Source organism: Pseudarthrobacter sp. GA104, from assembly GCF_009741265.1.
GTDB lineage: Bacteria > Actinomycetota > Actinomycetes > Actinomycetales > Micrococcaceae > Arthrobacter.
Genome location: NZ_WOWL01000001.1, coordinates 1,089,059 through 1,204,401 on the forward strand (window position 1 = coordinate 1,089,059; position 115,343 = coordinate 1,204,401).

At 67.2% G+C, this 115,343-nt stretch carries 104 protein-coding genes and 2 pseudogenes (2 of these 106 running past the window's edge); 50 read left to right on the forward strand and 56 right to left on the reverse strand.

Annotation, left to right across the window (positions count from 1 at the left end; genetic code table 11):
* On the forward strand, positions 1-294 hold the final stretch of the coding sequence (locus GK109_RS04860) for a biotin-dependent carboxyltransferase family protein (protein WP_157238876.1). It extends 693 nt beyond the left edge of the window; only the last 294 of its 987 coding nucleotides appear in the window; its start codon lies beyond the left edge, outside the window; it ends in the stop codon at positions 292-294.
* Positions 295-569: 275 nt separating this feature from the next.
* Here GK109_RS04860 and GK109_RS04865 read toward each other — a convergent pair whose 3' ends face one another.
* Both GK109_RS04865 and hisC read right to left on the reverse strand, forming a co-directional pair.
* The gene (locus GK109_RS04865; protein WP_157238877.1) at positions 570-1,979 is read right to left on the reverse strand and encodes an amino acid permease; all 1,410 of its coding nucleotides are present in this window, start codon (positions 1,977-1,979) and stop codon (positions 570-572) included.
* Positions 1,980-2,021: 42 nt separating this feature from the next.
* Entirely contained in the window at positions 2,022-3,113 is a 1,092-nt protein-coding gene (gene hisC, locus GK109_RS04870) for a histidinol-phosphate transaminase (protein WP_157238878.1), read from the reverse strand.
* 93 nt (positions 3,114-3,206) lie between these two features.
* Between hisC and GK109_RS04875 the strand changes: the two genes are divergently transcribed.
* Complete coding sequence (locus tag GK109_RS04875) at positions 3,207-3,710, forward strand: Lrp/AsnC family transcriptional regulator (protein WP_157238879.1); 504 nt, start codon at positions 3,207-3,209, stop codon at positions 3,708-3,710.
* Between the two features lie 117 nt (positions 3,711-3,827).
* Positions 3,828-5,486, forward strand: coding sequence for a thiamine pyrophosphate-binding protein (locus GK109_RS04880; protein WP_157238880.1), 1,659 nt, complete (start codon positions 3,828-3,830; stop codon positions 5,484-5,486).
* Between the two features lie 19 nt (positions 5,487-5,505).
* Here GK109_RS04880 and GK109_RS04885 read toward each other — a convergent pair whose 3' ends face one another.
* Positions 5,506-6,675, reverse strand: a complete 1,170-nt coding sequence (locus tag GK109_RS04885; protein WP_157238881.1) for an MFS transporter — start codon at positions 6,673-6,675, stop codon at positions 5,506-5,508.
* 148 nt (positions 6,676-6,823) lie between these two features.
* Here GK109_RS04885 and GK109_RS04890 point away from each other — a divergent pair, with 148 nt between their 5' ends.
* Both GK109_RS04890 and GK109_RS04900 read left to right on the forward strand, forming a co-directional pair.
* Positions 6,824-7,405 (forward strand): TetR/AcrR family transcriptional regulator, encoded by a 582-nt coding sequence (locus tag GK109_RS04890; RefSeq protein WP_157238882.1) that lies wholly within the window; start codon positions 6,824-6,826, stop codon positions 7,403-7,405.
* Between the two features lie 647 nt (positions 7,406-8,052).
* Complete coding sequence (locus GK109_RS04900) at positions 8,053-9,555, forward strand: FGGY family carbohydrate kinase (protein WP_197432409.1); 1,503 nt, start codon at positions 8,053-8,055, stop codon at positions 9,553-9,555.
* Here the strand turns inward: GK109_RS04900 and GK109_RS04905 are convergent.
* From GK109_RS04905 to glpD, 6 genes are all read right to left on the reverse strand, one after another.
* Positions 9,541-9,993 carry a 6,7-dimethyl-8-ribityllumazine synthase gene (locus GK109_RS04905; RefSeq protein WP_231754800.1) on the reverse strand — a complete coding sequence of 151 codons (453 nt, stop codon included), beginning with the start codon at positions 9,991-9,993 and terminating at the stop codon, positions 9,541-9,543. The genes GK109_RS04900 and GK109_RS04905 overlap by 15 nt on opposite strands.
* 25 nt (positions 9,994-10,018) lie before the next feature.
* The gene (locus GK109_RS04910; RefSeq protein WP_157238885.1) at positions 10,019-10,918 is read right to left on the reverse strand and encodes a serine hydrolase; all 900 of its coding nucleotides are present in this window, start codon (positions 10,916-10,918) and stop codon (positions 10,019-10,021) included.
* A 38-nt stretch (positions 10,919-10,956) separates the two neighbouring features.
* Entirely contained in the window at positions 10,957-11,970 is a 1,014-nt protein-coding gene (gene lipA / locus GK109_RS04915; protein WP_157238886.1) for a lipoyl synthase, read from the reverse strand.
* Positions 11,967-13,787: a glycerol-3-phosphate dehydrogenase/oxidase gene (locus GK109_RS04920; RefSeq protein WP_157242655.1), complete on the reverse strand. Its 1,821-nt coding sequence runs from the start codon at positions 13,785-13,787 to the stop codon at positions 11,967-11,969. Before GK109_RS04920 ends, lipA begins: the two co-directional genes overlap by 4 nt.
* Before the next feature lie 686 nt (positions 13,788-14,473).
* Positions 14,474-15,985, reverse strand: coding sequence for a glycerol kinase GlpK (locus tag GK109_RS04925; protein WP_197432410.1), 1,512 nt, complete (start codon positions 15,983-15,985; stop codon positions 14,474-14,476).
* Positions 15,982-17,619, reverse strand: a complete 1,638-nt coding sequence (gene glpD, locus GK109_RS04930; protein ID WP_157238888.1) for a glycerol-3-phosphate dehydrogenase — start codon at positions 17,617-17,619, stop codon at positions 15,982-15,984. Before glpD ends, GK109_RS04925 begins: the two co-directional genes overlap by 4 nt.
* Before the next feature lie 134 nt (positions 17,620-17,753).
* Here glpD and GK109_RS04935 point away from each other — a divergent pair, with 134 nt between their 5' ends.
* The 8 genes from GK109_RS04935 (at position 17,754) to pepD (ending at position 27,718) form a co-directional block, all read left to right on the forward strand.
* A complete protein-coding gene (locus tag GK109_RS04935) occupies positions 17,754-18,788 on the forward strand; it encodes a sugar-binding transcriptional regulator (RefSeq protein ID WP_157238889.1) in 1,035 nt (344 codons plus the stop codon).
* A gap of 148 nt (positions 18,789-18,936) precedes the next feature.
* The gene (locus tag GK109_RS04940) at positions 18,937-19,884 is read left to right on the forward strand and encodes a 3-keto-5-aminohexanoate cleavage protein (protein ID WP_157238890.1); all 948 of its coding nucleotides are present in this window, start codon (positions 18,937-18,939) and stop codon (positions 19,882-19,884) included.
* 39 nt (positions 19,885-19,923) lie between these two features.
* Complete coding sequence (locus GK109_RS04945) at positions 19,924-21,168, forward strand: epoxide hydrolase family protein (RefSeq protein ID WP_157238891.1); 1,245 nt, start codon at positions 19,924-19,926, stop codon at positions 21,166-21,168.
* A gap of 192 nt (positions 21,169-21,360) precedes the next feature.
* Entirely contained in the window at positions 21,361-22,485 is a 1,125-nt protein-coding gene (locus tag GK109_RS04950; RefSeq protein WP_197432411.1) for a sugar ABC transporter substrate-binding protein, read from the forward strand.
* An 81-nt stretch (positions 22,486-22,566) separates the two neighbouring features.
* Positions 22,567-23,598, forward strand: a complete 1,032-nt coding sequence (locus GK109_RS04955; RefSeq protein ID WP_157238893.1) for an ABC transporter permease — start codon at positions 22,567-22,569, stop codon at positions 23,596-23,598.
* Complete coding sequence (locus tag GK109_RS04960; RefSeq protein ID WP_157238894.1) at positions 23,595-25,145, forward strand: sugar ABC transporter ATP-binding protein; 1,551 nt, start codon at positions 23,595-23,597, stop codon at positions 25,143-25,145. Before GK109_RS04955 ends, GK109_RS04960 begins: the two co-directional genes overlap by 4 nt.
* Positions 25,146-25,150: 5 nt before the next feature.
* Positions 25,151-26,170 (forward strand): ABC transporter permease, encoded by a 1,020-nt coding sequence (locus tag GK109_RS04965; RefSeq protein ID WP_157238895.1) that lies wholly within the window; start codon positions 25,151-25,153, stop codon positions 26,168-26,170.
* Between the two features lie 84 nt (positions 26,171-26,254).
* A complete protein-coding gene (gene pepD, locus GK109_RS04970) occupies positions 26,255-27,718 on the forward strand; it encodes a beta-Ala-His dipeptidase (RefSeq protein WP_157238896.1) in 1,464 nt (487 codons plus the stop codon).
* A 261-nt stretch (positions 27,719-27,979) separates the two neighbouring features.
* On the opposite strand, the gene GK109_RS04975 is transcribed toward pepD, so the two are convergent.
* The 17 genes from GK109_RS04975 to GK109_RS05055 form a co-directional block, all read right to left on the reverse strand.
* Entirely contained in the window at positions 27,980-28,267 is a 288-nt protein-coding gene (locus tag GK109_RS04975; protein WP_157238897.1) for a hypothetical protein, read from the reverse strand.
* On the reverse strand, positions 28,257-28,670 hold the full coding sequence (locus GK109_RS04980) for a nitronate monooxygenase (protein ID WP_157238898.1): 414 nt from the start codon (positions 28,668-28,670) through the stop codon (positions 28,257-28,259). Before GK109_RS04980 ends, GK109_RS04975 begins: the two co-directional genes overlap by 11 nt.
* A 277-nt stretch (positions 28,671-28,947) precedes the next feature.
* Complete coding sequence (locus tag GK109_RS04985) at positions 28,948-29,616, reverse strand: 2-oxo acid dehydrogenase subunit E2 (protein WP_197432412.1); 669 nt, start codon at positions 29,614-29,616, stop codon at positions 28,948-28,950.
* Entirely contained in the window at positions 29,613-30,476 is an 864-nt protein-coding gene (locus GK109_RS04990; protein WP_157238900.1) for a class II fructose-bisphosphate aldolase, read from the reverse strand. Before GK109_RS04990 ends, GK109_RS04985 begins: the two co-directional genes overlap by 4 nt.
* 27 nt (positions 30,477-30,503) lie before the next feature.
* Entirely contained in the window at positions 30,504-30,746 is a 243-nt protein-coding gene (locus tag GK109_RS04995; protein ID WP_157238901.1) for a biotin/lipoyl-containing protein, read from the reverse strand.
* Between the two features lie 35 nt (positions 30,747-30,781).
* The gene (locus GK109_RS05000) at positions 30,782-31,828 is read right to left on the reverse strand and encodes an alpha-ketoacid dehydrogenase subunit beta (RefSeq protein WP_157238902.1); all 1,047 of its coding nucleotides are present in this window, start codon (positions 31,826-31,828) and stop codon (positions 30,782-30,784) included.
* Positions 31,825-32,811 (reverse strand): thiamine pyrophosphate-dependent dehydrogenase E1 component subunit alpha, encoded by a 987-nt coding sequence (locus GK109_RS05005; RefSeq protein WP_197432413.1) that lies wholly within the window; start codon positions 32,809-32,811, stop codon positions 31,825-31,827. Before GK109_RS05005 ends, GK109_RS05000 begins: the two co-directional genes overlap by 4 nt.
* A 105-nt stretch (positions 32,812-32,916) precedes the next feature.
* Positions 32,917-33,753, reverse strand: a complete 837-nt coding sequence (locus GK109_RS05010; RefSeq protein WP_157238903.1) for an HAD-IIA family hydrolase — start codon at positions 33,751-33,753, stop codon at positions 32,917-32,919.
* Positions 33,750-35,261 (reverse strand): FGGY-family carbohydrate kinase, encoded by a 1,512-nt coding sequence (locus GK109_RS05015; RefSeq protein WP_157238904.1) that lies wholly within the window; start codon positions 35,259-35,261, stop codon positions 33,750-33,752. Before GK109_RS05015 ends, GK109_RS05010 begins: the two co-directional genes overlap by 4 nt.
* 4 nt (positions 35,262-35,265) lie before the next feature.
* The gene (locus GK109_RS05020; RefSeq protein WP_157238905.1) at positions 35,266-36,732 is read right to left on the reverse strand and encodes an iron-containing alcohol dehydrogenase; all 1,467 of its coding nucleotides are present in this window, start codon (positions 36,730-36,732) and stop codon (positions 35,266-35,268) included.
* Between the two features lie 28 nt (positions 36,733-36,760).
* The gene (locus GK109_RS05025; RefSeq protein ID WP_157238906.1) at positions 36,761-37,822 is read right to left on the reverse strand and encodes an ABC transporter permease; all 1,062 of its coding nucleotides are present in this window, start codon (positions 37,820-37,822) and stop codon (positions 36,761-36,763) included.
* Between the two features lie 14 nt (positions 37,823-37,836).
* Positions 37,837-39,366, reverse strand: coding sequence for a sugar ABC transporter ATP-binding protein (locus GK109_RS05030; RefSeq protein ID WP_157238907.1), 1,530 nt, complete (start codon positions 39,364-39,366; stop codon positions 37,837-37,839).
* A 7-nt stretch (positions 39,367-39,373) separates the two neighbouring features.
* The gene (locus GK109_RS05035; protein ID WP_197432414.1) at positions 39,374-40,369 is read right to left on the reverse strand and encodes a substrate-binding domain-containing protein; all 996 of its coding nucleotides are present in this window, start codon (positions 40,367-40,369) and stop codon (positions 39,374-39,376) included.
* Between the two features lie 658 nt (positions 40,370-41,027).
* Positions 41,028-41,795 carry a type 1 glutamine amidotransferase domain-containing protein gene (locus GK109_RS05040; protein ID WP_157238909.1) on the reverse strand — a complete coding sequence of 256 codons (768 nt, stop codon included), beginning with the start codon at positions 41,793-41,795 and terminating at the stop codon, positions 41,028-41,030.
* A gap of 65 nt (positions 41,796-41,860) precedes the next feature.
* Positions 41,861-42,643: a hypothetical protein gene (locus GK109_RS05045; protein ID WP_157238910.1), complete on the reverse strand. Its 783-nt coding sequence runs from the start codon at positions 42,641-42,643 to the stop codon at positions 41,861-41,863.
* Between the two features lie 218 nt (positions 42,644-42,861).
* Entirely contained in the window at positions 42,862-43,860 is a 999-nt protein-coding gene (locus GK109_RS05050) for an aldo/keto reductase family protein (RefSeq protein ID WP_157238911.1), read from the reverse strand.
* Positions 43,861-43,879: 19 nt separating this feature from the next.
* Positions 43,880-44,917 (reverse strand): LacI family DNA-binding transcriptional regulator, encoded by a 1,038-nt coding sequence (locus tag GK109_RS05055; RefSeq protein WP_197432415.1) that lies wholly within the window; start codon positions 44,915-44,917, stop codon positions 43,880-43,882.
* 189 nt (positions 44,918-45,106) lie between these two features.
* Between GK109_RS05055 and GK109_RS05060 the strand changes: the two genes are divergently transcribed.
* Entirely contained in the window at positions 45,107-46,051 is a 945-nt protein-coding gene (locus GK109_RS05060; RefSeq protein WP_370460406.1) for a bile acid:sodium symporter family protein, read from the forward strand.
* 126 nt (positions 46,052-46,177) lie between these two features.
* Here the strand turns inward: GK109_RS05060 and GK109_RS05065 are convergent, their stop codons facing one another.
* Entirely contained in the window at positions 46,178-47,686 is a 1,509-nt protein-coding gene (locus tag GK109_RS05065) for an MFS transporter (RefSeq protein ID WP_231754801.1), read from the reverse strand.
* Positions 47,687-47,968: 282 nt separating this feature from the next.
* On the opposite strand from GK109_RS05065, the gene GK109_RS05070 reads away from it, so the two are divergent.
* The 5 genes from GK109_RS05070 to GK109_RS05090 all read left to right on the forward strand — a co-directional run bounded on the left by GK109_RS05070 (position 47,969) and on the right by GK109_RS05090 (position 54,325).
* Entirely contained in the window at positions 47,969-49,681 is a 1,713-nt protein-coding gene (locus tag GK109_RS05070; protein ID WP_370460407.1) for a DUF222 domain-containing protein, read from the forward strand.
* Between the two features lie 142 nt (positions 49,682-49,823).
* Positions 49,824-50,351, forward strand: a complete 528-nt coding sequence (locus tag GK109_RS05075) for a DM13 domain-containing protein (RefSeq protein WP_370460408.1) — start codon at positions 49,824-49,826, stop codon at positions 50,349-50,351.
* Between the two features lie 95 nt (positions 50,352-50,446).
* Positions 50,447-52,015, forward strand: coding sequence for a serine hydrolase domain-containing protein (locus GK109_RS05080; protein ID WP_370460409.1), 1,569 nt, complete (start codon positions 50,447-50,449; stop codon positions 52,013-52,015).
* Positions 52,016-52,019: 4 nt separating this feature from the next.
* Positions 52,020-52,532 (forward strand): isoprenylcysteine carboxylmethyltransferase family protein, encoded by a 513-nt coding sequence (locus GK109_RS05085; protein ID WP_157238915.1) that lies wholly within the window; start codon positions 52,020-52,022, stop codon positions 52,530-52,532.
* A gap of 98 nt (positions 52,533-52,630) precedes the next feature.
* Positions 52,631-54,325 (forward strand): SulP family inorganic anion transporter, encoded by a 1,695-nt coding sequence (locus GK109_RS05090; RefSeq protein ID WP_157238916.1) that lies wholly within the window; start codon positions 52,631-52,633, stop codon positions 54,323-54,325.
* Between the two features lie 6 nt (positions 54,326-54,331).
* Here GK109_RS05090 and GK109_RS05095 read toward each other — a convergent pair whose 3' ends face one another.
* The 4 genes from GK109_RS05095 to GK109_RS05110 form a co-directional block, all read right to left on the reverse strand.
* The gene (locus tag GK109_RS05095; RefSeq protein WP_370460410.1) at positions 54,332-55,567 is read right to left on the reverse strand and encodes an endonuclease/exonuclease/phosphatase family protein; all 1,236 of its coding nucleotides are present in this window, start codon (positions 55,565-55,567) and stop codon (positions 54,332-54,334) included.
* Between the two features lie 172 nt (positions 55,568-55,739).
* Positions 55,740-56,060, reverse strand: a complete 321-nt coding sequence (locus GK109_RS05100) for a GYD domain-containing protein (protein ID WP_157238918.1) — start codon at positions 56,058-56,060, stop codon at positions 55,740-55,742.
* Between the two features lie 12 nt (positions 56,061-56,072).
* Positions 56,073-56,840, reverse strand: coding sequence for a DUF2182 domain-containing protein (locus GK109_RS05105; RefSeq protein ID WP_321215521.1), 768 nt, complete (start codon positions 56,838-56,840; stop codon positions 56,073-56,075).
* Positions 56,841-56,893: 53 nt separating this feature from the next.
* Positions 56,894-57,499, reverse strand: a complete 606-nt coding sequence (locus GK109_RS05110) for a DUF1326 domain-containing protein (protein ID WP_157242658.1) — start codon at positions 57,497-57,499, stop codon at positions 56,894-56,896.
* A gap of 353 nt (positions 57,500-57,852) precedes the next feature.
* Between GK109_RS05110 and GK109_RS05115 the strand changes: the two genes are divergently transcribed.
* On the forward strand, positions 57,853-60,525 hold the full coding sequence (locus GK109_RS05115; RefSeq protein WP_157238920.1) for a PEP/pyruvate-binding domain-containing protein: 2,673 nt from the start codon (positions 57,853-57,855) through the stop codon (positions 60,523-60,525).
* Between the two features lie 4 nt (positions 60,526-60,529).
* Here the strand turns inward: GK109_RS05115 and GK109_RS05120 are convergent, their stop codons facing one another.
* A complete protein-coding gene (locus tag GK109_RS05120) occupies positions 60,530-60,796 on the reverse strand; it encodes a hypothetical protein (protein WP_157238921.1) in 267 nt (88 codons plus the stop codon).
* A 106-nt stretch (positions 60,797-60,902) separates the two neighbouring features.
* Between GK109_RS05120 and GK109_RS05125 the strand changes: the two genes are divergently transcribed.
* On the forward strand, positions 60,903-61,370 hold the full coding sequence (locus GK109_RS05125; protein ID WP_157238922.1) for a hypothetical protein: 468 nt from the start codon (positions 60,903-60,905) through the stop codon (positions 61,368-61,370).
* A gap of 18 nt (positions 61,371-61,388) precedes the next feature.
* Here the strand turns inward: GK109_RS05125 and GK109_RS05130 are convergent, their stop codons facing one another.
* From GK109_RS05130 to GK109_RS05150, 6 genes are all read right to left on the reverse strand, one after another.
* Positions 61,389-62,279: a diacylglycerol kinase family protein gene (locus tag GK109_RS05130; protein WP_157238923.1), complete on the reverse strand. Its 891-nt coding sequence runs from the start codon at positions 62,277-62,279 to the stop codon at positions 61,389-61,391.
* A gap of 141 nt (positions 62,280-62,420) precedes the next feature.
* Entirely contained in the window at positions 62,421-63,299 is an 879-nt protein-coding gene (locus GK109_RS05135; protein WP_157238924.1) for a DUF1524 domain-containing protein, read from the reverse strand.
* A 184-nt stretch (positions 63,300-63,483) separates the two neighbouring features.
* Positions 63,484-63,627: a hypothetical protein gene (locus tag GK109_RS21890; RefSeq protein ID WP_197432416.1), complete on the reverse strand. Its 144-nt coding sequence runs from the start codon at positions 63,625-63,627 to the stop codon at positions 63,484-63,486.
* Position 63,628: 1 nt separating this feature from the next.
* Entirely contained in the window at positions 63,629-65,023 is a 1,395-nt protein-coding gene (locus GK109_RS05140) for an OFA family MFS transporter (RefSeq protein WP_157238925.1), read from the reverse strand.
* A 260-nt stretch (positions 65,024-65,283) separates the two neighbouring features.
* Positions 65,284-65,619, reverse strand: coding sequence for a cupin domain-containing protein (locus GK109_RS05145; protein WP_157238926.1), 336 nt, complete (start codon positions 65,617-65,619; stop codon positions 65,284-65,286).
* A gap of 85 nt (positions 65,620-65,704) precedes the next feature.
* Positions 65,705-66,571 (reverse strand): DUF1295 domain-containing protein, encoded by an 867-nt coding sequence (locus GK109_RS05150; RefSeq protein ID WP_157238927.1) that lies wholly within the window; start codon positions 66,569-66,571, stop codon positions 65,705-65,707.
* Positions 66,572-66,694: 123 nt separating this feature from the next.
* On the opposite strand from GK109_RS05150, the gene GK109_RS05155 reads away from it, so the two are divergent.
* Genes GK109_RS05155 through GK109_RS05165 form a run of 3 tightly spaced genes read left to right on the forward strand, consistent with a single transcriptional unit; the run spans position 66,695 to position 69,449 of the window.
* Complete coding sequence (locus GK109_RS05155) at positions 66,695-67,156, forward strand: MarR family winged helix-turn-helix transcriptional regulator (protein WP_157238928.1); 462 nt, start codon at positions 66,695-66,697, stop codon at positions 67,154-67,156.
* Positions 67,153-69,021: a long-chain fatty acid--CoA ligase gene (locus GK109_RS05160; RefSeq protein ID WP_370460411.1), complete on the forward strand. Its 1,869-nt coding sequence runs from the start codon at positions 67,153-67,155 to the stop codon at positions 69,019-69,021. Before GK109_RS05155 ends, GK109_RS05160 begins: the two co-directional genes overlap by 4 nt.
* Positions 69,018-69,449, forward strand: coding sequence for a DUF2177 family protein (locus tag GK109_RS05165; protein WP_157238929.1), 432 nt, complete (start codon positions 69,018-69,020; stop codon positions 69,447-69,449). The genes GK109_RS05160 and GK109_RS05165 overlap by 4 nt, the downstream gene beginning before the upstream one ends.
* Positions 69,450-69,483: 34 nt before the next feature.
* Here GK109_RS05165 and fdhF read toward each other — a convergent pair whose 3' ends face one another.
* Positions 69,484-72,156 carry a formate dehydrogenase subunit alpha gene (gene fdhF / locus GK109_RS05170; protein WP_370460412.1) on the reverse strand — a complete coding sequence of 891 codons (2,673 nt, stop codon included), beginning with the start codon at positions 72,154-72,156 and terminating at the stop codon, positions 69,484-69,486.
* Positions 72,144-73,844, reverse strand: coding sequence for an NAD(P)H-dependent oxidoreductase subunit E (locus GK109_RS05175; RefSeq protein WP_157238930.1), 1,701 nt, complete (start codon positions 73,842-73,844; stop codon positions 72,144-72,146). The genes fdhF and GK109_RS05175 overlap by 13 nt, the downstream gene beginning before the upstream one ends.
* Positions 73,845-74,008: 164 nt before the next feature.
* Here GK109_RS05175 and GK109_RS05180 point away from each other — a divergent pair, with 164 nt between their 5' ends.
* On the forward strand, positions 74,009-75,295 hold the full coding sequence (locus GK109_RS05180) for a hemolysin family protein (protein WP_157238931.1): 1,287 nt from the start codon (positions 74,009-74,011) through the stop codon (positions 75,293-75,295).
* A gap of 45 nt (positions 75,296-75,340) precedes the next feature.
* On the opposite strand, the gene GK109_RS05185 is transcribed toward GK109_RS05180, so the two are convergent.
* From GK109_RS05185 to GK109_RS05195, 3 genes are all read right to left on the reverse strand, one after another.
* Positions 75,341-75,538, reverse strand: coding sequence for a DUF1660 family phage protein (locus tag GK109_RS05185; protein ID WP_323056398.1), 198 nt, complete (start codon positions 75,536-75,538; stop codon positions 75,341-75,343).
* A 176-nt stretch (positions 75,539-75,714) separates the two neighbouring features.
* Positions 75,715-77,334 (reverse strand): ABC transporter permease, encoded by a 1,620-nt coding sequence (locus GK109_RS05190; protein WP_157238933.1) that lies wholly within the window; start codon positions 77,332-77,334, stop codon positions 75,715-75,717.
* Positions 77,334-78,275: an ABC transporter ATP-binding protein gene (locus tag GK109_RS05195; RefSeq protein ID WP_157238934.1), complete on the reverse strand. Its 942-nt coding sequence runs from the start codon at positions 78,273-78,275 to the stop codon at positions 77,334-77,336. Before GK109_RS05195 ends, GK109_RS05190 begins: the two co-directional genes overlap by 1 nt.
* A 200-nt stretch (positions 78,276-78,475) precedes the next feature.
* On the opposite strand from GK109_RS05195, the gene GK109_RS05200 reads away from it, so the two are divergent.
* Positions 78,476-79,207, forward strand: a complete 732-nt coding sequence (locus GK109_RS05200) for a hypothetical protein (protein ID WP_157238935.1) — start codon at positions 78,476-78,478, stop codon at positions 79,205-79,207.
* Positions 79,208-79,243: 36 nt separating this feature from the next.
* Here the strand turns inward: GK109_RS05200 and GK109_RS05205 are convergent, their stop codons facing one another.
* Complete coding sequence (locus GK109_RS05205) at positions 79,244-80,293, reverse strand: helix-turn-helix transcriptional regulator (protein WP_157238936.1); 1,050 nt, start codon at positions 80,291-80,293, stop codon at positions 79,244-79,246.
* 120 nt (positions 80,294-80,413) lie between these two features.
* Here GK109_RS05205 and GK109_RS05210 point away from each other — a divergent pair, with 120 nt between their 5' ends.
* Together GK109_RS05210 and GK109_RS05215 are read left to right on the forward strand one after the other, a co-directional pair.
* A complete protein-coding gene (locus GK109_RS05210) occupies positions 80,414-80,812 on the forward strand; it encodes a DUF1304 domain-containing protein (RefSeq protein ID WP_157238937.1) in 399 nt (132 codons plus the stop codon).
* A 65-nt stretch (positions 80,813-80,877) separates the two neighbouring features.
* Positions 80,878-81,312 carry a nuclear transport factor 2 family protein gene (locus tag GK109_RS05215; RefSeq protein WP_157238938.1) on the forward strand — a complete coding sequence of 145 codons (435 nt, stop codon included), beginning with the start codon at positions 80,878-80,880 and terminating at the stop codon, positions 81,310-81,312.
* Positions 81,313-81,378: 66 nt separating this feature from the next.
* Here GK109_RS05215 and GK109_RS05220 read toward each other — a convergent pair whose 3' ends face one another.
* From GK109_RS05220 to GK109_RS05235, 4 genes are all read right to left on the reverse strand, one after another.
* Positions 81,379-83,313 (reverse strand): LVIVD repeat-containing protein, encoded by a 1,935-nt coding sequence (locus GK109_RS05220; RefSeq protein WP_157238939.1) that lies wholly within the window; start codon positions 83,311-83,313, stop codon positions 81,379-81,381.
* Positions 83,314-83,569: 256 nt separating this feature from the next.
* The gene (locus GK109_RS05225; RefSeq protein WP_197432417.1) at positions 83,570-84,697 is read right to left on the reverse strand and encodes a DUF1524 domain-containing protein; all 1,128 of its coding nucleotides are present in this window, start codon (positions 84,695-84,697) and stop codon (positions 83,570-83,572) included.
* Positions 84,698-84,959: 262 nt separating this feature from the next.
* Positions 84,960-85,337, reverse strand: coding sequence for a VOC family protein (locus GK109_RS05230; protein ID WP_157238940.1), 378 nt, complete (start codon positions 85,335-85,337; stop codon positions 84,960-84,962).
* 220 nt (positions 85,338-85,557) lie between these two features.
* Positions 85,558-86,070, reverse strand: coding sequence for a DinB family protein (locus tag GK109_RS05235; RefSeq protein ID WP_370460413.1), 513 nt, complete (start codon positions 86,068-86,070; stop codon positions 85,558-85,560).
* Positions 86,071-86,211: 141 nt separating this feature from the next.
* Here GK109_RS05235 and GK109_RS05240 point away from each other — a divergent pair, with 141 nt between their 5' ends.
* Positions 86,212-87,396, forward strand: coding sequence for a metallophosphoesterase family protein (locus GK109_RS05240; protein WP_157238941.1), 1,185 nt, complete (start codon positions 86,212-86,214; stop codon positions 87,394-87,396).
* 3 nt (positions 87,397-87,399) lie between these two features.
* Here the strand turns inward: GK109_RS05240 and GK109_RS05245 are convergent, their stop codons facing one another.
* Together GK109_RS05245 and GK109_RS05250 are read right to left on the reverse strand one after the other, a co-directional pair.
* Positions 87,400-87,744 (reverse strand): iron chaperone, encoded by a 345-nt coding sequence (locus tag GK109_RS05245; RefSeq protein WP_157238942.1) that lies wholly within the window; start codon positions 87,742-87,744, stop codon positions 87,400-87,402.
* A gap of 172 nt (positions 87,745-87,916) precedes the next feature.
* Positions 87,917-88,243, reverse strand: a complete 327-nt coding sequence (locus GK109_RS05250) for a hypothetical protein (RefSeq protein ID WP_157238943.1) — start codon at positions 88,241-88,243, stop codon at positions 87,917-87,919.
* A 55-nt stretch (positions 88,244-88,298) separates the two neighbouring features.
* Here GK109_RS05250 and GK109_RS05255 point away from each other — a divergent pair, with 55 nt between their 5' ends.
* The gene (locus GK109_RS05255) at positions 88,299-88,694 is read left to right on the forward strand and encodes a DUF1801 domain-containing protein (RefSeq protein WP_157238944.1); all 396 of its coding nucleotides are present in this window, start codon (positions 88,299-88,301) and stop codon (positions 88,692-88,694) included.
* A gap of 33 nt (positions 88,695-88,727) precedes the next feature.
* Here GK109_RS05255 and GK109_RS22325 read toward each other — a convergent pair whose 3' ends face one another.
* Positions 88,728-89,177, reverse strand: a complete 450-nt coding sequence (locus GK109_RS22325) for a helix-turn-helix transcriptional regulator (protein WP_370460414.1) — start codon at positions 89,175-89,177, stop codon at positions 88,728-88,730.
* A 136-nt stretch (positions 89,178-89,313) separates the two neighbouring features.
* Positions 89,314-89,670 (reverse strand): annotated as a pseudogene (locus tag GK109_RS22330) (cupin domain-containing protein); the annotation flags it as partial.
* 253 nt (positions 89,671-89,923) lie between these two features.
* Between GK109_RS22330 and GK109_RS05265 the strand changes: the two are divergent.
* The 6 genes and pseudogenes from GK109_RS05265 to GK109_RS05290 all read left to right on the forward strand — a co-directional run bounded on the left by GK109_RS05265 (position 89,924) and on the right by GK109_RS05290 (position 96,819).
* On the forward strand, positions 89,924-91,273 hold the full coding sequence (locus tag GK109_RS05265) for a sugar ABC transporter substrate-binding protein (protein ID WP_157238945.1): 1,350 nt from the start codon (positions 89,924-89,926) through the stop codon (positions 91,271-91,273).
* A gap of 63 nt (positions 91,274-91,336) precedes the next feature.
* Positions 91,337-92,305, forward strand: a complete 969-nt coding sequence (locus tag GK109_RS05270) for a carbohydrate ABC transporter permease (RefSeq protein ID WP_157238946.1) — start codon at positions 91,337-91,339, stop codon at positions 92,303-92,305.
* Positions 92,302-93,252 carry a carbohydrate ABC transporter permease gene (locus GK109_RS05275; RefSeq protein ID WP_157238947.1) on the forward strand — a complete coding sequence of 317 codons (951 nt, stop codon included), beginning with the start codon at positions 92,302-92,304 and terminating at the stop codon, positions 93,250-93,252. Before GK109_RS05270 ends, GK109_RS05275 begins: the two co-directional genes overlap by 4 nt.
* 49 nt (positions 93,253-93,301) lie before the next feature.
* Positions 93,302-94,360 (forward strand): NAD(P)-dependent alcohol dehydrogenase, encoded by a 1,059-nt coding sequence (locus GK109_RS05280; RefSeq protein WP_157238948.1) that lies wholly within the window; start codon positions 93,302-93,304, stop codon positions 94,358-94,360.
* A gap of 2 nt (positions 94,361-94,362) precedes the next feature.
* Entirely contained in the window at positions 94,363-95,337 is a 975-nt protein-coding gene (locus GK109_RS05285; RefSeq protein WP_157238949.1) for a carbohydrate kinase, read from the forward strand.
* 4 nt (positions 95,338-95,341) lie between these two features.
* Positions 95,342-96,819: pseudogene (locus GK109_RS05290) on the forward strand (mannitol dehydrogenase family protein).
* 70 nt (positions 96,820-96,889) lie between these two features.
* Here GK109_RS05290 and GK109_RS05295 read toward each other — a convergent pair.
* Positions 96,890-97,483, reverse strand: coding sequence for a heme-binding protein (locus GK109_RS05295; RefSeq protein WP_157238950.1), 594 nt, complete (start codon positions 97,481-97,483; stop codon positions 96,890-96,892).
* Between the two features lie 212 nt (positions 97,484-97,695).
* Here GK109_RS05295 and GK109_RS05300 point away from each other — a divergent pair, with 212 nt between their 5' ends.
* The 4 genes from GK109_RS05300 to GK109_RS05315 all read left to right on the forward strand — a co-directional run bounded on the left by GK109_RS05300 (position 97,696) and on the right by GK109_RS05315 (position 101,502).
* On the forward strand, positions 97,696-98,073 hold the full coding sequence (locus GK109_RS05300; protein WP_157242663.1) for a MarR family winged helix-turn-helix transcriptional regulator: 378 nt from the start codon (positions 97,696-97,698) through the stop codon (positions 98,071-98,073).
* On the forward strand, positions 98,070-99,329 hold the full coding sequence (locus GK109_RS05305) for an MFS transporter (protein WP_157238951.1): 1,260 nt from the start codon (positions 98,070-98,072) through the stop codon (positions 99,327-99,329). Before GK109_RS05300 ends, GK109_RS05305 begins: the two co-directional genes overlap by 4 nt.
* 713 nt (positions 99,330-100,042) lie before the next feature.
* Positions 100,043-100,642: a hypothetical protein gene (locus tag GK109_RS05310; protein WP_157238952.1), complete on the forward strand. Its 600-nt coding sequence runs from the start codon at positions 100,043-100,045 to the stop codon at positions 100,640-100,642.
* Positions 100,639-101,502 (forward strand): hypothetical protein, encoded by an 864-nt coding sequence (locus GK109_RS05315; RefSeq protein WP_197432418.1) that lies wholly within the window; start codon positions 100,639-100,641, stop codon positions 101,500-101,502. Before GK109_RS05310 ends, GK109_RS05315 begins: the two co-directional genes overlap by 4 nt.
* 114 nt (positions 101,503-101,616) lie before the next feature.
* On the opposite strand, the gene GK109_RS05320 is transcribed toward GK109_RS05315, so the two are convergent.
* The 3 genes from GK109_RS05320 to GK109_RS05330 form a co-directional block, all read right to left on the reverse strand.
* Positions 101,617-102,549, reverse strand: a complete 933-nt coding sequence (locus tag GK109_RS05320; protein ID WP_157238953.1) for a 2-hydroxyacid dehydrogenase — start codon at positions 102,547-102,549, stop codon at positions 101,617-101,619.
* Positions 102,546-103,328, reverse strand: coding sequence for a DeoR/GlpR family DNA-binding transcription regulator (locus tag GK109_RS05325; RefSeq protein WP_157238954.1), 783 nt, complete (start codon positions 103,326-103,328; stop codon positions 102,546-102,548). Before GK109_RS05325 ends, GK109_RS05320 begins: the two co-directional genes overlap by 4 nt.
* Positions 103,329-103,398: 70 nt before the next feature.
* Entirely contained in the window at positions 103,399-104,541 is a 1,143-nt protein-coding gene (locus GK109_RS05330) for a Gfo/Idh/MocA family protein (protein ID WP_157238955.1), read from the reverse strand.
* A gap of 142 nt (positions 104,542-104,683) precedes the next feature.
* Between GK109_RS05330 and GK109_RS05335 the strand changes: the two genes are divergently transcribed.
* The 10 genes from GK109_RS05335 to GK109_RS22200 all read left to right on the forward strand — a co-directional run.
* Positions 104,684-105,598 (forward strand): PfkB family carbohydrate kinase, encoded by a 915-nt coding sequence (locus GK109_RS05335; RefSeq protein ID WP_370460415.1) that lies wholly within the window; start codon positions 104,684-104,686, stop codon positions 105,596-105,598.
* A gap of 28 nt (positions 105,599-105,626) precedes the next feature.
* Positions 105,627-106,511, forward strand: coding sequence for an aldolase (locus GK109_RS05340; RefSeq protein WP_157238956.1), 885 nt, complete (start codon positions 105,627-105,629; stop codon positions 106,509-106,511).
* Positions 106,512-106,601: 90 nt separating this feature from the next.
* Positions 106,602-107,888 (forward strand): ABC transporter substrate-binding protein, encoded by a 1,287-nt coding sequence (locus tag GK109_RS05345; RefSeq protein ID WP_370460416.1) that lies wholly within the window; start codon positions 106,602-106,604, stop codon positions 107,886-107,888.
* Positions 107,885-108,847 carry a carbohydrate ABC transporter permease gene (locus tag GK109_RS05350; RefSeq protein ID WP_157238957.1) on the forward strand — a complete coding sequence of 321 codons (963 nt, stop codon included), beginning with the start codon at positions 107,885-107,887 and terminating at the stop codon, positions 108,845-108,847. Before GK109_RS05345 ends, GK109_RS05350 begins: the two co-directional genes overlap by 4 nt.
* A gap of 4 nt (positions 108,848-108,851) precedes the next feature.
* Complete coding sequence (locus tag GK109_RS05355; protein ID WP_157238958.1) at positions 108,852-109,667, forward strand: carbohydrate ABC transporter permease; 816 nt, start codon at positions 108,852-108,854, stop codon at positions 109,665-109,667.
* A 76-nt stretch (positions 109,668-109,743) separates the two neighbouring features.
* Positions 109,744-111,183: an NAD-dependent succinate-semialdehyde dehydrogenase gene (locus GK109_RS05360; protein WP_370460417.1), complete on the forward strand. Its 1,440-nt coding sequence runs from the start codon at positions 109,744-109,746 to the stop codon at positions 111,181-111,183.
* Positions 111,184-111,927 (forward strand): sulfite exporter TauE/SafE family protein, encoded by a 744-nt coding sequence (locus GK109_RS05365; protein ID WP_321215478.1) that lies wholly within the window; start codon positions 111,184-111,186, stop codon positions 111,925-111,927.
* 44 nt (positions 111,928-111,971) lie between these two features.
* Positions 111,972-113,246 (forward strand): AGE family epimerase/isomerase, encoded by a 1,275-nt coding sequence (locus GK109_RS05370; RefSeq protein ID WP_157238959.1) that lies wholly within the window; start codon positions 111,972-111,974, stop codon positions 113,244-113,246.
* A 250-nt stretch (positions 113,247-113,496) separates the two neighbouring features.
* Entirely contained in the window at positions 113,497-114,771 is a 1,275-nt protein-coding gene (locus tag GK109_RS05375) for an MFS transporter (RefSeq protein WP_157238960.1), read from the forward strand.
* Between the two features lie 208 nt (positions 114,772-114,979).
* Positions 114,980-115,343, forward strand: the 5' portion of a protein-coding gene (locus GK109_RS22200) for a glycerophosphodiester phosphodiesterase family protein (RefSeq protein ID WP_255428736.1). It continues 74 nt past the right edge of the window; the window shows 364 of its 438 coding nt (coding positions 1-364); it begins with the start codon at positions 114,980-114,982; its stop codon lies off the right edge, out of view.

The following is a 115,343-nucleotide window of genomic DNA, read 5'->3' on the forward strand; positions in this document are numbered from 1 at the left end:
CCCTTCGGCGCCGGTTCGGACCCCTCCAACATCGTGGACGCCGGCTACGCCGTGGGATCCATCCAGATCCCTGGCGGCACGCAGCCCATCATCCTGCACCGCGATGCCGTTTCCGGCGGCGGATACGCGATGGTGGGCACGGTAATCAGCGCAGACATGGATCTGGTTGCCAGGGCCGCCCCCGGCACGGCGACACGATTCGTCGCTGTCGGCCTGGACGACGCCCTGGAAGCCCGCCGGGAACTTGCGGAACGCCGCAACAAGGCGTGGGCCGCACTGGGCGCCAGCCGCTGACAGGCGGAGGCGGGTCCCAACCATTCCCGGACCCGCCTCTGCTGATTCGCTAATTGTCTGACGCCGAGAGCGCCGCCTCCAGCCCAAGGTCCGTCTCAACGACCCTCATCGGGTCCATCAGCACGTGCCGCCCCACCGAGACGGGCGGTGCCTGGCATGTCCCCGCCACGTACGCTGTCCCCCTCATCCCCGATCGGTACAGAAAGGCGCGCCCGGCCAAAGCCGGACGCGCCCTTCGTGTTCTCTGAACCCGCAAACGGGCCAAAGCGGATTATTCAGTCGATAAGCACCGGCTGCTTGGCGTCCTCCGACGCTTCAACAGGCGCAACCTTACGGTTCCGCTGGTTCACCCAGCACCCAACCGCCAGCAGCGCGACGAGCGCGAACGTGCTCAGGAGCTGGGGACGGGAATCCTCGCCGATGAAGCCCACCGTGAAGATCGCCGCGAGGATGACCAGGCCAAGCACGGTCAGCCACGGGAAGCCGGGCATCCGCAGGGGAAGCTCCGTCCCCTCGCGGTCGGCGCGGAGGCGCAGCGCGAGCTGGGCCAGGAGCGCCGACGTCCACACGAGCAGGCAGGTGGAGCCCACGATGTTGAGCAGGACGCCCAGCACCATCTCGGGGAAAACCAGCTCCAGCACCACGGTGACAACGCCGAAGGCGACGCTCGCCAGCACCGCAACAACCGGAACCCGCCCCTTGGACACGGAAGCCAGCAGCCGCGGCGCTTCGCCCCGCTCAGCCAGGGAGTACGCCATCCGGGAGGCGCCGTAGAGGTTGGCGTTGAGCGCGGAGAGCAGTGCCGCGACGGCCACCAGGGTGATGGCGGTGGCTGCACCGGGCATGCCTGCGGCCTCCAGCACGGCGGCGAACGGGCTCTTCAGCCCCGCCGAACCCACGGGAACCACCGCAGCGATGACGAAGATCGCGCCGATGTAGAACACCAGGATGCGCCACAGCACCGTGCGGACAGCTTTCTTCACACTGCGTGCGGGCTCCGCGGTCTCGGCTGCCGCCACGGACACAATCTCGGTGCCACCGAACGCGAACGCCACCACAAACAGTGCCGTGGCAATCCCGGCGAAACCGTTGGTCGCGAATCCTTCACCGGTGAAGTTGGAAAGGCCCGGCGACTGCACGCCCGGCAGCAAGCCGAACAGCAGGGCGGCGCCCACCAGCAGGAACCCGACAATTGCCGCCACCTTGAGCAGGGCAAACCAGAACTCAAACTCGCCGAAGTTCTTCACGCTGGTCAGGTTCACGGCCGTGAGCACCACGATGAAAACGAAGGCCATCAGCCACACCGGCAGCGCCGGGAAGATGGTCGCCAGCAGGCCCGCCGCACCGAGCGCTTCGGCGGCAATGACCACCACGAGCTGCAGCCACCAGAGCCAGCCCACCGTGGCGCCGGCCACCGGCCCGTAGGCCTTGGCGGTGTAGACCGAGAAGGCGCCGCTGTCCGGGTTGGCCGCGGCCATCTCGCCGAGGGCCCACATCACCAGGATGATGAGGGTGCCGGCCACGAGGTAGGAGATCAGCACCGCCGGGCCGGCGGCCTGGATGCCTGCGCCGGAGCCGATGAAGAGACCCGCGCCGATGGCGCTGCCGAGCCCCATCATGGTGAGCTGGCGGGGTTTGAGGGCGGCGCCGAGGGCGCGCGCAGACGTCTTTGTCTGTTGTTCCATGGGGATTCCTCTGGTTGTGGGTGGAACTGTGGGGATAAAACTTCAGGCTGCGTGGGCTTCGAGGATCCGGAGCACGCGGTCGTTGGAGGCGGGGTCGGCCACGGTGATCCGCACGCCGTCGCCCTGGTACGCCCGGACAAGGATGCCCGCGCGGTCGAACGCGTCCACGAGCCTCGCCCGGAGGCCCTCACCGGCGCGGATCCACAGGAAGTTGCCCTGGCTCGGCTGCAGTTTCCAGCCCTGGGCAGCCAGTTCGGCGGCCATCCGGGCGCGCTCCCGCTTGACCGCGGCCACCCGCGCTTCCATCTCCTCCCCCGCGTCCAGCGACGCGACGGCCGCCTTCTGCGCCAGCGCGCTCACGGAAAAGGGCAGGGCGGTGCGGCGCAAACCGTCGGCGATTGCCGCCGTCGTAATCGCATAGCCGACGCGCAGCCCGGCGAGGCCGTAGGCCTTGGAGAAGGTGCGCAGGATGCAGACGTTCGGGTAGCGGCGGTAGAGCGCCAGGGAATCGGGGCCCGCGTCGGCATACTCGACGTAGGCCTCGTCGATCACCACCAGGACGCTGGACGGCACAGTCTGCAGGAAGGCCTCAATGCGGTCATGGCTGATGGGCACCCCGGTGGGGTTGTTGGGCGTGCAGAGCAGGATGACCCTGGTGCGGTCAGTGACGGCTGCGGACATGGCTTCGAGATCGTGGCCCTCGGCGTCGTCCAGCGGAATGCGGACCGGCCGAGCGCCTGCCAGCTCCACCAGGATGGGGTAGGCCTCGAAGGAGCGCCAGGCGAACACCACTTCATCCCCGGCGTCGCACAGTCCGGTGATGATCTGCTGAAGGACTCCGACGCTGCCGGGGCCCACCGCCACTTCCTCCGCGGTGACGCCCAGGTGCCGGGCGAGCCGTTCGCGGAGTTCGACGGCGGCCATGTCCGGGTAGCGGTTCATCCTGCCGGCCGCTTCGGCCACCGCAGCGACGGCTGCGGGCAGCGGGTCGTAGTGGCTTTCATTGCTGGCGAGGGCCGCGACGTCCACGCCCGCGCCGCGCCGGCCCGGCACGTAGGACGGAAGGCCGGCGACGGCGCCGCGAAGGGTGGGCAGCGCTGCCTCGGGACCGGCCACAAGCTGATTACTGGTCATGAGGTCCGATCATGGGAGTGACCCGGACCACATTGCAAGATACGCTCTAGCCATTGGGACTTCTGCTCAACTTCTACTGTGTGTGGTGAAAATATGACCATCGCGAACTCTCGCACCCTGGATTCCCTCGACGGCAGGATCATCCTGGCCCTGGACAAGGATCCCGAAGCCAGCGCCCTGGCACTCTCCCGCACGCTCGGCGTCGCCCGGAACACAGTCCACGCCCGGCTGGCGCGGCTGGAGCGCAGCGGCGCGCTCCGCTCCTTCAGCCGCCGGCTGGACCCCGCCGCGCTGGGCTACGACCTGATGGCCTTCCTTTCGCTCTCGATCAGCCAGACCCGGACAGGCTCGGTGGAGAGCGGGCTCGAGGCGATCCCGGAGGTCATCGAGGTCCATGCCACCACCGGGGACGCGGACCTCGTGGCCAAGGTGGTGGCCCGCGACACCGGCGACCTCTACCGCATCACCAACCAGATCCTGGAGATCGAAGGGGTCCAGCGCACCAGCACGGCCATCTCCATCCTGGAACTCATGCCGCCCCGCTACGACGGCCTCATCAGCCGGCTTTCGGAACAGGAGTCACGCCCCTCAGACTGACCCGCAGGGCGGCGCCACAACTGGGCAGATTGTCACTGCCAGCTACTCCTGCTGCCAAAAGTCCCAGCAGGATCCATCGGTATTGCAAACATGAGACGCAGGCCACACGATGCCTGCATGACTACTCTCACCGTCTCCGGCCGCGTGGCGCAGGTCCTCAGCAGCTATGTCAGCGATGTGTTCGGCGTGATGGGCAACGGCAACGTCTACTTCCTGGACGCCGCGGAGAAGCAGGGCCTCCGCTTCTCCCCCGTCCGGCACGAGGGCGCCGCCGTCGCCGCGGCGGACGCGTACTACCGGACGTCGGGACGACTCGCCGCGGGCACCACCACCTACGGCCCCGGCTACACCAACGCGCTCACCGCCCTCGCGGAGGCGGTCCAGGCGCATATCCCCGTTGTGCTGGTCACCGGGGATGCCCCCACCAGCGGCGCCCGCCCCTGGGACGTGGACCAGGCGGCCATCGCCGCTGGCCTCGGCGCGGCCACTTTCACCGTTACCCGCGACGCCGCAGGTGCCGTCACCCGGCAGGCGGTGGAATACGCACTCACCCGGCGCACCGCCGTCGTGCTTGCCATCCCCTACGACCTCGCGGCACTCGAGGCCGCGGACGAGGACCTTCCGGCGCCGCAGGCACCAAAGGTGACGGACGACGCCGACGGCGGGCTTAGGCAGGCAGCCCGCCTGCTCGCCGGTGCCAGGCGGCCGCTGATTCTTGCCGGCCGCGGCGCGCACCTGTCAGGCGCCGGGCCGGAGCTCCGCGAGCTTGCCGACCGGCTCGGCGCGCTGACCGCAGGCACCGCCCTGGCGCTCAACCTCCTCAACGGCGAGGGGTACCTGGGCGTCGCCGGCGGCTTCGGCACCGACACCGCGGCGGGCCTCATGGGCGAGGCCGACGTGGTCCTGGTGGCCGGGGCCAGCCTGAGCCCGTTCACCATGCGGTTCGGGCACCTGATCGGCCCGGACAGCACCGTCATCCAGATCGACGCCGGCCTGCAGCCCACGCACCCCCGGGTGGACCTGTTCGTCAGCGCGGACGCGAAGGCTGCTGCTTCGCGCCTCCTGGCGCTCCTCGACGGCGGGACTGCGGCGGAAGCCTGGCGCGCGGAAGCCCGCCTTCGGCTGGCCGAGGGGCCGGGGCACCACCCGGGCTCCGCGGAAACCCCGGACGGCCGGCTGGACCCGCGCGCCCTCGCCAACGCGCTGGATGGCGTGCTGCCGGAGCGCCGCACGGTGGTCCAGGACGGCGGGCACTTCGTCGGCTGGGCACCCATGTACTGGAACATCCCGCGGCCCCAGGACCTGGTGATGGTGGGCACCGCCTACCAGACCATCGGGCTGGGACTTGCGAGCGCCGTTGGAGCAGCCCGTGCGCTGGAGGACGGCCGCACCCTGGTGCTGGCCTCCGGCGACGGCGGGTTCCTGATGGGCCTGTCCGACCTCGAATCGCTGATCGGTGCGGCCCGCAGCGCCATCGTGGTGATCTACAACGACGCCGCCTACGGAGCCGAAATCCACCAGTACGGCTCCCAGGGCCTGACCGAAAAGCCCATGCTGATCCCCGAGGTGGACTTCAGCGGGGTTGCCCGCGCTTTGGGTGCCGAGTCCGCAGTGATCCGTTCCCTGGATGACCTGTCCGCACTGCAGGACTGGATCGACGCCGGCGCCAAGGGCACCTTCGTGGCCGACTGCCGGATCACGTCCAGCGTCCGGGCGCCGTGGCTCACTGAGTGGATGAACGCCACCGGCGCGGCGAAGGCTGCTGTGGCGGGATAACCCTTGCGATGCCAAGGCATCACGCGCTGGGTTCACCAACGACGGCCCTGTGCGGGGATGCACGCATCACCAGCGCCATCCCGCTGAGCATCGACGCCACGGCGGCGAAGATTAACAGCGGCCCCAGACCCAATCCGGGGATCATCGCACCTGCCACGGCCGGGGCCGCAACCGAGCTGAGTGCCCCCACGACCAGGCAGGCCGTGAACGCCTCGCCTGCGCGCTCGGGCACCAGTTCGGCGGTCCAAATCGCGAGCACCGCAGATCCTGCCATGTATCCCGCCCCGAAGACGCAGGCCGAGACCGCTGTAGCGGTCAGGGAATCGCTTGCCAACCCAAGCATCGCCAGTGCTACACCGACGGCTCCAAGGCACAGTCCGGCGATCCTCGAACTGCCCACCCGACGCGCGAGCGTCCCGGTCGCCACACCTACCACGCCGCAGATGCCAATGCCCGCGTAGAACGCCGGGACGGCTCCTGCTGGGAGGGCACCGCTGCCGAGGACGTCGGCGGCGTAGGTGAAGTAGATGACGACGGCCGCAAAGTAGGCCACCGAGTAGGCAACCGGTGCCCGCAGCGCTACAAACAAAGAGGAGGCACCGTACTGGTTGTTCGCACGTGGGGCTGGCCTGGTTTTCGGCACCAGGCGAAGGTTCACAAGTGCGGCGGCTACCGCGGCTAAGGCGATGCCGACCCAGATCAGTCGCCAGGAGCCCAGTACCGCCAGGACGGACAGCCCGCCCAGCAGTACCAGTCCACCGCTGGTACCGGTTGTGATGATCGCCAATGCCTTGGGCTGCTGCCGCAAGGGCACCGCACGGGTCACGATGTCCGAGTAGGGCGCCCAGACCCAGCCGCCGGCGCTGCCGGCCAGGATGACACCTGCGGCGAGCAGTCCCGGAGACTGCGCGGATGCCACGATCACCGCGCCCAGGACACCGCTGGCTCCGCCCACGGTCGTGGGAGCACGCGAACCGTGCCGGGCGGCGAGCGGCCCTGCCAAAAGCAACCCAGCCAAGTACCCCGCGAACGTTGCGCTGGCGATGATGCCGAGCACCAGCTCGGACAGGCCCAAGTCTTCCCGGATGTTCGGCAGCGTCAGGCCGTAGGCGTAGCGGGCCATGCCAAAGGCGACTCCGACTACCGCTGCTCCGGCCAGGCCAATCCGACCGCCAGCTGAAAGCTTCATGAACTCCTCCTCGATTGGGCGCAGCAACTTCGCGCCTGCGGCCGACCAGCACGGCCCGTAGATATCGCACCTCTCCCGGAAAGGCTGTAACGATCGTTACGCTAGAGCAAAACTACCGTTCTGTACACGGGTTGCCTAGACTAACGAGATGACCACCCGCCAGCGACCCCCTGCTCGCGCCCGGCTGCTCGGGGCGGCCGATCAGGTACTGTTCGACCGCGGCATCCGGGACACGTCCGTCGACGACCTGCTGCGCCAGGCGGAGGTCTCCGCGGCCACCCTGTACACGCACTTCGGCAGCAAAGATGCCCTGGTGGCCGAAGTGCTGCGGGTCCGGTTGTCGGACTGGCAGAGGGTCTGGGACCAGCACATCGTTGCGGCCGGCAATGACCTGGATCGGTTGCTCGCGGTCTTCGACGCCCTGGCCGCCTACCGAGACGCCCACGGCCACCCGTCACGGTGGTGCGCTTTCCTGGCCGCCGCCAGCGAGCTCCCCCAGGCCGCGGACGAAATTGGCGACGTCCTGGCCGGTGACACTGCCCTGCTCTCCGAACGCCTCCTGCACCTGTCCCGCCCGCTTGCGGGGGAGGGCGCCCAGGATTTGGCCAATGAAGTGCTCGTGGCTTACAGCGGGGCCTTGGCCGGGTTCCTCCGCGGTTCCCCTCAGTCCCCAATCGACGTGGGGCGCCGCCTGGCCCATGCAGCAGCCCAGACCCACAGCCGTGACTGAGGCATCCATCTGCCGCCCCGCCTGCGCGTCCTTGTGGAGGAACGTGGCCTGAAGCCCGCCATGCAGGATGGGTTCACGACGTTGGCCGCGTTGGAGTATGGAGTATCCAACCAAGTGTGGGACAAGAACTAGCCCTTATCCTGGGGGACCTGGAAGTTATCCACATGCATCCGCACCTGGGCGAACGGATCCACATCCGCGTACCAGGGCTGAAGGGCGAGTCAGCCCTGACCGGCCTGCACCATCAGCGGCTGGACGGGTCAGGCTACACACGCGGCATTGGCGGCACGGAGCTGGGATCAAGCAACGGATCCCGGCGGCCGAGGACTCCTACCATTCCTCCCTGGAGTGGCGTCCGCGCCGGCCTGCCGCTCCGGCCGGGCTCACCCCAGGAAAGTGGAAATACTTGGCCTGCTGTGCCGCGGAGGCCGGGGCCCTGGGGCAACCCGCCCGACCGGGCCACCGTCGGGATACCATGACCACTCGCGGCAGACCCAGTCCGGGCAATCCCTTGACATGCCCTTCAAGGAACCTTCAAACTCGTCAGTAGAATATTTAGCCCAAATTTGCATATCTATGCGAAAACCTTTGCATCCCAGTTAAGTGCGCTTCCCAAGCCGCAGCACCGATCTTTGAACAGGAATACCGTGAACGCATCTTCCCGGCAAGGGGCCACCGACGTCGTCGTCGCCGTCGATCAAGGTACTGGGTCGACGAAGGCGATAGCACTTGATTCCCGCGGTCACGTAGTGGCCCGCAGCTCGGTCCCGGTCTCGCGGAAGGATCCCCGCCCCGGCTGGGTGGAACAGGACGCCGTGGAGATCCGGGACAGCGTCCTCAGGGCTGTAGCGTCACTTCTCGATCAACGGCCGTTGAATGTCATGGCCATCGGACTGAGCAACCAGCGCGAATCCGCTGTGGTCTGGGACCGGCAGACCGGCAGGCCGTTGGGTCCGATGCTCGGGTGGCAGGACCGAAGGACCACGGAACGCGCAACTGCCGCCTTTGAAGAAGGGTGGGGACACGACGTCCGCTCCCGCACCGGGCTCCCTCTTGATCCGATGTTCTCGGCCTTGAAGCTTGGCTGGCTCCTTGACCAGGTCGATCCGGACCGCGCGGGCTGCCGGTCAGGCCGGATAGCCGTGGGGACCGTCGACTCCTGGCTACTCTTCTCGCTGACGGGCGAACATCGGATCGAGCTAGGCAACGCCAGCCGCACCCAACTACTGAACCTGGAGCGGGCGGAGTGGGATGCCGGCCTGGCCGAGCGGTTTGGCATCCCGGAGCAGGCTTTGCCGGAGATTGTCGCCTCTGACCAGGCCTCCGGGCCCCTCAGGGCTCTTCCCTCCCTTCCGCGGGACACGAGAATTCATGCAGTCCTCGGTGATTCCCATGCCGCCCTGTACGCCAACGGTGTCAGGGAACCCGGCCGGGTCAAAGCCACTTACGGCACTGGCAGCTCGGTGATTGCGCTGAGCGGGGCGGCTCCGGCACCTGAGGACGGAGGGCTAGTCCAGACCATCGCCTGGAGTACCGGGAGCCCCGCCTACGCCGTGGAGGGGACTATCCTTTCCACGGGGTCCACACTGATTTGGCTGTCCGAGCTCTTCGGCACGGATCCGTACGGCTTAAGCCGGCTGGCCGCCAGCGCACCCCCGAACTCGGGCTTGGACTTGGTGCCCGCCTTCTCAGGACTCGGTGCTCCCTATTGGGATCCTCAGGCCAAGGCCATCATCAGTGGCTTCGGGCTGGGAACCAGCCAGGCCGAGATCGCCCGGGCAGCCTTTGAATCCATCGCCCTCCAGACCGAAGACGTATTCGCCGAAGTGGCGCGGGCGGCGGGAAAACCTGTCACCGATGTCCTGATTGACGGGGGTCCGGCCCAGAATGACTGGCTGGCCCAGCTTCAGGCGGATCTTTCCCAGCAGGAGATCCTGCGCAACAACGTAGCCGAACTTTCGGCGATTGGAGCCGCCCATCTTGCTGGAGTCGCCCGTGGATTCTGGACAGAGCCGGAGTGCGAAACGCTCAACAGGGACCGCACGGCTTTCGTGCCCTCGCTTACTCCAGAGGAAGCCCGGGCGCGGCGGGAACAATGGGCGCACGCGGTGCGGAGGTCAAGGCTGCGTTCCGCCCTACAGGGACCGTAACGTCGTAAGCGTCGAGGCTAGAGCGTCTGCCAGCTCACGTCCCTTTGTCACGAAATGGTTGGAAAATTGGTTCCGGTGCTCTTCGTGTTCATGGAAATGATGAGGAGTCAAGACACCCGAGAAGACTGGCACATCCGTTTCCATTTGTACTCTCATCAGGGCCTCCACGACGGTTTGCGAGACGAACTCATGGCGGTAGATGCCTCCATCAACCACCAGGGCAGAGGTGGCAATGCCGTCGTATTTGCCGGAAGCGGCGAGCCTTCGGACCACCAGGGGAATTTCGAAGGCGCCGGGGACCTGATAGGCGTCGACTTCGGCGCCGCCCAGTTCCTTGAGTCGGGCACGAAAGCTCTCGACGGCGCGGTCGACAATGTCAGCATGCCATTGGGCGCTAACGATCGCTACTCGGAAAGAGGAATTGGTGTTGGGTGACAAGAGGGGTGCCTTTCTTCTTGATGTATCAGGAAATACTCTCATCCTGGATCTGCACGGCCGGGACTGCCGGCGCGGGTGGTTGGACATCGCGGTAGCACTTCAGGACGGCGGAAGATGTCTCTGGCCACACGCGCGTGGCCCAGGGCCCGAAATCGACGGTGGACAGCGCTGCACATGCCAAGTCCGCTTCCCGGTCCACCCAGAGGAAGCTCCCTGCCATGCCAAAATGCCCGAACGTGGCCGCAGAGTTCTGCGGACTCGTCCAATGGGGTTCCTTGGTGCCCCGCACTTCGGCGCCGAGGCCCCAGGAGTTCTCGCCATGGCGGCCGAATCCAGGCAGCATCCCGGCCAGCCCCTGGAACTCCACAGAGGACAAGGCGTCCACCACGGAGTTGGAGAGGGTGCGGGGCCGCAGAAGCTCATGGGCGAGCCGGGCGATGTCGCCAATGGGTGCCATGCCGCCTTTTGACGGCGGGCCGGCCAGTGATGTCCGGACCATCCCGAGCGGCTTCAGGACCCGTTCGCTCAGTTCCCTTTCAAAGGACCTGCCGGTTTGGGCACTGAGGTACTCCGCGGCCAGGTCTATGCCCCGGTTCGAGTAGATCCTTCTGGCTCCAGGCTTCGCCCGGACCTTTTCCTCATCGAACCCCACGCCCGAGGCGTGGGCCAGCAGGTGGCGCAGCGTGGATCCCGGGGGACCGGCAGGTGCGTCGAGCGAGGCGGCCCCCTGTTCCACGGCGACCAGGAGGGTAAGGGCGGTGAGCAGTTTGGTCACCGAAGCGAGCCGATAAACGTGTCCTTCGTCGTGGCAGCCCAGCACCCCTTCGGGCCCCACGACGGCGAGGGAGGGGGCGCCCGGCCACTGTTTCAGCTGGACCAGCACGTCGGCGGCCAAGGCCGAAGGCTGGGTGGAGCGGTCAATCATGCTTCCTCTTTCGGTTCTGCAGGGCGGGGCGTCGGGTTTCAGCGGGCCAGGAGGGTTGCGGCTTCCTGGCGGGTGGTGCCGGAGTCCTGGATGCCGTCGGCGATGTGGGCGAGTTCGGCGGGGATGTCCCGGCCCTTCTTCCGCATCGCGGTGGCCCAGAGCCGGCCGGCGCGGTAGGAGGAACGGACCAGCGGCCCGGACATGACGCCCAGGAAGCCGATCTCGTTGGCCTCGTCCTGGAGGTCCACGAATTCCTGCGGCTTGACCCAGCGGTCCACCGGCAGGTGCCGCTCGGACGGGCGCAGGTACTGGGTGATGGTGATCAGGTCGCAGCCGGCCTCGTGCAGGTCCCGCAGCGCCTCGGAGATCTCTTCCCGGGTTTCGCCCATGCCCAGGATCAGGTTGGACTTGGTCACCATGCCCAGGTTCCGGCCCTGCGTGATCACGTCCAGGGACCGCTCATAGCGGAACGCGGGCCGGATCCGCTTGAAAATCCTCGGCACCGTCTCCACGTTGTGCGCGAACACCTCGGGCCTGGAGTCGCAGATCGCTTCGATGTGTTCGGGTTTGCCGGAGAAGTCCGGGATCAGCAGCTCCACCCCGGTGCCGGGGTTCAGTTCGTGGATCTTGCGGACCGTTTCGGCGTACAGCCACACGCCCTCGTCCTCGAGGTCGTCGCGGGCCACCCCGGTGACGGTGGCGTAGCGCAGCTGCATGGCCTGCACGGAGCGGGCCACCTTGGTGGGTTCGAACCTGTCCACCGGGGAGGGCTTGCCGGTATCGATCTGGCAGAAGTCACACCGCCGGGTGCACTCGGGCCCGCCGATCAGGAACGTGGCTTCCTTGTCCTCCCAGCACTCGAAGATGTTGGGGCAGCCGGCCTCCTCGCACACCGTGTGCAGGCCTTCCTTCTTGACCAGGTTCTTGAGCTGGACGAACTCCGGGCCCATCTGGACCTTGGCCTTGATCCAGTCCGGCTTCCGCTCCACCGGGACAGCCGAGTTGCGCTGTTCAACGCGCAAAAGCTTCCGGCCTTCAGGTGTCAATGTCATTGCAGCACCCCCGAGATTGCTGTGCCGGCTCGGTGGCGTTGAGCGAGCAGCGACAACGCTGCCTGCGCCTCGTGCTGAATCTGGTGGGTGTCCCAGCCGAGGCAGGGCGCCAGGTGCGAGGCTACCTCGTGGGCGAGTTCTGCGGTGACCAGGCCGCGGAAAGCCAGGCTGGTCCGCCGGACAAGGACATCGGCGACGTGGGCTACATGCTCGTGCTTGGCCATCCAGGCCAGCTCACGGACGCTCAGCTCGGCGGTGCTCTGCAGCGGGGCGTCCTGTCCTTGGGCAAGGAACGCCAGGACCTCCGCGGCGCGGGTGCCATAGCGGGCGAGCAGGGTCCGGACCCGTTGGCCGTCCGCCCCCGGCCCGGTGTGCCCGGCGACCCAGGTCTCCATGCCGGCCCGGTCCACGGGGTAGCCCCGTCCTCCCCCGATCGGAAGATCCGCGGTGTTCGCGGAGCGGCCCCGCCCCAGCAAGGAGAGGACATCATCGGCCACATGCTCGGACAATGCACGGAAGGTGGTCCACTTCCCGCCGACCACGCTCAGCACCGGCCGGTCGGTGCCCGGGAACACTGACCGTTCAATGCGGTAGTCGCGGGACACGAAACCCGGGGCGGTGTCATCATGGCGCGGCAGCGGCCGGACGCCGGAGAACGTGTACACGATGTCCTTCCGATCCACCGCCACGGCGGGAAACACATGGCGGATGAGGTCGAAGAAATACTGGACTTCCGCGTCCGTGCAGACGGGCTCGAGGTCCTCCCCCGCGTCCACGTCGGTGGTGCCTACCAGCACGCGGTCGCCTATGGGGTAGATGAGGACAATCCGTCCGTCGCTGTGCTCGAAGAAGATCTCCCGTCCGCCGGTGGCGGCCAGCAGCCCGGGGTTGTCCAAGACGATGTGCGAGCCCTTGGTCCCTCCCATGAACCGCGACGGCGAGCCGAGGGCACCGTTCGTGTTGTCCACCCAGGCGCCGGTCATGTTCACCACGACGTCCGCGGTGAAGGCGAATTCCTCCCCGGTGAGCTCATCGCGGAGCCGGGCGCCGCCGTCGTCCGCCCCGACGAGGGACACATAGTTGGCAGCACGCGCATGCGACCCCGCCTCAAGCCCGTCCCGGAGCACGTCCAGGGTGAGCCGCTCGGGATCATGCACCGAAGCGTCGAAGTACGTCGCCGTGTACTTGACGTCCGCCCGCAGGGCCGGCAGCTCCGCCAGGGACCGCTTGCGTCCGACGAACCGGTGCCGCGGCACGGTCCCGCCGCGGCGGGAGAACGCGTCGTAGAGGCTCAGGCCCACCTTCACCAGGAGGGCCCCGCGTTCCTGCGGTTTGCCGGAACGGTGCGTGAAGAAGCGCAGCGGGGCGTTCAACAGCCCGGAGAATGTGGAGAACACCGGGATGGTGGTCTCCAGCGGCTTGACGTAGTGCGGCGCGATGCGCAGGAGCCTGTTCCGCTCGACAACCGACTCATGCACCAGCCGGAATTCGCCGTTCTCAAGGTACCGGATTCCGCCATGGATCATGTGGGATGAGGCCCCGGAGGCGCCCTGGCAGAAATCGCCGCGCTCCACGAGCGCCACGTCGACGCCCTGCAGCGCAAGGTCACGGAACGTGCCAACGCCGTTGATGCCCCCTCCCACGATGAGGACACGCGCCTGCGGATGGTCCGCCAGGGCTCGGACAGTGGCGCGGACGGGGTGGTCAGTGGACACGGGAGGCTCCTGACAGGCTGTAGGACGAACGGGAGTGAAGGGGGTGCGTGGCGCGGCACGCTGTGGGCTGGAGGTGGCCGGGGGTGCACTGGCCTGGAGCATTGGCATGAGGGTGCCGACCAGGGCTTCGCGGACGTCTTCGACGGTGGCCCCGGGTACTGCATCTGCGACGCAGCCCACGGATTCGGGGCGGAAGTCGAGCCCCATGAGCGAATATGCCTCTCCCAGGGCCGTCCGCGCCTGACCTGCGTCCTCGACCATGACGACGGCGCTGAACAGGTAGCCGTGCTTCGTGAGGCGCTGCCCTGTCCCGACCAGCTTGGCGCGGCCGGCGTCGTTGACGCTGAACTCCCCGGTGCAGTATTCGCCGGGTACCGCCCCTACCCGGGCGTCCACCCCAAGCCCCCGCAGAGCCAACGCGGCGGCCTCGCCGAATGCCTCGAACCGCTCACGGATCGATGACCGGGCGTCCGGGTGTGGTGCCCAGAGGTGGACCACGAGGTCTCCGGGGCCGTATACCGCGAGGTGCCCACCTACCGGCCTGATGATTGGCGCATAGCCGCGCGCCGCCAGGACCGCGCATGCTTCCCGGTAGCCGGCGCCGATGGAGTCACGTCGGCTGAAGGCTGCCGTGGAGAGCGGCCGGGAAAAGTTGAGTTCTCCGCCGGCGGCACCGGGAAGGGAGGCAAGGCTGTTGGCGATGAAATCCATATCCTCGCAGCCGGGTCGCGGCCGCGGGTCGCGCACCGGGCGGACGGCGCCGGAGCCGAAAGGCGGGTGCGCGTCCGTCACGTCGCTCCGGGACCAGGATTGCGCCCCGTCACCGTCCTCACAGCGTCGCACCATCCGGCGTAGAGCTCCTCACGCCGGTCCGCGGCCATCACCGGTTCGAACACCCGGTCGATCTGCCACCCGGTCTCCAGGTCGTCGCGGCTCCAGAGGCCGGCGCCCATGCCGGCGAGGTGCGCGACGCCCAGCGCTGTGCGCTCGAGTTCGGTAGGGCGGAGTACCGGGATGCCGAGAATGTCCGCCTGGAACTGGCACAGGAGGTTGCTGCGCGCCGCGCCGCCGTCCACCTTGAGCTCGGGAACCGGGTTTCCCCCAGCCACGAGCACGTCAATGTTGTCCCGTGTCTGGTAGGCCATGGCCTCGATGCCTGCGCGAACGATGTGCTCAGCGCTGCTCTCCAGCGTGAGTCCGACGATGCTCGCTTTGCTGTCCCTCGACCAGTGCGGTGCGCACAGGCCCGCGAAGGCGGGCACGATGTAGACACCCCCGGTGTCCTCCACCCGGCGTCCCAGTTCCTCCAGGTCGGTCTCGGCGGTCAGGATACCCAGGCGTTCCCGCATCCACTGCAGCGTCTGGCCGCAGTGGAAGACGACGCCCTCGATCTCGTAGGCGGTGGCTCCCCCTGCCGTCCAACCCACGCTCGCGGTGAGGCCGTCCAGGATGGCCGGCGTCGGACCGCTGTTGGCCGTGAGCACGCCCGCCGTACCGTAGGTGTTCTTCACGGATCCGGTCCCGAAGCACGCCTGCCCGAACATTCCGGCCTGCTGGTCGCCCATGATGGCCGTGACGGGCACGCTGGACGTCCCCGGAAGGCCTACGTCGGCGGGCCGCATGTCACCGAAGTGGGAGTCGGACGGGAGCGCAGAGGGCAGCAGGCGTGCGGGGATGCCGCAGGCCTCGATGAGCTTCTCGTCCCAGTCCAGGGTCTCCAGGGAGAAGAGCGCCGTCCGGGACGCCTCGCTGTGGTCCGTGAAATGCGAACGGCCACCGGTCAGCTGCCACAGCAGCCACGTGTCCACCGTCCCGGCCGCAAGTTCGCCCCGCCCGGCGCGCTCCTGCACGCCCGGGACGTTCTCAAGAACCCACGCCAGCTTGGCGGCACTGAAGAACGAGTCGTTGAACAGGCCTGTCCGCTGCCGGAACTCGTAGTCCAGGCCGTCCATCCGCCACCGCTGCACGATCGCGTCCGTCTGCTTGGACATCCACATGATGGCGTTGTGGACAGGCTCGCCGGTCCGCCGATCCCACAGGAGGCAGGATTCCCGATGGGTAGTGATGCCAACCGCGGCGAGATCATCGGTGGTCGCTCCGATCTTCGCCATGACGGCCTGCATGCTGTTCCGCTGGGCCTCCCACAGCGCCATGGGATCGAGTTCGACCCACCGCGGCTTCGGAAACAGGGGGGTAACCGGATGGCGGGCCTCCGCTACGATCCTGCCCTCAAGGGAGACGAGGACCGCGCGTGCGCTCGTCGACCCTTCGTCGAGTGCCAGGACGTACCGGGGGCTCACGGCGTGGAACCCTTTACTGCGGGCCGGTCCTCCGCGGCGCGGGTGGGGACGGCGAGCCGTTCCAGCCACTCGCGGTAGCCACGGATTTCTGCTGCCTGCCGGTCCTCGTCCCAGCCGCATTCGGCGCCCATGACGGCAGCGGCCCGCCCGGCCGCGTCGAGGCCATGCCCGGGCTCGAACGCCAACAGCATCCGGCGGGCAAGGACGTCCGTGAGCGTCTTTGCGAACTCATACCGTACCGCCAGGAGAATCTCGGCCTCGAGTGCGCCCGTCCCGGGATCCAGAACGGGAAGGCCGACGACGTTCCCGCCCGCCTGCGCGACGACGTCGAGCGCACGTGTCCCGTAGAGGGCGAGGAGCCGGTCGACCGTCTTGCCCGCCAATCCTTTCCCGCGGAGGGCGAGGCGCACCTCCTCGAAATCCCCGGCCGCGCCAGGCAGGGGAAGGTTCGCCGTGACGCACTTCGGGCTCTTTCGCCCGAGCCGCTTGAAGGCGTCATTCACCGCGTCCTCGGCAAGCTGCCGGTAGGTGGTGAGCTTCCCGCCCACCACCGTGATGAGGCCGGGGAGATCCGGGGCGTGGTCGTGGAGGACATGGCTCCGGGGAATCTCCCACTCTTCGACATCAGGCGCGTACGGCAGCGGGCGGACGCCGGAGTAGGTGAAGAGGACGTCTTTCGGCGTCAGGTGGGCACCCGGAATGAGTTCGTTCACCTCCCCGAGCAGGTAGTCCATCTCGTCGGCGTCGCAGCGCGCCTCGCCGGGATCGGCGTCGAAACGGAGGTCCGTGGTTCCAATCAGGTACCGGCCCATCCACGGAATCACGAGGACGAGGCGGCCGTCTTTCTTGGACTCGTAGTAGACCACGTCGTCCGGGGCTCCGGGGAAGCGGTCCACGATCAGGTGGCTGCCCTTTGTGCCCCCGTTAAGGCGGGGCTGCTCAGGCGCGCCCCGCCGGAAGATCCGGTCGATCCAGGGGCCGGCGACGTTGAGGACGATCGGTGCGCGGACCTCGTGCATTTCATCGGTCAGGGTGTCCCGGTAGCGCACCCCCACCACCCGCCCTCCCTCGAGGAGGGGCTCTTCCACCCGCGCCTTCGTCCGGATCACGGCGCCAGCGCCCGCAGCCGCGATGGCCACCTCGGTGCAGAGGCGTTCGGCGTACTCCACCTGGCCGTCCGTGAACACAACTGCGCCGCGGAGACCATCGGGCGAGATGCCCGGGAAGCGGCGCAGGATCGCATTGCGGTCGAGGACTTCGTGTCCCTGGGTCTTCTTGTCGAAGGACAGTGCATCATAGAGGAACATGCCGATCCGGATAAGCCAGGCCGGCCGGCGGCTGTGCGAGCTCAGCGGCATGATGAGCCGCAGCGGCTTGACGAGATGGGGCGCGAGGCGGAACAGGAGCTCCCGTTCCCGCAGCGATTCGCGCACGAGCGCGAAGTCACGGTGCTCAAGGTACCGAAGCCCACCGTGGACAAGCCGGCCCGACCACGCGGAGACTCCGCTGCAGATGTCGTCCTGCTCCAACAGGACGACCCGCAGGCCCCTGACGGCCGCATCGCGGGCGATCCCCAGGCCATTAATGCCTGCTCCGACGACGACGACGTCAAAAGGGGTGGTGTACTCCTCCATTGCCGCTTCCTTCCTCTTCCACAGCGCTGTAGAATAAATATTTATCATCTGCATTTCCATTTACGAGTTTCCAATCCCCGGGTCTGCGTGTCAAGGGGGACCTAGGATGGGAATGGAACGAAAGGAGCTGGCCAATGACCGATGTCGACGGGCAACGGCTAATGATCAAGGTCGCGCGTCTATACCATACGCACGAGATGCGCCAGACGGACATCGCCAAGCGGCTTCAGATCTCACAGTCCCGGGTTTCCCGGCTTTTGGCCCAGGCGGAGGATGCCTCGATCGTACGCACGGTCGTCGCTGTTCCGCAGCATGTTCACGCCGAACTTGAGGAGCGCATCGAGTCGATCTACGGGCTCAGTGAAGTCCACATTGTCGACGCAGTGAGCGATGACGAGACGGAGCTGGGCAAGGATCTGGCCCACACCATGGCCGCCCTCCTCCACGACGTTGCGTTCGAAGTGCACACGATTGCGCTCACCTCATGGAGCAAGACGATGCGCCTCATGATCGACGTCATGCTTCCGATGCGCACGCGCTGCAAGCACGTCATCGAGACGCTGGGCGACCTCGGCCCGCCCGCACTGCAGCACGACACAGCGAGGTCCACCCAGCAGTTCGCGGCACTCACCGGCGCACAACCCGTCTTCCTTCGGACGCCGGGCGTGGCAGCGAGCCCTGAGATGAAGGACCTTCTGCTCAGCCGTGACCCGCACGCCCAGAAGGCGCTTGAGATGCTCGACTCCGTGGACCTGGCACTGGTGGGCATCGGCGCCGACGAGATCGACCCCGACCTCCGGCCGGGCGACAATTTCTTCACGGACGAGCAATACGCCCATGTTCGCGAGCTGGGGGCGGTAGGAGAGGTATGCCTGCATTTCCTGGACGCTGACGGGAATCCGATCGACTCCGAGCTCGAGGACCTGGTGGTAGGCATCACCCGGGAGCAGCTCAAGAGTGCCCGCCACCGGTGGGCCGTCGCCGGCGGGACCCGCAAGCACCGTGCCATCAGGGCAGCGGTCGCGGGCGGATGGGTCGACACGCTCGTGACCGATTCTGCAACCGCCCAGTTCCTGGTCGATTCAGCTCCCGCCGCGCTGCAGGGGGCACGGGAAACACCTCCCGCCAAGGGCAATACCCGGCGCCGCATGTCGGCGTCAAAAGCCTGAGGCGCCGAAAGCACCGGGCAGCTATTGACAAGACTGTGACGCACGTCCCATGATCGATTGCATATTCAATTGACGTGCGCATAACGATTCATTAATCCGGCTTCTGCCGCTGAATCGGCGCCGCCACGCCGTCCGTCAGGAGTTAGCCGTGCCCACCCGCCTTGACAAATATGCCGATATGAAGCCGAACTGGGACTACCCCGTCGTGATCGAGTCCCACATCAATGGCATCCGCACGAAGGAGATGAACCCGAACACGCCCATCACCTACGAGGAGATCGCGGAGGACGCGATCAGGTGCTGGGAGGCAGGTGCAGGAGCAATCCATGCTCACAACACGAGCTTCGACCTCCTCGGGGAGAACGCCTACAAGGACTACATGCGCACCTGGGACCGGGTCCTCGAGAAGCACCCGGACATCACGTGGTATCCCACTACCTGCAACAACCTCCGGCTACTGCCGCATGAAAACGGCCTCGAGCACGTGCCGCACCTGTACGAAGGCGGCAATGTGCGCATCGGCTGCGTCGACACCGGCCTGACCCTGTTCGCCGTCGACGAAGACGAGGAAGGCTACCTCTCCGGCCCGGAATTCGGATTCAACTACCAGCGCGTGGCAAGCCAGGTCAAAATGTTCCGCGAAAGGGACCTGGCTATGGTGTTCGGTGTGTACGAGCCGGGCCATCTGCGCCACGCGATGCACTACGTCAACCGGGGCCTCTCGACCCAGGGATCCATGTGGGACTTCTACCTCATCGGCGACTACGGACTCACCGCCATGGAACCTATCGGCACGAACGGGATGAAACCCAGCCTCGAGAGCCTGTACTACTACCTCACCATGATCGAGGAAGCAAAGGTCAAGCACCCCTGGTACATCTCGATCTGGGGGCAGGGCGCCCTCGACGACACCGCCATCCTGCGCCGGGCCATCGAACTGGGCGGCCACATTAAGACCGGCCTTGAGCTCTTCTATGATCCCGCCCGCAATCCCACCAACCTCGAACTCCTCCAGCAGGCCCAGGAGATCGCCCGGGAGGTAGGCCGGCCCATCGCAACCCATGAAGAGGCGCGGGCCCTCTACAACATCACCTGAGCACGGCAAATCCAACCATCTATTTCACGAGGAGGCGCAATGGCTGCGCACAACGAAGGCGGGGTCACCCCCTTCACCATCTCGATCCCGGATGAGGACCTCAAGGATATGAACGAGCGGCTCCGCCGCACGAGGTATCCGGTGGACTTCGCCAACGACGACTGGCGGTACGGCTACAACACCGACTACCACAAGCAGCTCGTCGATTACTGGATCAACGAATACGACTGGCGGGACGTCGAGCGGCGCATGAACGAACTGCCGCACTTCAAGACGGAGCTGATGGGCGTTCCGCTCCACTTCATCCACGTCAAGGGCAAGGGGCCCAACCCCATGCCGCTGCTCATCCACCACGGTTGGCCCTGGACCTTTTGGGACCTGCGCAAGGTCATCGGGCCGCTCTCCGACCCGGCGAGCTACGGCGGCGACCCGGCGGACGCCTTCGACGTCGTCCTCATCTCGCTCCCGGGCTATGGCTTCTCTTCGCCGCTGACCGAACCGGGCTGGAACTGGTGGCGGACGGCGGACCTGGAGAACGCCCTCATGAAGGACGTGCTGGGCTATGAGAAGTACGCCACGGCCGGAGGCGACTGGGGCGCCCTGATCGCGCAGCAGCACGGCCACAAGTACGAGCAGGACGTCTACGGCGTCTACACGCACTTCCCGGCCCAGATGAGCCACTACCTTGCCGAACACCCGGATGCGCCTCCCGGCGTGAAATACGACCCCTTCCTCGGGCTGCCAGATGAGAGCGAGTACAACGACTCCGACGAGAAGGGCTGGTTCGAACGCGGCAAGCTCTTTGTCCAAAAGGAGAGCGGTTACGGCGAAATCCAGCTGACAAAGCCCCAGACCCTGGCTGCGCTCGTTGCGGACTCCCCCGCAGCCCAGCTGGCCTGGATCACCGAGAAGCGCTACTTCTGGGGCCTGGAGGAGCGCGGCCACGGCACCGAAGCCTTTGAACGCGTATGGCCCAAGGAAGACCTGGTCACCACCGCCGCGGTGTACTTCCTCACCAACACCGGGGGCACGTCCTCCCGTTACTACTGGGAGTGCCGGGGGAACCCCTGGTCACCGTCTCATGACAGGTTTCCCGTCGTCGGCGCCCCCACGGCAGTGGGCATCTACCCCGGCGAGATCTACAAGCCGCCCCGGACCTGGACGGAGAAGTACTTCAACCTCCAGCAGTACCGAGTGCACGACGAGGGGGGCCACTTCGCCCCGCTTGAGGTGCCCGACACCTACGTGGACGACGTGAGGACTTTCTTCCGCACCTTCCGCTGACCGCACCATGACGCGTCGTGGGGAGCCTGCCCGGCAGGCTCCCCACACTGCGTTAAAGGCCGCCCTTCATGGCCCCTTGACAGGCTGCTGTGAGATGAAGCACACTCGATAGCATGCTAATGCAGTAGATGAATATATATGCGATTCCGAAACTGTACTTGCTCCAGGTCGTCTCTCACAAAGGAGTCTTTGATGCACCTCAAGAAACTCGTCCGGCGCCGCATAGCGGCGTTCGGGCTCGTGGCCGGCCTGATGGCCACCACCGCCTGCTCGTCGACCACGGCCGCCTCCCAGCAGCCGATCGACAAGAAGGACATCGTCCTCGTTGCCTCCGTCATCAACACCACCAACCCCTATATGGCCTCGATGATCGAGGGTGCGAAGGCTCTGTCCAAGAAGCTCGACGTGCCGCTCGAGATCGTCGACTCCGAGGGAAGCTCGCAGACCGAGATCTCCAAGATCCAGGCCATCCTGGCGCAGGGCAAGAAGGTCGCGCTGATGGTCAACACCGTCGCCAGCTCGGACGCCCCGCCCATCGTCAACGCAGTGAAGGCCGCGGGCGGCTACGCAACGGTCTGGTGGAACAAGCCGGACAACTTCGAACCGTGGGACCAGGGTGACAACTTCGTCGCCTTCCAGAAGCACTCCGGGGTCGAGAGCGGCCAGTGCACGGCCAAGGCGCTCGCCGACAGCATCGGCGGCAAGGGCAACATCGTGGCCCTCGCGGGCGTGCTCGACAGCACCACCAGCCAGACCCGCGTGGCCGGCCTGCAGGACGCGCTCAAGGCGTACCCGGACGTGAAGCTGCTCGAAACGCGCCCGGCCAACTGGGACCCGCAGCTGGGGCTCAAGGAGACCCAGAACCTCCTCGCAAAGTACGGCGACAAGATCGACGGCGTGTGGGCTGCAGATGACGGCATGATCATCGGCGCCGTCCAGGCGGTGAAGGATGCGGGCCGGATCAACGATGTCAAGTTCGCTTCCGACGGCCTGTACCCGCCGGTCGTCGACATGATGAAGGAGAACATGGGCAACGGCGCCATCGCCGGCGAGACCTTCCACCGCGGATTCATGGCCGCCGCGATCGGGCTCTACACCTCCTACCTCGCAGCCACCGGTGAGATCAAGCCATCGGAATTGCCCAAGGAGAAGCGCAACAGCCTGTTCAAGCTGAGCTGCGTCACCCCGGACAACCACGCCGAATTCACCAAGTACGACGGCGATATCGACGGCTGGATGGACGATCTGATCGAAAACGGCCCCTGGGACACCGAGCCCGTGCCGCTGGTCTCCGGCGGCCCGGAGAAGCTGCCCTAACGGACCGCAAACGGCGGCTCCGGACACCGCACAGACGGGTCCGGAGCCGCCCCACCGGAGCAACCACGACAGGTGAAAGTAATGACACACAAGGACACCGGGACGGGCCTCCTCGAGGCACCCGCCCCATCACAGCCACCCCTCCGGACAGGCCGCCGGTTCGAGGCCAAAAACCTCGGCGAAGTGCTTGCCCTGGTCGGACTGATCGCCGTTTTCGCGGCGCTGAACCCCGCGACGTTCCTGACGCCGGAGAACCTGCGGACCATCCTGGACCACGCGTCCCTTCCGTTGATCATCGGCGTCGGCGCAACCCTGGTCATCTTGACCGGTTCGATTGACCTCTCTGTAGAGGGCGTGATGGGCGCAGCAGGCATGACCTTCGTCCTGATGACGGCCAACAGCCGCGGAAGCGCGGACCTGGGGCCCTGGGCCATTGTTGCGGCGCTCGCCGTAGGCGTGGGCCTCGGCCTCCTGAGCGGCCTGGTGCACACGCGCCTCAAGGTTCCCTCGTTCATCGTCACACTGGGCGTCTGGTTCGTGGGCCTTGGAATCGCCACTGTGCTCTTCGGTGACAAGTCCATTCCCTTCCTGCCCGACGGCGGCATCAAGGGCTGGCCGTCCACCCTCACCTTCGGGTTGCCCAACTCATTCCTGCTCGCCGCCGCCTTCGTCCTGGCGGGGATGTTCGTGGCCCGTTTCACGCGGCTGGGTCGCTTCGCCTACGCGATCGGCGACAGCGAGGAGATCTCCAAGGGCAACGGCATTCCGGTGCTCAGGTACAAGCTCTACGTCTTCGTTGTCGCCGGCGCCTGCAGCGCCGCCGCCGGCGTGTTGGCAGCCCTCAAACTCGGTGCAGGATCGGCCACCGTGGGCGTGGGGACGCTCTTCCTGACCATCGCAGCCGTGGTGATCGGCGGCACGTCCCTTGGCGGCGGTAAGGGCGGCATCCTCCGCACCGCGATCGGTGTGCTCATGCTGACCGTCCTCAACAACGGGCTCATCCTCAGCGGGGTCAGCCCGAATATCCAATCCGCCGTCTCCGGAACCGTCCTGATCGCGGCCGTCCTCGTGGCTACCTGGCCGCACCGCAGCAGACTGAGGATCGTAAAATGACCAACGCTTCCCTGGCGCCCCGCACCGGCGTCGAAACCCCGGCACTCAAGCTGACCGACATTTCGAAATCCTTCGGCACGACCCACGCGGTCAAGAATGTCTCCCTCGAGATCCCGCGCCATGAAGTGGTCGGGCTGATCGGTGAAAACGGCGCCGGCAAATCCACCCTGCTGAAGATCCTGACCGGGCTGCACCAGCCGGATTCCGGAGTCATCGAGGCAGCCGGCCGGCCGGTCAAGTTCCGCAGGCCGCAGGACGCCGTTGCCGCGGGCATCGGCGTCGTGCACCAGGAGCAGTCGCTCCTGTCTAACCTGTCCGTCGCTGAAAACATCGCGATGAATGCCCTGTCCTCCAAGGACGCGGCCACGAGTTACGGGTTCTACCGCTGGAAGCGCCTCAATGCGGAGGCAGCCGCCATCCTGGCCCGTGTTGGCTCCAACATCGACCCTCGCACCACGGTCAGCGACCTCTCCTTCGTGGACCGCCAGATGGTCGAAATCGCCCGGGCACTACGAGTGGACGAGGCCATCCACGCAGCACCGCTGGTGATCCTCGACGAGCCCACCTCAGTGCTGGAGCGCAACGAAACGGCGATCCTTGAGCGCGAGATCCGCTCCCTGCGGGAAATCGGTTCGGTGCTGTTCGTCTCCCACCGGCTCGACGAAGTCCTCCGGATCTGCGACCGCGTAGTGGTGATGCGGCACGGCGAAGTCGTGGCAGACGTGCGGCGGGAGGAAGTCAGCGAAGATGACCTCTTCCGCCTCATGATCGGACAGGAATCACGGGCGCGGGTGCGCAAGGGCGGCAACGCCGCGGGCGCCGTCGCGGCCGTCGAGGCCAAGGGCCTGAGCCGTAAGGGGCAATTCAAGGACGTTTCGTTCGCCGTCTCTCCTGGGCGGTCCCTAGCCATCGTGGGCGCCATGGGCTCCGGGCGCGAATCCGTTTGCCGGGCCCTCTTTGGAGCCGAGCCGTTCGACTCCGGCACCCTCGAGGTTGCCGGCGGAGCCGTCCAGGGCTGGTCGATGCGCCGGGCCGTACGGAACGGACTGGCCTACATCCCCTCCGAACGGAAAGTCGAGGGCATGGTCGGCGGCCTGAGCGCGGCCGAAAACCTCACCCTGGTCCATCCGCGCGAGGCAGCCAGGGGCCCGTTCCTGCGGCGCAAGGCCCGTATGAAGGCCGCCGAGGAATGGTTCGAGCGCCTCGACATCCGGCCCCGCGACCCCCGCCTGCCCCTTGGCCGCTTCTCCGGCGGCAACCAGCAAAAGGTGGTCATGGCCAAGTGGCTGCGCGCTGAGGAGCTTAGCGTCCTGATCCTTGACCACCCGCTCCGCGGCCTCGACCCGGGAGCTTCGCAAACGGTGAACGACCAGATCCGTGCCGCCCAGGAGGACGGCGCCGCCGTGATCCTGCTGCCCGACACGCTCGAGGAGGCCCTCGAGATGGCGGACGAGATCATCGTGATGCGCGACGGCGAAATCACCGCCCGCTTCGACCTCTCGGTCGACAGCCCGACTTCCCTCGACCTGCTTGAAAAGATGGTGTGAATCCCATGTCAAAGAAAGCCCTTCTCGAGCATCCGGCCACAGCGCCGGCCGCCGCCGACGGCAAGACGAAGTCCGCACGCCGCCCGCCACGGAATCTGTGGTTCACCGCCGGGCCCTTCGCGGTATTCCTTGCCCTGTTCGCCCTCGTGGCCATCCTCCGTCCGGCATTCCTGACCGGTGGCGGCATGGCAATCCTTGCCGTCCAGGCCGCGACCATCCTCCTGGTTGCGTTGGGGCAGGCCATGGTGCTCCATGTGGGTTCGATCGACCTGTCAAATGCAGCGATCGTGATCTTCGCGGCGATCATCCTCGCTCAGACTCTTGGGCCCCTCGGTCCCGCGGCACCCGTCGTCACCCTCGGCGTCGTGACCCTCATTGGGGCCGCCAACGGTTTCCTGGTTGCGTTCGGCCAGATCCCTTCCTTTGCCCTGACGCTCGGCACGCTCGGCATCCTGCAGGCAGCTTCACTGGTGATCAGCAATGCGACCACCGTGTATGCCACGGCGAACGGCCAACTCCTCGCTCCCCTGTTCGGGACCGCTTTTGCCGGCCTGCCGCTGGCCTTCTGGGTCGGTGTGCTAATGGCGGTGGGCCTGTGGGCCTTCCTCCGGTTTACCCGGGCCGGTGAAGGCATGACAGCCGTGGGACTCAACGAGAAGGGTGCATTGTTCTCGGGCCTGCGGACCCGCTGGTTCAAAGTGCTGGCCTTCGCTCTCTCCGGCCTTCTGGCCGGCCTCGCCGGCATGCTCGTCATTGCGCAAGCCGGGGCGGCGTCGTCCTTCGGCCTGGGAAGCGACCTCCTGCTGCCGGGCATCGCCGCAGCCATTGTTGGCGGCACCGCCATCACCGGCGGTATCACAAACCCGATCAACATCATCTTCGGCGCCCTGACCGTCGCGCTCGTGCCCATCGGCGCCGCCGCCGTCGGCGTCACACCCCAGGCGCAGAGCCTGGTCTACGGCCTGGTGATCATCGCCGCCGTGGCACTGACTATGGGCCGAGGCCACAACGAAGTGGTCAAATAGCACTGGCCACCACCACACGTCTTGTTCCCGTCCTCCGCAACGCCGCGAGGGACTTCCCTTCCCTTTCCGAAAGGTACACACCCCATGTCAGTTCTCAAATCACTCCAGCCGCAGGAGGTGTTCTCCTTCTTTGAGACCCTTGCCGGCATTCCCCGCGGCTCGGGCAACGAGAAAGAGGTCGCCGACTGGGTCGTCGGCTTCGCCCGGGACCGCGGCCTGGAAGCCACCCAAGACGATCTGCACTGCGTCCTGGTCCGCAAGCCCGGCCAGCTCGGGCTGGAGGACGCGCCGCCGCTCATCCTCCACGGACACCTGGACATGGTGTGCGAGAAGGAGGACGGAGTGGTGCACGACTTCGAACGCGACCCGATCGAACTCCTCATCGAGGGTGACTTCGTCACGGCGAACGGCACGTCCCTGGGCGCGGACAACGGCATCGGCGTTTCCTACATCCTGGCCCTGCTGGACTCAACGGACATCCCGCATCCTCCCCTTGAAGCGGTTCTGACCGCGATGGAGGAAAAGGGAAAGGTCGGGGCCGCCGGATTCGACACCTCGAAATTGTCCGGCAAGCGGATGATCGACTTCAACTGGATCACCGACAAGGAGATCCTCGCCGGCTGCAGCGGAGACATAACCTTTACCGTGGACATCCCCGCGGAATGGGAGTCCGCTCCCTCCACGCATTTGGATGCGATGCAGCTTAAGGTCCGCGGCCTGTCCGGCGGGCATTGCGAGTTCGACATCCACCTTGAGCGCGCCAACGCCGTCTTGGTCCTCGCCCGGGCTCTCAACGCCATACTCTCCCAGTATGACGTGCGGATCTCCGACCCCCACGGCGGTGCCCAGAACAACGCAATCCCCGCGGACGCCCAAAGCACCCTGCTCGTGCGGCCAGAGGACGCGGACGGCGTGCGCAAGGTCATTTTGGAGCTCGAGGGTGTGCTGCAGAATGAATACCGAGAGGCTGAGCCCGGCCTGCGCCTTGAGCTGGTGCCGGCCGAGACTCCGGACCGGGTCTTCTCCCCCGCAGCGGCGGCACGCTTCGCCCGCTTGACGGCACTCATCCCGAACGGCGTGCTCAGCTGGAGCCTCACGGTTCCGGGAATCGTCGAGAGCTCCAACAACCTGGGCACGGTGCGCACCACTGCTAACGGCGCCCGGCTCATGTCCACGATCACCGCGGCGGTAACTTCCCGCAAACACGAGATCCTGGACCGTGTCCGTGCGCTCGCCGCACTCGCCGGCGGCGGAGTGGCAGTCGAAGAGTATGGCCTTGACGCAGCGGAATTCCCCTATCGTCCGGACTCGCCGCTGCTGAGCGTGGCCCGCGGGGCATTCCGCGACGTGATGGGCCACGACGCCGAAGTCCACGTCTCCCAGTGCAGCCTCGAACTTGGCATGTTCAGCCAGAAGATCCCCGGGCTGGATATCATCTCGATCGGCACGGAACTTCATGATCTCCACTCCCCCAAGGAGACCGTCAACCACACTTCGGTGACCCGCGTCTGGCCCTTGGTGAAGGAAGTCGTTTCCCGCCTGGGCTGAACACGCGCGGGCGCCTGGAACCGGGGAAACCCCCGGCCTGACGAACTGCTCCCCGGACGTCGTGGACTGAGAAACCCAGTCCGGCTCCCGGGGAGCAGTTTTTGTGCGCCGAGTACACCAGGATTTCACAACGCTGGATCGCCTCCGGCGACGTCATACCCGGGCAATGGGACCGGTTGGCCATTTATTGGTGCGGTTGACGAGATACCGGACGGACGGGAAGGCTCACGGTCCCCGGAGAGTTACGTCCTTATGCGGACGTCAGCCGATAATACGGGAAGTGGTCTGAAGCGCTGTGGTGGCCTGTTCGATGAAGCGTTGGACTATGACCCTGGCCGGCAGGATCTTTCCGATCATGCCGGCCGACTGTCCCGTGAACGGGACGAACTGCTCCATGATCTGCTGCTGGACGGCGCACGTAATCTCTCCCCGAAGACGCGAAGCGTCCAGGGCCGCATCCGCGCGGTGGTCGATGAACGGCGTCTCGAGGGCCCGGGGAACAACGTCAAACGCGCCGCCACCGGGCTTACCGAAGATGTCATCCCACATGTCCACCTTCACAGCGCTCTGGGCACCCGCCGCCAAAATTGCGGATGGCCGGGGTTTGGCTGCTGCCCTCGTACTGGGTGCGACGAATGGTGGATAAACTTGGCGCCCTCATGCGCGATACCACCGGCGCATGCATCTCAAGAGCGATGTCGAAGGACTCGGGATGCTGTTGAAGCCAGGGCTGCGTGGAGTTGACCGCAAAAGGACGCTCGGTCAAAGTGCGCAGAACGGACAATTGGTGCCTCAGGTCCTCCGGTGACCGGCCCGCGCCGCCCAGGCTTCCCAGGGCTCCGCTGTTGGACACCGCAGCCGCCAGTTCGGCGCCGCTCCCGAAGGGTCCCATACCCGCCTGAACAACAGGGTGCTCAACCCCGAGCACTTCGTAAAAGGTCGTCCGCAGCATGTCATTCCTCCCGAAGAAGCGTTAAGCACGCTCAAGGCCGGCACACCTGTTGCCGTGCCGGCAGTGCCATGTCTCCCCGAATGTCCTGAACTGCGGATATCAAATCTGGCGGCTTGAAGTAACGGCAACACCGTAAGCCACAAAAGATCGAGGGCCTGAGACCGGTGCAATACCGTGCTCAGGCCCTCGCAGCCCTAGGCTCCTGAGTTGTCCTGTCCAGCTTCCGGGACCATTGACCATTCCCTATCGGTGTGGCCTTGCCCCAGGTGGGTTCAGGTCAACTCGATTCGATGCTGTCCCGCACTGCGGCCAGGAAGCGCGCCCCCGTGGCACCGTCAATGGCCCGATGGTCGCACGTGAGGGTGAGCCGCGCGCGGGGCCTCCAGGCACCCTGCCCGTCGTCGGTCGGCACGAACTGCTGGCGCGTGGCGCCGACGGCGAGGATGGCAACCTGCGGGACGTTGAGGATGGCATCGAAGCCGTCGATCCCCATCATGCCCAGGTTGGAGACGGTGAAGGTACCGTCCGTCACGTCGTCCATGGTGAGCTGGCCCTCGCGGGCGCGCTGGACGATGTCCCGGCGCGCATTCGCCATACCGGCCAGGTCAAGCGACGCAGCGTCCTTGATGACGGGAACCACCAGCCCTGCCGGAGTGTCGACGGCCATGCCGACGTTGATGCGCTCGAACCTGGTAACCGTCTCGTCGGCGTAGTGAGCGTTCAGGGCGGCGTGGTCACGCAGCGCTGCCGCGCAGGCGGCGAGGATGGCATCCGTGACCGTGGCGCCGGGGCTGCGCTCCTTCACGCGGAGCGCAGCCCCCATGTCCGCCTCAACGGCAAGGTGGAAAGCAGGGGCCTCCCACGCGGCCACCATGCGCCGCGCAGCAGTCCGCCTGATTCCCTTGAGCGGGACGACAGTCCTGCCCTCTTCCTCGATCGCCGTCACCGCTTTGCCTGAACCAGGCCGCGGGCCTTTCCGGCGCAACCGTACAGCTCCATCTTCTCGATGGTCGCTTGGATCATCCGTTCCCGGCCCTCCGCCATCGCGTCCTCCAGCTGGCGGTCGCCCTGCGACCAAACGGCTTCGATGCCTGAACGGAACGCCAGGCGCAGGTCCGTATCTGCATTGAACTTATGCACACCGGCGGCCATGGCAGCCCGGATCTCGTCATCCGGGACGCCTGAGGCGCCATGGAGGACCAGCGGGATGTTCACGGCGGCCTCGATCTCCTTGACCCTCTGGATGTCCAGGGGCTGCGCTGTCGCAAGCGGAACACCGTGCACGATCCCCACGGAAATAGCGAGGAAGTCAACGCCCGTCTCCGCAACGAAACGCTCGGCTTCGGCAACATTGGTGTAGTAGGACTGCCAGTCGACCTGCTGGTCGGCGTCGGGAATCTTTCCCAGCTCGGCCTCGACGGGGATGCCGAAGGAGTGCGCTACCTCGACGACCTTCCGCGTGGTGCGGATGTTCTCCTCGAACGGAAGGTGGGCGCCGTCGTACATGATGGATGTGAATCCAAGCTTGATGGCCTCAAAGACTTCCTCCCACGGCCCGTGGTCCAGGTGGATCACATATTCGGCCTCGGACTCCTCGGCGATGCGGCGCGTCATCTCGTAGGCCTTCTTGAGCCCCATGTGGGGCACGATGGCCCGGCCCACCTGGAGGAAAACCGGAGACTTGGCGCGTTCGGCGGCCTTGACGAGCGCTTCAGTGGTCTCCTCGTTGTGCATATTGAAGGCACCGACAGCGTAAGAGCCCTCGGACGCGTCCTTGATGATCTGGCGTGGATCGACCTGTGGCATAACCGTTCCCTTTCCTGCCCTGGACCGTCAGGCGGTCTCGATGTAGGCGATCACGCTTCGGACATCGACCGTTTCGCCTTCGGGGACGACGATTTCGGCCAGGACGCCGGAGGCGGAGGACTCGAGGGTCTCCTCGACTTTCTCGGCCTCGACCTCGGCCAGCGGCTCGTCCTCGGTTACGGTGTCGCCGACGTTCTTCAGCCAGGTGGCGATGGTGCCTTCGCTCATGCCCATTCCCCACTGGGGCAGCAGGACCTCAACTTTTGCCATGTTCTTTCTCCTTGCTTCGGTGTTCTTTAGGGGTGTCACATGCGCGGTGCGGGCGATGTGAGTTCGTTGTTCAGGGTGTTCGCCATCAAGCCCGTGATACGGCGGACGGCGTCCTCGATCTTTGTCCGGTTCGGGTAGAGCTGCTTCTCGAGGGCGGGGCTGAACGGGATCTGGGTATCGGGGGTGGTCACCCGGATGATGGGGGCCCGGAGGGACTCGAAGGCCTCCTCGGCCACGATGGCCGAGATCTCCGCCGCAGCGGAGCAAGTGCGGTGGGCCGGATCGGCGATGACCAGCCGGCCGGTGCGCTGGACGGACCGGATGACTGCTTCGGTGTCGAACGGGACGAGGGTGCGCGGGTCGATGACCTCGACCGAGACGCCCTCCCCGGCCAGGGTTTCGGCAGCCGCGAGGGCTTCCGGGACGGCGCTGGAAATCGCGACGACGGTGACGTCATCGCCGGTCCGGGCCACGTTGGCCTGGCCGAACGGGATGCGGTATTCCTCCTCCGGGACCTCGCCCTTGCTGCCCCACAGCATGCAGGCTTCGAAGGTCAGGACGGGGTCATCGGAATCCACCGCGCTGCGGAGCAGGCCTTTCGCGTCGTACGGGTTGGACGGGACGATGATCTTCAGCCCGGGGACGTTCATGAACATCGGGTACGGCCGGTCGGAGTGGTGCGCGCCGGTGTTTAGCCCGTAGAACATCGCTGAGCGGAACACCACGGGGATGGACGCCTGGCCGCCGAACATGTAGCGGTTCTTGGCGGCCTGGTTCACGAACTGGTCCATCGCCATGTACAGGAAGCTCGAGTACGACAGGTCGACGATCGGGCGCAGGCCGGTCATCGCGGCGCCGATCGCGGCGCCGACGATGACTTCCTCGGAGATCGGGGTGTTGCGGATGCGGTTGGCCCCGAACATCTCCAGGAAGTCGCCCTTGTCCTTGCGGGACTTGCCGGCGCCGGTGGTGCCGTAGACGTTGGCTTCGACGTCCTCGCCAATAATGACGACCCGATCGTCGGCCTCCATGGCCTCGCGCTGGGCGGCGCCGATGGCACCAAGGTAGCTCATGACAGTCATGCGATTGCTCCGATCGGCTCGGTGTAGAGGTCTTTGAAGGCGACGCTGGGGTCGGGGTAGGGGCTCTCGTCCGTGAACCGCACGGCCTCGTCGACCTCGGCGAGGACTTCGGCCTCCAGGGCGTCGAGTTCCTCCGCTGTGGCGATCCCCTCCCTCTCAAGGTGCCGCCGGAACAGCACAATTGGGTCCCGCTCGACCCAGGCCGCCTTTTCTTCCGCATTGCGGTAGTCGGTGCCAAGACGCAGCCCCTCGGAGTGCTCGTTGAACCGGTACGTGACCACTTCCACGAGGGAAGGGCCTTCTCCCCGGCGTGCGCGTTCGACGGCCGTCGTGACCGCCTCGAACACCGCGAGCACGTCCTGGCCGTCCTCCACCCGGACACCAGGCATCCCGAAGCCGGCGGCACGGTCCGCGATCACCCCGGAAGTCACTGTGTGGGCGGGGGTGGACAGCGCGTACTGGTTGTTCTCGCACAGGAAGACCACCGGCAGGTCCCACACGCCGGAGATATTCATGGCCTCGTACAGGCACCCCTGGTTCGCTGCGCCGTCGCCGAAGAACGCAAGGGACACTTTGCCGTTGCCCAGCACCTTGCTCGAGAGCGCAGCACCGGTGGCGATCGGAATCGACGAGCCCACGATGCCGGACTCGCCCAGGCTCCCGACGGCGAAGTCGGCCAGGTGCAGCGACCCGCCCTTGCCCTGGCAGACGCCCGTGGCCTTGCCCACGAGCTCGGCCATGAGCGGTCCCAGCGGGGAACCCTTGCCGATCGGATGGCCGTGGCTTCGGTGGTTACCGGACATGTAGTCCCCGTCCCCGAGTGCCATGCAGGCACCGACAACCTGGGCCTCCTGCCCGATGCTGGTGTGCACGGTGCCAGGGATCTTGCCGCGCTTGACCATGAGTGAGGCCCGCTCGTCAAAACGGCGGATCCGCAGCATGCGCCGCTGCATCTCCAGCAAATTCTGCGATGAAAGATCCATCACGGCTCCTTTCTGAGTAAATATTCAAGGTATGAATTCTAATTCTATTGATGGGTAGCCGAACTGGCAAGAGCCCGATCCGCCATAAGTGCCTGCTTCGCCTGTTCAGGAGCCCCGGAAGGGCTCCAGAAGTGCATCGATACGCGGCAGCACCACCGTCGGCCGCCGCTCAGGGGGCAGCAGCCCCGCCATCTCCGCCGTGGCCTCGCCTGTGAGGACGAGGGCCGAATCCATGCCGGCGTCCACCGCCATGGCGATGTCTGTCTGGAGCCGGTCCCCCACCATGACGCAGTCCGATCCGGAAAGCCCCAGGACGTCCAGCGCTGTCTGCAGCATGACTCCGGCCGGCTTTCCCACGTTGGCCTCGCACCGCACTCCAGTGCATGCCTCGATCGCGGCGATCACCGCCGCGGCGTCCGGCTCCCCCCGGCCCATCGGCATCGGACAGTAGGCATCCGGGTTCGTCGCCACCAGGCGGGCCCGCCGGTGCTGCCAGAGGGCGTCAAAGGCGATCTGGAGCTTGCGGTAGTCGAAGCCGCGGTCATAGCTCGCGACGACGACGTCAATGTCCCGGGGATCCTCGGTTACCCGGAAACCGGCCGAACGGATGGCCTGTTGGAGCGGCTCTTCGCCGATGACGAAGACCCCCGCTCCGGGGGCTTCCTTGCGCAGCCACGCGGCGATCGTGACCAGCGGGTTCACGATCCGGTCAACCGGGGTTGGCAGGCCCAGCCGGGTCAGCTTGTCCGCGTACATCTGCGGGTTCTTGGTGGGGTTATTGGAGAGGAACAGGGTCTCGCGTCCGGCGTCCCGCAGCCCGTGCACCAGCTCCGCGGCACCCGGGAGCAACTCGTCGCCCAGGTAGATCGTGCCGTCCAGGTCGAAGAGGTAGCCGGCGTAGGCTCTCACGGGCCTGGACGTAAGGTTCGTTGCAGCAGTCATCGTGTTGCCTCCGCGAGCTTGGCGAAGACAGCCCGGTTGGCCGGATAAATATCGCGGTAGACGTCGTAGAGCCGGTCGTACGCTGCGGCCGCGGTGGGTTGGGGCTGGTAGGACAGCCCTGTTCCGCTCATGGCCTTCGCGGCGGAGGCCACGGAATCGTGGATGCCCGCGGCGGCCGCGGCCAGCATCCCCGCACCAAGGCAGGTGCTCTCCGGATCGCGCACCACAGAGACGCTGCGCTGCATGACGTCGGCGATAATCTGGCACCATACCGGGCTGCGGGAGCCGCCGCCCAGGGCGATCACTTCGGCCACGGGCTCCGCCAGGGCCTTCTCCGCCCCGGTGGTCAGGAGCCGCTGTTCGAAAGCGAGGCCCTCGAGCAGTGCCCGGTACACGTGTGCCTTGCCATGAATGCCCGTGAGGCCCAGCAGCGCACCGCGCGCGTTATGGTCCCAGTACGGAGTGAGGGCACCGGTCCAGTACGGCAAGGCCAGCAGGCCCTCCGAACCGGGGGGAAGAGCCGCCGCGGCGGTTTCAAGGACCTGCTCGGGGCTCAGCCCCAGGCCGAGGCTCTGGGCGTCGATCCCCGAGAATCTCTCGATGAACCAGCCCAGGTTGATGGTGCCTCCGCCGATGAAGGTTTCCAGGGTATAGGCACCGGGAACAGCTGCGGAGAGCGTCCGGTATTCGCGTGCATAGGAATAATGGTCGGAGAACGTCCCCGACACGATCCCGCTGCCGAGGTTAAGGTAGGCCCGGCCGCCCGAGGTTGCCCCGGCACCCAACTGTGCGCATTGCCCGTCCCCTGCGCCGGCCACGACGGCGACTCCCGACGGCAGGCCAAGGCGCGCGGCGGCGTCGTCCGTGAGATTGCCCAAGAGGCTGCCGGGCGGCCGGAGTTCACTGAGCTGCCTGCGGTCAAGGCCCACCGCGGTGACCAGTCCGTCGTCGTAATCGAAGGTGGACATGTCCACCAGGCCGAGCGGATCCGCCGAGGCCCAGGAAGTGAGCCAGGCGCCGGTGAGGCGGTGAACCAGGAACCCATGAACGTCCACCACCTTGCCGATGCGTGAGACCGTGTCAGGTTCATGGGCCTGGAGCCAGTGGAGCTTGTACCAGGCCGGGGTCGGGTTGGCGGGCTTGCCGGTGAGGCGGTGGACGTCTTCCGTGCCGAAGGTGGAGACCTCCTCGGTGGCACGGGTGTCAAGCCACAGCATGGCCGGCCGGAGCGGGATGCCCTCGTCATCGAGGCACACGAAGCTCTCGCGCTGATGGGTGATGCAGATGGCGCCGATCCGGGAGGTGTCCACGGTCTGGGCTGCCCGCCGGATCGCTTCAGCGGAGGCGGTCCACCAGTCCTCTGCGTTCTGTTCCCCCCACCCCGGACGGGGCTGGCTGAGGCCGAAGGCGCAGCGCGCCTGCGAGAGTGCCTCGCCGCGGGCGTTCCAGACGACGGCTTTGGCGGCCGTGGTGGAGCAGTCGACGCCGATCACATAGTCGCGCAGCATGGCTTCACTTCCCTTCCGGGGCCGCAGCTGCAGCGGCCTGGGCGGCGCGCTCCAGCACCTCGTCAACGTCCGCGGCCTCCCACCATCCGAGGAGCGTGAGCAGGTCCACGACCGTGAAGCGGTTCCGCATGAGGGCGCAGTTCTCGACCGCCCACCGTCCCAGTTCGGCATCAACGGAAGGCTCAAGTCCGGACAGCGAGACAGGGGCGCCTGCGCCCGCGAGCGCAGAGGCGATCGACTCCGCGGGCCGGACGAGGTCCCGAAGTTCCCCGCGGACGTCGGCCCAGCCCTCCAGCATCGCTCCTACCCGGGCCAGCCCGCGCCCCACAACATCCAGCTTGGCGGAGTAGTCGCGCCAGCATTCCTCGGCCACGCGCAGGCTTGGATCGACCCGCTCGAAGGCAGCGAGGACTCTCAGCCTGGCGGGTCCGTGATCGAGGGCTGCCAGGTGCGGCCGGCTGCCGGGCGCGGCAGCCAGCCTCTCGAACAGCATGTCCCAGGCGCTGGCGGCGATCACTGAACCGGCCCCCACCTGGGCGCCGTGGAAGCCGATGGGTTCATCATGGGCGCCGTGGTATTGGTCAAGCATGTGGCTGATCAGGTGCTCGACGCCGGAAAGGACGGCCGTCGTCCCGGCTACACCTGTGACGATCCCGCGCAATGCAAGGGCGCGCGCGAGGGCGCCTACCGACTCGGGCCGGGCCTCCCGGACCCCTGCACTCCAGCTCTCCAAGTCCTTGCCGACCATGCCGAGCAGGCGCACGGCACTGGGCTTGTACGTCGGATCGATGCCCACGAGGGAAGCCAGCCGCCAGTCGGCCGGGGCAACCAGCATGGACGTCATCTCGCCGAAACCGGCACGGTTCATGGCTTCCGGCGCCTCGGCGATGACGTCCGTATCGGAGAGGACGGCGTCTGGCCAGCATGAGGGTATGGTGCGTTTCACCCCGTCCCGCAGGACCACGGACACGTCGTCGGTGTACCCGTCGACGGAGGCGGCTGTCTGAACCGAAACCAGGACCGGGGTACTGCCTGCGGCGCCTGCGCGCTGGACCGCGACCTTCGCGATGTCGCTGATGGTGCCGCCGCCGACAGCTACGACGGCATCCGCGCCAAGGACAACACCAGCGGCCTCATCGAGGACGCTGTCGACGACGTGGAGCTCAGCGTGCCCGTCGTCGAGCACTGTGCGCACGACAGTGAACCTGGCTGCGAGCTGGGCCTGGATGAGATCTTTGACGTCCTCCCCGGAGCGTGCGATCCGGGTACGGTCCACGAGGAGCGAGACCCGCGGCGGCACGCTGCCGGGCTGTGGAGCAGGCAGGAGCCGGGTGACCGAGTCGGCTACTGCACCAAGCGCGCCGGGGCCGATGATGAGCTGCCGGAGCCCGCAGGGAGCGAGCGTCTGGTCGGGATCGGCCTCGGCGAGCAGCTCCTCGATGGGCTCTACGACGTAGGTGTCGGTGGTCATGGTGTCCTCTCGGAACGGGGATGCGCCGTCAGGCGCCTTGGCGGGAGCGGCTGGCGCGGTCGGTCAGGACGGCAACGATGATCGCGATGCCGATGACCACCGGCTGGAGGTTCGGGGAGACGTTCAGGAGCGACATGCCGTTGTTCAGGACGCCGATGATCAGGAGGCCGATGAACGTGTTCAGCATGCCGCCGGAGCCGCCGGACAGGCTCGCGCCGCCGATCACGACGACGGCGATAACATTCAGGAGGTCGGCGGTTCCCGCCGTGGGCTGTGCAGAGTCAAGCCGGGAGCCGACGATGACGCCGGCAAGGGCTGCGAGGAAGCCCGCCACCACGTACACGCCGATCTTGATGCGCGTCACGTTAAGGCCGGAGAGCCGCGCCACTTCGGCGTTCCCGCCGATGGCGTAGAGCGCGCGGCCGGAAGGGCGGAACCGGAGCCAGTAGGCCGCGATAAGGAACGTGGCCACCATGATGACCCCTTCGAGCGGGATCCCGAGGATGTCGTTGCTGGTGATGGCCAGGTACCACTCCGGGAACCCGTTGATCGGGTTGCCGTTGGTCAGGTAGAGCGCCAGTCCCGCCGCCGCGGACATGGTGGCGAGGGTGGCCACGAAGGGTTGGATGCGGCCGTAGGTCGAGAGCACGCCGTTGATGAAGCCCACCGCGGCCCCGACAGTTAGGCCCAGGACAACGCACAGTTCGAAGGGAACGCCGGCGGAGCGGTAGAGCCACGCGCTGGTCATGAGCGACAGGGCCAGCGTGGATCCGACGGACAGGTCGATGCCGCCGATGAGGATGACCAGGGCCGCACCGACTGCCATGATGCCGATATCGGCGTTTTGGGTGATCACGTTGGACAGATTGCGCCACGTCAGGAAGTACGGCGACATGATGGACAGCGCGATCATCACCGCGATGAGGCCGATCAGCGGCCCGGGGACCCGACGGAGCACATTGGCGGCAATCCCGGCCAGGCCAGGGCCTGTACCCCGCCCCGGAGAGGTGCCAGTCCCCGCATCTTCCTGGGTCCGGCCGCCGCGTCCTGAGGACCGATGGTTGATGGCATGATCCGTTGTGGTTCGCATGGCTGATGCTCTTTCTACTGCTGGGAAATAAGGGGGGAGGCCGCTGATTCCGACGAGTGCACGGCCAGCGACATGACGGTCTCCGGGGTGGCTTCTCCCCGGCGGAGAATCCCCCGCTGCCGGCCCTGCGACATCACCAGGACCCGGTGCGAGAGGCCCAGGACCTCGTCAAGCTCGGATGAGACGACGATGACGGACATCCCCTCGGCCGCGAGGGAGCGGATGATCTCGTAGATGGCCATCTTGGCGCCGACGTCGACGCCGCGGGTGGGTTCGTCGATAATGAGGACCTTCGGATCCTTGACCAGCCATTTGCCGATGAGGACCTTCTGCTGGTTTCCGCCGGACATCGACTTCACCGGCAGCGCCATGCTGCCGCGGACGTCGAGCCGGCGGGCCTGCGCCCCTGCAACTTTCCGGACCAACTTGCGTGTCAGCAGGCCCTTGCGGGCGAGCTCCCGCTCCCACGGGAGTGTCACGTTCTCCTCGGCGGTGCGGTCCAGGTTGAGGCCCTGGCCCTTGCGGTCTTCCGGGACCATGACGATCCCGGCGCGGATCGCTGACTGCGGGCTGCTGCAGGGAAGCTTTCGCCCCTCAAGGATGACTTCACCCGAGTCAGGGCGGTCCACACCGGCGATGGCCCGGACCACTTCGGTCCTCCCCGCGCCGACGAGGCCGGCGATCCCGAGGACCTCCCCCGCGGCCAACTCGAAGTTAATGTCCGCGAACGCACCGCGCCGGCCGAGGCCCCGGACCTCAAGCACGGTCGTATCGCGGCTCGGCTGCGGCGGGACGTGCTCGTACGTGAACTCTCGTCCGACCATAGCGTTGATGATCTTTCCCTTGTCCACGTCTCCCGAATCCCAGGACTGGACACGCGAGCCGTCACGCAGGCACACGATCTCGTCTGCGACCTCCCGGACCTCGTCGAGCCGGTGGGAGATATAGACGACGCCGGCGCCGGCGGCCCGCAGCGCGCGGATCCGCTCGAGGACGTGTTCGGTCTCCGACTCTCCGAGGGAGGCCGAGGGCTCGTCGAACACGACGTACCGGGGACGGCGGCTGAGGGCCTTGGCGATCTCGATCTCCTGCTGCATGGCCATCGAGAGGCCGCGGACGGGGCGGCGAACATCGAGTTCCACCCCAAGCGAGTCGAGGACGGTCCTCGACTCGCGGCGGACGAGTTCCCAGTCCACACGGCCGCGCCGGTGCGGAAGCCGGCCGAGGAAGATGTTCTCGGCGACCGAGAGGTCCTGGATGAGGCGCGTCTCCTGGTGGATGAGCGCCACACCCTGCCGGAGTGCTTCGGCGGGGCTGGAAGGGGCGTAGTCCGCCCCGTCCAGCCGCATGGTGCCGCCGTCCGGCTTCACGACGCCGGTGATGATCGAGCTGAGGGTCGACTTTCCCGCACCGTTTTCGCCCACGAGCCCGACAACGGTGCCCGGCTCGACCCGGAAGTCGACCGATTTCAGGACCGTCACCCCGGAGTATGCCTTCATCAGGCCAATGCCCTCCAGGCCGGCCGAAGCTTGTTGAGTCGTCATCGTGGAATCACTTGAAGGACTGGGCGTCCGGGCCGTAGAAATCTTCGACCTTGTGCTTGGCAACCGTGTCCTTGTTGATCAGCACCGTGTCCTGGTACTGCTCCTTCGGGATGTCCTGGCCCTTGCCCTCCATGAGGGCGACGGCGTTGCGTACGGCGAGCTGGCCCATCATGTACGGCTGCTGTGCCATGGTCGCCTGGGTCAAGCCACTCGCGACCGCATCGAACATGGTCGGGAAGCCGTCGATGCCCACCGAGAAGATTGTCTTTCCGGAGGCCTTGGCTGCCTTGGAGGCGCCGAGCGACATTGCGTCGCTCTCACCAAAAACGGCTTTGAGGTTGGGGTTCGCCGTGAGGATGTTCTGGGTGGCCTTGTAGGCCTCGGTCTCATCCCAGTTGGCGGTTTCCTCGGCAACAACCTTGATGCCTGGCGTCTCCTTGAGGGCCTTCTGGCATCCCTCCGTCCGCTGGATTTCCGCGGTGGACCCGAGTACGCCGTGCAGAATGGCTATCTCGCCCGACCCGCCGATCTGCCCAAACATCCATGTGCAGAGCTCGTAGGCGGCTTTGACGCTGTCAGTCGCGATGTAGGTGGCAAGATCACCCTGGCCGGACTCCGGGCGCTGGTCGACCGCAACCACCGGGACGTCCGCCTTATTGGCGGCACGGACACCAGCAGCAGCAGCTGTTGAGTCTTGGGAGGTGAAGATCAGGGCACCGATCTCCTTCGTCAAAAGATCATTGACCTGCTTGACCTGGGCGGACGAGTCGTTGTTGGCAGACGTGATGTTCACGTCGTAGCCCAGCTTCTTTGCCTCGTCCTTGATGCCGGCAACCTCGGCCACATAGAAGAGTGACTTCTGGTCCGCCACCGACACACCAATCACCTTCTTCTGGTCCCCGGCGGCGGGAGTACCTGCGCCCCCGCATGCAGCAAGCGAGAGCGCCATGATGGCGGCCGTCATAACGGCGCACCCCGAGCGGATCATCTTGTGGGAAGTCATCGTCGTCTCCTCTTGTCTTAGCGACTTCACTGTCGGGTTGAAATTTTTATTCAGGCATGCAATTACTATGCATTGATGGTGAGGCATGGATCACATAACTGTCAAGGCAGGCCATGTTCAAAGGGAATTAGGGCGCGTCGCACCAGCCGAGGACCCGCAGAGCGTGGAACGTCAGCCACTTGGACGGCTCGCCGGCCGGAACCACACACGGCCGGGGTGGCGCCGCTCCTGCAACGACGTGCCGTCCTGTTGCCGGGCTGACCGGACCAGCTCGATAGCGTCAGCCAAGCGCGGATGCGTAGTTCCGCCGTCGTTCATTGCTGCCGCGCGGAAGTAGTCCGCCGCGTTCAAGGCTTTGTAGAACCAGCGGAACGAGGACCGGGCGCCGGATCGGGGCCCCAGTCGCGCAGCGTGTTCAGGGACCAGGTGGTGGCGGTGTACGGCTGCCCCGCATCTTCTGCAGCCTCCGGCCCCTCGAAGTAGGAGTCCTTGGGAAAGTACGATCCGCCTGCACACTGCCCGTCCGGATCCTGCAGCGCGAGCAGCTGCGTCGGAGCGGCAGCCGAGGCCTGCGCCAGGGGCTCCGGGTTCCCCCTGTACGCAAACTGACGGCCACCCTTTCATCCGGGTGGCCGCCAGTTTCAATGCCTGCTGGGTGCTACTGCTCCGCTTCCGCGGCAGCCGCCTTGACGGCGTCCTTCTCGGCGCGCAGAGCCTTGGCGTCGTGCTGTTCCTCGGCTTTTTCCTGGTGGATGACCACTGCGAAGAGCTTCTCCATCTCTTTGGCCACGCCGGCAGCTGACGCCGGGTTCTGGCCGGTCACCAGCCGGTCGTCAACCACAACCTTTTCCTCAAAGACATCAGCGAAGACGTGGGTGGCGCCCTGCTCCTCAAGTCGGTCCGCCAGGAAGAACGGAATGACCTTGTCCTTGCCTGCAGCGACTTCCTCGTCATTGGTGAAGGCGGCCACCTTGCGGCCCTCGACGAGGCGAAGCCCGTTCTCCAGTTCCACGTTCAGCAGGCCGGCCGGTCCATGGCAGACCGCGCCCACCAAACCGCCGTTGTTGTAGACGCTGGCCACCAGGTTCTGCAGGCCTTCGCTGTCCGGGAAGTCCCACATGGTGCCGTGGCCGCCCACGAGATAGACGGCGTCGTACTGCTCCGGATCCACGACGTCGACGCGGGCAGTGTTGTAGAGGCCGGCGCGCGTGGTCTCATCCTCCGTGAAGGCGACCTGGATGGGATCTTTCGTGTCCACCTCGTCGCGCGGGGGCTGGCCGCCCTGGATGGACGCAAAGTCGACGAAATGCCCGGAATCCTTGAACACCTTCCAGGGATGCGCAGCCTCAGCCACGTTGTAACCGGTCTTCTCTCCCGTATCGCCGATCTCGGAAACGCTGGTCAGTACCATGAGGATTTTCTTCATGAAATGCTCCTATCGTCCAACTCCCCACCCTACGCCCAGCCCGATCCGCGGCGTCCGGAGGCGATTCAGGGCTGGCCTGTGGGGACGAGCCGGTAAGCGAACCGGCTGTCCGGGCCACCGGGTCCGATCCTGAGGTCGGCTCCCTCGGTGGGCAGCACCACCGGCACCTTGAACACGCTCCCGCCGCAAGGGACCTGCACGGGGGCGAGGACTTCCGCTCCCTTCCAGGTGGAGACGGACAACTCGGCTACCGGCAGTCCGGCACAGACCAGGTGCAGTTCAAAGTGGCCCGGTGGGGCCGACAGGCTGGCCGTGGTGGTTGTGTTCCCGCTGCTGGTTCCCCGCAGCTCTCCGGGCATAGGTGGTTGCAGCTGCTGTGCTGCCCAGTCTGAAAGGTCTTCGGCTTCCGAGAGCCTGCGGTCAGGGTTGGCCTGCACCTTGACGCCCGTTGCGGCGGGTCTGCCCGTGGGCGGCACCGCGCTGATGGTGAGGAGCCCGCCGTCGTGCCTGACAAAGCGGTCCAGTCTGGAGGTGCACTCGAAGCCGGTCGCTTCCGGGACGCCGTCAGGCTTCACCAAAGTGAGCTTGGCCCCGTAAACCCCTGCGCAGGCGCCGGTGACCAGATAGTCTCCGGGCGCCAGGTCCAGGGACAGCTTCCCGGCAGGTTCAGCCTCCGACGGCATGCCCGGGTCCGTGGGGGAAGCCTCGAGCAAACGGGCCACTTCGTTGACGTTCTCCTTGAACGCGGCCGACGGCGTTGCGGGCGGCGGGGATGAAGGCACCGGCGGCTCGTCCGGGCCGCTGTACTCACATCCCGCCAGCGACATGGCCAGAACGGCCGCAGCCATGGACATCCTTATGCGCCGTGCCGGCATCCCCCCATGAGACATGACGCCGAGTCTACGGGCCTGGCACCCGGCGGGAGCGGCGCAGCGCGAGGGGGCCGGCAGTAGCTGTCAGCCGAAATACCGTCCCCCCGCCTTTACGGCCCGTTACGCCCGTCTCCGGGGCCGCAAGAGCCGGGCTCCGGGCGCCGTGGAGCCCCAACAGCCCACCGCTGAAAGCGTCAGACGCGTTCCGGGAAGGACTCCACCTTCGCGGGATCCCGCTCCACGAGGTCCCCCAGGACGGCATCCACCCGGCTGAGGAGCTCCGGGTCAAGGCGCACTCCCGCCGCGGTGACGTTGTCCCGGAGCTGCTCCGGCCGTGAGGCGCCCACAATGGCGGACGAGACGTTCTGGTTCTGCAGGACCCAGGCCACGGCAAACGCCGCCATGGACAGCCCGGCCTCTTCCGCCAGCGGCTTGAGCTCCTGGACCCGCTCCAGCACCTCCTCCTGCATGTACCGGTGCTCGGTCTTGGCCCCGCCGTCGTCCGTGGTGAAGCGTGACGCCGCGGGTCCGCCCTGTCCTGGAAGGTACTTGCCGGTGAGGACACCCTGGGCGATGGGTGACCAGACAATCTGGGACAGCCCCAGTTCCTGGCTCAGGGGCACGATTTCGGGCTCGATGACCCGCCACAGCATGTTGTACTGCGGCTGGCTGGAGACCAGGTGGATGCCGAGCTCCCGGGCGAGCTTGGCGCCGCGGCGGATCTCATCCACCGTCCACTCCGAAACGCCGATGTAGTGGGCCTTGCCTGCGCGGACAATGTCGGCGAAGGCCTGCATGGTCTCTTCGAGCGGAGTCTCGTAGTCGTACCGGTGGGCCTGGTAGAGGTCCACGTAGTCCGTGCGGAGCCGGCGCAGCGAGCCGTTGATGGACTCCATGATGTGCTTCCGGGACAGCCCGCGATCGTTCTTGCCCTCCCCCGTGGGGAAATAGACCTTGGTGAAGAGCTCCAAGCCCTCGCGCCGGGTCCCCTTGAGCGCCTCACCCAGTGCCGTCTCGGCGCGCGTGCCGGCGTAGGCGTCCGCCGTGTCGAACGTGGTGATGCCTAGGTCAAGGGCGGTGCGGACGCACTCGGTGGCTGCGTCCTGGTCGATCTGTTCGCCGTGCGTGGTCCAGTTGCCGTAGGCGATGGCGCTGACGTACATGCCTGAGTTTCCAAGCTTGCGGTATTCCATGGTTTTCCTCCCGTAGGGGTCAGTTCTGGCTGGAAAGGGCCGCCCGGCGAAGGCGCCGGGGCGGTGCGGTGGTGTGGCGGACCACGAGGCGGGGCTCGATGGTGCCTGCGGAAGCGGGGGCGCCGGACAGGGCGGCGAGGACGGCCCCGGCCGCCAGGCTGCCCTGTTCGGAAACGCCGTGGTCCATGGTGGTGAGCCCAACGGCACCGGCGAGCTCGTGGTTGTCGTATCCCACCACGGAGAAGTCGCCCGGGACGTCCATTCCCGCCCCGCGAAGGGTGGCGAGCGCTCCGAAGGCGAGCTCATCCGACGCAGCGACCAGCGCCGTCGGCGGTTCCGCCGCGGTGAGCAGCTCCGCCATGGCCGCCGCTCCGGCGTCCACCGTGTTCTCGACGGCGAGCACCATCGCCGGATCAGCCGGCAGCCCCGCTTCGGCAAGCGCTTCCTGGTAGCCGAGAAGCCGCTCGGCCGGCGGCACCCCGCCGAGCGGTGAGCCTTCCTCCTGCCGGATGCCGAGGAAGGCAATCCGTTCGTGCCCGAGGTTCAGCAGGTGCATGGCCGCCGCGCGCCCGCCGGCCCTGTCCTCCACCCGGACCGATGACGCTCCGGCCCGCTCGGAACCGACAAGGGCAACAGCCAGCCCCTGGGCCTGGAGCGCCGCGAGCTCGGCGGGGGCCAGCTGGAGGGCGATCACGAGGGCAGCGTCAGCACGGCCGTGGAGCCGGGGGCCGGCAAAGAACTTCTCCCGCAGGTCCGGCGTGGACAGTTCCACCAGGAGCACGTCATAGCCCTCCCGGCTCAGCACCCGTCCGGCGGCCGCGATGACCTCCGCGAAGAACCACTTGCTGAGCAGGGGCACGACGACGGCGACAGTCCGGGTGCGTCCGGTCGCCAGCCTTGAGGCGCTGGGCGAGATGGCGTAGCCGAGTGCTTCCGCAGCTTCCTGCACGCGCTTGCGGGTGGCAGCCGAGATCCCCGGGACGTCCCTCAGCGCACGCGAAACCGTTGAAATCGAAACTCCCGCGCGTTCCGCTACCTGCTCTACTGTTGTTGACACGCCTTCCACGGTAGCCATGCAGCATCATCTTCGCAAGCGCTTGCAAATATGCCGCGCGGCGCCACAGTGGCGCGTCATCAATCTCCGCCGATTCCGAGAGCCAGCACTCACTGTGATAATCCGGTAGCCACGTCTTCTTTATCCGAGTCCGCCGCGCCCGCATCCGCCGCCGAGGAACGCAGCGCCCGCGTGGCCGTCACCCTCTTTCCCCTTCTCATCCTGGCCGGAGGCGCCGTGGCACTTGCCGCGCCGGCGGCTTTCACAGGCCTGGGCCCCTGGATCAACCCCCTTCTGGGGGTCATCATGTTCGGCATGGGGCTGACGCTGACGCCGCCCGACTTCGCCGTCATCGCCAAGCGGCCCGTTCCCGTGGTGATCGGCGTGGTGGCGCAGTACGCCATCATGCCGTTCCTTGGCTGGCTGATCGCGGCGGCACTCGGGCTGCCCCCCGCGCTGGCGGCAGGCGTCATCCTGGTGGGCTGCTGCCCCGGCGGCACTGCCTCCAACGTGGTGTCCTACCTGGCCAAGGGGGACGTGGCCCTGTCCGTGGCAATGACCACAGTGTCCACGCTGTTAGCTCCCCTGCTCACCCCGGTGCTGGCCCTGTGGCTGGCCGGACAGTACATGCCGGTCGACGCCGGCTCCATGGCCTGGTCCATCGTCCAGATCGTGCTGTTCCCCGTGCTGCTGGGACTGGTGATCCGGCTCTTCCTGCCGCGCCTGGTCAACAAGTCGCTGCCCGCCCTGCCCTGGATCTCGGTCCTCGCCATCACCGTCGTGGTGGTGGCAGTGGTGGCCGGAAGCGCCAAGGCGATTTTCTCGGCCGGGCTCCTGGTTCTTGTGGCTGTCATCCTGCACAACGGGCTGGGATACGCCCTGGGTTACGCCGCCGCCCGCTTGTTCAGGCTGCCGGTTCCGTCCCGGCGCACCACCGCTATTGAGGTCGGCATGCAGAACTCGGGCCTTGCCGCAGGCCTGGCACGGCAGTACCTGACTCCCGAATCAGCCCTGCCCGGCGCCATTTTCTCGGTATGGCACAACGTTTCCGGCGCTGTACTGGCCGCCTACTGGCGCCGCCGCGGCACCGTTGCCGCACGCGACAGGGATGTGGCTCCCGTGGTGATCGTGGAGTAACAGAAACCACGCCCTCACCGCGCGGCGTCCGTGCCGCTGCCGGGAACCACCGAGACACGAACTGTCAACGTTCGCCCTGGCTGCGACGGTCGCGATCATCGAGGCCGCAGCCCTGGCCGTTTCACATCACCGTCGGCTTTCCGGGCCGCCCTTGTGCTCCGCCCGAGCAATCTCGAAGCTGCTTTCGAACGGCAGCGTGTCCACGTCCAGGAGCGGGTTGTTGTCCTGCGTCGCCACAAGCTTCCGGGCCGCCTCCTCCGACTCCACGCTGGGCATGGACCCGGGCAGGTGCCGCCGGGCCGATTCGGGCAGGAACCGGATGGCCACGGCAGCCACCACGGCCACGGCCATGAGGTAGTACGCAATTGCCATGTCGTCGCCGGTCAGCTGGATCAGGGACGCGATGATGAACGGTGCCGTTCCGCCGAAGATGGCCACCGCCAGGTTGTAGGCGATTCCCATGGCGGAATAGCGGTGCTCGGTGGGAAAGAGCGCGGGCAGCGCCGACGCGAGGTTCGGCACCGAGAACGCCACCGGGAAGGCGATCAGGGCCAGGCCCAGCAACGTCATAGGGAGGCTGCCCGCCGCTATCGCCAGGAACGCGGGAACCGCGAACGCCACGGTGCTGAAGGCCCCGATCCACAGCACGGGACGGCGGCCGATCCGGTCCGAGAGCAGCCCCGTGAACGGGATGCACAACGCCATGGCCACCAGCACAGGGATGGTCAGCAGCGTCCCCTCCACCTCGCTGTACCCCTTGTTGCTGGTCAGGTACGTGGGCATGTAGGACGTGAGGGCGTAGGCCACCGTGTTGGCTGCCGCCGCCAGGATCATGGCCAGCACGATCGGCCGCCAGTGCGCCTTCAGGATCCCGACCGGGCCCACCGGGCGGAGATCCTCCCCCGTCTCGGGGTGCTTGGCTGCCACGGCTTCGGCTTCCAGCGTGGCTTTGAAAGCGGCCGACTCCTCGATCTTCATCCGGAAGTAGACAGCGACGGCGCCCAGCGGACCGGCCACCAGGAACGGGATCCGCCAGCCCCACGCCTCCATCTGCTCCTGGCCCAGCGCCAGCTGGAGGAGGGACACCACCAGCCCGCCCGCCGCGAAACCCAGGTAGCTGCCCATATCCAGGAAACTGACGTAGAAACCGCGGCGGCGGTCCGGGGAATGCTCGCACACGAACGTGGTGGCGCCCGAGTATTCGCCGCCGGTGGAAAAGCCCTGCACCAGCTTGAGGACCACCAGCAGCACCGCCGCCCAGATGCCCAGCACCGCGTACCCGGGCAGCAGGCCGACGGCGAACGTCGCGGCCGCCATGAGCATCAGTGTCATGGCCAGCACCTTCTGGCGGCCCATCTTGTCGCCCAGCCAGCCGAAAAAGATCCCGCCCAGCGGCCGGGCGATGAACGTGGCGCCGAAGGTCCCCAGCAGGAACAGGTTCTGCACGGCCCTGTCCGCCTCAGGCAGGAACACCGGCCCCATGGTGGTGATGAGGTAGCCGAACACGCCCACGTCGTACCATTCCATCGTGTTGCCCACGATGGTCCCGCCGAGCGCCTTCCGCAGCGTGCGGGGGTTGACGACATTGACGTCGGAAACCTGCAGCCGCCGCTGCCGCCCTCTGTGCTCTGTCATGGCCCGCTCACCGCCGCCTCGCTCGCTTAGCTGGGCATACGTCGTCGTTCGTCCGGCCCGCCTGGCCGGCAGGAGCCCAACACTTTCGATCATCCTGCCGCTGCACCCACCAGGGCAACAACGGTTGCGCTTTTGGGAGAAGTACGACGGCGGCACGCACTGTGAGAGCGCGGGCGTGTGTTCCGCTTGGACGGGCCCTGTGTGGCCCCGCCAGGCCTGCTGGTTTGGCCCAGTCCGGTGCCGGCCGGCCAAAATGTCGTACCCCCGTTAGACGATATTCCTGTGGAAAACGGAGCGGGAACCGGGACGGGAGTGGAGGCTATCCATGCCACCGTTGCTGCGCTCGCCGCGCTTGATGCCGAGGACGCCGCCCTCGCTTCTGCCGGAGCCTCAGGTACCGCGGGGGACGGAGTCGATGTATTGCAGCGGGCGTACGAAATCCGGCTCGAGCGGATGGGGCTGGAGAAGAAGCTGGAGTCCCAGGCCTCGGCGCGGAAGGTGCGGTCCGCCGCCGAAGCGATGGACCTGCAGCGCGCCATGACCCCGCCGGACGCGCCCCTGCATGACCGGACCTACACCGAGATCTCCACTGTTGAGGAAATCGCCGGGATCCTCACCATCAGCTCCGGTGCCGCGTCCGCGTTCGTCACCCAGTCCCGGCAGGTGTGTGCAATGCCGCCGCTCATGGACGCCCTTTCCGCCGGCAGCCTCTCCTGGCAGCAGGCCCGGATTTTTGCCGACGAAACTGAGTGTTTGGACCACGCCGCCGCAGGCGCGCTGGTGGAGCACTTCCTCGACCCCGACGCACCCAACCCGGCCCGGGGCTGCCCCGCCTCGGAACTGGTGCCGGCCCGGTTACGGGCAAAGGTGCGGGGCTGGCGGGAACGCCATCACCCGGAGTCGATCGAGAAGCGCCACCGCAAGGGCGTGGCCGATCGGCGCGTGGAATTCACGCCGGACCGTGACGGGATGGCCTGGATCGCTGCGTACCTGCCCGCCGACCAAGCCCTGGCGATCTGGAACGACCTCACCGCAACCGCCCGAAGCCTCCAAGGCCCCGACGAGCCCCGCACCCTCACCCAACTCCGGCCCGACATCCTCACCCACCGGCTCCTCACCTACCGAAGCGCCATAACCCCGGGGCCCACCGGGACCGGTGACGTCTCGGGCGAGGCGCCGGAGGACATGATCGGCCTGGCCACAGTCGTCGGCTCCGACGAACCCGCAACAGACCTGGGCATTAGCGACCATCCCGGCAGCCACGGCAACCGGGCACCGGCAGAACCGGACCCCACCGCGCCCGGCACCTTCGAAAGCACGCCCAACCCCGCCCTGGACACGGATGCCGCGAAGGTCCCCACTCCCCGCGCCGACGTGCTTGTGACCGTTCCGTTCTTCGCCCTTCTCGGACTCACCGACGAACCCGCCGCGCTCGACGGCTACGGCCCCATCCCCGCCTCGATGGCCCGCCAGCTCCTCTCCGGGGGTGCCGAGTCGTTCCGCCGCGTCCTGCTTGACCCGAGCGACGGAACACCACTGGAGATCGGCCGCACCAGTTATCGACTCACCAAAGCCATGAGGAAAGCGCTGCATCTTCGGGACGGCAAATGCGCTTTCCCCGGCTGCAGTAACAACGCCCTCGACAACGAAATCGACCACCTCAAGGCCTGGCAACACGGCGGAACCACCGGAATCAGCAACCTGGCACAGGTCTGCCCAAAACATCACCGGCTCAAACACAACAGCGGCTGGGAACCGACGCCGGCTGCCAAGGACGAACCACCCGGCTGGACCTCACCCACAGGGCAGCAGTACCACGCCGAACAACCCGACCGCGAACCACCACAATGGCCGCCGGACATCCTGCCACTGGAAAACAGTGCCCCGGAAACCAGCCCGACGAAATCTTGTGGGTCGAAGATCAGCGCATCCGAAACCAGTCCAGCACACACCAGTGCGCTGGAAGGGCTGCTGCTCCAGCTCTTGTCCGGATGATGGGCCACGTGTTCAAGGTGCCCTCACCCTGTGCTGACCGGGACGGGGCCGGGGGACGCATCGGACTGGCCTTCCGGGACCGGAACGGCGCCTCTCGTCCGGACGTTGACGTGGTATGAGAAGGCGCGTTGTCATACCGGCTGTGGCGCTCGTGGCTGTCATCGCGGTTGCTGTGGGGCTGTACCTGTTCCAGCCCTGGCGCATCTTCACCAGCTCAACCGTGATCGAGGATGTTCCGGCAGTCGCCACGACCGCGGTCGAGTCACAGGGGCCCTCGGCAGCGCCCTCCCCCGCCGCGCCCGTTGCGCCCGTTGCGCTTCCGCGTGAACTGGCAGCCGGCCGGCTGATCAGCCATGAACACACCAGCTCGGGAACAGTGAAGATCCTCGAGCTTTCCGACGGGAGCCGGATCCTCCGGTTCGAAGGCCTCGATACTTCCGATGGTCCGGACCTCCGGGTGTGGCTCAGCAACGCCCCGGTGGTGGAGGGATTCGCCGGCTGGTACGTCTTCGACGACGGCGCGTACCTCGACCTCGGGGCACTCAAAGCCAACAAGGGCGATCAGAACTATGACATCCCGGCCGGGACGGTGCTGAGCGACTATGGCTCGGTCAGCATCTGGTGCGCCCGTTTCGCCGTGTCCTTCGCCGCCGCCGAGCTGAACCCGTAGACACGTCTCACGCTGACCGGACAGCATTGTCTTCCGCCTGGCCAGGCCCTACCGTGAAGGGACTGCCGGCCTAAGCAGGTGCAGCCATGTGGACAATGTCCAGGTCACCGCGCTGCCTCCTCTTGTGCCTCCTGGTGGCCGTCGCAGGCGCCGCCCCGACAACAGCCGCCATCGCAACAGGTGCCGCCACGGACACCGCCCAAGCCCAACACGCCTACGCCGCGGTGGACGCCTTCCTGCTTGACCAGCTCGAAACCCTCGGCATTCCCGGTGCCGCGATCGCCGTCGTGCGTGACGGCAGGCAGGTGCACTCCGCCGCCTTCGGCAAGGCGGACCCGGCCGGACGGCCGATGACCCCCCAGACGCCGGTGCTGCTGGCCTCCACCAGCAAGTCCCTGACGGCCATCGCGGTGATGCAGCAGGTGGAGGCCGGTCGGCTGCGGCTGGATGAGCCCGTGCGGACCTACCTGCCCTGGTTCACGCTGGACGATCCCCGGTCCCCGGCCATCACGGTCCGGCACCTGCTCCACCAGACCAGCGGCATGTCCTCCAGGGACACGGCCTTCGAGGCGTCCCTCAGCCAGGAGCCGGAAGCCCTCGAGGCATCAGTCCGTGGGATGGCCGGATCCCCGCTGGCCGGCGACCCGGGGCAGCGTTTCCACTACGCCAGTGCCAACTACAACGTACTGGGCCTCCTGGTGCAGACCGTCGCCAACCAGCCCTTCGGGGAGTACCTGCAGCAGTACGTCTTCGGACCGCTGGGCATGGTGCACAGCCATACGACGGCGGCCGCTGCCCGGGACGACAATGCGGCCGAAGGCTATGCCCGCTGGTTCAGCACCGCCTGGGTCCGGACCGAGGTCCCGGCGCCCGCCGCGGGAATGCCCTCCAGCACCCTGTACGCCTCGGCCGAGGACCTGGGCCGCGAGCTGACGGCACTGCTCGACGGCGGGCGGTACGGGACCGCCCGCATCCTCGAGCCTGGAAGCGTGGCGGCGATGTTCGTACCCCGCACCTCCGTGGACGCATCGAAGGGCTACGGCATGGGCTGGTACACCCGGCCGCTCGCGGAAGCCGTTGACCCCGCTGCCCGGGGCACCGCCGCTGAAGACGAGCCGCTGCTGCTGGAGCACCAGGGGGAATGGGGCAACAGCCACACCTACCTGGCGATGGTCCCGGACTCCGGCCTGGGCGTGGCCCTGGTCATCAACGGCAACGACACCGCGGCCCCGTCCCGGCTCAAGGCCATCGACACGAACATCCTGCGGATCCTCCACGGGCACTCCCCCGTCCCCGCCGTGGTGTCCGAGGACTGGCTGCAGCAGTCCAGCTGGGCCGTCTCGGCGGGCCTGCTGCTGGCGGAACTACTGAGCCTGTGGCTGTCCCTCTCGGTGATTTTCCGACGGCGGTTCGCGCGCCGTGGACGATGGGCTCCCCCGGCGTGGGCCGCCGCCGCTCTGACACTGGATGCCTTTGCCCTCTGGCTGTGCCTCATCTACGCGCCCGCCCGGTTCGACACCGACCTGCTGGTCATCATCCGCCAGTTCCCGGACGTCGGCGTTTCGCTGGTGCCGGTGCTGGGACTCGCCATCCTGTGGCCTGTTCCGCGGACCGTCTGGCTGCTCTCCAGGGTGCTGCGCCGGGGCCTGCACGGCGTACCCTGAAGCCATGAAAGCCGGCGTCAGTCCTGTGCGCACCCTGGCGGGACGCGTGAAGGCCGTCTACGAAAACCTTCCGCTGCCGCCGGCCGTGGTGGCGGCGATGGCCCTCGATGCCCTCCTTGCCAGGCTCCGTCCCCTGCCGCTTCCCGGCCCCCGTTCCGTCCACAGAGCGGCAGGCACGGGCCTGGTGATCGCCGGCGCCGGCCTCAATGCCTGGGCCCTGGCCGAACGCCGGCGGCGCTCGGCCGGCCCGTTTGACCTGGAGCACCCGGAGGACCTGGTGGTCACCGGCCCGTATGCCGTCACCCGCCACCCGATGTACGTGGGCTGGTGGCTCATCCAGCTCGGCGCGGGAACCATGGCCGGGTCAGCCTGGGTCCTCGCGCTGCTGCCGGCCGAGCTACTGGTGGAGCACCGGTTCGTCCTGGACGAGGAGGCCACGCTCGCCGGGCTGTTCCCGGAGTCCTACCCGGACTACGCGGAAAAGGTGCCACGCTACCTCGGGCTCCCCCGCATGTAGGTTCGTTTCGGCTGGAACCCAGGCGCCGCCGTCGTACGCCGCCACGCAACGCCCAACTATGGATGGCGGCAGGGGCCGTGTTGGGCCATGATCTGAAGATGAGCCGCTCCGGAAACGCCCGATCCCGGTGGCTCCCGCCAGCCCTGCGCGGCTACAAAACCGAGTGGCTGCGGCACGACCTGGTGGCAGGCCTCGCGCTCTTCGCGATCCTGGTTCCCGCGGGCATGGCGTACGCCCAGGCCGCCGGCCTGCCGCCGGTGACGGGCCTCTACGCGACGGTGGTGCCGCTGATTGTCTACGCGGCAGTGGGGCCGTCGCGCGTGCTGGTGCTGGGGCCGGACTCCGCGCTCGCCCCGATGATCGTGGCGGCGCTGGTTCCCCTGGCCGCGGACAACGACCAGAAATCCGTGGCCCTGGCCGGCCTCCTGGCCATCCTGATCGGCCTCATCCTGCTATGCGGTTCGGCCCTGCGGCTGGGCATCATCACGGGACTGCTGTCCAAGCCCATCCGGCTGGGCTACCTCAACGGCATCGCCCTGCTGGTGGCGGTGTCCCAGCTTCCCACCCTCCTGGGGATCTCCGTGGAGGACGGCACGCCCTGGGAAAAACTGCTGGCCGCAACGCCGAAGGTGCTTGCCGGCGAAACCAACGTGACGGCACTGCTGCTGGGCCTGGCCTCGCTGGCGCTCATCTGGGTTCCCCGCCGGCTGAACTGGAAGGTACCCGGCGTGCTCATCGCGGTGGTGGTGTCCTGCCTCGCCGTGGCCGTGCTGGGACTCCAGGAGCGCGTCAAAGTCACCGGCGCCCTCCCGCAGGGGCTCCCCGCGCCGGCCCTCGGCGGAATCGGCTGGGCCGACGTCCTGGCGCTCCTGCCGGCCGCCGCCGCCATTGCCCTCATCGTCTTCGTTGATACCGGAACCCTGTCCCAGTCCCTGGCCGCGGCAGGGGACCGCAGGGTCTCCGGCAACCATGAAATGGCCGCCCTGGGCGCGGCGAACGCGGCCAGCGGGCTGCTGGGCGGCTTCCCGATCTCGGCCAGCGCGTCCCGCACGCCGGTGGCCGTGGAGGCCGGGGCGAAATCCCAGCTCACGGGTGTGGCAGGTGCCGTCCTGGTGCTCGGCTTCATGCTGGCGGCGCCCGGCGTCACCGAGTTCCTGCCGGCCGCCACCCTGGCCGCCATTGTCATCGCGGCAGCCGCAGCACTGGCCGACCCCGCCGGCGTGCGGCGGCTGATCGGCATGAGCCGCAGTGAATCCCTGGTGATGCTGGCGGCGTTCCTGGGGGTCACCATCCTGGGGGTCCTCCCGGGCATCGCCGTGGCCGTGGGCCTGGCCATCCTGGACTTCCTGCGGCGGGCCTGGGACCCCTACCGCGCCGAGCTGGTGGACGTGCCCGGGGTGCCGGGCTACCACGACGTGAGCCGCCATCCGGACGGCGAACGCGTCCCCGGCATGCTGATCCTGCGCTTCGACGCACCGCTTTTTTTTGGCAACGGATCGCTGCTGGGGTCTTTCGTGCGCACCAAGCTCGACCAGGCGCCGCCCGGCATCGAACGCGTGGTGCTGGCGGCAGAGCCGGTGACGGGAATCGACACCACGGCACTGGACGAGCTGGTGCAGCTGGACGAATGGCTGGAACGGCACGGCGTGGACCTGGTGTTCGCAGAGCTCAAAGGCCCGGTCAAGGACAGGCTGGTGCAGTACGGCGTGGGCTCCCGCTTCTCGCCCGGACACTTCTACCCGACCGTGAGCGAAGCCGTGCGGGCGTTCCAGCGGGAGGGCGGGGGAAACTAGTAGTCCTCAGCCGCGCACCTGCATGTCCACCCACACGAGGCGGTGGTCGCTGCCCGGGAACGGATAGGCGCCGGTCAGCCGTGACAGGGGGTCGGCCTGGGTGGGCCAGAACACGCCGGAATCGAGGACCCGGATCCTGCGTGAGGGCAGCACGTAGTCAGCCCGCAAGTTTCCCGGGGCGGTGTCGGCGAAGTCGGCAGTGTCGTAGCGGGGGTCACCCTTGTGGGCGGCATTGGCTCCGCCCTGCAGGGCCGCGGCCTCCACGGCGCCATCGGAGGCCGGCAGCGGGTCCACGATCTGCTTGGAATCAAGGAGCTGGTTGACCGCGCCGTCCACGGAGTCGCCGTCGAGCGGGTCGGCGTTCTGGTCGCCGACGATGACGAACGGTTCGCTCGGCAGGAGCCCCCGCTTTCCGCCCTCATCATCCACGATGTATGCCGATTTGCCCGGCGTGACGTAGTCAGCCCAGAACCGGATCTCGTCGTGGTTGCGGCGGCCGTTCCGGTCCTCGGGGCCGTCAAAGGTTGGCGGTGTGGGGTGCGAGGCAAGCACGTGCACCGTTTCGCCGCCCACCTTCACCGGAACGTCCCAGTGCGACTTGCTCGACAGGCGCACCACCTCGAGTTCCTCCGGCGAATACCAGTCTGCAGGTTCGGGTGTCGCCGGGTTGTCCGGCAGGAGCGCACCCGGCATGTCCTTCCAGAGGAAGTTCTGGAACGTCCTCACGTTTTCCGTGTCGATGGGGTACTTCGACAGGATGGCCATGCCGTACTGGCCCTCGAATGCGCCGAAGCCGAAGGCGTCGTCACCGCCGCCGACCCTGCCGTTGTTGTTGAGGTCGAACCCGCTCGGGATCCCGGTGTTCGACGGCGCCACGTAGGCATAGGGGTAGTCCACGGGATCAGCCCCGCCCTGGCCTGCCGCCAGGTAGTTGTCGCGGAACAGATCGGCGGCCCGCATGTTGGGCACGTAGTCGAACTCGTTCAGCAGGATGACGTCCGGGTTCGCACGCTGGATGACCTCGGCGACGGTGCGTGCCTGCGGGTCGTCCGGAGTGCTCAGGTCGGCCTCGAGTTCGCCGGCGCTTGCCCGGTTCAGCGACAGGTTGTAGGTGGCCACCCGCAGGTCCTCCGCATGGTCCTTTGAGGGCTCGGCGGCGGCCGGAGTCCCGGCGGTACCAACGGCGAGACTACCGACGACGGCAGCGATGACGGCAGCGGTGAGGGGGCGTCTGGTGGACACGGGACTCCTTGGCAGCGATGAGGCGGTACGAACAACGGTGCGTTCAACCTATGCCGCCAACATGACCACGGGGAGTACGCCGGGCGAACGGAAACTTGCGCCGGCGGCACCCAGCCGGCGGCCGCCGTCGTAAGTGGACGACGGCGGCCGCAGGCCAAAGTGCCGGCCTCCCCTACTGTCCCGGGGCCCGGTACGACGGGGTCTTCTTGGCTGCCTCGTCGATGTCTTCCACGGTGAGGAGCGGCTTCAGGCGGACGTTGACGCTCCCTGTGGAATTGACGATCAGTGACAATGCTGCGGCACTGGCATCGTCCGGCGCCTCGAAAACGCCAAGGACGTCGTAGTAGCCAAACGCGTAGTAGAAGCTCTCCAGCGAACCGCCTATGGACTTGAGGGCCTCGGCCAGGGCCTCACGCCGCTTGGTGCCCCCTTCCTTCATGAGCCCCTTGATTCCCTCGCCCATGTACGTTGCTTCAAACAGATACTTCGGCATCGCTTTTCCCTTCTACATTCCCATCCCGGTTGTCGCCGAGGGAGCAAGTGCCACACCGAGTGCAATGGCAGCCAGCGCCACCGCAACGGACCAGTTGGCCAGCCGCTTCCACGGCAGCATCTTCTCCCCCGCGATGAAGGCCCCGATCAGGGCCATCCATCCGACGCTCATCGCGCCAAGCGCGAACAGCGCCGTCATCAGCGCCCAGCAGCAGGCCACACACCAGGCGCCGTGCTCCACGCCCATCCGGACGGCACCCGCGTAGCCCGGCCGCATCCGGTGCAGGATAAAGTCCATCGGGGACCGGCATTTCATCAGGCTGACGTTTTTTGCCGGGGTGAACTGATAAACCGCCGCCATCATGATGACTCCGGCCGCAATGTAGCGCCCGCCCTGGTCAGCAGCGAAAACCCCTGGCACCGCCGCGGCCGCCCACGCATAGAGCCCATACGCCACCAGGCCAAAGGCCGTCCATGATGCGAGGTACCCGGCCACGAAGGCGGCAGTGGACCCTGCCGGAGCGTACTGTCCGCCCTGCCGTCGGTGCCGCTGGATCCGGTGGTATGCCACCACCATCGGTGCCACGGACGGGAACATCATGGCTGCGAGCATCACCACCCACGTCACGGTGAAGAAGCCCACCGGCCCCGGGGCCGTCCAGATACCCATGTCCATCCCGGTCAGCTGCGTGGACGCCAATATCCAGCTGGCAGCGGCGAGGACCAGCAGGACAGCCACGAGGACTGCCTCCCGCGGATCGACACGGGAGGCTTTCGCCACCGTCTGACCGGTTACGCTCCTGAACAGCTTCCTGCGTTCCACCGGCCGGCCGTTCAGACCCGGCCCTTGGGGGCACCCTCCGCCATCTCACTGGCGAACGTGAAGTCGGACGTTTCGCCGTAGACGCCGTCGAAGTCGATACCGAAAAGGTCCACGTGCCCGGGCCCCTTTCCGATCCGGAACTCAGGCGCAAAGCCGTACATCGCGTTCTTCATTGTGGTCACGCCGCCGTCGGGTCCGGGCAGCGGCTCGAACGTGAACCGGGCCTTGTCCGAGACCGAACCGGAAGGCCGCTCACCGTCCGTGAATGTGACCGCGGCGCGCTCCAGTCCCAGCCACTCGCCGTACAGGCCGGCAAAGTCGCCGAAGGGGCCCCCGGCCTGGCCGCGAAGGATGGTTTCCAGGGCGCTCACCTGGTCGTCGGATGCGGACTGGTCGACGACGACGCCCACCTTCCAGCCGCCCCCTGTCAGATTCGTGGGGAACCAGCCGACGAAGGCGAAGTCGACGCCGGAAAGATCCGTGCCGTCATGATTTCCCTTTGCAATGTGGAACACATTCAGGTTGCGGCACTCGCCCCCGGGCCCGGTGGGCACGCCGTCCACGGGGCATGGACACACCAGCTGGCACGTGCAGTTTCCAGCGTATGTTCCGGACATTTCCCAAGACACAGCATCCTCCTCACCTGGCGCCAGCGCCGTGCAGAGGTGGCCCGGACCGGCGCCTCGTTCCGTGGAAACGGGGTGAATGACCCCGTTAACGCAGACGCTATTCCTCCGGCTGCGGGCAGTCAATATGCCGAAATACCCAATGTCAGGAGCCCTTGGAGCGGCGGGCCAAGGCCGTTCGGCCCTAGCGATGTCCGGCGGCTCGGCCCACGCTGGATCAGGAAGGCATGGGGGGGCAAAACGCCCGCGGGTCCTGCGTCGAGCCTTTACCGGGCCGGGGGCTCCGGGCACCTCCAGGAATGTCCGTTGCACGACCACGGCTCACCCGGCAAGGAGGCGCAGCGATGACGTACATCAGCGATCTGGGCGACGTGGGGCGCGGCGATGTTGCCGTGGCCGGCGGCAAGGCCGTGGGGCTCGGCGGCCTCATCCAGGCCGGGTTGCCGGTCCCGCCGGGGTTTGTCCTGACCACCGCCGCGTACTCGGAGTTCGTCACGGCGAACACCCTCGGCGCGGCCATCCAGGACCTGGCCGCGCTGCCACCGCAGGCTTCGCCGCAGGACTATGAGGACGCCTCGGAGCGGATCCGCGGCCTGTTCCGGAACGGCACCATGCCGGCCGGGATCGCGGCCAGGCTCGGCGCCGCCTACGAGCGCCTGGGCGGCGGGGACACCGCAGTGTCGGTGCGGTCCTCCGCCACCGCCGAGGACCTCGAATCGGCCAGTTTCGCCGGGCAGCAGGAAAGCTACCTGAACGTCCGCGGCACGGCGGCACTGACGGAGGCCGTCATCAACTGCTGGGCCTCCCTCTGGACGGCGCGCGCCATGGCCTACCGCGCCCGCGAAGGCGTGCGGCCCGACCAGGTGCGCCTCGCCGTCGTGATCCAGCAGATGGTGGAGGCCGAGGCCGCCGGGGTGATGTTCACCGCCAACCCCGCAAACGGGCGGCGCGACCAGGCGGTGATCAGCGCCGCGTGGGGGCTGGGCGAGGCCGTGGTCAGCGGGACGGTCACCACGGACGACCTCGTGGTGGACGCCGGGACCGGCGCGGTGGTGTCGCGGCAGACGGCGGACAAGGAAATCATGACCGTCTCCGCGGAGGACGGAACCCGGGAGGAACCGGTGGCGGCAGCCCGCCGTCGTGCGCCCGTCCTGGACGACCAGGAGGCGGCCGAACTGGCCCGCTACGGACAGCGGATCGCGGAACATTTCGGGGTGCCGCAGGACATCGAGTGGGCGCGGGCCGGCGGCCGGTTCTACCTGCTGCAGTCCCGCCCCATCACGGCCCTGCCCGAACCCGCCGCGGAAACCCCGGAGACCTGGCCGCTGCCGTATCCGAAGGGCCTCTACTTCCGCGCGAGCATCGTGGAACAGCTCCCCGACCCGCTCTCCCCGCTCTTCGCCGACCTGATTGACGGCTCGGTATCGCGCTCGCTGCGGGCCCTGATGGCGGAAGCGACCGGCAAGGACGTCCTCCGCGAGGGCGACATTCACCTGCCCACCATCAACGGCTACGCCTATTACTACTACCGCACCTCCGGCATGTGGCGCCTGACGGGCAGGCTGTTCACGGCACTGGGCGCGCTGGCCCGCGGCAAAGGGCACATGGGCATAGCGGGCTGGCGCGAATACTCGCATCCGCGCTACGAACGGGTGATCAAGGACTGGTCCGTGACGCCGCCGGCGGACCTCTCCGGGGAGGAACTGCGGGCGGGGGCGCAGGCCCTCCTGGACGCCGGAACCGTGTACTACACCGCCGTTCAGTCCATCATTCCGCTCGCCACCATGAGCGAAATCTCCTTCCGGGCCTTCTACGACAAGGTCCTCCGGCGCGACGGCGATCCGCCGGCCCAGACCTTCCTCCTGGGCTTCGACAGCGAGCCCATCCGGGCGGAGAAGTCCCTGTACGACCTGGCCGGCTGGGCCCGGAGCGATCCCGGACTGGCAGCGGCCCTGCTGGAACGGCCGACGGCGGTGCTCGCCGAGTGCCAGCGCACCGGCTCCGCGCCCGAGGGTGTGGACGACGTCCTGTGGCAGGAATGGCGGTTCACGTTCAGGGAGCACCTGGACCGGTTTGGCCACGCCGTCTACAACCTGGATTTCGCCACCCCGGTGCCGGCCGACGATCCCTCCGCCCAGCTGGAGACCGTGAAGTTCTACCTGCGCGGGCAAGGCACCGACCCGCACGAGCGGCAGCAGCTCCTGACCGAGCGCCGGGAAGAACTGACCAAGCAGATGGAAGGCAGGCTGGGACCGCGCCGCCGGGCCGTGTTCCGCCGGCTGCTGGGGTGGGCGCAGGAGACCGCGCCCATCCGTGAGGACGCGCTGGCCGACGTCGGACTCGCCTGGCCGCTGCTGCGGCGGATGCTGCTGGAACTGGGCCGGCGCCTGGTGGACTCCGGTGTTATCGCCGCGCCGGACGACGTGTTCTGGCTGCGGTTCCAGGAACTGCGGAGCGCCGTCGAGTTCGGCCTCGCCGAACCGGAAGCCCGCGGGGGCGCTGCAATCGCCGGGGCCGGGCGGCCCGTGCGCGCAGCTGCCGTGGAGGAGCGCAGGATGCTGTGGCGGGGCCAGGTGAAGGCTGCCGCGCCGCAGATGCTGCCGGAGCGCCGGTGGATGGACAAAGCCTTCGGTTCCATGATGCCGGCAGGCTCCCAGCACCAGCCCGGTGATGTGATCAAGGGTGCCGGGGCGAGCTCCGGCCGGGTCACCGCGCCGGCCCGCGTGCTGAGGGGCCCGCAGGATTTCACCCTCATGCAGCCCGGCGAGGTGCTGGTGGCCCGCATCACCACACCCGCGTGGACGCCGCTGTTCGCGATGGCCTCCGGCGTGGTGACGGACGTCGGCGGCCCGCTCAGCCACAGCTCCATCGTGGCCCGCGAGTACGGCATCCCTGCTGTCCTCGGCACCGGGGTTGCCACGCAGCGGCTTGCCGGCGGCCCGCGGGTCAGCGTGGACGGGGACGCGGGGACGGTCACGATCGAGGACCATGCCGGTCCGGGGGTTCCCCGGGGCTGAGCGGTTACTCCCCCATGCCGGGATGCACGGGAACAAAATCGACTTTGTTGCCGGAGTTCTGCCGGCCGGCGGACGTCCTCGAGAATCCCCGCGCGTCGAGGCCGTTCTTCGCGCGGAATTCCGCAAGGGCTGCGTCGTAGGCATTGTTGAGGGTCTGCCCTGAGAACTCACCGGCGCTGCCGTCGGTGAAGGCGATCCTGATGCGGACGCTGTTGGGGTAGTGCCGGTTCATCCGGATGAAGCCGTCTGCGTCCTGCTGGAGAGTAATCAAGGGAATCCGCTTTCGTGGTGGGTGCAGCTTCCAGTCTGGCGCAGATTCACTCCGCGCAGGTACCGTCCATGCAGTAAAGAGTGGCGGGGAGGCGCATAGTTGAAGAATGACAGGTCCTTACACCCGGGGCGATTCCTTCACCAGCGAGGCCTCCCGGAAACACATCAGGCGGGCGCTCGGAGACTACGGGGCAACGGACGTTCTTTTCACCCAACGCGGGAACCATAGTGCCATTGCCTTCAAGGGCGGCGGGCGGCAATTCCGGATTGTCCTGCCGCTGTTGCAGTCCGAAGGCCCCCTGGTTATCCGCGGGGACATCGCCGACGGCCCGCTTCACGAGGCGAACGCAAAACTCCTCGAACGCGCCAACCGCAAGTCCTGGCATGCCCTGGCACTGGCCATCGACGCCAAACTCGCGGCTGCGGCGGCAGGCATTGCCACCCTTGAATCCGAATTCCTGGCCCACGTGGTTCTGCCGGGAAACAAGACCGTGCTCGACGAGCTCGGCCCCGTCATCGACTCTGCCTACCGGTCAGGGCGGCGTCCGTCCTTCGGCGGTCCAGCACACGCTTAGGGCAACCGCCCTGATCCGTCAGATGGTGGAGAGGGCGCCCTTGGCGCTTTCCACCAGGACATGGGTCCCCGCCTGGACATAGACCACTTCGCCGTCAATCTGGCAGGGTACGGCGTCCCGCGTCGTGAAGGCGTAACTGCTGACGCTGGGCTGGTGCCCAAGCCCCAGCGTGACGGCCCGAAGGGTCATGAGCGCCATCCTCATAAGCCCGGCATGGGGCAGCGTCACCACCTCGAACCGGCCATCGTCCGGGGAGTGCGACTCGCTGACCGTTCCATATTTGGCCATGCGCGAGACGTTGGCCAGGATCAGGCTGTCGAACTTCGCGGTGGCGCCGTCGGCCCGCACCAGCTCAAACGGTCTCAGGCCCGAAAGCGTCCGGGCAACGGAGATGAGTTCCAGGACTTTCCCTTTTCCACCCTTTTCGATCCCGATGGCCATCAGCGGCGTGAGCCCGAACCCCACATAGGAGTGCGCGTACCGGACCTGCTCCCGGTGCATCCCCCGGAAGGTCACGCGCAACAGGTCGATGCGGCGGACGCTGCCCGCACGGATGGCCTCGGTGAGCGGCCGGACCTGCATGCTCCTGTGGTGATCGTTGGCGTTGCCTGCCGGGAGCACAGTGCACACCGCCTTGCTGGCGGGCATGTCCATCACCCCGTTGACCACCTCGTTGTACCCGCCGTCGCCGCTGACCGAGACGATGAGCGGTTCTCCGCTTCCGGCCGCTGACCGTGCCAGGTCCCGGGCGTGCCCCGCGAACTCCGTGGGCAGCAGGACCACCTGCAGGCCCGGAAGGTTCGTGGCAAGCTCCTCCTGCAGTGAATCGATCCGCGCGGCCATCCCGGCCCTCGTCGGATTGAAAATGAGGACGACCCGGTCAAAGGCCGGTGCCCGGTCGTCAGCCATCGTGCCCATCCTCCGGTGCCCTTTGTTGCCTTGGTGCGGTCAACTCCAGCCTATCCGTGGATACCCCCGTCCTGAAGTTGACCGTGCCGCCGTCGTCCGCAGTGCCCTGCCGGACAGCCCCCGGATTGGCCCAGGCAACAGCTACCCCTCGCAGGCCACCCCGTCGGAATCCCCGTCGAGCCCGGACCTGTAGCCTGGCGAACCGGCGTACAGAGGGGCCGCTCCGGCAGCCACCACCTCGGCGCAGTTGGCGTAATAGACCGCGGCAGGAGCGGCGGGTTCGACGGCGGCGGGCGCCACCTGCCCGGGGCACCCGCCGAGGATGCCCACGATTGCGTCGTGCTCGGCCTGCGTCACCCACAGGCTGTACCGTGCCTTCACCGAGACCTGCCGGGCGACGTACTCGCACCGGAAGCCCTTGTTCGCGGGCAGCCAGGTGGCGGCGTCGCCGTCGCCCTTTTGCTGGTTGGTGGGGCCGTCCGTTGCCTGCAGGTTCAGCGGATCGTTGGCGAACGCCGTCCGCTGCTCCGTGGTCAGCTGCTGCGCGCCCTTCTGCCAGGCGTCGCTGAGCGCCACCACGTGGTCGATCTGCACGGCACTGCTGGTGGTGGTGCCGCGGACGAAGCTGATGGTTGTGCCGGTGTACGGGTCCGCCAGGATGCCGGTCTTGACCGTGCAGGGGACGCTGGTGGTGTAGGTGACCTCGGTCAGGTCCCGCCGCAGGATGTCGTTCCGGGTATCGCAGCCGTTCTGGTCCACGTCCGCCCACGTCGGGCCAAACAGTGCCCGCTCGTATCCGGTCTTGGGCGCGCGGCCCTTCACGGGGAGGGTGGCCAGCAGGTCCGCTGCCTCAACGGCGGCCGACGGCCCGGCCGCCTGTGTTGCGGTGCTGTCCAGGGTGTCGGCAGCTGCCGGGGCACCCCCGGTGAGCAGGGCAAGGACGGCGGCAAGTACGACGGCGGCCGCCGTGCGGGTGCCGGACGCAGGCATGGTTTCAGGCAAGGACGTGGCGATGGACATGCGGTTCCCCAGGTTGTGTGCACGACAGGTTCCGGCGCACAGGCATCATGGCCGTGTTTTGCGCCGAGGAAGAGCCTATGGCCCGCCGTGAACCGGAAAGGTGCGTTTTGGTGGAACTGGGGAAATTCTTAAGGACTCCTGCGCCAACCCTGCGCCGCGGCCGGCGCGGGGCTGGCGCCATTCCTCACCCGAACAGCGCAGCCACCCGGGTCAGGGTCTGGTAGATCCCGTAGGCCAGCGGGACGCCCACCAGCGCCCAGGCGATGGCGAGTTTGCCGACCGATACTTTGGCGGGCGCCTGCGCGCCGGCGGTGTGTGCAGTGCTCATCTCAGGCCTCCATGGCAGGTTCGTGTGCCCGTCCGCGGTCGGGGCGGGGTTCGTGGAATCGTGCGTCCACCGGCTTGACCATCAGGTTGGCCAGGAAGCCGACCACCAGCAGCGCCACCATGGTCAGCAGCGCCGGCTGGTAGGACGCGGCGTCCAACTGGCCAGGCTTGCCCTGGGCATCCAGGAACGCGTTGACGATCAGCGGCCCGGCCACTCCGGCGGCGGACCAGGCGGTCAGCAGCCGGCCGTGGATGGCCCCCACCTGGAAAGTCCCGAAGAGGTCCCGCAGGTAGGCCGGAACGGTGGCGAAGCCGCCGCCGTAGAACGAAATGATGACGAAGGCGAGCGCCACGTAGAGGAACGTGGTGCTGGACCCGGCCAGCGCCAGCACCGTGTACAGGACGGCGCCGACGCCGAGGTACACCATGTAGATGCGCTTGCGGCCGGTGACGTCGGAGGTGGCGGACCAGGCGAAACGCCCCGCCATGTTGCCGATGGACAGGAGCCCCACAAAGCCGGCGGCGACGGCGGCACTCACCAGGGACACGCCGTCGGACTGGCGGAAGAAGTCCTGGATCATGGGCGCGGCCTGCTCCAGGATGCCGATGCCCGCGGTGACGTTGCAGAACAGCGCGATCCACAGCAGCCAGAACTGGCGCGTCTTCACGGCATTCTTCGCCGAGACGTTCTCCGTGGTGACCAGCTTGGCGGCCTTGACCTTGGCGGGGTCGAACCCAGCCGGCTTCCATCCGTCGGCGGGGACCTTGATGGTGAAAGCGCCAAAGAGCATGTACGCAAGGTAGACGACGGCGAGGGTCAGGAACAGCTTGCCCACGGCATCGCCGCTGGCCACCCAGTCCTTGGCGCCGGAGTTGGGATCGTACATCTTGAGCAGCGCCGTGGAGACGGGACTGGCGATCAGCGCGCCGCCGCCGAAGCCCATGATGGCCATGCCGGTGGCGAGGCCGGGCCGGTCCGGGAACCACTTGATCAGGGTGGACACGGGCGAGATGTAGCCGATGCCCAGGCCGATGCCGCCGATGAAGCCGTAACCGAGGTACACGAGCCACAGCTGGTGGGTGAAGATGCCGAGCGAGCCGATCAGGAAGCCGCCGGCCCAGAACATGGCCGAGGTGAACATCGCCTTGCGCGGGCCGTTCTTGTCCACCCATGTGCCCATGATCGCAGCCGAGAGCCCCAGCATCACGATGGCGATGGAGAAGATCACGCCGATCTCGGTCAGGCTGGCGCCGAAGTGCTTGACCAGGGCGGTCTTGTATACGCTCGTGGCGTAGGCCTGCCCGATGCAGAGGTGGACCGCGAGCGCGGCGGGGGGCACCAGCCAGCGGTTGAATCCCGGCGGGGCAACAGTTCGTTCTCGGTCCAGCCAGCCCATAGATGTTCCCTTTGCTTGTTCGACGACGTCGATGTCTGTTCGCTGCCGCAGCGCATACCCCTCCAGAGGCGAAAGTCCCTCTTATGGCGCTGTGGCCTCCGGCAATCATGAGGCAAATCGTCAGCAAACGTATGATTCTTGCGCCGAGCGGCGGCAAATCCGCGGTGAGCGGCGGCCGACTTTGTGCCCGCCGGTTGCGCCGGGACAGCGGGAGGCGGGTTCCGGGCGGCAGCAGCTTCACCGAAGCCGCCGCCCCGCCCCTACCGGTCCGTTTTGACCACCGTGAACAGCACCGCCGAGTCCTCCTCGGCCTCAAGGCTGTGCAGCCCATTCGGGACAATCAAGAGATCCCCGGCCTTGCCCTGCCAGGCTTCACCACCGGACTTCAGCCAGACCGATCCCCTGATCACGTAGACCGTGGCCTCGCCGGGATTCTGGTGCTCGCTCAGCTGCGTGCCGGCACGGAAGGCCATGACCGTCTGGCGCAGCTTTTTCTCATGTCCGCCGAACGCCGTGTCCGCCGCCCGCCCGCTGGGAGCCGCCACCGCTGCTTCGAGCTGCTGGCGGGCCAGGGCATCAATCGATATCTTCTGCATGCGGACACCGTACCCACCACGGAGAGGCAGTGCCAGAGGCCAGCGTCCCGAGCTCCGCCTGAGGAAGCTCGTCCGCCAACTTGCCCTACAGCTTTGGGATGAGGACCGGGGTGTTTTTCTTGTAGGCCTCGTACTCGGGCTCGCCGCCCCATTTCCGGTCGGCCTTCTTCTCCAGCAGCGGGATGCCGCTGCCCTTGATCAGCAGCAGCGCCACGAAGAGCGGAGACAGCAGGGCCAGCCATTGCCAGCCCTGCAGTACCGGAACGGCGATCAGGAGCACGCCGGTCCAGAGCACAATCTCGCCGAAGTAGTTGGGGTGCCGGGACTTGGACCACAGTCCGGTGGAGATGAAGCGGCCCTTATTGGCCGGATCAGCCTTGAACCGGCCCTTCTGGTTGTCCGCCACAGCCTCGATGCCGAAGCCACCAGCCCACACCAGGAAGCCCGCCAGCGCCCACCCGTCGAGCGCCACCCGGGCGACGGATGTAATGGCAATCCAGGCAGCAGCCGCGGTGAGGACCACCCACAGCCCCTGCACTGTCCAGGTGTTCAGGAACCGGATGAACGATGGCTTGATCTCATCGAACCGGTCATCCTTGCCGTGCTTGCTGACGCGGCGGAACAGGAAGCTCCCCAGCCTTACGGCCCACGCCACCACCATGGCCGCCAGCAGCAGCCCCCGCGCGTCCACACCCGGGGTCAGCACAACCAGGAGCAGGGTGATGGAGATGTAGGTCAGGGCGCCGGTGAGGTCGTAGTACTTCTCGGTCTGCGCCTTGAACGCCGGGACAAACGCCAGCCACTGGATAAGGAACGCGGCCGCCACCCCCAGCGCAAAGAGGGGGAACCCGCCCACGGTGGCACCACCCTGGCTGCCGGCGAACGCGACAAGCGCCCCCACCAGCACCGCGACCACAAAAATGATGAGCGCCTTACGGTCCGAATCCTTCATCAGGGCATTCCTTTCCCAAGCCGGGACGGCAGCCACGCGGTCCCGGCGCACTCCGCTTCTTCAAACTGATTTGATTACAAGGTTATCTAATTACTATATAGACTAGCGAAGATGGGAGGAACCATGAGCACACCGTCGTACCATCCGGCCGCCGTCGCCCTCCAGGCTGTTCTGGCGCTGGCCAACGAGACTGAACGCGAAGTGGCGGACAGGTTGGGGCTCAACCTCACCGACTACCGCGCCCTCTCCACGCTGTCCCAGTCCGGACCCATGACGGTGGGAAACCTCGCTCTGAAGCTGGGCGCCACGGCCGCCACCACCACCGCGATCGTCAGCCGGCTGCAAAGCCGCGGCTACGCGGAACGCCTCCGCGGCGAAGGGGACCGCCGCCATGTCCACGTCAGTGCCACCGCCGCCGCCTCCCGGGACATCATGAACCTGATGCGGCCCCTCATGGATGCCACCAACCGGCACCTCGAATCCCTGCCTGCCGCCCAGCAGGACGCCGTGGCCGGGTTCCTCCACACCGCCCGGCACCTCATGCAGAACCACCTGAATACCCTTTCGACAAAGGACACCGCTTGAGAGAGTTCTCCACCCCGCTGCTGGTTGAACCGTCCAGCCACCGGAACGCCACGGAGCTGCTGATGCAGCGGTTCAGGACGTCCCCGGACCATGTTGCCTTCGAGGTGCGGGCCCCGGAGGGTGCCATCACGGATCCGTGGCGCCAGGTGACCACGCGGCAGTTCGTCGAGGAGGTGCGCGCCCTGGCCAAGGGCCTCATCGCCGCCGGCCTGCAGCCCGGCGAGTCCCTCGCCATCATGTCGCCCACCCGGTATGAATGGGCAGTGGCGGACATGGCAGCGTGGTTCGCCGCCGCCGTCGTGGTCCCCGTCTATGAAACCTCCGCCCTGCCCCAGGTGGCCGCGGTCCTCGACGACGCCGCCGTGCGCCTGGCCGTCGCCGGCACCGCCGGGCACGCCCTCCTGTTGGAACAGGGCTTTGAACAGGCCGGGCGGACAAACCTGGGCGTCTGGACCATGGACGCACGTCCCGGCGCGGACCTTGCCGAGCTGAAACTGCGCGGCGCCGCCATCCCGGACAGCACCATTGAGGAGCGGCGCCTGCTGCCGGACCTGAACGCGGTGGCCACCATCGTCTACACCTCCGGCACCACCGCCGCGCCCAAGGGCGCCCTGATCACCCACGGCAACTTCGTGGGCCAGGTGCTCAACGTGGGCGCCGCATATACGGGCGTGGTCCGCGAAGGCGGCAACACCGTCATCTTCCTGCCCATGGCCCACGTGCTGGCCCGCGGCCTGCAGCTGACCTGCCTGGCCAACGGCATGCGCATCGCCCACCTGTCTAATCCCAAGGACGTGGTGCCCGCCCTCGGGGTCCTGAAGCCCACCTTCCTGGTGGTGGTCCCCCGCGTGCTGCAGAAAATCCAGGCGTCCGCTGCCGGCGCAGCGGCCCGGAAACGCCTTGGGCGGGTATGGGCTGCGGCGCAGCAGACCGCTGTGGAGTGGGGCCGGTTCGCTGAAGCGCACGACGCCGACCCGTCCTTGCGCGCCCCGTTCGGCCTGCGTGCGCGGCACGCAGTGTTCGACCGCGCGTTCTACGCCCGGCTCCGCGCTTTGATGGGTGGCCGTTTGGACTACCTGCTGTCCGGCGCCGCCGCACTGGACGCCGAGCTGTCCCTGTTCTTCCGTGGCCTTGGCCTGCCCGTCATCGAGGGCTACGGCCTCACGGAGACCACCGCGCCGCTGACCGGGAATATGCCGGACGCCATCGCCGCCGGCACGGTGGGCGTCCCGATGCCGGGAACCACCGTGCGCATCTCGGACCGCGGCGAGGTGCTGGCCCGCGGCGTGGGCGTGTTCGCCGGCTACCGCAGGCCGGCGGACAACCAGGATGCGTTCACGGACGGGTACTTCCACACAGGAGACCTCGGCGAGCTCGATGAGCTGGGACGGCTGACCCTCAAGGGCAGGATCAAGGACGTGATCGTCACCGCCGGCGGGAAGACCATCACCCCCGCCATCTGGGAAGGCTATGTGGAGGGTGATCCGCTGGTGGCCCACGCCGTCATGGTGGGCGAGGGCAAACCGTACCTGGGCGGGCTGGTGCTCCTGGACCCCGAGTCCGTCACGGCGTGGGCCGAGCGCGAGGGCATCAACGACCTCGCCGGGCTGCGGATCCCGGACGACGGCGGCGCCGTCCGGATCGAGGACGCCCGCCTCCTCAGCACCGTCGGCAAGGCGGTCAGTGCCGCCAACGCAAAGCTGGCCCGCTCCGAGCAGGTGCGCAAGTTCGTGCTGCTTCTGGCCGACCTCAGCGAGGCCAACGGAATGGTCACGCCCACCATGAAACTCAAACGCACCGCGTTCACCGAACGCGCCCGCCACATCGTGGAGAACCTCTACGCCGAGTCAAGGAGCCAAGCATGAACACCCGGACCAAGAGATGGCTGCTGTCCTACGCGGTCACCGCCGTGATCTTCGCTGTGCTGGACCTCGTCTGGATCAGCTTCGTGGCGAGCAACCTCTACCAAAGCCAGATCGGCCACCTGATTGCCCCCAGGCCCAACGCTGCCGGAGCCGTGGCCTTCTACCTCATTTTTGTAGCAGGGATGGTGCACTACGGCGTCCGCCCCAACGACGCGCACGCCACCATGCGGCAGCGGGTCACGGGCGCGGCGCTGTTCGGCTTCTTCACCTACGCCACTTGGGCACTGACGGCGTTTGCCGTGCTCAAGGACTTCACCGCAATCGTCGCCGTAACGGACATCCTTTGGGGGGCCGCGGCCTGCAGCCTGGTCACCTGGCTGACGGCCACGGTCCTGCACCGGGTCCTGGCGAAGGGCCGCGCGTCCTAGGCTGCTGAAGCCCCGACAGTCCGCACAACTGTCATCAGGACCTGGACAGGCGGACTGCCGTCAGCTTGTATTCTGGGCATCCGGTCACCTCGTCCTCCACCCTGGAGGTGAGGCTATTGACCGATGCGCCGGGGAAATGGAAGCCGGCGAACACCTGGCCCGGTTCCACCTCGTCGGTGATCCTGGCCTGAAGGACTGCCGTCCCGTGCCTGCTGCCCAGCCGGACCGGATCGCCGTCGTTCAGTCCCAGGGCGGCGGCATCCCCGGGTTCGATGTCCACCGTCTCGTCTGCGCTCAGGCGCAGGTTGCCGGTCCGCCGGGTCATACTTCCGGAGTTATAGTGCTCCCCCCTGCGCCCGGTGATCAGCAGGAACGGAAACTCGGCGTCGCATTGTTCGCCCGGGGGCAGGTAGTTCCTCGCTGCCAGGTGGGCCAGCCCGTCCGGGGTGGCAAACCTCTCCTGGTACAACCGGGGGGTTCCCGCCGAGTCGGCGGACCCGCACGGCCAGTGCAGAGGCCCTTCGCGGTCCAGGCGGGGGTGCGAGATACCGCCAAACAGCGGCGCCACGGCAGCGCATTCGGCCATGGCTTCAGCCGGTGTGGCGCAGCCAAGGTCCGCGCCCATCCTGCCTGCAACCGCATGCAGCACCGCAAAGTCGGTGCGGACGCCGGCCGGGGGCTCCACTGCCTGCCTTACCCGCTGGAAACGCCTGTCGAAGTTGACGAATGTGCCGTCCTTTTCCAGCCAGGCGGCCACGGGGAAGACGACGTCGGCTGCGGCGGCCGTCGCGGAGAGGAACAGGTCGTTGCAGATCACCAGCGGGCACGCCTCCAGGGCCGCCCGCACGGCCGTGCTGTCAGGGTCCGTGGTGAGAACGTCCTCGCCTATGACCCACAACGCCTGCAGCGACCCTGCCCGGGCAGCATCGAACATCTGCGGGATCCTAAGCCCTGGCAGGGGCGGCACATCGACCCGCCAGGTCCCGGCGCACCGGGCCCTGGCCGCAGGGTCCAGGACCTTCTGGTAACCCGGCAGCAGGTCCGGCAGGGCGCCCATGTCGGAAGCACCCTGAACGTTGTTCTGGCCGCGCAGCGGGTTCACCCCTCCTCCTGCACCCGGGCCCACGGCGCCCCGCAGGAGGGCAAGGTTGGACAGCGTCCGGACACCGTCCGTGCCGTGGAGGTGTTCCGTCACGCCCAGGCCGTAAAAGATGGCCGGCGCCAGCGCCTGCCCGTACAAAAGGGCCGCCTGCACGAGGTCGTCCGCCGGGACACCGGAAATCGCGGCCACCCGCTCCGGCGGGTAGTCTTCCAACAGCCCAAACAGTTCCTCGTAGCCGGTGGTGTGCAGGTCCAGGAAGGCGGTGTCCACCAGGCCCTCCCTGACCAGGACGTGCGCGAGGCCGTTGAACACGGCCACATTGGTCCCCGGCCTGGGCCTGAGGTGGACGTCGGCGTACCGGGCCAGCGAGGTACGCCGGGGATCCACCACCACCAGGCGGGCGCCGTCCATGACGCGCTGGAAGATGCGGGACCCTACCACCGGGTGGGCCGCCGTCGGGTTCGCCCCCACCAGGAGGACCGCATCGCACCGCTCCAAATCGTCGAACGGGTTCGTCCCGCCGCCCAGCCCGAACGTGGCGGCCAGGCCGGCCGCGGAAGGGGCATGGCAGAGCCGGGAACAGTTGTCCACGTTGTTGGTCCCCATGACGGTCCGGGCGAATTTCTGGGCCAGGTAATTCTCCTCGTTGGTGGCCCGGGCAGAGGAAATCAGGGCAAACCCGTCTGGTTGTCCGTCCCGGATGCTGCCGAGGCGTGCCGCCACGAACCCGACTGCCTCTGTCCAGGTTGCCGGGGTCAGCGTTCCGTTACGGCGGATCAGCGGGGTGGTGAGCCGGTCTGCGGAACCGAGGAAGCCGTGGGCAAACCGCCCTTTGACGCAGGCGTGGCCGCGATTGACCGAGCCGTCCCCGGCGGGCTTGACGGTCATGATGGTGTTGCCGCGCGTCGAGACTTCCAGGCTGCAGCCCACGCCGCAGTAGCCGCAGGTGGTCAGGGTCTGCCGCTCAAGCGGCAACAGATTGAGCAGCCCCGGTTCGGACAGGGCTCCGGTGGGGCAGGTGTCCACGCACGCCCCGCAGGAGACGCAGTCGGATTCCGCCCAGGGACCGCCTGTACCCGGCGCCACCACGGTGCCGGCCCCGCGGCCAACGAGCGTCAGCGCGAACGTACCCTGGATTTCTGCACAGGCACGGACGCACCGGCCGCAGGCAATGCAGAGATCACGGTCAAGCTTGACGTAGGGGTGCGAATGGTCGACGCCCCGCTCCGGCGGCAGGACAACTCCGGACGGAGCAGCCACCCCGTACTCGGCGCATTGGCGGACCAGTTCGCTGCGGTCGGCCGGAATGTCCAGCGCCCGGGGAGGCAACCCGGCGACGATAGCCTGCAGCGCAGCACGCCGGACTTCGCGGGAGGCCTCGACGTCGATGCGCAGGCCGTCCTCGGCCGGGGTGCTGCAGGCGGCGGCCAGACCCCTGCCGTTGACGTCCACCAGGCACGTCCGGCAGGACGCCACCGTGCTGAGCCGGTCGTCGTGGCACAAAGCGGGGAGGGCCAGGCCCGCCGCACGCACCGCCTCAAGCAGGGTGGCTCCGGACGGCACCTCGACGGCCCTGCCATCAATGAACAGTTTCACTCCGGCCACCCGGCAAGTCCGTAGACGCGGGCGAGGCTCCGTACCGCGGCCGGCACGCGGCGGCCGAAGGCGCACAGGCTGCCCGCCGCCATGGTGCCCAGCACTTCGCGGCGCTCATGTTCGACTGCAGCACCATCCGGCAGCGCCGCGAGGGCACGGCCGCGCCAGGCCCCCACCCGGCAGGGCGAGCACTGCCCGCAGCTCTCCTCCGCGGCGAACTGCCACAGGTTCTCCAGCACCTGCCCGCCGGTGACCCTGTCATCGAAGGCGACGATTCCCGCGTGGCCCAGCGCGGCCCCGCGCGTGGCCAGGGCCGCGTTACTCAGCGGCAGGTCAAGGTCCCCTGGGCCAAGGAAGCCTCCCAGCGGTCCCCCGATCTGCAAGGCGCGAAGTATCCTGCCATCGCGCAGCCCGCCCCCGAGAACCTCCACGATCCGCCGGACCGGCGTGCCGATCTCCACCTCATATGCGCCGGGCCGGAGGAAACGCTCGGACAGGCAAGCGAGCACGGTGCCGGACTCGTCATCAGTCCCCAGCGCTGCGTAGGCGGCTCCGCCGTGCTGCACGATCCACGGGACCGCACTCAAGGTTTCAACGTTGTTGACCACAGTGGGGCGGCCGCCGAGTCCGCGCGCGGTGGGAAACGGCGGGCGCGGACGTACGGTCCCGCGTAGGCCTTCGAGCCCGTTGAGCAGCGCCGTCTCCTCCCCCGAGACGTAGGACCCGGCGCCTTCAGCCACGTGGAACTCCAGGCTGGACCCGCTGCCCGCCGCATCCGGGCCGAGATGTCCTGCGCTGCGCGCTTCAGCCACTGCCTCCCGCAGCCTGGCGGCAGCGTGCGGGTACTCGGAACGGACAAACACGATTCCCGTGGCGGCGCCGACGGCGAAGCAGGCCAAGGCGAGGCCCTCAAGCACCCGGTGCGGATCCTGTTCCATCAGGAGGCGGTCGGCGTAGGAACCGGGATCGCCCTCGTCCCCGTTGGCCACCACCACTCGCGGCGCAGGGTGCTCAAGCGCTGCCCGCCATTTCGCGGCGGCGCGGAATCCGGCTCCGCCCCGGCCCCGAAGCTGCGCGGCGTCGACCTCGGCGAGGACATCGCCGGGTGCTGCTGCGGCGGCGACGCCCGGCCAGACGGACCAGGGCGGCGATGCTCCGAGCAGTCCCGCGGTCACCACAGGGACCCGGGCATCGCTGGCCACCGGAATGGGTGGGGCCTCCGGCGGCACCGACCCACGCAACTGCGCTGCCAGCCCAGGCCCCGCATGCGGGACCGCGCCATCCAGGGCTGCGGGACCGGAGAAGCAGTAGCCCAGGCAGCGCACTGCCTGAAGCGAGACGGATCCATCCCCGCTGCAGGTGCCGCTCTGCACCCCGAGCGCCTCTTCCACCTCGGAAACGTGCGTGCCGCCGGTGGCAGCGAAACAGGCCGCCGCAGTGCAGACCCGCACATGCCGGGACCCGCGGGGAGCTGCGAAATCGGCGAAGAAGGATGCCGGCCCCTCGACCGCTGCCGCAGGCAGGTTGAGCGTCCGGGCTATGTCCCTGGGGGTGCTGCCGGAGTTCCGGAGGGCGTCCGGGACTTCATTCACTGGCCGGCCGAAACGGGTGGCGTACCGGCGGAACGGATCGTCATTGTTCCGGTCCCTCCGGCCATCCATTGCTGCGCCCGGGCGCGCGGGGCTGGGCTCCTGCATGTCTCCAACCATGGCCGCTCCGGCCTGGGCGGGGAAAGGGCCGAAAGTCCCTCGGGGAGGAGTTCAGCTGGCGGGACTTTCCCCATGGTTCCGCCTGGCAGGACGCCCTGCGCCGCTACGGCCGGAAGCGTAACCCGCACGGCACCATTCGATAGTGTCTGAGCATGGACGTGGATACGCTGCTCAATTTCCTGTTGGTCCTTTTCTTCGTGCTGCTGGGCGGGGTGTTCGCGGGGACGGAAATGGCGCTGGTGTCCCTCCGCGAGAGCCAGGTGCGCCGGATGGAAAAATCGGGGAAGCGCGGGGCCCGGATCGCTGCCCTGGCCGGCAACCCCAATCGTTTCCTCTCCACCGTGCAGATCGGCGTGACCCTGTCCGGCTTCTTCTCGGCCGCCTACGGCGCGTCCACCATCGCGCCCGACGTCGAGCCCCTCCTCGAGGGAATCGGGTTCGGCGCCGCGGCCGAACCTGCTGCGTTCATCGGCATGACGCTGCTGGTGGCCTACCTGTCCCTGGTGCTCGGCGAACTGGTGCCCAAGCGCCTGGCGATGCAAAGCGCTGTCGGCTTCACCAAGGTCCTTGCCCCGCCGCTGGGGGTCCTCTCCGAGATCATGCGCCCCGCCGTCTGGCTCCTGTCCGTCTCCACCGACGCCGTGGTCCGGCTCTTCGGCGGCGATCCGCACGCCAGGCAGGAGAGCGTCAGCTCCGAAGAACTCTGGGACATGGTGGCCGAGAGCGAGGAACTGGAGGAACACAGCCGGAGCATCCTCAGCGACGTCTTCGGGGCCGGCGACCGCTCGCTGCAGGAAGTGATGCGGCCGCGCACCGACGTGACCTTCATCGACGGCAACCTCACCATCGCGGCCGTGCGCAGCATGGTCCGGGACGGCCCGTTTTCACGGTATCCGGTCATCGACCGAACGCCCGACGACGTCCTGGGCTTCATCCACGTCCGTGACCTCATGCCCCGGGACGGGAAGTACGACGACGGGCTGGTGCGTGACATCGCGCGGGAGATCCTCCCGCTGCCCGGCACCAACAAGGTTCTGCCCTCACTGTCGCGGATGCGCAGGCTGGGCCAGCACATTGCGCTGGTGGTGGACGAATACGGCGGCACGGACGGCATCGTCACCCTGGAGGACCTGGTGGAGGAACTCGTGGGCGAGATCTACGACGAGTACGACACCGGGGCCGAACCCGAGGACCGCGTCACCAGGACCAACGGGGCGGTGGACGTGGACGGCGGGCTGATCCTGCAGGAGTTCGAATCGGCCGCCGGCATCGAACTGCCGGAAGGGCACTACGAGACGGTGGCCGGGTTCGTCATTGACCGGCTGGGCCGCCTCCCCCGCGTCGGCGACAAAGTGGAGGTGGCCGGCCACGTGCTGACCGTGACGGCGATGGACCGGCTGCGCATCTCCCGCATCCGCGTCACTCCCGCCGGCGGGTAGACGGGCGTAGACCGGCGCCGCCACGGACGGTGCGCGGAAGCATTGTCAGTAGTATTTCCGGCTGTCGTGCTGGGGCGGTCGGTCCCCGGAGTCCAGGTGCCCGGTCCACGTTTGGGTCCGGTGATCGTACTTTCCGCATCGCGTGCACCGCCGGCGGAAGGTCCCCTTGGGTTCCTCTTCAAGTAACCAGTGATGTCCCAGGTTCAGCTTGCAGAGCAGTTTCGTAAGCATGATGAAATCCATCTCAAAAGGCACGGTAGGAACCGGGCCGGAACCACCGGAGCCGGCTAAATTCTACGCTCCTGGGGACGGCGCATCCACTGTAATTTCATTGGCAGCACCGCCTCACGCCGCCAGCCGGCCACCACCGGGACCTCCAGGCGTTCCTTTGCGTGGTCCCGGTGGCATAAGGCCCGGCCTCATGCCGTAAGGTCCCTGCGGCGGAGGGAGAAGGCCGCCAGTCCAGTCCCAAGCGCGGCAACGGCAACCAGGCCCAGCGCCCCGGCCTGGTTGAAGGGCTCCACCGGCATGGCAGAGGAGTGCCGGAACGGGCTGGCATCCTGCAGCCACAGCGGCAGGCCGAACAGTTCCCCGAACTCTCCCAGGACAAGCCCCGCTGCCAGCCACCCCCACCCCAGGAGGATGCTGAGCCGGGGCGCCAACGCGACGGCCGCCGCGGCGGTTGCCAGGAACACCAGAGCCGCGGGAACGTAAGCCAGGGCCGCAGGAACCAGCGACCACGCCGGACCGCCGGCGGCACCTGACATGCCAAGGCCGACGGCGGCAGCGGCGCCTGCCGTGGCGGTGACGCCGGTTGCGGAGGCCGCAGCGATCAGCACGTTCGCGCCGAGCCAGCGGGTCCGGGAGGCCGGCGTGGCCAGCAGCAGTTCAGCCCTGCCCTCGGACTCCTCAGCCCGCATCCTGAGCACGGCCTGGATGCCTGCAGCCGCTGCGAACACTCCGGCGATGCCCAGCAGGGCGGTCACGAACACGTCGATGAGCCCGGCCCGGCCGCCCGGGACAAGCCGGTCAATGAGTTCCTTGATGGGAGCCATGCCGGACACGGTCTCGGATACCAGGGGGCCAAGGGCCCCTGCAACGGCACCCAGGGCCGCCGCACCGACGCACCAGCCGGCCAGCGTAGAACGCTGCAGGCGCCAGGCCAGGCCGACAAATGATGTGCCTCCCACACCGGCACGCTCCCTGCCGTTGCGCTGGATCAGCAGGCTGGCGCCCACGTCCCGCCGTCGCCGAATCACCAAGGCGACAGTTCCCAGGGCCACGGCGGCAGCGAGCGGCACCAGCAGCATGGACGGATCCGGGCTCGTGAACGGCCGCGAGCGCTGGCCCCAGCCGATGGGCGACAGCAGCGACGGCCAGGCACTTGACACGTGGAGCAGGTCCGCAGCCGGCGTCCCCAGTGCGTCGCCCAGGCCGCGGAGCAGGTACGCCGCACCCACGAGGGCCGCGGCGGCACCGTTCGCGCTCCTGCCCGAGGGCAGCACTTGGGCGGCCACGGCGGCGAGGCCCACAAAGCAGGCACCGACTGTTCCGACGGCGGCCCCGGCCCCCGCGGCGCCCCCGCCGGGCAGTCCGGCAGCGATGAATCCGGCGGCAACGAAGACAGCCAGCACCAGGTTCGCAACGGCGCCCAGCAGAAGCGTTGCCATCAGGGACGCTGCCCGCGGGGCGGGGACGGACCCCAAGAGTTCAGCCCGTCCGAGTTCCTCGTCCGAACGGGTATGGCGCACCACCAGGAACGTGCTCATCAGGCTGGCCAGGACCGCGGTGAAGGCGTAGGCCGTGAAGAAAACCACCGGACCGGTGCCGGTCCCGTCAGGCAGGCCGCGGAGGAACAGGAACGCGGGATTCGATGCCGCCACAGTAAGGATGGCCGCCTGCGATGACTCAGCGCCGAACTGCGTTGCCACGGCAGCCGAGGTGGCAACGCCGAGCAGCGAAATGCCCAGGATCCAGACCGGTAACGCCACCCTGTCCCGCCTGGCCTGGAACAGGACCAGCCGCAGCACGCCGTTCATTACCGCACCTCGCTGCTGCGGCCCTTGCCGGCGCTGTTTCCCCCGCTGTCGCCGTCGCTGTAGTGCCGCAGGAACAGGGATTCCAGGGACGGCGGCGCCACGGAGAGGCCGGTGACCCCCGGTTCCGCAATGGCCGCCAGCACGGCGCCCAGATCCGAGGGATCGGCGTCGAACTCCGCTGCGCCGTCAGTGATGCTCAGCCCGTGAGCTCCGGGCACGGCAGCCAGCCGCACACCGTCGGACAGTCCCGTTACGCGGAAATGCGTACGCTGCAGGTGCCTGAGTTCGCCCAGGGTGCCCGTTTCCACGGCCACTCCGGACCGGATGATGGTCAACCGGTCACACAGCTGCTCCACCTCGCTGAGGATGTGGCTGGACAGCAGCACCGTGGCGCCGTCCCCTGTCACCCGTTCGATCTGGCGGCGAAACACGGCATCCATCACCGGGTCCAGGCCGGCGCTCGGCTCGTCCAGCAAGTACAACCGCGCCGGGCGGGCAAACGCTGCAATCAGGGCGACCTTCTGCCGGTTGCCCCTCGAATAGGTCCGGGCCTTCTTCCGGGGGTCGAACTCAAACTCCTCAACGAGCTCACGGCGCAGATTCTCGTCCGCGCCGCCGCGCAGTCCGGTGAGCAGGTCAATGACTTCCCCGCCCGAAAGGTTCGGCCACAGGCTCACATCGCCCGGAACATAGGCGACGTCCCGGTGCACCGCCTCCGGATCGGCCCAGGGATCGAGCCCGAATACGCGAACCGAGCCTGCTGTGGGACGGATGAGCCCCAGCAGTATCCTCAGCATGGTGGATTTGCCAGCCCCGTTGGGGCCGAGGAACCCGTGGACCTCCCCCGCTGCCACGCTCAGGTTGAGGCCGTCCAGTGCCTTGGTCCTGCCAAAGTGCTTCGCAAGACCGCGGGCTTCGATGACAGGTTGTGCTGTATCCATGAGCCGTCTGCTCCTCGGGTCCGTCACGCGAACGCCCAAGGCGGCGCCGGGGCGTTCCGAAGGCGTTTGCCTACGGGCCGACCAGGCTTCCCGGCTCTCCGTTCCTCAGCATACAAGCGTCCCGCCCCCCGGAGAAGACCGCCCGCGATCCCGCTTGCGGGCGTAGACTGGCGCCACCACTCGAGGCGGAGGCAAAGGCTATGAAAAGCATCCGGGAGCAGGCCTCCGACGTTGAACACCATGCCGAACTTGGACCCGGGGAGGACGAACGGTTCTCCGGCTACGGCGTGATGGGGCTGCCGTTCAGTTCCGGCCACGTCCTGGCCATGCGCCGATTCCCCGTCACCAGTGTTGGGCCCGGCTACCGGTCAGTCTGGCTGCGCCGGCCGTCCGGTTCCTGGACCATCTACGCCGACGCCCCGCCCCAGGTTTCCTGCGCCCGCTACTTCGGTGCTGCACTGGAATCGGCGGTCCAGTGCCCCATCGAGGTTGCCTGGACGGGCGATGCCGCCTTCAGCGTGCGCATCGCCGGAGACGTGGGCCTGGCGTGGGACGTGGAACTGGAATCCAGTCCCATTACGCGCGCAATGACGGCGGCGCTGACCGCACTGCCGGGCCAGGCTCTGGAGAACACATCAGTCCTGAAGGTCATGGGCGCCGCCTCAGGCCCGTTGCTGGGGGCGGGGCGGCTCGGCCTGACCGGCTCCGTTCCCAACCGCCAGGGTTTCCGCGCCAAACCCCGCCGGATGTGGTTTGTCTCCCGGAGCACTGCCGCACTTGCCGGGGAAGACCTCGGCGCCCCGCAACCCCTGCGCGTCCAGACCCGCCTGGGCGATTTCCTGATCCCCCAACGCGGCATTTTCCTGATCGGCGCGTCGTCCTTCGACCGGTTCGACCCCGCCCGGCATCTTCCGGACACGGCCCGGCAGTAGAGTCTCGCCGCGCAAGCATCTCTCCTCGGCACGGCCTCACGCCGCCAGCCTGGCCACCAGTTCGCCGCGGCTGCCCACGCCCACTTTCCCGTAGAGCGACTTCAGGTGGTCATGCACCGTGTGCGGGGAGATGAACAGGTGCCGGGCGATGTCCGCCGTCGGACTTCCGGACAGCACCTCCAGGCAGACCTCCCGTTCCCGCGCCGTGACGCCGTACGCCGCGAGCAGCAGGGTGGCGACGTCGTGCGTGGTGGCTGGTTCCACGGTGACCACCATCTGCTGGGGGTCGTCCCCGGTGATCAGGCGGCTGGCCTGCAGCACCACCCAGCTGTTCCCGGCGTCCCGCATCCTGGCCCGGGCCGTCCCGGACCTCGAGGCGTGGGCCTGGGCCACCACTGAGTGCAGCGTCATCGTGAAGCGGCCCGGCGCGGCGTCCTCCACCTCGGCCAGCCAGGCTGCGGCGGCGGACGTGGCCGCGCGCAGCTCGCCGTGCAGCCCGGCCAGGACAATCACGGGCCCGACGGCGGCCGGCCCCGACGGGTGCGCCGCTCGCACGGCGATCCGGGTAGCCGCCGCCAGCGTGGCGGTCACGGCCCCGAGGAATTCGACTTCGCGGTCAGTGAAATCATGTCCGCCGTCCCGAAAAATGCTGCCGACTCCCCAGCACGCCTCGTCCACCCGGAAGGCGGCCCGCAGTTCGTGCTCCAGGCCCTGGGGCTTGAGCAGGTCGTTGATCCGTATGCTCCGCACCACCTCGCGGTGCGGTGCGTCGGACATCCGGGCGATGGGCCGGGGGCGGCGCAGCAGCTCGGCGAAGTTGTTCGGTTCGGTGCCGGTGTATTCGCTTTCGGCGAAGCGGGCCGAGTACTCCTCGTACTCCCGCTCCCCCACCGGCCACGGCTTCCAGTTGGTAACAGAGGTCATCACGAGGGAATCGGGGTCGACGCCGGCCCAGCAACCCTGCTCGAACGGCACCGCCCGCTGCACGACGGCGAGAGCCGATTCATAAAGGTCGGCCAGGCTCATCCCGCCGGCGGCCAGGGCGGCGATCTCCCGCCTGGCACGCTCGGCGCGCTCCTCCCACATAGGTCAAGTATCCGCCCGCCAGGTGGCGGCGCAATCCCCCAAAGTGGGGGTTCCCCAAGCTCCCCTGAACCCTCGGCGAGGGGATCGCGGCCGGTGGTGCCGGCGTCGTACTTTTTCCTCATGAACGCCGTATCCCAGCTGTTCGCGGTGCTGGCCGCGCTGATCTACATCGCGGTGTTCCCGCTGGAGAGCTTCCTGATGCACCGGCCGGGGGCACAAAAGTTCCTGAGCACCCCGCCGCGGAACGTTCCGGCCGTGATGATGTGGGCCATCCCCACCGGGTTCCGCAACCTGGTGATCGGCCTGGGAGTCCTGGCCGGGGTGGTGGCTGTGAACATGGGCTACCCGGTGGTGGGCTACACCCTGGTGGTCTACTGCTGCCTGAACATGGTGCTGACCGCTCCGGCCATGTTCCTGGCGGACATGATGGGCCACTATCCGAAGAAGGGCGACAGCATCCCGGGAACCCTCGGCGCCACCGTGCCGGCGCTGATAGCCCTGGTTGCGCTGCCGTTCTGAAGCCGTTCGATCGGCAACAGCCTTCGGGCGCCAACAAATAGTTACATTGATTGGGAGGTCCACACATGGGACAGGCACGCGAAGTCACTGACCGCCTCACCGCGGCCATGGGATCAAAAGACAAAGAGGCGCTGGCGCGCTGTTACGCCGCCGACGCCGTGGCCTACACCCCGGACAAGGGGGAACTCCGCGGACGTGATGCCATCACGAGCCACCTCTTCGCCTACTGGGAGGCCATGGAGGACGTCCGGTACGAGCACACGGCCAAGTACGAGGCCGGGGACGTGGCGATCAATGAGGGCGTCGTCGTGGGAACCAACACCGGGCCGCTGCGCATGCCGTCCAGCGAAACCCTGCCGGCCACGGGCAAGACGCTCCGGATCAGGAGCTGCGACGTCACAACGGTCAAGGACGGGGAAATCACCTCCCACCACTTCTACTTCGACCAGCTGGAGTTCCTGGGACAGCTCGGACTGATGCGCGAGCTCAGCTCGCAGTGAAGGAGGACGGAGCTTAAAAGACGGAGGGGGGCGCCCAGCCGCCCCCCTCCGTGTTTTGTTCCGGGTTTACGGATCCGTGAAGATCCAGAGGCCGCTGTCCCGGTCGCTGCCCAGGACGTAGGTCATGCCGTCCTCACCAACAAACGTTTCCACTCCCCAGAAGTCGTTTCCTGCCTCATCCAGGTAGCCGCCGACTTCCACCAGTTCGCAGGTGGTGTTGTCGGCAGGGTCGCTGCACTGGATCTGGATGGCCCGGAGGCCGCCGGAGTAGTACGAGAGGTAGGCCAGGGACGGATCCTGCGGGTCCACGGCTACCTCGTGAACACTGAGGTCCCCGTATTTGAGCGCGTAAGCGGGATCGTGGGCTTCGGGGATGGCGAACGTGTCCAGCTCCTGCAGGGTGGTTGCGTCCAGGAGGTGGACATAGCCCCAGCCGTCAAAGACGGACCCCACTTCAATGTCCGCCCCGACGGTGCCGATGGGAAGGGCTTCGGGGTAGGTCCACGGCGCATCCAGCGGTGCCAGCTCGAAGAGCCGGTGGAATGCCGCGTGGGTGGTGCAGACGGCAACGATCTCGTCCACGAAGGCGCCTGACCCGCAGAACGGCTCAGTTGTGGCAGCCTCACCCGTGTGGTGGTTGACGAAAAGCACGGCGTCCCAGCCCGCAAGGGCTGCTTGATGGGCCTTCTCCCCCGGGAAGCACGCTCCCTCCGGGGCACTGGGGTCACCGACCGGACCTCGTTGGAGCACCAGGGTGGTTTCCTCCCCGGGTGCCAGCGATTCCAGGTATCCCGGGATGCTCTCCGGGGTGGGAACGGCTGCTGAGCCGGGGCAGGCGTAGCCGCCATACACTACAGGACCATTCAGGGTCAGGTCCGGCAGGACGGCAGGTGCCTGGCCCCCGGAAACAATCACCGAGGGGTAAGTGCCCTGGTGGGCTCCGCTGGTGATCTTGAAATCGTCCGTGCGGTAGGGGGCGAAGTCCTCATCCGTACTGATGATGAACCGGTTGTCCGCCGTGAACTCCGCCTGGTGCGCGTTGCCCTCAGGGGTGAGGGACACCCCCAGGGATTCAAGGAGCTCGGGGTCCACTGCCGCGAATTCCGAGTCCCCAAGGAATACCGCGTTGGCGGGATCATCAACGTTGAGGAGAACGTAGCCGCCGTCCCAATAGGAAAGCAGCATGATGAAATGGCCGTTGATTTCCTTGACCACCATGTCATGAAGGAAAGAATCGGTCAGCCCCACGTCGGGCTGATTCACGTCAAAGGCATTCAGGTCGTATTCCGCGACCAGGCGCGGACGGTGCGGGTTGGTGATGTCAAGGATGTCCACGTCCGTGAACTCCTCATTGTCGGTCATCACCACATAGGCCTTGTCCCCTGCATCCCACGCAAAGGCGCTGTGGATCTCATTGGAATCACGGCTGCCCGGCGCGCGGTCACCGAAGTTCTCGGACAACTTCTTCGGGTTGAGCGGGTCTGTCACGTCAAAGAGCGAAACGCCGCCTTTGGCGTTCTTTCCGCAGGCCTCGTTGTTCACCACAAAGACTTCACCGGTGAAGCTTGGGGTGCTGATTTCGACGACCTGCAGGCCTTCGCCGGGGCGGGTGTCCTGGTGGGATGGGATGAACCCCACCTGTTTCGGTGCCGCTCCGGCCGTGCCCTGGTCTACGCCCGTGATGTCCACGATGTAGACGCCGGCATCCGGGCTGGTCTGTCCGCCCGTTTCCGGCCCCGCACAGTCAGGCTCGCCCCAGTTGGCGAGGAAGGCGGTGTTTCCGTCCGGCGAGACACTCACATCTGCGATCAGGTCAGGGGTGTTGGTCAGGCGGACCACATCCACCAGGTCAATCTTCCCGAATTCCCCGGTCCCGACGAGGTGCCCTTCGTCCATGCCGTGCTGGCCGTCCGGGTGGGCCGTGGCGCCCGAGAGACCGAACGTTGATAGCGCCAGGGTACTTAGTGCTGCAAAAACAACCAATCTACTGCGTTGTGGCATGCCTTGCCTCCAGCTGAATTTTTTCTTTGGCCCCCAATGGCGCTCAGCCTAAACCTGGAATTATTCCAATGTCTAGGGGAATTTTCAGCTTTCTTTCAGGTTCATCAACTATAAGACCGGAAAGGCTGGCGCGAGTCGCCTACGGTCATGGCCATGAAAGCGCTGTCAACTGACACGATGGCAAACGAAAGCCGTGGATACCTCCAAGAACGAAGGTATCCACGGCATTCAGCACATTGAACTTGCGCGGTAGCGGCTACTCGCAGGCTACGCCGTCGGAATCACGGTCCAGGCCGGCCCGGTAGCCCGCCTGCCCGGCGAAGAGCGGTGCTGCACCGGCAGCCCTGGCCGCGGCACAGTTGGCGTAGTAAGCGGCCGCGGGCGCCGGAGCGGCAGGGGCGGGCACCACAGGCGGGGCCGGAGCAGGTGCCGGCGCAGCGGGAGCCGGCGCAACCGGGGCCGGAGCAATAGGGGCCGGCGGCGCCACTACCGGAGCCGGCGCCACAGCAGGTGCGGGCGCCGGAGTGGCAGGTGCCTCCTGGTTTGTGGGCGCCAACTGGCCCGGGCAGTCGGCCAGGATCCTGGCCATCGCGTCGTGCTCGGCCTTGGTGACCCACAGGCTATAGGTAGCCTTCACTGAAATCTGCCGGGAGACGTATTCGCAGCGGAAGCCCTTGTTCGGCGGCAGCCAGGTGGCCGCGTCGCCGTCGCCCTTTTTCATGTTGGTGGGGCCGTCCGTGGACTGGAGGTTCAGCGGATCATTGGCGAACGCCGTCCGCTGTTCAGTGGTGAGCTGCTGGGCGCCCTTCTGCCACGCATCGCTGAGCGCAACAACATGGTCGATCTGCACCTTGCTGCTGGTCCCGCTCCCCCGCAGGAAACTGATGGTGGCGCCCGTGTACGGGTCCACCAGCGTCCCCGACTGCACCTTGCAAGGCACGCTGTTGGTGTAGGTGATGCCCGTGAGGTCCCGCTTGAGCATGTCATTGCGGGTGTCGCAGCCGTTGCGGTCAACGTCCAGCCACGCCTGCCCGAACAGCGCCCGGTCATACCCCGTTTTGGGCGCCCGGCCCTTGATGGGAAGGGTGGCCAACAGGTCGATCGCCCTGGTGGCGAACGCGGGCTGCGTCCTTGGAGCCGCCACGGCCGCGGCCTGCGGCATCAGGTTCGTGGTTTCGGGATCAAGCGGTGCGCCCGTTTCCTGGACGGACGACGACGACGGCGTTGCTTTGGCGGTTGCGCCCGCCGCAGCGGCGGCTGGCGAAGTTGTGGTTTCCGGCGAGGCGGCCTTCAGGCCGGGAGGGCCCGCGCAGCCGACGAGGACCGGAAGGACCAGCAGGGCGCTGATCCCAGCGACGGTGAAGGTGAAGGCGCGTGGCGGCAATGTTTCCCCATTAAATAAAGGCCCGGCAATAAGCCGGGCCTTTTGCTTAGCCAAAACTGGTTATGGAAAGAACCTATTTCCCCGAACCGCAGAGGACGCCGAAACTGGGGAGAACCTGCGTTAACTTTGATCAAGGCTTGATGGTTGTTGCGGCACGGAGGATTCGGGGCGTAACAATCGCTGCGTGTGCGGCCAACCTGGTGGTGAACAGGCAGGGCTCAGCCCGCGCGGGCACCGTGCTCACGCGGGCTTGTGGCTGCTGCTATGCGCGCTGGGCGATATTGAGGATGTTCCCCTCGCTGTCGAGGAACCACGCGCCCTTCCCAAATGAGTCAGTGGCAACGCCGTTCTCTGTCTTCAGTCCGGGGAAGTCATAGTCTTCAAAGACAACGCCGCGGCCCCGCAACTCCTCCATGTCGCGCTCGAGGTTGTCCGTCTCCCACCCCATCTGGGTGTTCTTGGCCGTGCCCGCATTTTCCGTCTGGTACACAAGGAAGCTTGTTCCCTTGCCGCAGCGGTACACCAGGTTGTCCTCCACTGTCTCGGAAGGCTCCAGCCCCAGCTTGTCCCGATAGAAATCCTTGGCCCTGTTAATGTCCTTTGCGGGAAGGACAGCCATGATTGCCGAATCTTTGAGCATGGTGATTTCCTTTGTGCATTCTTGTATTGGCGGCGGTTGCTCTCCCCCGGGCGCGGACCCGAACCACCAAGTCCGGGAACGCAGGGCCGCCCGTCGCGCCAGTTTTCCGGGGCGGCCACCTGGGACTCTGCGTGCCCCGCCAGCCGTCATTGGCGCGAGGGTCCCCGAAGCCTATGTGGCCATTATGGAACCGAAATGCGCCTACGGAAATAGGGGATTGCTACTGCCCCCGTACCTGTTTCAGGCCCTTGGCGTATGCGGCCTGTCCCACGTGCTGGAGGCAGTCCGCCAGGGTGCTAACCAACCGCACGCCAAGGGTGACGGGCGGGTCCCATCGGGTATCCACGACGCGGTCAAGGTCCCGGTCCCCGAGGTCCTGCAGGAACTCCACGGTCCGCCGGTGGACGGCGTCGTGGTACTCCAGCAGCAGTTCCGGCTCAGCACGCACCGCATCCACCTGCTCCGTGGAGTGGCCGTAGCCGGTGTCGCGGGGGTCCAGCGGAAGGTTGAAGCGGCCCACGAAGTCCTGGGCGGTCCAGGCCTGTTCGCGGCCGGCGACGTCCGCCACCTGAGCGTCCTCGACGCGGCTGAGGTGCCAGATCAGCCAGGCAATCGAGTTGCCGGTGCCGACCGGCCGCCAGGCAAGCATCCCGCCGTCGAGCCCTTCAAGGGTGGCCTCCACGTTCTCGCGGATCCGGCCGAAGGCGTCCAGCAGCAGTTCGTTGGTTTTCACAGGTCCCTCCCGGTACGTGTCCCCTAGACGCTAGCTTCGCACGTGCCGTTCACCATGCGTTAGGCACCCCGATGCCCGGGCTTCCTACCCTCGCAGGTGACGGCGGCCGGAACCCGGCCGCAACAATGCAGAGAGGCAGCGATGACCATCAAACTCAACCAGCCCAACTTCAGCAGGCGGGCGGCCCTCGCGGCAGCCGGGACCCTGGGCGCGCTCGGCATGACCGCGGCGGCCGGAACCGGCGCCAACGCAGCACCGGGAACGAAGGCCCCCAAGCCCGCCCTCGCGTTCCGCCCGGACGGCCGGTTCAAGGTGATCCAGTTCAACGACACCCAGGACGACGAGCAGACGGACCGCCGCACCATCGAGCTCATGGACCGCACGCTGGATGCCGAAAAGCCTGACTTCGTGGTGATCAACGGAGACGTGATCAACGGCGGCTGCGACACCGAACTCGAGGTCAAGCAGGCCCTGAACCACGTGGTCCAGCCGATGGAACGCCGGCAGATCCCGTGGGCCGTCACGTTCGGCAACCACGACGAGGACTCGGTGGCGAGGACCGGCATGACCGAAGCCAGGATGCTGCAGTTCCTGCAGAGCTACGCATTCAACGTCAACGGCGACTCCACCGATGGCCTCACCGGCACGTCCAACTCGCTGCTGCTGGTGCAGTCCTCGAAATCCAAGGACCCTGCCTTCGGCCTCTGGCTGATCGACACCGGCCGCTACGCCCCGGACACCATCAACGGCCAGGACTTCGAGGGCTATCCGGACTGGGACTGGGTCCGCATGGACCAGGTGGCCTGGTACCGCAACCTCTCCATCGCCACCGAGCAGAAGTACGGCAGGAAGATCCCCTCCCTGATGTGGGGCCACATCGCCCTGCACGAACACCGCAGCATGTGGTTCGCCAGCATCGATTCCCGGACGGACGCGGACCACCAGCGGGCGGTGAAGAAGCACGGCATCGTGGGCGAGCGGAACGAGGACGAGTGCCCCGGCCCCTTCAACTCCGGGCTGTTCAACGCCTTCCTGGAACGCGGGGACGTCCGCGGCTACTTCGTGGGCCACGACCACGTCAACACCTACGTGGGCAACTACTACGGCGTGGAGCTCGGCTACGCCCCCGGGACGGGATTCGGCGCCTACGGGTTGCCGGGCGCCGACCGGAACCGGCTCCGCGGCGCGCGCGTCTTCGAGCTGGATGAGAACCACGCGGGGATCTACAAGGAGACCCGCCTGGTGTTCGCCAAAGACCTGGGCATCGACCTGACCGCGAACGACCAGCCGATCACTCCCCTGCCCTTGGACCCCGCGCAGCTCTAGGCGCTACTTCCGGATCTCCGCCAGCCGCAGCCGGACCATCTCCTCCACCACTTCCTCGGGGACGGGATGGTCCGGCGTGAACCGGACAGTACCCTTGGACAGCGAGAAGCCCGCCAGCCTGGGCGCAACGGCGTCCACCACCTCGGGCGAGAACGGAAAGATGGACAGGTGCTTGGCTGCTGCCACCACGCCGATCAGCGGTTTGCCGTCCACCTTCAGTGCCGGCATCCCGTAGCTGCGGCCCTCGTCTGCCTCCGGGACCACGCGCCGCGCCGCCGCAATGACACGCTGCAGGCAGCCGCGCGCCGGCTCGTCCAACGCGGCAAGGGAATCGTCTACGTCACCCATGCGGCCATCCTAGCCCCGCAGGGATGTACGACGGCGGACGGCAGTTCCAGCTCCATGGCAGCTCCCTGCGCCGCGGACTGGCGCAGTGAGGCCCGGCGTCGGTGCGCAGGAGCAGTCCGTGCGCAGTGAACCCGGGCCTTGTTGCGCAGCCCCGTGGCGCCGGGCGTCCCCGCTACTTCTTTGCGGCGAGGATCGCCTTCCGGACGGCTGCGCCCACAGCGCTGATGACCGGGACGAGGCACATCAGGGCAACCACGGTGTTCGGCCGGAACGCCACCTGCCCGCCGACGTTCCGGTAGACGCCGAGCGGCAGCACCATCCCGCCACCCCCGCCCCCGGAGGCGCCGTCCTGCCCGGCCTCCCCGCCGCCGCCGAACCCGAAGGACACCAGCGCCACGGGAATGACCTCTTCCCCGCCCAGCTGGACGGGCGCACCATAGGCCTTGGAGACGCCAACGTTCTTGAATGCTTCAATCAGGGACGAAAATGTATCAGCCATGGCCCCACCCTACGAGCGCTGCCCAGCCAGTAACAGTCCTGTCAGGAGTTCAAGGATGACCTACCGGAAGGATCCACGTGTTGACCAGTACATCGGCGCACTCCCGCCCTGGCAGCAGGCCGTCTGCCTGAAGGTGCGGGACCTCGTCCATGCTGCCGACCCTGGCGTCGAGGAGACTATCAAGCGCACGGTCCAGCCGTACTTCGTGCTGCAGGGCAACATTTGCGCCCTCCTCGCCACCAAAGACCACGTCAATGTTTTCCTGTACGACGGCGGGCTCACCCCGGACCCGCACAACATCATCACGGGCGGCCACGGCAACAAGACGGGCCGGATGATTTCCTACTACGCGGACGATCCAATCAACGAGGATGCCCTGCTGGAGATGTTCCGGGCAATCATCGAAACCAACCGCGCGGGCGGCTGGCGGAAAATCAAGGGTAGCCAGTAGTTCCCGGCCCAGCTGCCGGCTGCCAGGAGATCCTCAGCCCTGAACGCGCTGGCGGTAGTTCCTTGGCGTCTCCCCTGCGTCGTTCAGGAAGTGGCGGTTGAAGTTGGAAAGGTTGGAGAACCCCACTTCGTAGCAGATCTCCGAGATGGCCTTGTCGCTGTGCTCCAGCAGCCGGCGGGCATGTGCAAGCCGGAGCTTGCGCACCAGGTCACTGAAGTTTTGGCCGGTAGCGCGCTTGAAGTATTTGGAGAAGGTGGGCTCGGACATGCCCACCAGCCCGGCGGCCCCGGACATCTTCACGCTGCCGGCATGGTTGGTGAAGACGTACTCGAGCACAATGTCCACCACGGCGGCGGCCTGGCCATCCAGCTGCGGCCGGAACCATTCGTCCGCGAGGTATCGCCGTTCTTCCTGCGGAGCCCGCGCCAGCACCACAAAGAGGTCCAGCAGGTGGCGCAACCGCACCAGCCCCGTGGCTGGCACCCATCGCTTCTATGGCGGCTGCCGCGTTCTCCGCCGAGGGCCCCAGGAATTCGATCCCCCGCCGGGACTGCTCCAGCAGTGGCTTCACCTCAGCCATCTCCGGGACCAGCGAAGCCGTCTGCTCAACCCATTTGCCGTCGAACTGGATCACGGCATCCCGGTTCTCCAGCACCTCGCCGGGTTCAAGGTCGCTAACCCAGTCGTGCGGCAGCCCCGATCCGACAAGGGACACGTGCCCGGCTTCGAACGTGCCGATATGGTCGCCCACGATGAACTTTCCGGTGCCCTTGCGGATGAGGTGGATCTCGTACTCGGGGTGGTAGTTCCACCGCGCCACCGGGCTGGGGTAGCTGTGTTCCACCCACCGGACGGAGTGGTTGGGATCGGGCGGGATGATCTCCCGGTTGGCCCGCATTCCGAGCAGCCTCTCGGCCAGCCGGGCCGCAGCTCCGTCGGCTGTGTCCGTGGCAGTCATGTGTTTCTCCGCGCCCATAGTGGTTATGAATTCTGGACAAGATCCAGGGACCTTTCCCCAGAGTAGCGCCTAATGCCGGGACCTGCTGCGGAAAATTAGTATCAGAAATCGGCAACCACGGCGCTAGTTGTGCCCCACGCCACCGGCCTAATCTTGAGGAACATCAGCGGCACATCGGCTTCCCGATCTCACGCCGCGCCACGGTCAGGCATCCCGACGCAGCAGTCGGATGTGGTGACTGCGCACCCCCTGAAGAACAAAGGAGTCCTCAATGCGCCCAAAAATGCGCACTGCCACGCTGGCTGCCGGTGCCTTGTGCATCGCACTCTCCGCATCGGCCTGCTCCGGTGCCGGCGGCGGCACTGCTGCCGGTGACCAGAACAGCATCAATGTCCTGATGGTGAACAATCCCCAGATGGAGGACCTGCAGAAGCTCACTGCAGACAACTTCACCAAGGACACCGGGATCAAGGTCAACTACACGATCCTGCCGGAGAACGACGTCCGGGCCAAGATCAGCCAGGAGTTCTCCAGCCAGGCCGGCCAGTACGATGTGGCGTCCCTGTCCAACTATGAGATCCCGTTCTACTCCGCCAACAAGTGGCTGGCCCCGCTGGACAGTGTGGCCAAGGACGCCGAATTCAACCAGGACGACATTCTTCCCGCCTACACGGCGTCCCTGACGGGCAAGGACGGCAAGCTCTACGGCGAACCCTTCTACGGTGAGTCGTCCTTCCTGATGTACCGCAAGGACATCCTTGAGGCCAAGGGCCTGACGATGCCGGAGAAGCCCACCTGGGACCAGGTGGCCGAGCTCGCCGCCCAGGCCGACGGCGCCGCGCCGGGAATGAAGGGCATCTGCCTCCGCGGCCAGCCCGGCTGGGGCCAGGTTTTCGCGCCGCTGACCACCGTGGTGAACACCTTCGGCGGCACCTGGTTCGACAAGGACTGGAACGCCAAAGTCAATGCTCCCGAATGCACCGAGGCCACCAAGTTCTACGTGGACCTGGTCAAGAAGCACGGTGAAGCCGGCGCGGCCCAGGCCGGGTTCACCGAGTGCCTGAACAACATGAGCCAGTCCAAGGTGGCCATGTGGTACGACGCCACCTCTGCAGCGGGCGCCCTTGAAGCGGAGGGTTCGCCGGTGAAGGGCAAGATCGGCTACGCCCAGGCCCCGGTCAAGAAGACCGACTCCTCGGGCTGGTTGTGGACCTGGTCCTGGGGTGTGCAGGCTGCGTCCAAGAAGCAGGACACCGCGGGCAAGTTCATCGCCTGGGCCAGCTCGAAGAAGTATGAAGAACTGGTCGCCTCGAAGCTGGGATGGGCCAAGGTTCCGTCCGGCAAGCGCATCTCCACCTATGAGAACGCCGAGTTCCAGAAGGCCGCACCGTTCTTCAAGGCCGAACGCTCCGCCATTGAGAACGCCGACCCGAAGAACCCGGGTGTGCAGGAACGTCCGGTGGTTGGCATCCAGTTCGTCGGCATCCCCGAGTTCGCCGACCTTGGCACCACAGTCTCCCAGGGCGTCAGCTCGGCGATAGCCGGACAGGGCACCGTGGAGGACGCACTGGCCAAGGGCCAGGACGCCGCCCAGAAAATCGGCGACAAGTACAAGAAGTAACCACCCACCAATCGGTTCTGTGGCCCGCCCTGCGGGCGGGCCACAGAACCGCAGGAGAACATGATGACTTCCGCAACAGCGCGCGTCGCCCGTTCAGGGCACAGCGCCCCCAAACCTTCCAAAGACGCCAGGGCCCGTGAACGCGCCACGGCGTGGGCACGGCGCGCGCCGCTGCTGCCGGCCCTGGTCTTCCTCATTATCGTCACGCAGCTTCCCTTTGCTGCCACCCTGATCATTTCCTTCCTGAACTGGAACAGCCTCCGCCCGGACCAGACGGGATTCGCGGGTTTCAGCAACTACGTGGAGGTCCTCACCAACGCGGACCTGCGCCAGGCCATCTTCACAACCATCGTCCTCACCGTCTCGGTGGTCCTGGCCAGCCTGGTCATCGGTCTGGTCCTGGCCCTGCTCCTGGACAAGAAGTTCATTGGCCGCGGGCTGGCCCGCACCCTGCTGATCGCACCGTTCCTGGTGGTTCCCGTAGCTGCTGCCCTCGTCTGGAAGCACGCCCTGCTGAACCCGACGTACGGCCTGATCAACGGCATCCTGACCTGGGTCTGGTCGCTTTTCGGCAGCAGCACCCCGCCGCAGCCGGACCTCCTCTCGCAGGCACCCCTGACCGCCGTCATCCTCTCGCTGGTGTGGCAGTGGACGCCGTTCATGATGCTCATCCTGCTCGCCGGGCTGCAGTCCCGGCCCATGGACACCGTGGAAGCGGCGCAGATGGACGGGGCCAGCCCCTGGGAAATCTTCCGCCACCTGACCCTGCCGCACCTGCGCCAGTACCTGGAACTGGGCGGCCTGCTCGGCGCCATCTACATCGTGCAGAACTTCGACGCCGTCTTCACGCTCACCTCGGGCGGCCTGGGCACGGCCAACCTGCCGTACTCCATCTACCAGACCTTCTACTTCGCCAATGAATACGGTCTGGCCTCAGCAACAGGCGTCGTGGTGGTCATCGGCACCATCATCGTGGCCACCTTCGCCCTCCGCACCGTCTTTTCACTCTTCAAGAAGGAGGCAGCACGATGAGCACCCTCACTCCTGCCGAACCCCGCAAGCCGGGCCTCGCCCGTTCAACACCGCCCACCGCCCCGAACACCGGGTCCGGCCGCCGCGGATTCGGAAGATCCAGCCGGGGCAAGTCCCGGATGGATCCCACGCGCAACAACACCGCCGCCGGCATCGCCGCCTGGCTGCTGGCCCTGCTGTTCGTGGCCCCGGTCCTCTGGATGATCCTGACCTCCTTCCACTCCGAAACGGATGCCGCCACCAACCCGCCGTCCCTCGGCGCACCCCTGACCCTCGATGCCTACGCGGAATTCTTCGGCGCCAGCTCCGGGGTCAGCCCCTGGCCGCCGCTGATCAACTCGGCCACCGCGTCCGTCCTGTCCACCGTCCTGGTGCTGGTCCTGGCCATCCCGGCCGCGTACGCCCTCTCGATCAGGCCGATCAAGAAGTGGACGGACGTGATGTTCTTCTTCCTTTCCACCAAGATGCTGCCCATCGTCGCCGCGGTCCTGCCGCTGTTCCTGTTCGCCAAAACCATCGGCGGGCTGGACAACATCTGGTTCCTGGTCCTGATGTACACGTCCATGAACCTGCCCATCGCTGTCTGGATGATGCGGTCCTTCCTCGCCGAAGTCCCGGTGGAAATGCTCGAGGCCTCCCAGATCGACGGAGCCGGCCTGCTCCTGACCCTCCGCGCCGTCGTCGCCCCGGTCGCGATGCCGGGGATCGCCGCCACCGCCCTGATCTGCTTCATCTTCAGCTGGAACGAACTGCTCCTCGCCCGGGTCCTCACCGGCGTCATGGCCGGAACAGCCCCGGTCTTCCTCACCGGCTTCGTCTCCAGCCAGGGCCTCTTCCTCGCCAAGGTGTGCGCGGCCGCCGTCGTCATCTCCCTGCCCGTGCTCTTCGCCGGGTTCGCCGCCCAGGACAAGCTCGTCCAGGGACTCTCCCTCGGCGCCGTGAAATAGCAGGCCGTGAGATAAACCAGCCCGCCCAACACTCAGAAGGATCACTCCGATGACCACAACAACCACCCAGTCCCCGGCCACCGGCTCCGGCCTGCCGGCCACCATGCGCGCGTCCCTCCTCAAGCGCCAGGGCGAGATGGCCATGGAAACCCTGCCCCTCCCGCAGCTCGACGCCGACCAGGTCCTGGTCCAGGTCGCCGCCGTCGGCGTCTGCGGCAGCGACGTCCACTACTACGAGCACGGCCGGATCGGCCCCTACGTGGTGGACCACCCGCTCATCCTCGGCCACGAACTCTCCGGCCGGATCGCCGCCGTCGGATCCGCCGTTGACCCCGCCCGCATCGGCAAGCGCGTCGCCGTCGAGCCCCAGCGCCCCTGCCGCACGTGCAAGCAGTGCAAGGCCGGCCGCTACAACCTCTGCCCGGACATCGAGTTCTACGCCACCCCGCCCGTTGACGGCGCCTTCGCCGAATACGTCACCATCCAGTCCGACTTCGCCTACGACATCCCGGACAGCGTCAGCGACGAGGCTGCCGCCCTCATCGAGCCGCTCTCCGTAGGGCTCTGGGCCTGCGAACGCGCACAAATCAAGCCCGGCAGCAGGGTCCTGATCGCCGGCACCGGGCCCATCGGCATCATCGCCGCCCAGGCCGCCCGCGCGTACGGCGCCACCGAGATCTACATCTCCGACATCGCCGAGGACCGGCTCGCCTTCGCCCTCGAACACGGCGCCACCCACGCGCTCAACGCAAAGACGGACAGCGTGGAAGGGCTCGACGTCGACGCGTTCATTGACGCGTCCGGCGCACCGCAGGCGGTCCGCGCCGGGATCAAGGCCGTGGCCCCTGCAGGCAGAGTCATCCTGGTGGGACTGGGCGCGGACGACGTCGAACTCCCCGTCTCCTACATCCAGAACCGCGAGATCTGGCTCTCCGGCGTGTTCCGCTACACCAACACCTGGCCGCTGGCCATCCAGCTGATCGCGGACGGCAAGGTGGACCTGGACATCCTGGTCACCGGCAGGTTTCCACTCGCGGACTCCGAGAACGCGCTCAGGGCGGGCAAGCAGCCCGGCCAGCTCAAAGCCGTTGTCTACCCGGGCCGCTGACCATGATCACCGTCATCGGCGAGTCGCTCGTTGACATCATTGAGGCCCCCGGCCGGGGCTCCGCGCAGCAGGTGCACCCGGGCGGGAGCCCGCTCAACGTCGCGGTAGGGTGCGCGCGGCTGGGCCTGGGGACCAGGCTGGTCACGCACTATGGCGACGACGCGCACGGGAAGCTGATCGCTGACCACCTGCGCACCAACAATGTTGAACCGATCGTGGGAGGTTCCCTGCCGACGTCGTCCGCGCTGGCGTCCCTGGACGCTACCGGCGCAGCCGAGTACACGTTCAACATCAGCTGGGACGTCAACGGGGCCTCCATCCCGGCCCTTGCCGCGGTGCAGGGTTCGCTGCATGTCCACACCGGATCCATCGCCACGGTCCTGGCACCCGGCAACAAGGCCGTCCGGGGCCTGGCCGAAGCGGCACGCCCGCACGCGACGGTGAGTTTCGATCCCAACTGCCGGCCGGCCATCAGCGGGAATGTTGAAGCCGCACGCCGTGAAGCCGAGGACTTTGTGGCCGCCAGTGACATCGTCAAAGCCAGCGACGAGGACCTGCGCTGGCTCTACCCCGGCAGGACCTTGGACGAGTCCCTTGCCGCGTGGCTGGCGCTGGGACCGGCACTGGTTACGCTGACGCGCGGCGCGGACGGACCGGTGGTCCTGACCCGGCAGGGGCGCGTGGAGATGCCCGGCGAAACGGTCGCCGTGGCGGACACCGTGGGGGCGGGCGACTCCTTCATGGCCGCCCTGATCGCCGGCCTGGCGCAACGGGACGCGCTCGGTGCCGCCAACAGGCCGCGCCTGCGGAGCCTCTCCCCCGAAGACCTGGATGCCCTGGCGGCCTACGCGAACAGGGCCGCCGCCATCACGTGTTCCCGGCCGGGGGCCAACCCGCCCACGTCAGCCGAGCTGGGTTCCCTGTCCGGAAAGCCGGCCGGAACACCGCCCGGCCTGCCCGCCCCTGCGGAAGGCTAGCCCCATGACTGCACTTCAAACCCGGACCCTTGCCGGACTGCCTGCATCCCTGGCCGTCCCCGCCTACGACCGGGCCTCTCTGACGGCGGGAATCGTCCACTTCGGCGTGGGCGGCTTCCACCGCGCCCACCAGGCCATGTACCCCTGGACCGGCTGATGAACGAGGGCAAGGCCCTCGACTGGGCCATCTGCGGCGTGGGGGTCCTGCCCGGTGATGCCCGCATGAAACAGGTCATGGACAGCCAGGACTGCCTCTACACCCTGGTGGTCAAGAACCCGGACGGAACCCGGGAAGGGCGGGTCATCGGCTCGATCATCGAGTACCTGTTCGCCCCTGACGATCCCGAGTCCGTCCTCGAGAAGATGGCGTCCGGCGCCGTCCGGATCGTTTCACTCACAGTCACCGAGGGCGGGTACAACTTCCACCACGTCACCGGCGAGTTCGACGCCGGCAACCCCGACGTGGTCCACGACCTCCAGCCGGGGGCAGCACCCCGGACGACCTTCGGCCTCATCACCGAAGCCCTGGCCCGCCGTCGTGCCCGCGGCCTGGTCCCCTTCACGGTGATGTCCTGCGACAACATCCAGGGCAACGGCGACGTGGCGCGGAAGATGTTCACTGCCTTCGCCGTGCTCAAGGACCCGGACCTCGGCGCCTGGATCACCGCGAACGTTCCCTTCCCCAACAGCATGGTGGACCGGATCACGCCCGTCACCGCCGACGCTGACCGCGCCGCCGTTTCGGCGGAGTTCGGCATCGAGGATGCGTGGCCCGTGGTGTGCGAGCCGTTTGAGCAGTGGGTCCTCGAGGACACGTTCAGCCTTGGACGTCCCCCGCTTGAGGACGCCGGGGTCCAGCTCGTGGCGGATGTTGAACCGTACGAACTGATGAAACTCCGCCTCCTCAACGCCAGCCACCAGGGCATGTGCTACTTCGGCCACCTGGCCGGCTACCGCTACGCCCACGAAGCTGCCCAGGACCCGCTGTTCGCAAAGTTCCTGCTCGACTACATGGACAAGGAGGCCACCCCCACCCTGGAGCCGGTGCCCGGCGTGGACCTCGCCCACTACAAACACACCCTCATCGAACGCTTCACCAACGAACACGTCCGGGACACCCTTGCCCGCCTCTGTGCGGAAAGCTCGGACCGGATCCCCAAATGGCTGCTGCCGGTCATCCGCATCAACCTTGATCGGGGCGGGGAAATCCGCCGGTCCGCCGCCATCGTTGCCAGCTGGGCCCGCTATGCCGAAGGCGCCGACGAGCAGGGCAACCCGATTGACGTCGTCGACCGCCTCAGGGACAAGCTGATGGCCTCAGCCGCCCGGCAGCGGCAGGAACCGCTGGCCTTCATCTCGGACCGGGAGGTCTTTGGCGACCTGGCCGGCAACCAGGAATTCATCGCCGCGTATACCCGGGCGCTGACAAGCCTCCACAACGCCGGTTCACGGGCCACACTTGAAGCATTGGCAGGCCAGTAGGGCAGGGGGCAAGCCTCGGTGGACCTGTTATGCCGTCATCGAACTTCCTGAACGCGGCGGCCGGGGACGGTCAGCCCGCAGCGTCCACCGGCTCCTGAACGTCCTGTACAACCTCATTCCGCCGCAGGAACCACGGCTTGAACGGCGGATCGAAGCGGGCAAACCGCGGCGGCCCCACCGGCGTCAGGCCGGCAAGGGTCAGTGCCGCCTGCAGGCCGCTGTTGCGCCGTTCGAACGCGGCGGCTGACCCGCTGCCGGAGAAGCGCAGCACTGCGGCAAGGGAACCGGGCACGGCCCGCACCGTCACGGCGGGGTCGGCGGGAACGGGCGCGGTTTCAGCTGTCACGCCGGCAGGAAGCACAAAAGCCACCACATACTCGGCAGGTCCGCCCTTTCCCGCCAGGGAACCGGACTGAAGCACCGGGGCGGTCATAGCCAGCTTCTGCGGCGATCCGGGCTCCTGGATAACCGGGGCGGTCATGGCCAGCTTCCCGCGGGTTGAATTGCTCCCGCTGATGTAGTTGAACAAGCGCCGGAAGGCCATGTTTCCGGCACGGTCAAAGGTGGCGGCCACCTTGGTTTCGGCCACGACGTACCCGGGGTAGCGGCGCAGTTCGAAGTGCGGATAGCGCCGGACCAGCTCGTAGGGCTGCTGTTCTGTCATGGTCCACCAGAGCCTACGCCAGCCCTGGCGGAAGCCGCCATACCCGGCGACGGCTTGCCGCCTCTTCCAAATCGGAGCATACTTATTAGCAGAACTAATTAGCATTGCTAAGCATTTTGGGGAGGCTCACGGACGTGACCACAGCCAAGAACGAGAGCATTACCGGGGAGACCGGCCCGGACACCCTGGCCATTGACCTCCGGACCGCCGTGATGCGCACCTCGCGGCGGCTCCGCGTCGAGGCAACCGGCGACGTCATCACGCCGGGCCAGTACACGGTGCTGGCATTACTCAACGGCAGCGGACCCAGCACCCTCCGCGAACTGGCCACCAGCGAGCACGTGCAGGCCCCGTCCATGACCCGGATCGTCAACGCCCTCGCCGAACTGGGCTTCGTCTCCAGGGCGGCAAACCCCGACGACGGCCGCCAGGTCCACATCGACATCACCGACGCCGGCCGGGCCGTCCTTGAAGAGGCCCGGAACCAGCGGACCGCGTGGCTCGCGCAACGCGTGGCCGGGCTGAGCGAGGAAGACCGGCTGGTCCTGGGCCGGGCCGCACGCATCATGCAGGAGATGAGCGGCAGATGAGCGCCATGTTCCGTGCGCTGGAAAACCGCAACTACCGGATCTGGGCGAGCGGCGCGCTGGTGTCCAACATCGGGACCTGGATGCAGCGGGTGGCGCAGGACTGGCTGGTCCTGACCGTCCTCACCAACTACTCCGGCGCCGCCGTCGGCATCACCACCGGACTGCAGTTCCTCCCCATGCTGCTGCTCGGCCCGTACGGCGGAGTGCTGGCGGACCGCTACCGAAAGAGGGTGATCCTGCTGTGGACGCAGGTGGCCATGGGCGTGACCGGGCTGGTGCTCGGGCTCCTGGTGGTGACCGGCACAGCGGAGCTGTGGCACGCCTATCTGGCCGCCCTGTGCCTGGGAATAGCCAGCGCCATCGATGCGCCGTCACGCCAGTCCTTCGTGTCAGAACTCGTGGGGCGGGACAACATTTCCAACGCCGTTGCACTGAACTCCGCGTCCTTCAACACAGCCCGGCTGACCGGCCCTGCCATTGCCGGGGTACTCATTGCCTGGGTGGGTACGGGACCGGTCTTCCTCCTGAACGCAGCCAGCTTCGCCGCCGTCATTGTTTCCCTCTTCCGGATCCGGACCGCAGAACTCGTGCCCGCCGCCCCGGCAACACGGAGCAGGCACCAGGTGGCGGAAGGCGTCCGCTACGTGCGCAACCGGCCGGACCTGGTGCTGATCATGGTCCTGGTGGGCATCCTGGGGGCATTCGGAATGAACTTTCCCATCATCAACGCACTGATGGCCACTACTGAGTTCGGCGCCGGCCCGGGCGAATTCGGGCTTCTTGGTTCGATCATGGCGGTGGGTACGCTGGGCGGCGCGCTGCTTGCGGCACGCCGGGCCGGGCCGCGGCTGCGGTTCCTGCTGGGCGGTGCGCTGGGGCTCGGCGCGTTTACCCTCCTGGGGAGTGTGTCGCCGTCGTTCTGGCTGTATGCGGCCGTCCTGGTTCCGATCGGGCTGGCGTCCATCACGTTCCTGAACAGCTGCAACACCAGCATCCAGCTCTCCGTGGAGCCCCGCTTCCGTGGGCGCGTGCTGGCGCTCTACCTGGCGGTCCTGCAGGGCGGCACCGCCGTGGGCGCGCCCCTGATGGGCTGGATCGGCACGGAGTTCGGCGCGCGCTGGTCCGTGGCCGCCGGCGGTGTCATCGTGCTGCTGGCCGCGGCCTCCGGCGTGATCGTGGCCAGCCGGAGGAGCAGCCTGGGCGTGCGCGACCACCTGCGGATGGTGTTCCGGAGGAAGCGCCAGCACGCTGCATAGAACACGCTGTATAGAAACCGCACAGGCCACGCAGTAACGGCACAGTAACGCCTGGAGCGTTTAATGCCGGTGTACGCAACTACCCTGCGAGGTTGGGCCCTCCCTGCCGGAGATCCCGGCACTCAACCCAAGGCTGGAAGTTCGGCATACAGAGACAGTGATGGTGCGAGATGCACTCCTACAGCCGCCGCCACCCTATCGCCTTTGTCTGGGCGCTGGTCCTGTCGCTGCTTCTGTCCGCCTGCATGTCGACAGAGGACAGGAGTGGCCCGGCAGCCAGCAGCCCTGCCGCCTCGTCCAGCGAAAGCAGGCAGGATACATCGCCGTCGGATCGGCCTGCCGAAGAAACGGCCGGCGGCGGCGCCAACCGGGGACCGGACGGATCCGGCGGTTCAGGCTCTGATAATTCAAGCTCTGATGCTTCAGGCTCCGGTCCTGACAGCGGGCAAAGCCTGCCGCAAGGCCAGGACCCGGCACCGGCTCAACAGCCGCCGCCCGTGCCACGCCAGCCGCAGGGGCCCGGTCCGGCGCAGCCACCCGGTCCACCCGCCCCTGCCCAGCCACCGGCACCCGCTCCGCAGGCTCCCGCCCAACCGCCCGTGCCGCCGCCCGGTCCGCCCGCCGCTGCCCAGCCGCCAGCCCCCGAGACCGTGGTGCTCGACTGGCTGCCGATAGGCCCGGTGGGCAGGGGGGATCCGATTTGGTATGTGCGCTTGAAGGACTTGAATTGTGAGTCGGTTCCCGGCTTCTCCGAACCCTTCAATACCGTGGAAGAGGCAGCACGGACGCTTTGCTTCGGCCTGAAGGGTGACCAGGCTGCCTGGGAGGCGGGCGTTCCTGCCCTGTCGACGTCCCCGCCTGACTGCTGGTCTGAAGCCGCGCAGCAGATCCTCAGCAATATCGCTGCCGTCCGGACACAAAAGCCGGATGCCGTCATTGAGCTTGCCCCCCGCCCCGGAACCGCCTGCGTTCCGGAACTCAAAGCCGTGCAGGATGATGCGGGCGACAGCCAGCCCTTCCAGGTCTGCGCAGGGGACGTGCTCATCCTGGACGGAAGCGTCACCGGCCTCCCCGCCGGCACCGTCCGTTCAGTCAACGTTGGCTCCGCCACGGCACTGGTCAGCCAGCGCCAGAGCTTCACGGACACCGACTTCCCGTTTGAGTTCTACTTCCTGGCACCGCCACTGGCTGAAGGGCAACCCACCACCGCCGAAGTGAGTATTGCCGACGCCGACTGGCAGGTCCAGGGATCCGCTTCCTTCGAGTACGCCGCGGACCAGAGTACGTGCCCGGCGCCGGGCGCCGCACCGTGACGGAGGGCGACGGAGACGGGCGTTCCTCATGGTCCCGCGCCGTCGGAGTTATTTCCGCCATCGGCCCGCCGGTTACGGTTGCCACGGCGCTGCTGTTCTACTTCGGCTGGGCACGCGCCGATGCACAGGCGGCGTACATGGGCCTCAACGTCAGCCTCTTCGGGTACACAGTGCAGGACTACCTGCTCATCAGCATCAACGCGCTCTTCCTGCCGCTGGTCTGCATCCTTGCCGCCAGCGTTGCCTGGCTGGCGCTTGACCGCTTGCTGCGCCGCCGGATCGAGGAGGACCGCGGACGCGCCGTCATCCTCCGGGCCGCAGGCATCGGCGCCCTGGTCAGTGGGCTTGTGGTCGGAGTCAGCCTGGTGCTGGCGGTGGTTGATCGCACCCGGACGGCGCTCTTCTCGCCGTATCTGATGGCCCTGGGCGTACTGGTGGCCACCTGGTGCGTCCACCTCCGCCGCCTGGGCCGGAACACCCGGGTGCCGGCCCTGAGCGCCGAGCAGCGGGCGGTGGAAACCACGCTGATCCTGAGCATCGTGACGCTGCTGCTTTTCTGGGGCACGGCCGACTATGCGCAGGCGCTGGGCCGGCGGCTGGCCGTGGACTACGAGCAGGGCGTCCAGTTCATGCCCCGGGCGGAGGTGTATTCGCCCAAGCCGCTGGGCATCGGCTCCGGCGCGGTCACCGAAGTGAAGGTGGGCAACGGCGAAGCTCCGCTCTACCGGTACGACGGGCTGCGCCTGCTGGTGCTGAGCGGCGGACGTTTCTTTTTCCTGCACGACGGCTGGGCGCCGCGGGACGGAACGGTCATCGTCCTGCCGGACGACAACTCGGTCCGCATCGAATTCCGGAGATAGCCCCACCAACAAGCCCGCGGCCGCCCCTCAACAGGCAACACGGGGTCGCTTTTGGCCTAATAACGGTCAATTATTCGGCTGGGAGTGACCCCGCGTTGCAGTAAACCGCAGAACCTAGCTCCGGGACGGGCCGCCCAGCACCACGTTGACGGGCTCCTTGCCCTCCAGCATCAGCCCGATCTGCTGCTTGATCAGCCGGACCATCCGCGGGAACATCGCCGAGCTGGCCCCGCCGACATGCGGGGTAATCAGCACGCCGGGCGAGGTCCAGAGGGGATGGTCCGCGGGCAGCGGTTCGGGGTCCGTCACGTCCAGCGCAGCACGCAAACGGCCCGAGGACGTCTCCGCCAGCAGCGCGTCCGTGTCCGCCACCGGCCCGCGGGCCACGTTCACCAGCAGCGCCCCGTCAGGCATTGCTGCCAGGAACTTTGCATCCACCAGCTGCTTTGTCTGCTCGCTGAGGGGCACACTGACCACCACGATGTCGTGCAGGGGCAGCTGCTCATACAGTGAGTCGATCCCGAAGATCTTTCCGCCGGCGTCTTCGCGTTCACGGCTCGCCATCCGGGTCACCTGCGTTTCGAAGGGCAGGAGCCGGGCCTCGATGGCCTTGCCCACTCCCCCGTAGCCCACCAGCAGCACCCGGCGGTCGGCCAGGCTGGGCCGCTGCCTGTTGTCCCAGGTCCCGGTGGCCTGGTTCCGTGCAAAGTCGGCCATGCCGCGCTGGCTGGCAATCATCATGCCCAGGGCAAGTTCCGCCGTCGACGTTTCATGCACGCCTGCCGCGTTGGCGAAAAGGCAACCGGCGGGCAGGACGTCCGCCACGCCGTCGTACCCGATGGACTGGCTCTGGACCAGGCCGATCTCCACGGACTCCAGCGCAGCCAGCACCTCCGGCCCGCGCATGTACGGCGGCACCACGATGTCCAAACGCCCTGCGGGGGCAGGGCCGGAAAAGTCCCATACGAAGAATTCGACGCCGGCAGCCGGCTCCAGCGCCTCCACCAGTTTCTGGTCGGGCAGGGAAACCCGCAGCGGCGCGGTCATGCCGCCACCACGAGCTTGACGTTCGCCGCACGCAGCGCCGATTCGATTTCCCGCGGCGGGGGCGCGTCCGTCACCAGGACATCCGCGGCGTCGAAGGCCGCCAGCCGGGCCAGCGCGTACCGCAGCATCTTCTGGTGTGTTGCCACCACTACCACCTGTTCCGCAGAGTTCATGAGTGCGATCTTAGTGGCGCGTTCCACGTCACGCTCAATGTAAAACGCCTCGTCGTGGATTCCGCTGACGCCAATGAACGCGGTCCTGGCGCGCAGCCCGGCCGCAGCGCTGACGGTCATGGGGCCGTTGAACGCCTGGCTGTCCAGCAGCAGTTCCCCGCCCAGGCAGATGGTCCGAGCCGAGGTCAGCTGCAGGCACCGCTGGATGGCCGGGGCCGAGTGGGTAATGATTGTCCCCTTGAACGCGGCGGGCAACTCCTGCGCAATCTGGTACGTGGTGGTGCCGGCGTCCAGGATGATCGCGTCCCGCTCCCCGATCATGGATACGCAGGCGCGGGCCACGCGAAGCTTGGCTTCGGCATCCTCACGGACCCGGGCAGCGAAGTCCGCGTTCTGGCCCTGCCCATGGATGGCGCTCACGCCGCCGTGCACCACCCGGACCAGGCCCAGTTTGGACAATACCCGCGTGTCCCGGCGCACCGTCATGTCCGAGACCGCGAAGGTCTCGGCCAGATCGGTGGTGGAAATGAACCCGCGCCGGCCCAGCTCGTCCAGGATGGTGCGCTGGCGGGGCGTCAGCGGCGCATCCCCACGTGCAATGCTCATAACCCCTTCTTTCTGACCATGCGCCGGACACCAGGCTCGGCGGAGTGTTGCAATTCCAACACCAACTTACCTAGTGTCGTACCCCGGCACCGGCATTCGTAAGCTCCACGGGGCGTCCTTCCGCGATTGAACGTTCGGCCGCGAGGCCCATCCGGACCGACTGCAGCCCGTCGGCAACCGTTACTTCCACCGGCCCCTCGCCGAGGATCGCCTTCCGGTACCCAAGGTGCTCGTAGTACGTGGAGCCGTGGTGGGCGCCTGCGGCCAGTACTGCCTCATCCACCGGGACCTCGTGCTTTTCAGGGCCCAGCGGCGAGCGCGGGCTGAACTCCACGGTGGCCTCCGCCTCGTCACCGGGGATCCAGTGGCTGGCTGCCACCGGGATGAGCGTCTCGATCTTGGCGGCATCCCCCACGATGGAGATCCGTTCCTGGAACTTGGACCCCTCGGCGAACATGGACAGCTCCAGCATGGCGCGGCGGCCGCCCTTGAAGTCCACAATCACGTAGGCATTGTCGATCATGTCCGACACGCGGCCGTCGTAGACCTCGTCCATGTGGTTCACGTCGTGGCCGCCGCTGGCGTAGACCCGGACCGGCTCATCCTGCAGGATCAGCCGCATCAAATCGAAGAAGTGGCAGCACTTCTCCACCAGGGTTCCGCCGGTCCGCTCCGCGAAGCGGTTCCAGGCATCCACCTTGTGCAGGAACGGGAAGCGGTGCTCCACGATGGAGAGCATGTAGATGTTGCCGAGCTTGCCGGTGTGCGCGGCCTGGATGACTTCCTGTACCGGCGGCATGTAGCGGTATTCCATCGCGACCCACACGGGCGCCGGGTAGCCGGCGGCCAGCGCCTCGAGTTCATCGGCCTGCTCGGCGGTGGTGCACACAGGCTTCTCCACGAGCACGGGCAGGTTGGTTCCGCTGGCGAAGATGTCTTTCAGGATGCCCAGGTGCGTGTCGTTGGGGCTGGCGATCACGAGTGCATCCACCAGGCCGGAGGCCAGCAGTTCCTGGTGGGAGGGAAACGTCTCCACCCCGTACCCGATCTCCGCAGCAGTCTCCTCCAGGGAGGACTGCTGGGGATCGGACACTGCGGTGATCCGGCTTCCGGGGATCAGGGCGAGGTTCCGGACGTGTTCGCGGGCCATGTGGCCTGCGCCGATGAGGCCGTATCGGATGGTCCGGACCGGTTCCGCAGAAGGCAATGACATGAGCTGCTCCGTTTCTCTACGTTGAGTTTTTGGGGGGACCGCGGCGTTGCATCCCAAACAGAACTATACAGAAAGTGTTGTTATTCCAACATAGCGTGTGTATATTTCTTCAGTACCAGCCGGAACTACAACGAGGTGGAACGTGCCCCAACCGTCAACTGGAACCCTGCTCTTCGTAGGGTGCGCCACACTTGACTCCATCGCTTTGGTGGAGGACTACCCTGCTGCGGACAGCCGCACCGTTGCCGCGGATTTCGCGACCGCGGGCGGCGGGCCGGCCGCCACCGCAGCCGTGGCAGCAGCCCGCGCCGGAGCTGCAACAGCCTTCGCCGGTGTCCTCGGCACCGACGAGGAAGGCGACCGCATCATCGCCGGCCTGCAGGCAGAAGGCGTTGACACCTCCGCCGTCATCCGCGACCCGGACGTCAAAACAGGGGCCAGCGTGATCGTGGTCAGCAAGGCTTCCGAAAGCCGGGCCATCGTCACCCGTCCGGTGCCGCCGGTCAGCCTTCCGGCCGGCAGCCGCTTCCATGAACTGCTGCAGTCGGCAGCCTGGGTCCACGTGGACCACCTGGGCTGGAACGCCGTCGCCTCCGCCACACGCGGGGACCTTGGCACCCTAAGGATCAGCGTGGATGCCGGCAACCCCATCCCGTCCTTCAATCCCAAGGGCGTCGCACTGTACGTCCCCACCATCGAACGGCTCCGCGCAGAGTACGGCGAGCAGCTTTCCGCCGCGGCGCTCCTTCAAAAAGCGGTCGACGACGGCGCCACCGCCGTCGTGGCCACCGCCGGCTCGGAGGGGGCCTGGGTCAAGGACGGCAACGGCGACGCGGTCCATGTGCCCGCCACTCCGGCCAACATCGTCTCCACCCTGGGTGCCGGCGACGTCTACCACGGCGCCCTCCTGGCCGCCGTCGCCGCCGGGCTGCCGCTGGTGGAGGCTGCAGCCTTTGCCGGCCGCACCGCTTCCGCGTCCTGCCAGGGACTGGACGGCCGCTCCGCCATCCCCCACCAGACCATCACTCCTGTCCTAGCCACCAACCTGCCCGCCTAACCCAACGCCCAGCTGAAAGAAGCAGCCCATGAGCCCCACAGACCTCTCACCCCTCCAGCGCCCGTCAGGCGCCTTCGCGATGCTCGCCGTGGACCAGCGCGAGGCCATGCGCAACATGTTCGCCGAGCACACGGACCAGCCCGTCACGGACCAGGACCTCCAGGACTTCAAGCTCCAGGCCGCCAAAATCCTTACCCCCTACGCCTCGGGCGTCCTGATCGACCGGCAGTTCGCCCTCGACCAGGCCATCGAGGACAACGTGGTGGACCCCGGCTGCGGGCTGATCGCCTCGGCGGACCACTTCGAATCCGCACACGGCGAACTGGTGGGCGAGGTAACCATTGACCGCCTGGTGGACCCGCACAAGTACAAGGCCCTGGGCGTGAAGGCCCTCAAGCTCCTGGTCCTCTACCGCCCGGACGAGCCCGCCGAAGGCCGGGTGGAAATGGTCCGCGAATTCGTGGAACGGTGCCAGTCCGCCGGACTCATCAGCATCATCGAGCCCGTCTCCCGCAAGCCGCTGGCCGGCGGAGACTTTGACTGGAACGCCGGCATCCTCGCCGCCGCCAAGGAGCTGGGCAGCCTGGGCGCTGACCTGTACAAGGCCGAAGTCCCGTTCCACGGCCAGGCCTCCGAGGCAGAGGTCCGGGCCGCGTGCGCCGAGCTGACCAATGCCATCGACGGCCCCTGGGTGGTGCTCTCCTCCGGTGTCCCCGAGGACGTCTTCCCGGAGGCAGTCCGGTGGGCCTGCCTGGAAGGTGCCAGCGGCTTCCTCTCCGGACGCGCTGTCTGGGCGTCCTGCATCGGCGCGCCCGACGTCGTCGAATCCCTGTCCACTGATGCCGTCCGGCGGCTGCAGCGCCTCTGCGCCGTGGTGGACGACGTGGTCACCGCCCAAAGGGCCAACGCCTAAGCACCCGGGGAGCCAAAGCGTCGTGACCGTGGCAACCCTTTCCGCAGTCAAGTAAACAAGGCACAGCAAACACTCAACGAGGAGATTATTGTGAGTCAGATTTCACGCAGGCAGGCCATCGCTGTTCTCGGAGCCCTGGGCTTCGGCGCCACGGCGGCAGCATGTGCCGGGCCCGGCGGTTCCACCGCACCCGGCGGCGCCACCGGCCCTGCCGCGCCCTCCACCGGAGCCGTCACCGGCAAGGTGTCCTTCGCCCACTGGCGCGGCGAGGACAAAGCGGTGTTCGACGAACTGATCAAGCGCTTCGCCGGGATGCACGACGGCGTGGAGGTTGCCCAGGACATTTCCACGTCCAACGACTACAACGCCCAGGCCCTGCAGAAACTCCGCGGCGGCTCCATCGGTGACGCCTTTGCCACCTTCCGCGGCGCCCAGTTCAAGAACTTCACCGACGCCGGCATCTACACGGACCTGAAGGGCAGCAAGGCTGTCTCCAACTACCAGGAAGGCCTGCTCTCCGCCGGCAAGTCCGGGGAGAGCCAGCTGGGACTGCCCTACCAGGTGGTTTTCCCCATGCCCATGGCCAACGTTGACCTGTTCGACAAGGCCGGCGCCGAGCTTGCCCCGAAGGACTGGGATTCCTTCCTGGCCATGTGCGACAAACTGGCCGCGGCCGGCGTCATTCCCATCTCCTGGCCGGGCGGCGATGTTGGAAACGGCGGCCAGCTGTTCAACAACATGATCGCCAACAACGCCCCCGTGGACGACATGTGCGCCCAGATCGAGCAGGGCAAGCTGAAGGTCACTGACGACTGGTTCATCAAGATGCTCAACCAGTACAAGGACCTGGTCCCCTACCTGCAGCCCAACGCCACGGGCACCGCCGTGGAGCCGGCCCAGAACCTGTTCTCGCAGGGGAAGGCCGCCATGCTGGCCACCGGCTCCTACCACATCGCCGCCGTCCGCGGCCTGGGCGCCCAGTTCCCCATCGAACTGGTGTTCCCCAACACCTCGGACGGCAACAGCAAGTACGAGGGCGTCTACAACGCCACGTTCATCCTGGGCGTGAACTCTGCGAGCAAGAACCAGGCCGCGGCGGCCGCGTGGATCGATTTCCTCTCCGAGCCGGAGAACGCCGGCTACTACGCCAACAAGACCGCCCAGCACGTGTCCGTGAACAATGTGGACTACACCAACCCGGACCTTAAGCGGCTGAGCCCGTGGCTGGACAAGAAGACGGCGCTGGCGGCGCGGTTCCAGTTCCAGAACCTCGACGTCCGCAACGCCGTGGAAGCCAGCGCCACCGCCGTCATCTCCGGCACCAGCCCGGAGCAGGCAGCGGAGGCCGCCCAGAAGATTGTTGATGAACGGCTATGAGCATCCATCCCGGGACGGCGCCCACACGGAAGGCGCCGGACAAACACACCGAAACTGACGCCTCGAAGAAGCGCCGCCGCTCGCCCACGCGGGTGAATCCGGCACTATACCTGTTCCCGCTTCCCGCGGTGGCCGTCATCGCCTTCTTCCTGGTGATGCCCACCCTGCAGGCCTTCCAGTACGCCATCACGGACTGGAACGGCTTCTCGGCAGCGTTCAACTACGTGGGCCTGGACAACTTCATCCGGGCTTTCACCAAGGACTCGCTGTTCACCAACGCGCTGACGAACAACCTCAAGTTCGTGCTGCTGGTGGTGATCGCGCAGACGCTGTTCTCGCTGATCCTGGCGCTGCTGCTGACGAAGAACTCCCGGGGAAGCGTCCTGCTCCGCGCGCTGTTCTTCTTCCCCACCATCCTGTCCTCGGTCTCGGTGGCCTTCATCTGGAAGTTCATCTACGACCCCAACTTCGGCCTGGCCAACTCGGTCCTGGGCGGCGTAGGCCTGGAATCACTCCAGAGCTCCTACCTCGGCAACGACGCCCAGGCCCTGTACTGGGTGGCCGTGACGCAGGTGTGGTTCCACGCCGGGCAGATGATGGTGGTGTACATCGCCGGCCTGCAGGCCATCCCGCGGGAACTTTACGAGGCGGCCGAGATGGACGGTGCCAACAAGTGGCAGCAGTTCAAGTCCATCACCTGGCCGTTCGTGGCACCGGCAACGTCCATTGTGGTGGCCTACACCACGGTGCAGTCGTTCAAGGCCTTCGACCTGATCCTCGGCATCGCGGGCAACCCGCCCAAGCAGTCCCTGGACATCCTCTCCACGCGCATCTACAGCACCTTTGCCAACTCGGAGTTCGGCTACGCCGCTGCCCAGTCGATCATCTTCATGGCGATGATCGCCCTGGTCACCTGGCTGCAGCGCCGCCTGCTCCGCCTCACCCCGAAGGGGGAATGACAGCATGCTCGCGTCAATAACCCGCCGCGGAATCCTCGCGATCTACGCGGTCATCATCATCGTTCCGCTGACCGTGGTGGGGTTCGGCAGCTTCAAGTCCACCCAGGAACTGTTCGCCGGGCCGTTCAGCCTGCCGCAGTCCCTCTCCCCCGCCAACTACGCGGAAGTGATCGGCGGCCAGGATCTCGGGTCTTCGTTCTGGAACAGCGTGATTGTCACCGCCATCTCCGTTCCGCTCACCCTGTTCCTTGCCAGCCTGGCCGGCTACGCCGTCTCCCGGCTCCGCGGCTTCATGTCCTGGGCCATCTTCGGCTTCCTTGTCCTGGGCATGGCCATCCCCGCCCAGGCGAACATGGTGCCGCTGTACGTGCTGTTTGGGCGGCTGGGTCTCCTGGACAGCCTGGCCGGCCTGGTGGTGGCGAACCTGGTGTCCACCCTGCCCATTGCCGTCTTCATCCTGGGCGGGTTCATGCGGACCCTGCCCAAGGAACTCTACGAGGCATCCTCGATCGACGGCACGGGCCCCTGGCGGACCTACGTCTCGATCGCCCTGCCGCTGTCCGCCCCGTCCATCGCCGCGGCCGCCATCTTCCTGTTCGTGATCCACTGGAACGAACTGCTGTACCCGCTGCTGTTCATCCAGTCACCCGGCAACCGCACCCTGCCGCTGGCACTGCTCAGCTTCCAGGGCGAGTTCCAAACCAACTACCCGCTGCTGTTCGCCGGCGTCATCATGGCCTCCCTTCCCGTGGTGGTGGCCTACGTCTTCCTGCAGCGCTACTTCGTGGCCGGCATCACCGCAGGCGCCAGCAAGGGATGAGCGTCACGACGACGGCGGCCAGCCGCGCCCGCCCCGCCGCAATGGACCCCTTCCAGCCCAATGAAAGGCATCATTCGTGAACCTCAAGTCAGCCCAACACCTCGTCAACGGCACCTGGAACACCGCCGGAACCGCCAAGGACGTGACTGACCCCGGCAACGGCAGCACCGTGGGCGAGGTGGCCTGGGGCACCGGCAAGGATGCCACCAAGGCCGCCGACGCCGCGGCGGAGGCCTTCAGTTCCTGGTCGCGCACCACCGTCCGGAACCGGGCGGACCTGCTCCGCAACGCCGCCGACCTCCTGGCCGAACGCCGCGACGAACTTGCCCACACCCTGGCGCTTGAAGCGGGCAAACGGCTCCCTGAAGCGCAGGGCGAAGTGGACTTCTCCGTGGAATACTTCCGCTGGTTCGCCGAGGAAGCGCGCCGCGCCACCGGCACCGTGAGCCCGCCCGAACTGCAGGGCCGCCGCCACCTGAGCCTCCGCAAACCCATCGGCGTGGCCCTCAGCCTCACGCCCTGGAACTTCCCGGTCTCCATCCAGGCCCGGAAGCTCGCCGCGATGCTGGCTGCCGGCTGCACCGTGGTGGGCAGGGTGTCCGAGAAGGCCCCGCTGGCTGCCACCGGGCTGTTCGAAGTCCTGCACGACGCCGGGTTCCCCGCCGGCGTGGTCAACCTGGTCCACGGCCCCTCCCGCGAGGTCACCGCTGCCCTGATGTCCCACCCCGCGGTCAGGGCCGTCAGCTTCACCGGCTCCACGGGCGTGGGCCGGCAGATCATGGCCTCCGCCTCCGAACGGGTGGTCCGGCCGCTGCTGGAGCTGGGCGGCAACGCGCCCTTCATAGTCTTCGAGGACGCCGACCTGGATGCCGCCGTCGAGGGTGCCGTCCTGGGCCGGCTCCGCAACACCGGGCAGTCCTGCGTGGCCGCCAACCGGTTCCTGGTCCAGGAGAGCATCGCCGAGGAGTTCGCCGCCAAGGTGGCCGCGCGCTTTGACGCGATGAGCATCGGCCACGGCGTTCCCGACGGCGGCAGCCAGGTTCCGGACCTCGGTCCCATGATCGACGCCGACCGGGTCACCGCGGTCCAGGCCTTGATCGACGATGCCCTGGAGCGCGGCGCCCGACGCCTCACCCAACGCACCGATGTTCCCGGCCAGGGATCCTTCCTGGCACCCACCCTGCTGGCGGACGTCCCGGACGACGCACCCCTGGTGACGGAGGAAGTGTTCGGCCCGGCAGCCGGCGTCGTAACCTTCTCCTCGGAGGAGGAAGCCATCAGGAAAGCCAACGCCACGGAAATGGGCCTGGCCGCCTACGTCTGGAGCAGCAGCCCCAGGCGCGGCTGGGACATTCCGGAGCAGCTCGAAGCGGGCATCGTGGGCGTGAACGATCCACTCCCGTCCGTGGCCTTCGCGCCCATGGGCGGCGCCAAGCAGTCAGGGCTGGGCCGGGAAGGATCAAGCCTGGGCCTGGAGGAATTCGAGGAGGTCCAGTACGTGGCCTGGAGGCCCTAGGTGCTGACCACCGGGCTGGTGCTAGGCGCCGTGGTGATGGGAGCCGGGATGCAGCGCATCACCGGAATGGGCTTCGCCCTGGTGGCTGCACCCTTCCTGGTCCTGCTCCTGGGCCCGGTGGAAGGCGTGGTGCTTGTGAACATGTGCGGTGCCGTGACCGCGGGGGCCATCATCTTCCGTGTGGTGCGGGACATTGACTGGAAACGGTACGTTCTGCTCACGGCTTCGGCCCTGCTCGGGATCATCCCCGCGGCCTTCCTGATCCGCCTCGTTCCACCGGCGGTGCTCGAGATCGGCATCGGGGTGATCCTCGCCGTCGGACTGACTGTCCTGCTGGCCCTCAAGTCCGTCACCCTTCCGGCACGGCGCCGCTACCTCTTCACGGCCGGCGGCCTGAGCGGGTTCATGAACACAGCCGCCGGCGTGGGTGGACCGGCGGTCAGCATGTACTCCATCGCCACCCGGTGGCAGCACAAGTCCTTCGCAGCCACCATGCAGCCGTACTTCTTCACCATTGGGACGTTCTCGCTGATCTCCAAGGCACTGACCGCGCCGGCCACATTTCCCGCGCTTCCGTGGGGCATGTGGGTGGCCGTGGGCGTGGCCTGCCTGGGTGGGCTGGTGCTGGGCGACATCGCTTCGAAGTATGTCCCCGCCCGCGCCGCGCAGATACTCCTGATCATCCTGGCCTACCTGGGGGCGGCCGCCACCATCATCCGGGGCGTCCTCGACGCCGTCGGGTAACCCCAACAACTTCGCTTGCACCCGTAACAGAGAGAGGAAACAACATGACGTGGCTGAACAGTGCCGCCCACGCACGCTGGCTCGAGGCGGAAACCGACCGGCTGATCAATTTCGCCGCGGCCTCAAAGGTCCCGACAGGATTCGGCTGGCTCGACAACTACGGCAAGGTGTTCACCGACAAGCCGACCCACCTCTGGATTACCGCCCGGATGGTCCACAGTTTTTCCGTCGCCGCCCTCATGGGACGGCCGGGTGCCGCAACACTCGTGGACCACGGGATCGCGGCACTCAACGGGGCCCTGCACGATGATGAGTTCGGCGGCTGGTACGCCGAGGTCAACGAAAACGGACCGGTAAACGATACGAAGTCCGGCTACCAGCATTCGTTCGTGCTCCTCGCCGCTGCCAGTGCCGTCGCCGCAGGGCGGCCCGGTGCGCGCGAACTGCTCGACGAGGCGCTCCGGATCGCCGACACGAAATTCTGGGACCACCAGGCCAACATGTGCTTCGACTCGTGGAACCGGGAATTCACCGAAACCGAGGCATACCGGGGCGGAAACGCCAGCATGCATTCGGTCGAGGCCTACCTGATCGTCGCTGACGTGACCGGGGAGAACCGCTGGCTTGAGCGGGCCCTGCACATCGCCGAGGTGCTCATCCACAAGTTCGCGCGCAACAACAATTACCGGGTGTTCGAACACTTCGACCCGGAGTGGAACCCCATGCCGGAGTACAACACCGATGACCGGGCCAGCCAGTTCCGCGCCTACGGCGGAACGCCGGGCCACTGGGTTGAGTGGGCGCGCCTGCTCCTCCACCTCCGCGCCGGACTCGAAGCCCGCGGCCTGGACGTTCCGGCCTGGCTCCTGGAAGACGCCCGGGGCCTGTTCGACGCAGCCATCCGTGACGCGTGGGAGCCGGACGGCCACCCGGGATTTGTCTACACCGTGGACTGGGAGGGCAAGCCCGTTGTCACCACCCGCATCCGGTGGGTGCCGGCAGAGGCCATCGGCGGTGCTGCGGCGCTCTACATCGCCACCGGCGAGAAGAAGTATGCGGACTGGTACGAGCGGATCTGGGACCACGCCCGCGACTGGTTCATCGACTACGAGCACGGGTCCTGGAAGCAGGAGCTCGACGAGAACGGCAATGTCACCTCCACCGTCTGGTCCGGCAAGGCGGACATCTATCACCTGTGGCACTGCCTGGTGGTCCCGCGCCTTCCGCTGGCACCCGGTCTGGCTCCGGCAGTTGCGGCGGGCCTGCTGGACGCACGCATCACCGGGACCAGCCAGGACAAGGACCCTGCAGGCCGCTGATTCCTGCGGATCGAGGTGCAGGCCCCCTGCACCTGCCAGGGCGGCAGGTCCGTCCGGCCGGGGTCCCGCACGGACACAGACCTGGGCACCCGGTAGCCGGCTCCGGCGGAAAGCGGATTGCGTCCGGGGACACGCTCCGACGCGCCGGAAACGGCATGGAGCAGGGGCCGCGATCCTGTAAATTTAAGGGAGGAACTGCCCGGCCAGCGAGCCGCGTTCCACCCCTCCCCCTTGAATGGATCCTTCCCCCATGTCCTCCGCCATTCCCGCGCCGGAACCTGCCCGTTTCCCGTACGCCGCGATGGTGGTTTTGGCCACCATCGCCTTCACCGCCATCACCACCGAGCTCCTGCCGTCCGGGCTGCTGCCGCAGATCAGCAGCGGCCTGAACGTGTCCGAGCCGGTTGCGGGCTACCTGGCCGCGGCCTATGCCGCCGTCATTGTGGTCACGGTGGTCCCGGCTGCCCGGCTGCTGGGGAAGATTCCCCGCCATGCGCTGCTGGTGGGACTCGTCCTGACGTTCGCGCTCAGCAATGCGATGGTGGGACTCGCGCCGGACTTCACCGCCGCCATGATCGCCCGGCTGGTGGGGGGCCTGGCGCACGGCCTGCTCTGGACCACCATGGCCCCGTTCGTCACCAGGGTGGTTCCGGCAGACAAGGTGGGCAAGGCCCTGGCCATTGTCTTCAGCGGCAACAGCCTGGGCCTGGCTATCGGCGCGCCCGTGGGCACGGCGCTGGGCGGGTTCCTCGGCTGGCGCTCGGCGTTCCTGGTGCTGGCAGGGTTCGGGCTGGTCCTGACGGTGCTGGCGTTCTTCCTGCTGCCGCGGGTCCAGCGTATTTCCGACGCCGTCCGTCCCTCACTGCGCAAGGCAATCGCACAGCCCGGAGTCAAGTCGGTGGCCATCGCCTGGCCGCTGCTGGTCCTGGCCCATTTCGCGCTGTTCACCTACATCGCGCCGTACATCCGCGAGGCAGGCTTCCCCGACTACGCCATCAGCCTCTCGCTCACCGTCCTTGGCGGATCCGGGCTGCTGGGAATCTGGGTCGCGGGCCTCACCGTGGATTCCCGGCCCCGGCGTTCCCTGCTCATGACGACGGCGGTGATCGCCCTTTCCATGTTCTTCCTCCCTCTCGCGGTGGGCAACTTCCCCGTGGCCCTGCTCCTCATGACGGTCTGGGGTGCGGGACTCGGCGCGATAGGCATTTACAACCAGTCCGCCATCCTGCGGGCCGGGGGCGAGTTCCAGGAAGCCGCGAACGGCCTCACTGTGCTGACCATCCAGCTGGGCATCACGGTGGGCGCCCTGTACGGCTCGGCGGCACTGGTGGTGGGCGGACCGCTGCTGGTTCCCGTCGCCGCGGCGCTGCCGGTGGTGGCGGCGTGGATCATCGCCCTTGCAGGGAAGACGCACGCGTATCCGCCCGGACCGCGGGAGCGGGTGTGGCTGGAGCCCCGCCCCGTCCGTTCGGAGGAGGTTCCCGTGGCGGAAACCAGTGCACCGCCGTCGCGCCCCCGTCCCTAACCCCCATCGATTGCTCCGTACCGGCCGTTTTCACCGCTCATAACGACATTTGCGGAGCAATCGATGGCGGGTGGACCCAGCGCGCCGGCCCGGCGTTCCGCGTTAACCTCCCCTCCAACTCCCTGCACCCGAACCGCAACCTGCCCCTCCTAGCGTTGACGGGTCACCGGCGGAAACGCCGGCCCCGTCATCCAGGAGGAACCACCACATGCGCAAAGTCCTGACGTCCGCGGCAGCCGCCGCCCTCATCGCCGCCGCGTTTGCTTCGGCAGGTCCCGCCGCCGCCGCCCCGGACACCGACGCCGGCACGCCGTCGTCGAACGCTGCCGGAGCGGCGGCGCAGGCAACAACGGCCCCGAAGGTAAACGAACGCAACGGCTCCTTCGACCTGCAGTCCCACCGCGGCGGCCGCGGCGAATGGACCGAGGAGTCCCTGGCCGCGTTCACGAATTCCCTGGCGCTGGGCGTGACCACCCTCGAGCTGGACACGCACCTCACCGAGGACGGCAACGTGATCGTCTGGCACGACGACACCATCCAGGCCACCAAATGCATCGACACCGCGCCGGCCA

Coding starts and splice junctions, on each gene's coding strand:
- GK109_RS04865 (WP_157238877.1), bottom strand. CDS start 1,979: ATGGAACAACAGACAAAGACGTCTGCGCGCGCCCTCGGCGCCGCCCTC.
- hisC (WP_157238878.1), bottom strand. CDS start 3,113: ATGACCAGTAATCAGCTTGTGGCCGGTCCCGAGGCAGCGCTGCCCACC.
- GK109_RS04875 (WP_157238879.1), top strand. CDS start 3,207: ATGACCATCGCGAACTCTCGCACCCTGGATTCCCTCGACGGCAGGATC.
- GK109_RS04880 (WP_157238880.1), top strand. CDS start 3,828: ATGACTACTCTCACCGTCTCCGGCCGCGTGGCGCAGGTCCTCAGCAGC.
- GK109_RS04885 (WP_157238881.1), bottom strand. CDS start 6,675: ATGAAGCTTTCAGCTGGCGGTCGGATTGGCCTGGCCGGAGCAGCGGTA.
- GK109_RS04890 (WP_157238882.1), top strand. CDS start 6,824: ATGACCACCCGCCAGCGACCCCCTGCTCGCGCCCGGCTGCTCGGGGCG.
- GK109_RS04910 (WP_157238885.1), bottom strand. CDS start 10,918: ATGATTGACCGCTCCACCCAGCCTTCGGCCTTGGCCGCCGACGTGCTG.
- lipA (WP_157238886.1), bottom strand. CDS start 11,970: ATGACATTGACACCTGAAGGCCGGAAGCTTTTGCGCGTTGAACAGCGC.
- GK109_RS04920 (WP_157242655.1), bottom strand. CDS start 13,787: ATGCTCCAGGCCAGTGCACCCCCGGCCACCTCCAGCCCACAGCGTGCC.
- glpD (WP_157238888.1), bottom strand. CDS start 17,619: ATGGAGGAGTACACCACCCCTTTTGACGTCGTCGTCGTCGGAGCAGGC.
- GK109_RS04935 (WP_157238889.1), top strand. CDS start 17,754: ATGACCGATGTCGACGGGCAACGGCTAATGATCAAGGTCGCGCGTCTA.
- GK109_RS04945 (WP_157238891.1), top strand. CDS start 19,924: ATGGCTGCGCACAACGAAGGCGGGGTCACCCCCTTCACCATCTCGATC.
- GK109_RS04950 (WP_197432411.1), top strand. CDS start 21,361: ATGCACCTCAAGAAACTCGTCCGGCGCCGCATAGCGGCGTTCGGGCTC.
- GK109_RS04955 (WP_157238893.1), top strand. CDS start 22,567: ATGACACACAAGGACACCGGGACGGGCCTCCTCGAGGCACCCGCCCCA.
- GK109_RS04960 (WP_157238894.1), top strand. CDS start 23,595: ATGACCAACGCTTCCCTGGCGCCCCGCACCGGCGTCGAAACCCCGGCA.
- GK109_RS04965 (WP_157238895.1), top strand. CDS start 25,151: ATGTCAAAGAAAGCCCTTCTCGAGCATCCGGCCACAGCGCCGGCCGCC.
- pepD (WP_157238896.1), top strand. CDS start 26,255: ATGTCAGTTCTCAAATCACTCCAGCCGCAGGAGGTGTTCTCCTTCTTT.
- GK109_RS04975 (WP_157238897.1), bottom strand. CDS start 28,267: ATGTGGGATGACATCTTCGGTAAGCCCGGTGGCGGCGCGTTTGACGTT.
- GK109_RS04980 (WP_157238898.1), bottom strand. CDS start 28,670: ATGCTGCGGACGACCTTTTACGAAGTGCTCGGGGTTGAGCACCCTGTT.
- GK109_RS04990 (WP_157238900.1), bottom strand. CDS start 30,476: ATGCCACAGGTCGATCCACGCCAGATCATCAAGGACGCGTCCGAGGGC.
- GK109_RS04995 (WP_157238901.1), bottom strand. CDS start 30,746: ATGGCAAAAGTTGAGGTCCTGCTGCCCCAGTGGGGAATGGGCATGAGC.
- GK109_RS05000 (WP_157238902.1), bottom strand. CDS start 31,828: ATGACTGTCATGAGCTACCTTGGTGCCATCGGCGCCGCCCAGCGCGAG.
- GK109_RS05005 (WP_197432413.1), bottom strand. CDS start 32,811: ATGGATCTTTCATCGCAGAATTTGCTGGAGATGCAGCGGCGCATGCTG.
- GK109_RS05010 (WP_157238903.1), bottom strand. CDS start 33,753: ATGACTGCTGCAACGAACCTTACGTCCAGGCCCGTGAGAGCCTACGCC.
- GK109_RS05015 (WP_157238904.1), bottom strand. CDS start 35,261: ATGCTGCGCGACTATGTGATCGGCGTCGACTGCTCCACCACGGCCGCC.
- GK109_RS05020 (WP_157238905.1), bottom strand. CDS start 36,732: ATGACCACCGACACCTACGTCGTAGAGCCCATCGAGGAGCTGCTCGCC.
- GK109_RS05025 (WP_157238906.1), bottom strand. CDS start 37,822: ATGCGAACCACAACGGATCATGCCATCAACCATCGGTCCTCAGGACGC.
- GK109_RS05030 (WP_157238907.1), bottom strand. CDS start 39,366: ATGACGACTCAACAAGCTTCGGCCGGCCTGGAGGGCATTGGCCTGATG.
- GK109_RS05035 (WP_197432414.1), bottom strand. CDS start 40,369: ATGACTTCCCACAAGATGATCCGCTCGGGGTGCGCCGTTATGACGGCC.
- GK109_RS05040 (WP_157238909.1), bottom strand. CDS start 41,795: ATGAAGAAAATCCTCATGGTACTGACCAGCGTTTCCGAGATCGGCGAT.
- GK109_RS05045 (WP_157238910.1), bottom strand. CDS start 42,643: ATGGCTGCGGCCGTTCTGGCCATGTCGCTGGCGGGATGTGAGTACAGC.
- GK109_RS05050 (WP_157238911.1), bottom strand. CDS start 43,860: ATGGAATACCGCAAGCTTGGAAACTCAGGCATGTACGTCAGCGCCATC.
- GK109_RS05065 (WP_231754801.1), bottom strand. CDS start 47,686: ATGACAGAGCACAGAGGGCGGCAGCGGCGGCTGCAGGTTTCCGACGTC.
- GK109_RS05080 (WP_370460409.1), top strand. CDS start 50,447: ATGTCCAGGTCACCGCGCTGCCTCCTCTTGTGCCTCCTGGTGGCCGTC.
- GK109_RS05085 (WP_157238915.1), top strand. CDS start 52,020: ATGAAAGCCGGCGTCAGTCCTGTGCGCACCCTGGCGGGACGCGTGAAG.
- GK109_RS05090 (WP_157238916.1), top strand. CDS start 52,631: ATGAGCCGCTCCGGAAACGCCCGATCCCGGTGGCTCCCGCCAGCCCTG.
- GK109_RS05100 (WP_157238918.1), bottom strand. CDS start 56,060: ATGCCGAAGTATCTGTTTGAAGCAACGTACATGGGCGAGGGAATCAAG.
- GK109_RS05110 (WP_157242658.1), bottom strand. CDS start 57,499: ATGTCCGGAACATACGCTGGAAACTGCACGTGCCAGCTGGTGTGTCCA.
- GK109_RS05115 (WP_157238920.1), top strand. CDS start 57,853: ATGACGTACATCAGCGATCTGGGCGACGTGGGGCGCGGCGATGTTGCC.
- GK109_RS05125 (WP_157238922.1), top strand. CDS start 60,903: ATGACAGGTCCTTACACCCGGGGCGATTCCTTCACCAGCGAGGCCTCC.
- GK109_RS05130 (WP_157238923.1), bottom strand. CDS start 62,279: ATGGCTGACGACCGGGCACCGGCCTTTGACCGGGTCGTCCTCATTTTC.
- GK109_RS05135 (WP_157238924.1), bottom strand. CDS start 63,299: ATGTCCATCGCCACGTCCTTGCCTGAAACCATGCCTGCGTCCGGCACC.
- GK109_RS21890 (WP_197432416.1), bottom strand. CDS start 63,627: ATGAGCACTGCACACACCGCCGGCGCGCAGGCGCCCGCCAAAGTATCG.
- GK109_RS05140 (WP_157238925.1), bottom strand. CDS start 65,023: ATGGGCTGGCTGGACCGAGAACGAACTGTTGCCCCGCCGGGATTCAAC.
- GK109_RS05145 (WP_157238926.1), bottom strand. CDS start 65,619: ATGCAGAAGATATCGATTGATGCCCTGGCCCGCCAGCAGCTCGAAGCA.
- GK109_RS05150 (WP_157238927.1), bottom strand. CDS start 66,571: ATGAAGGATTCGGACCGTAAGGCGCTCATCATTTTTGTGGTCGCGGTG.
- GK109_RS05155 (WP_157238928.1), top strand. CDS start 66,695: ATGAGCACACCGTCGTACCATCCGGCCGCCGTCGCCCTCCAGGCTGTT.
- GK109_RS05165 (WP_157238929.1), top strand. CDS start 69,018: ATGAACACCCGGACCAAGAGATGGCTGCTGTCCTACGCGGTCACCGCC.
- GK109_RS05175 (WP_157238930.1), bottom strand. CDS start 73,844: ATGCAGGAGCCCAGCCCCGCGCGCCCGGGCGCAGCAATGGATGGCCGG.
- GK109_RS05180 (WP_157238931.1), top strand. CDS start 74,009: ATGGACGTGGATACGCTGCTCAATTTCCTGTTGGTCCTTTTCTTCGTG.
- GK109_RS05185 (WP_323056398.1), bottom strand. CDS start 75,538: ATGGATTTCATCATGCTTACGAAACTGCTCTGCAAGCTGAACCTGGGA.
- GK109_RS05190 (WP_157238933.1), bottom strand. CDS start 77,334: ATGAACGGCGTGCTGCGGCTGGTCCTGTTCCAGGCCAGGCGGGACAGG.
- GK109_RS05195 (WP_157238934.1), bottom strand. CDS start 78,275: ATGGATACAGCACAACCTGTCATCGAAGCCCGCGGTCTTGCGAAGCAC.
- GK109_RS05200 (WP_157238935.1), top strand. CDS start 78,476: ATGAAAAGCATCCGGGAGCAGGCCTCCGACGTTGAACACCATGCCGAA.
- GK109_RS05205 (WP_157238936.1), bottom strand. CDS start 80,293: ATGTGGGAGGAGCGCGCCGAGCGTGCCAGGCGGGAGATCGCCGCCCTG.
- GK109_RS05210 (WP_157238937.1), top strand. CDS start 80,414: ATGAACGCCGTATCCCAGCTGTTCGCGGTGCTGGCCGCGCTGATCTAC.
- GK109_RS05215 (WP_157238938.1), top strand. CDS start 80,878: ATGGGACAGGCACGCGAAGTCACTGACCGCCTCACCGCGGCCATGGGA.
- GK109_RS05220 (WP_157238939.1), bottom strand. CDS start 83,313: ATGCCACAACGCAGTAGATTGGTTGTTTTTGCAGCACTAAGTACCCTG.
- GK109_RS05230 (WP_157238940.1), bottom strand. CDS start 85,337: ATGCTCAAAGATTCGGCAATCATGGCTGTCCTTCCCGCAAAGGACATT.
- GK109_RS05240 (WP_157238941.1), top strand. CDS start 86,212: ATGACCATCAAACTCAACCAGCCCAACTTCAGCAGGCGGGCGGCCCTC.
- GK109_RS05245 (WP_157238942.1), bottom strand. CDS start 87,744: ATGGGTGACGTAGACGATTCCCTTGCCGCGTTGGACGAGCCGGCGCGC.
- GK109_RS05250 (WP_157238943.1), bottom strand. CDS start 88,243: ATGGCTGATACATTTTCGTCCCTGATTGAAGCATTCAAGAACGTTGGC.
- GK109_RS05255 (WP_157238944.1), top strand. CDS start 88,299: ATGACCTACCGGAAGGATCCACGTGTTGACCAGTACATCGGCGCACTC.
- GK109_RS05265 (WP_157238945.1), top strand. CDS start 89,924: ATGCGCCCAAAAATGCGCACTGCCACGCTGGCTGCCGGTGCCTTGTGC.
- GK109_RS05270 (WP_157238946.1), top strand. CDS start 91,337: ATGACTTCCGCAACAGCGCGCGTCGCCCGTTCAGGGCACAGCGCCCCC.
- GK109_RS05275 (WP_157238947.1), top strand. CDS start 92,302: ATGAGCACCCTCACTCCTGCCGAACCCCGCAAGCCGGGCCTCGCCCGT.
- GK109_RS05280 (WP_157238948.1), top strand. CDS start 93,302: ATGACCACAACAACCACCCAGTCCCCGGCCACCGGCTCCGGCCTGCCG.
- GK109_RS05285 (WP_157238949.1), top strand. CDS start 94,363: ATGATCACCGTCATCGGCGAGTCGCTCGTTGACATCATTGAGGCCCCC.
- GK109_RS05295 (WP_157238950.1), bottom strand. CDS start 97,483: ATGACAGAACAGCAGCCCTACGAGCTGGTCCGGCGCTATCCGCACTTC.
- GK109_RS05300 (WP_157242663.1), top strand. CDS start 97,696: ATGCGCACCTCGCGGCGGCTCCGCGTCGAGGCAACCGGCGACGTCATC.
- GK109_RS05305 (WP_157238951.1), top strand. CDS start 98,070: ATGAGCGCCATGTTCCGTGCGCTGGAAAACCGCAACTACCGGATCTGG.
- GK109_RS05320 (WP_157238953.1), bottom strand. CDS start 102,549: ATGACCGCGCCGCTGCGGGTTTCCCTGCCCGACCAGAAACTGGTGGAG.
- GK109_RS05325 (WP_157238954.1), bottom strand. CDS start 103,328: ATGAGCATTGCACGTGGGGATGCGCCGCTGACGCCCCGCCAGCGCACC.
- GK109_RS05330 (WP_157238955.1), bottom strand. CDS start 104,541: ATGTCATTGCCTTCTGCGGAACCGGTCCGGACCATCCGATACGGCCTC.
- GK109_RS05340 (WP_157238956.1), top strand. CDS start 105,627: ATGAGCCCCACAGACCTCTCACCCCTCCAGCGCCCGTCAGGCGCCTTC.
- GK109_RS05350 (WP_157238957.1), top strand. CDS start 107,885: ATGAGCATCCATCCCGGGACGGCGCCCACACGGAAGGCGCCGGACAAA.
- GK109_RS05355 (WP_157238958.1), top strand. CDS start 108,852: ATGCTCGCGTCAATAACCCGCCGCGGAATCCTCGCGATCTACGCGGTC.
- GK109_RS05370 (WP_157238959.1), top strand. CDS start 111,972: ATGACGTGGCTGAACAGTGCCGCCCACGCACGCTGGCTCGAGGCGGAA.
- GK109_RS05375 (WP_157238960.1), top strand. CDS start 113,497: ATGTCCTCCGCCATTCCCGCGCCGGAACCTGCCCGTTTCCCGTACGCC.